Source organism: Rhodobacteraceae bacterium M385, from assembly GCA_025141835.1.
GTDB lineage: Bacteria > Pseudomonadota > Alphaproteobacteria > Rhodobacterales > Rhodobacteraceae > Gymnodinialimonas.
This window is the reverse complement of the sequence record CP081102.1, coordinates 3,124,951-3,236,801: the sequence shown is the minus strand read 5'-3', so window position 1 is coordinate 3,236,801 and position 111,851 is coordinate 3,124,951. Positions and strand designations below refer to the sequence as shown.

At 60.9% G+C, this 111,851-nt stretch carries 117 protein-coding genes (2 of these 117 only partly in view); 66 read left to right on the top strand and 51 right to left on the bottom strand.

All coding sequences use genetic code 11. The annotated features are described in order from the left end of the window. From K3728_15870 to iolB, 5 genes are all read left to right on the top strand, one after another. Positions 1-540 carry the 3' portion of a M20/M25/M40 family metallo-hydrolase gene (locus K3728_15870; protein ID UWQ95148.1) on the top strand. The gene continues 813 nt to the left of window position 1, outside the view, so 540 of the gene's 1,353 nt are visible here — the last part of the coding sequence; its start codon lies beyond the left edge, outside the window; the stop codon is at positions 538-540. 51 nt (positions 541-591) lie between these two features. Then, positions 592-2,265 (top strand): peptidase M14, encoded by a 1,674-nt coding sequence (locus K3728_15865; GenBank protein ID UWQ95147.1) that lies wholly within the window; start codon positions 592-594, stop codon positions 2,263-2,265. Positions 2,266-2,404: 139 nt separating this feature from the next. Next, positions 2,405-3,400 (top strand): LLM class flavin-dependent oxidoreductase, encoded by a 996-nt coding sequence (locus K3728_15860; GenBank protein ID UWQ95146.1) that lies wholly within the window; start codon positions 2,405-2,407, stop codon positions 3,398-3,400. 289 nt (positions 3,401-3,689) lie between these two features. Then, positions 3,690-4,682: an inositol 2-dehydrogenase gene (gene iolG, locus K3728_15855; protein ID UWQ95145.1), complete on the top strand. Its 993-nt coding sequence runs from the start codon at positions 3,690-3,692 to the stop codon at positions 4,680-4,682. Positions 4,683-4,843: 161 nt separating this feature from the next. Continuing rightward, on the top strand, positions 4,844-5,650 hold the full coding sequence (gene iolB / locus K3728_15850; protein ID UWQ95144.1) for a 5-deoxy-glucuronate isomerase: 807 nt from the start codon (positions 4,844-4,846) through the stop codon (positions 5,648-5,650). A gap of 54 nt (positions 5,651-5,704) precedes the next feature. Here iolB and K3728_15845 read toward each other — a convergent pair whose 3' ends face one another. Next, positions 5,705-6,823: a zinc ABC transporter substrate-binding protein gene (locus tag K3728_15845; protein ID UWQ95143.1), complete on the bottom strand. Its 1,119-nt coding sequence runs from the start codon at positions 6,821-6,823 to the stop codon at positions 5,705-5,707. 56 nt (positions 6,824-6,879) lie between these two features. Here K3728_15845 and K3728_15840 point away from each other — a divergent pair, with 56 nt between their 5' ends. From K3728_15840 to K3728_15800, 9 genes are all read left to right on the top strand, one after another. Further along, entirely contained in the window at positions 6,880-7,374 is a 495-nt protein-coding gene (locus K3728_15840) for a transcriptional repressor (GenBank protein UWQ95142.1), read from the top strand. Positions 7,375-7,376: 2 nt separating this feature from the next. After that, a complete protein-coding gene (locus tag K3728_15835) occupies positions 7,377-8,153 on the top strand; it encodes an ATP-binding cassette domain-containing protein (GenBank protein ID UWQ95141.1) in 777 nt (258 codons plus the stop codon). Beyond that, entirely contained in the window at positions 8,153-8,947 is a 795-nt protein-coding gene (locus tag K3728_15830) for a metal ABC transporter permease (protein ID UWQ95140.1), read from the top strand. The genes K3728_15835 and K3728_15830 overlap by 1 nt, the downstream gene beginning before the upstream one ends. Before the next feature lie 221 nt (positions 8,948-9,168). After that, positions 9,169-10,065, top strand: a complete 897-nt coding sequence (locus K3728_15825) for a lipid A deacylase LpxR family protein (protein ID UWQ95139.1) — start codon at positions 9,169-9,171, stop codon at positions 10,063-10,065. 136 nt (positions 10,066-10,201) lie between these two features. Then, positions 10,202-11,308, top strand: coding sequence for a Hint domain-containing protein (locus tag K3728_15820; protein UWQ95138.1), 1,107 nt, complete (start codon positions 10,202-10,204; stop codon positions 11,306-11,308). A 248-nt stretch (positions 11,309-11,556) separates the two neighbouring features. Next, the gene (gene rpsD, locus K3728_15815) at positions 11,557-12,177 is read left to right on the top strand and encodes a 30S ribosomal protein S4 (GenBank protein ID UWQ95137.1); all 621 of its coding nucleotides are present in this window, start codon (positions 11,557-11,559) and stop codon (positions 12,175-12,177) included. Between the two features lie 133 nt (positions 12,178-12,310). Next, complete coding sequence (locus K3728_15810; protein UWQ95136.1) at positions 12,311-12,793, top strand: pyridoxamine 5'-phosphate oxidase family protein; 483 nt, start codon at positions 12,311-12,313, stop codon at positions 12,791-12,793. A 151-nt stretch (positions 12,794-12,944) separates the two neighbouring features. After that, positions 12,945-14,366: a saccharopine dehydrogenase NADP-binding domain-containing protein gene (locus tag K3728_15805; GenBank protein ID UWQ95135.1), complete on the top strand. Its 1,422-nt coding sequence runs from the start codon at positions 12,945-12,947 to the stop codon at positions 14,364-14,366. Between the two features lie 67 nt (positions 14,367-14,433). Continuing rightward, on the top strand, positions 14,434-15,681 hold the full coding sequence (locus K3728_15800) for an MFS transporter (GenBank protein ID UWQ95134.1): 1,248 nt from the start codon (positions 14,434-14,436) through the stop codon (positions 15,679-15,681). A gap of 18 nt (positions 15,682-15,699) precedes the next feature. Here K3728_15800 and K3728_15795 read toward each other — a convergent pair whose 3' ends face one another. Together K3728_15795 and K3728_15790 are read right to left on the bottom strand one after the other, a co-directional pair. After that, the gene (locus tag K3728_15795; protein UWQ95133.1) at positions 15,700-16,161 is read right to left on the bottom strand and encodes a hypothetical protein; all 462 of its coding nucleotides are present in this window, start codon (positions 16,159-16,161) and stop codon (positions 15,700-15,702) included. Further along, positions 16,154-16,573 carry a hypothetical protein gene (locus tag K3728_15790; GenBank protein UWQ95132.1) on the bottom strand — a complete coding sequence of 140 codons (420 nt, stop codon included), beginning with the start codon at positions 16,571-16,573 and terminating at the stop codon, positions 16,154-16,156. Before K3728_15790 ends, K3728_15795 begins: the two co-directional genes overlap by 8 nt. Positions 16,574-16,723: 150 nt before the next feature. Between K3728_15790 and K3728_15785 the strand changes: the two genes are divergently transcribed. Further along, complete coding sequence (locus K3728_15785) at positions 16,724-17,596, top strand: 50S ribosomal protein L11 methyltransferase (GenBank protein ID UWQ95131.1); 873 nt, start codon at positions 16,724-16,726, stop codon at positions 17,594-17,596. A gap of 107 nt (positions 17,597-17,703) precedes the next feature. Then, entirely contained in the window at positions 17,704-18,093 is a 390-nt protein-coding gene (locus tag K3728_15780; protein ID UWQ95130.1) for a hypothetical protein, read from the top strand. A 153-nt stretch (positions 18,094-18,246) separates the two neighbouring features. Here the strand turns inward: K3728_15780 and K3728_15775 are convergent, their stop codons facing one another. After that, entirely contained in the window at positions 18,247-18,450 is a 204-nt protein-coding gene (locus K3728_15775; protein UWQ95129.1) for a DUF1127 domain-containing protein, read from the bottom strand. A 365-nt stretch (positions 18,451-18,815) separates the two neighbouring features. On the opposite strand from K3728_15775, the gene ruvC reads away from it, so the two are divergent. The 16 genes from ruvC (at position 18,816) to ftsH (ending at position 33,751) form a co-directional block, all read left to right on the top strand. After that, complete coding sequence (ruvC, locus tag K3728_15770; GenBank protein UWQ95128.1) at positions 18,816-19,319, top strand: crossover junction endodeoxyribonuclease RuvC; 504 nt, start codon at positions 18,816-18,818, stop codon at positions 19,317-19,319. Further along, positions 19,316-19,990, top strand: a complete 675-nt coding sequence (gene ruvA, locus K3728_15765; GenBank protein ID UWQ95127.1) for a Holliday junction branch migration protein RuvA — start codon at positions 19,316-19,318, stop codon at positions 19,988-19,990. The genes ruvC and ruvA overlap by 4 nt, the downstream gene beginning before the upstream one ends. 113 nt (positions 19,991-20,103) lie before the next feature. Next, positions 20,104-21,114, top strand: coding sequence for a Holliday junction branch migration DNA helicase RuvB (gene ruvB / locus K3728_15760; GenBank protein ID UWQ95126.1), 1,011 nt, complete (start codon positions 20,104-20,106; stop codon positions 21,112-21,114). A 69-nt stretch (positions 21,115-21,183) separates the two neighbouring features. Then, on the top strand, positions 21,184-22,014 hold the full coding sequence (locus tag K3728_15755; protein ID UWQ95125.1) for a hypothetical protein: 831 nt from the start codon (positions 21,184-21,186) through the stop codon (positions 22,012-22,014). After that, entirely contained in the window at positions 22,011-22,643 is a 633-nt protein-coding gene (locus tag K3728_15750) for a hypothetical protein (GenBank protein ID UWQ95124.1), read from the top strand. Before K3728_15755 ends, K3728_15750 begins: the two co-directional genes overlap by 4 nt. After that, the gene (gene ybgC, locus K3728_15745; protein ID UWQ95123.1) at positions 22,640-23,050 is read left to right on the top strand and encodes a tol-pal system-associated acyl-CoA thioesterase; all 411 of its coding nucleotides are present in this window, start codon (positions 22,640-22,642) and stop codon (positions 23,048-23,050) included. Before K3728_15750 ends, ybgC begins: the two co-directional genes overlap by 4 nt. 123 nt (positions 23,051-23,173) lie before the next feature. Then, positions 23,174-23,866 carry a protein TolQ gene (gene tolQ / locus K3728_15740; protein ID UWQ97588.1) on the top strand — a complete coding sequence of 231 codons (693 nt, stop codon included), beginning with the start codon at positions 23,174-23,176 and terminating at the stop codon, positions 23,864-23,866. After that, positions 23,866-24,351 (top strand): protein TolR, encoded by a 486-nt coding sequence (tolR, locus tag K3728_15735; protein UWQ95122.1) that lies wholly within the window; start codon positions 23,866-23,868, stop codon positions 24,349-24,351. The genes tolQ and tolR overlap by 1 nt, the downstream gene beginning before the upstream one ends. Positions 24,352-24,394: 43 nt before the next feature. Then, complete coding sequence (locus K3728_15730) at positions 24,395-25,522, top strand: hypothetical protein (GenBank protein UWQ95121.1); 1,128 nt, start codon at positions 24,395-24,397, stop codon at positions 25,520-25,522. After that, complete coding sequence (locus K3728_15725; GenBank protein UWQ95120.1) at positions 25,519-26,016, top strand: hypothetical protein; 498 nt, start codon at positions 25,519-25,521, stop codon at positions 26,014-26,016. Before K3728_15730 ends, K3728_15725 begins: the two co-directional genes overlap by 4 nt. Continuing rightward, complete coding sequence (locus tag K3728_15720; protein ID UWQ95119.1) at positions 26,013-27,719, top strand: hypothetical protein; 1,707 nt, start codon at positions 26,013-26,015, stop codon at positions 27,717-27,719. The genes K3728_15725 and K3728_15720 overlap by 4 nt, the downstream gene beginning before the upstream one ends. A 37-nt stretch (positions 27,720-27,756) precedes the next feature. Next, complete coding sequence (tolB, locus tag K3728_15715) at positions 27,757-29,094, top strand: Tol-Pal system beta propeller repeat protein TolB (protein UWQ95118.1); 1,338 nt, start codon at positions 27,757-27,759, stop codon at positions 29,092-29,094. A 62-nt stretch (positions 29,095-29,156) separates the two neighbouring features. Continuing rightward, on the top strand, positions 29,157-29,678 hold the full coding sequence (gene pal, locus K3728_15710) for a peptidoglycan-associated lipoprotein Pal (GenBank protein ID UWQ95117.1): 522 nt from the start codon (positions 29,157-29,159) through the stop codon (positions 29,676-29,678). 4 nt (positions 29,679-29,682) lie between these two features. Continuing rightward, a complete protein-coding gene (gene ybgF / locus K3728_15705) occupies positions 29,683-30,519 on the top strand; it encodes a tol-pal system protein YbgF (protein UWQ95116.1) in 837 nt (278 codons plus the stop codon). A gap of 32 nt (positions 30,520-30,551) precedes the next feature. Next, complete coding sequence (gene tilS, locus K3728_15700; protein ID UWQ95115.1) at positions 30,552-31,760, top strand: tRNA lysidine(34) synthetase TilS; 1,209 nt, start codon at positions 30,552-30,554, stop codon at positions 31,758-31,760. A 77-nt stretch (positions 31,761-31,837) separates the two neighbouring features. Then, positions 31,838-33,751 (top strand): ATP-dependent zinc metalloprotease FtsH, encoded by a 1,914-nt coding sequence (gene ftsH, locus K3728_15695; protein ID UWQ95114.1) that lies wholly within the window; start codon positions 31,838-31,840, stop codon positions 33,749-33,751. A gap of 149 nt (positions 33,752-33,900) precedes the next feature. Here the strand turns inward: ftsH and K3728_15690 are convergent, their stop codons facing one another. Further along, positions 33,901-34,191, bottom strand: a complete 291-nt coding sequence (locus tag K3728_15690; protein ID UWQ95113.1) for a hypothetical protein — start codon at positions 34,189-34,191, stop codon at positions 33,901-33,903. Between the two features lie 371 nt (positions 34,192-34,562). Here K3728_15690 and K3728_15685 point away from each other — a divergent pair, with 371 nt between their 5' ends. The 3 genes from K3728_15685 to folD are packed head-to-tail and all read left to right on the top strand — an operon-like array spanning position 34,563 to position 37,592. Beyond that, the gene (locus K3728_15685; GenBank protein ID UWQ95112.1) at positions 34,563-36,239 is read left to right on the top strand and encodes a formate--tetrahydrofolate ligase; all 1,677 of its coding nucleotides are present in this window, start codon (positions 34,563-34,565) and stop codon (positions 36,237-36,239) included. Position 36,240: 1 nt separating this feature from the next. Beyond that, positions 36,241-36,696 carry an OsmC family protein gene (locus K3728_15680; protein UWQ95111.1) on the top strand — a complete coding sequence of 152 codons (456 nt, stop codon included), beginning with the start codon at positions 36,241-36,243 and terminating at the stop codon, positions 36,694-36,696. Then, positions 36,693-37,592, top strand: a complete 900-nt coding sequence (gene folD / locus K3728_15675) for a bifunctional methylenetetrahydrofolate dehydrogenase/methenyltetrahydrofolate cyclohydrolase FolD (GenBank protein ID UWQ95110.1) — start codon at positions 36,693-36,695, stop codon at positions 37,590-37,592. Before K3728_15680 ends, folD begins: the two co-directional genes overlap by 4 nt. A 4-nt stretch (positions 37,593-37,596) precedes the next feature. Here folD and K3728_15670 read toward each other — a convergent pair whose 3' ends face one another. Continuing rightward, on the bottom strand, positions 37,597-38,013 hold the full coding sequence (locus tag K3728_15670) for a PaaI family thioesterase (protein ID UWQ95109.1): 417 nt from the start codon (positions 38,011-38,013) through the stop codon (positions 37,597-37,599). Between K3728_15670 and K3728_15665 the strand changes: the two genes are divergently transcribed. Further along, on the top strand, positions 38,004-38,936 hold the full coding sequence (locus tag K3728_15665) for a LytTR family transcriptional regulator (GenBank protein UWQ95108.1): 933 nt from the start codon (positions 38,004-38,006) through the stop codon (positions 38,934-38,936). The genes K3728_15670 and K3728_15665 overlap by 10 nt on opposite strands. Here the strand turns inward: K3728_15665 and pdeM are convergent. The 17 genes from pdeM to K3728_15580 all read right to left on the bottom strand — a co-directional run bounded on the left by pdeM (position 38,933) and on the right by K3728_15580 (position 55,940). After that, positions 38,933-39,595 carry a ligase-associated DNA damage response endonuclease PdeM gene (gene pdeM / locus K3728_15660; protein ID UWQ95107.1) on the bottom strand — a complete coding sequence of 221 codons (663 nt, stop codon included), beginning with the start codon at positions 39,593-39,595 and terminating at the stop codon, positions 38,933-38,935. The two genes, K3728_15665 and pdeM, sit on opposite strands and share 4 nt — an antisense overlap. A gap of 39 nt (positions 39,596-39,634) precedes the next feature. Then, entirely contained in the window at positions 39,635-42,058 is a 2,424-nt protein-coding gene (locus tag K3728_15655) for a ligase-associated DNA damage response DEXH box helicase (GenBank protein ID UWQ95106.1), read from the bottom strand. 161 nt (positions 42,059-42,219) lie between these two features. Continuing rightward, positions 42,220-43,545, bottom strand: a complete 1,326-nt coding sequence (locus K3728_15650) for an ATPase (GenBank protein UWQ95105.1) — start codon at positions 43,543-43,545, stop codon at positions 42,220-42,222. A 62-nt stretch (positions 43,546-43,607) separates the two neighbouring features. Then, positions 43,608-44,111, bottom strand: a complete 504-nt coding sequence (locus K3728_15645) for a prepilin peptidase (protein UWQ95104.1) — start codon at positions 44,109-44,111, stop codon at positions 43,608-43,610. A 14-nt stretch (positions 44,112-44,125) separates the two neighbouring features. Further along, positions 44,126-44,968, bottom strand: coding sequence for a tetratricopeptide repeat protein (locus K3728_15640; GenBank protein ID UWQ95103.1), 843 nt, complete (start codon positions 44,966-44,968; stop codon positions 44,126-44,128). A 63-nt stretch (positions 44,969-45,031) separates the two neighbouring features. Next, on the bottom strand, positions 45,032-45,610 hold the full coding sequence (locus tag K3728_15635; protein ID UWQ95102.1) for a tetratricopeptide repeat protein: 579 nt from the start codon (positions 45,608-45,610) through the stop codon (positions 45,032-45,034). Between the two features lie 74 nt (positions 45,611-45,684). Next, on the bottom strand, positions 45,685-46,659 hold the full coding sequence (locus K3728_15630) for a type II secretion system F family protein (protein UWQ95101.1): 975 nt from the start codon (positions 46,657-46,659) through the stop codon (positions 45,685-45,687). A gap of 74 nt (positions 46,660-46,733) precedes the next feature. Next, positions 46,734-47,702: a type II secretion system F family protein gene (locus K3728_15625; GenBank protein ID UWQ95100.1), complete on the bottom strand. Its 969-nt coding sequence runs from the start codon at positions 47,700-47,702 to the stop codon at positions 46,734-46,736. A 26-nt stretch (positions 47,703-47,728) separates the two neighbouring features. Further along, entirely contained in the window at positions 47,729-49,216 is a 1,488-nt protein-coding gene (locus tag K3728_15620; protein UWQ95099.1) for a CpaF family protein, read from the bottom strand. Between the two features lie 4 nt (positions 49,217-49,220). Continuing rightward, positions 49,221-50,489: an AAA family ATPase gene (locus K3728_15615; protein ID UWQ95098.1), complete on the bottom strand. Its 1,269-nt coding sequence runs from the start codon at positions 50,487-50,489 to the stop codon at positions 49,221-49,223. 299 nt (positions 50,490-50,788) lie between these two features. Further along, a complete protein-coding gene (locus K3728_15610; protein UWQ95097.1) occupies positions 50,789-51,451 on the bottom strand; it encodes an OmpA family protein in 663 nt (220 codons plus the stop codon). Between the two features lie 13 nt (positions 51,452-51,464). Next, positions 51,465-52,865 (bottom strand): type II and III secretion system protein family protein, encoded by a 1,401-nt coding sequence (locus tag K3728_15605; GenBank protein UWQ95096.1) that lies wholly within the window; start codon positions 52,863-52,865, stop codon positions 51,465-51,467. 215 nt (positions 52,866-53,080) lie between these two features. Beyond that, positions 53,081-53,905 (bottom strand): Flp pilus assembly protein CpaB, encoded by an 825-nt coding sequence (gene cpaB, locus K3728_15600; GenBank protein UWQ95095.1) that lies wholly within the window; start codon positions 53,903-53,905, stop codon positions 53,081-53,083. Between the two features lie 203 nt (positions 53,906-54,108). Continuing rightward, positions 54,109-54,333, bottom strand: coding sequence for a hypothetical protein (locus K3728_15595; GenBank protein ID UWQ95094.1), 225 nt, complete (start codon positions 54,331-54,333; stop codon positions 54,109-54,111). A gap of 277 nt (positions 54,334-54,610) precedes the next feature. Then, the gene (locus K3728_15590; GenBank protein UWQ95093.1) at positions 54,611-54,835 is read right to left on the bottom strand and encodes a hypothetical protein; all 225 of its coding nucleotides are present in this window, start codon (positions 54,833-54,835) and stop codon (positions 54,611-54,613) included. A gap of 328 nt (positions 54,836-55,163) precedes the next feature. Then, on the bottom strand, positions 55,164-55,388 hold the full coding sequence (locus K3728_15585; GenBank protein UWQ95092.1) for a hypothetical protein: 225 nt from the start codon (positions 55,386-55,388) through the stop codon (positions 55,164-55,166). 327 nt (positions 55,389-55,715) lie between these two features. Further along, a complete protein-coding gene (locus K3728_15580) occupies positions 55,716-55,940 on the bottom strand; it encodes a hypothetical protein (protein ID UWQ95091.1) in 225 nt (74 codons plus the stop codon). A gap of 245 nt (positions 55,941-56,185) precedes the next feature. On the opposite strand from K3728_15580, the gene K3728_15575 reads away from it, so the two are divergent. Further along, entirely contained in the window at positions 56,186-56,998 is an 813-nt protein-coding gene (locus tag K3728_15575) for a lytic transglycosylase domain-containing protein (protein ID UWQ95090.1), read from the top strand. Here the strand turns inward: K3728_15575 and K3728_15570 are convergent. The 9 genes from K3728_15570 to K3728_15530 all read right to left on the bottom strand — a co-directional run bounded on the left by K3728_15570 (position 56,995) and on the right by K3728_15530 (position 62,844). Beyond that, the gene (locus K3728_15570) at positions 56,995-57,333 is read right to left on the bottom strand and encodes an acyl-CoA thioesterase (GenBank protein ID UWQ97587.1); all 339 of its coding nucleotides are present in this window, start codon (positions 57,331-57,333) and stop codon (positions 56,995-56,997) included. The two genes, K3728_15575 and K3728_15570, sit on opposite strands and share 4 nt — an antisense overlap. Before the next feature lie 43 nt (positions 57,334-57,376). Continuing rightward, the gene (locus tag K3728_15565; GenBank protein UWQ95089.1) at positions 57,377-58,000 is read right to left on the bottom strand and encodes a 3-oxoacid CoA-transferase subunit B; all 624 of its coding nucleotides are present in this window, start codon (positions 57,998-58,000) and stop codon (positions 57,377-57,379) included. Between the two features lie 32 nt (positions 58,001-58,032). After that, positions 58,033-58,812 (bottom strand): hypothetical protein, encoded by a 780-nt coding sequence (locus K3728_15560; protein UWQ95088.1) that lies wholly within the window; start codon positions 58,810-58,812, stop codon positions 58,033-58,035. Continuing rightward, on the bottom strand, positions 58,809-59,873 hold the full coding sequence (locus K3728_15555; GenBank protein ID UWQ95087.1) for a GSCFA domain-containing protein: 1,065 nt from the start codon (positions 59,871-59,873) through the stop codon (positions 58,809-58,811). The genes K3728_15560 and K3728_15555 overlap by 4 nt, the downstream gene beginning before the upstream one ends. Next, entirely contained in the window at positions 59,870-60,268 is a 399-nt protein-coding gene (locus K3728_15550) for a VOC family protein (GenBank protein ID UWQ95086.1), read from the bottom strand. The genes K3728_15555 and K3728_15550 overlap by 4 nt, the downstream gene beginning before the upstream one ends. Further along, positions 60,269-60,964 (bottom strand): CoA transferase subunit A, encoded by a 696-nt coding sequence (locus K3728_15545; GenBank protein UWQ95085.1) that lies wholly within the window; start codon positions 60,962-60,964, stop codon positions 60,269-60,271. It lies immediately after the preceding gene. 99 nt (positions 60,965-61,063) lie between these two features. Beyond that, positions 61,064-62,164 (bottom strand): class II histone deacetylase, encoded by a 1,101-nt coding sequence (locus tag K3728_15540; GenBank protein UWQ95084.1) that lies wholly within the window; start codon positions 62,162-62,164, stop codon positions 61,064-61,066. Between the two features lie 43 nt (positions 62,165-62,207). Next, complete coding sequence (locus K3728_15535) at positions 62,208-62,447, bottom strand: hypothetical protein (protein ID UWQ95083.1); 240 nt, start codon at positions 62,445-62,447, stop codon at positions 62,208-62,210. A 10-nt stretch (positions 62,448-62,457) separates the two neighbouring features. Further along, a complete protein-coding gene (locus tag K3728_15530; GenBank protein ID UWQ95082.1) occupies positions 62,458-62,844 on the bottom strand; it encodes a DUF393 domain-containing protein in 387 nt (128 codons plus the stop codon). A 98-nt stretch (positions 62,845-62,942) separates the two neighbouring features. Between K3728_15530 and K3728_15525 the strand changes: the two genes are divergently transcribed. Together K3728_15525 and K3728_15520 are read left to right on the top strand one after the other, a co-directional pair. Further along, entirely contained in the window at positions 62,943-63,644 is a 702-nt protein-coding gene (locus tag K3728_15525) for a M48 family metallopeptidase (GenBank protein UWQ95081.1), read from the top strand. Next, positions 63,638-63,982: a YigZ family protein gene (locus K3728_15520; GenBank protein ID UWQ95080.1), complete on the top strand. Its 345-nt coding sequence runs from the start codon at positions 63,638-63,640 to the stop codon at positions 63,980-63,982. The genes K3728_15525 and K3728_15520 overlap by 7 nt, the downstream gene beginning before the upstream one ends. Positions 63,983-64,061: 79 nt before the next feature. Here K3728_15520 and K3728_15515 read toward each other — a convergent pair whose 3' ends face one another. Then, a complete protein-coding gene (locus K3728_15515; GenBank protein ID UWQ95079.1) occupies positions 64,062-65,252 on the bottom strand; it encodes a PD-(D/E)XK nuclease family protein in 1,191 nt (396 codons plus the stop codon). A 35-nt stretch (positions 65,253-65,287) separates the two neighbouring features. After that, positions 65,288-66,652 carry a 30S ribosomal protein S12 methylthiotransferase RimO gene (gene rimO, locus K3728_15510; protein UWQ95078.1) on the bottom strand — a complete coding sequence of 455 codons (1,365 nt, stop codon included), beginning with the start codon at positions 66,650-66,652 and terminating at the stop codon, positions 65,288-65,290. A 140-nt stretch (positions 66,653-66,792) separates the two neighbouring features. Here rimO and K3728_15505 point away from each other — a divergent pair, with 140 nt between their 5' ends. Both K3728_15505 and K3728_15500 read left to right on the top strand, forming a co-directional pair. After that, positions 66,793-68,784: an AsmA family protein gene (locus K3728_15505; protein UWQ95077.1), complete on the top strand. Its 1,992-nt coding sequence runs from the start codon at positions 66,793-66,795 to the stop codon at positions 68,782-68,784. Further along, positions 68,781-69,290, top strand: a complete 510-nt coding sequence (locus K3728_15500) for a transglycosylase SLT domain-containing protein (protein UWQ95076.1) — start codon at positions 68,781-68,783, stop codon at positions 69,288-69,290. Before K3728_15505 ends, K3728_15500 begins: the two co-directional genes overlap by 4 nt. Positions 69,291-69,428: 138 nt before the next feature. On the opposite strand, the gene K3728_15495 is transcribed toward K3728_15500, so the two are convergent. Beyond that, a complete protein-coding gene (locus tag K3728_15495; protein UWQ95075.1) occupies positions 69,429-70,031 on the bottom strand; it encodes a GcrA cell cycle regulator in 603 nt (200 codons plus the stop codon). A gap of 160 nt (positions 70,032-70,191) precedes the next feature. Here K3728_15495 and K3728_15490 point away from each other — a divergent pair, with 160 nt between their 5' ends. Continuing rightward, positions 70,192-71,274: a beta-lactamase family protein gene (locus tag K3728_15490; GenBank protein ID UWQ95074.1), complete on the top strand. Its 1,083-nt coding sequence runs from the start codon at positions 70,192-70,194 to the stop codon at positions 71,272-71,274. Here the strand turns inward: K3728_15490 and K3728_15485 are convergent. After that, entirely contained in the window at positions 71,249-72,139 is an 891-nt protein-coding gene (locus K3728_15485) for a DMT family transporter (protein ID UWQ97586.1), read from the bottom strand. The two genes, K3728_15490 and K3728_15485, sit on opposite strands and share 26 nt — an antisense overlap. 180 nt (positions 72,140-72,319) lie before the next feature. Between K3728_15485 and K3728_15480 the strand changes: the two genes are divergently transcribed. Further along, positions 72,320-73,522, top strand: a complete 1,203-nt coding sequence (locus K3728_15480) for a DUF2235 domain-containing protein (protein ID UWQ95073.1) — start codon at positions 72,320-72,322, stop codon at positions 73,520-73,522. On the opposite strand, the gene argF is transcribed toward K3728_15480, so the two are convergent. The 4 genes from argF to metF all read right to left on the bottom strand — a co-directional run bounded on the left by argF (position 73,523) and on the right by metF (position 77,296). Beyond that, positions 73,523-74,449, bottom strand: coding sequence for an ornithine carbamoyltransferase (argF, locus tag K3728_15475; GenBank protein ID UWQ95072.1), 927 nt, complete (start codon positions 74,447-74,449; stop codon positions 73,523-73,525). 81 nt (positions 74,450-74,530) lie between these two features. Continuing rightward, positions 74,531-75,718 carry an aspartate aminotransferase family protein gene (locus K3728_15470; GenBank protein ID UWQ95071.1) on the bottom strand — a complete coding sequence of 396 codons (1,188 nt, stop codon included), beginning with the start codon at positions 75,716-75,718 and terminating at the stop codon, positions 74,531-74,533. 81 nt (positions 75,719-75,799) lie between these two features. Beyond that, a complete protein-coding gene (locus tag K3728_15465) occupies positions 75,800-76,303 on the bottom strand; it encodes a PaaI family thioesterase (GenBank protein UWQ97585.1) in 504 nt (167 codons plus the stop codon). Positions 76,304-76,429: 126 nt separating this feature from the next. Then, positions 76,430-77,296 (bottom strand): methylenetetrahydrofolate reductase [NAD(P)H], encoded by an 867-nt coding sequence (gene metF, locus K3728_15460; GenBank protein ID UWQ95070.1) that lies wholly within the window; start codon positions 77,294-77,296, stop codon positions 76,430-76,432. 93 nt (positions 77,297-77,389) lie between these two features. On the opposite strand from metF, the gene K3728_15455 reads away from it, so the two are divergent. Next, positions 77,390-78,298, top strand: coding sequence for a LysR family transcriptional regulator (locus K3728_15455; protein ID UWQ95069.1), 909 nt, complete (start codon positions 77,390-77,392; stop codon positions 78,296-78,298). 114 nt (positions 78,299-78,412) lie between these two features. After that, entirely contained in the window at positions 78,413-79,207 is a 795-nt protein-coding gene (locus K3728_15450; protein UWQ95068.1) for an inositol monophosphatase, read from the top strand. Between the two features lie 89 nt (positions 79,208-79,296). On the opposite strand, the gene K3728_15445 is transcribed toward K3728_15450, so the two are convergent. The 6 genes from K3728_15445 to fsa all read right to left on the bottom strand — a co-directional run bounded on the left by K3728_15445 (position 79,297) and on the right by fsa (position 83,791). Next, complete coding sequence (locus K3728_15445; GenBank protein UWQ95067.1) at positions 79,297-79,992, bottom strand: phosphatidylcholine synthase; 696 nt, start codon at positions 79,990-79,992, stop codon at positions 79,297-79,299. 60 nt (positions 79,993-80,052) lie between these two features. Continuing rightward, positions 80,053-80,976 carry a tyrosine recombinase XerC gene (locus K3728_15440; GenBank protein ID UWQ95066.1) on the bottom strand — a complete coding sequence of 308 codons (924 nt, stop codon included), beginning with the start codon at positions 80,974-80,976 and terminating at the stop codon, positions 80,053-80,055. Next, on the bottom strand, positions 80,973-81,677 hold the full coding sequence (locus K3728_15435; protein UWQ97584.1) for a DUF484 family protein: 705 nt from the start codon (positions 81,675-81,677) through the stop codon (positions 80,973-80,975). The genes K3728_15440 and K3728_15435 overlap by 4 nt, the downstream gene beginning before the upstream one ends. A gap of 164 nt (positions 81,678-81,841) precedes the next feature. Further along, entirely contained in the window at positions 81,842-82,327 is a 486-nt protein-coding gene (gene msrB / locus K3728_15430) for a peptide-methionine (R)-S-oxide reductase MsrB (GenBank protein ID UWQ95065.1), read from the bottom strand. A 147-nt stretch (positions 82,328-82,474) separates the two neighbouring features. Beyond that, positions 82,475-83,041, bottom strand: coding sequence for a fasciclin domain-containing protein (locus K3728_15425; GenBank protein UWQ95064.1), 567 nt, complete (start codon positions 83,039-83,041; stop codon positions 82,475-82,477). Between the two features lie 96 nt (positions 83,042-83,137). After that, positions 83,138-83,791 carry a fructose-6-phosphate aldolase gene (fsa, locus tag K3728_15420; protein ID UWQ95063.1) on the bottom strand — a complete coding sequence of 218 codons (654 nt, stop codon included), beginning with the start codon at positions 83,789-83,791 and terminating at the stop codon, positions 83,138-83,140. 75 nt (positions 83,792-83,866) lie between these two features. On the opposite strand from fsa, the gene K3728_15415 reads away from it, so the two are divergent. The 4 genes from K3728_15415 (at position 83,867) to K3728_15400 (ending at position 89,110) form a co-directional block, all read left to right on the top strand. Next, entirely contained in the window at positions 83,867-86,056 is a 2,190-nt protein-coding gene (locus K3728_15415) for a primosomal protein N' (GenBank protein ID UWQ95062.1), read from the top strand. A gap of 65 nt (positions 86,057-86,121) precedes the next feature. Continuing rightward, positions 86,122-87,216, top strand: a complete 1,095-nt coding sequence (hisC, locus tag K3728_15410; GenBank protein UWQ95061.1) for a histidinol-phosphate transaminase — start codon at positions 86,122-86,124, stop codon at positions 87,214-87,216. After that, positions 87,213-88,145: a prephenate/arogenate dehydrogenase family protein gene (locus tag K3728_15405; protein ID UWQ95060.1), complete on the top strand. Its 933-nt coding sequence runs from the start codon at positions 87,213-87,215 to the stop codon at positions 88,143-88,145. The genes hisC and K3728_15405 overlap by 4 nt, the downstream gene beginning before the upstream one ends. Further along, the gene (locus K3728_15400; protein ID UWQ95059.1) at positions 88,142-89,110 is read left to right on the top strand and encodes an extensin family protein; all 969 of its coding nucleotides are present in this window, start codon (positions 88,142-88,144) and stop codon (positions 89,108-89,110) included. The genes K3728_15405 and K3728_15400 overlap by 4 nt, the downstream gene beginning before the upstream one ends. Here the strand turns inward: K3728_15400 and K3728_15395 are convergent. After that, the gene (locus K3728_15395; protein ID UWQ95058.1) at positions 89,107-90,123 is read right to left on the bottom strand and encodes a DUF2125 domain-containing protein; all 1,017 of its coding nucleotides are present in this window, start codon (positions 90,121-90,123) and stop codon (positions 89,107-89,109) included. The two genes, K3728_15400 and K3728_15395, sit on opposite strands and share 4 nt — an antisense overlap. A 59-nt stretch (positions 90,124-90,182) precedes the next feature. Between K3728_15395 and K3728_15390 the strand changes: the two genes are divergently transcribed. The 3 genes from K3728_15390 (at position 90,183) to K3728_15380 (ending at position 94,404) form a co-directional block, all read left to right on the top strand. Beyond that, entirely contained in the window at positions 90,183-90,725 is a 543-nt protein-coding gene (locus K3728_15390; GenBank protein UWQ95057.1) for a gamma-glutamylcyclotransferase, read from the top strand. A gap of 76 nt (positions 90,726-90,801) precedes the next feature. Further along, entirely contained in the window at positions 90,802-92,001 is a 1,200-nt protein-coding gene (locus tag K3728_15385) for a biopolymer transporter ExbB (GenBank protein UWQ95056.1), read from the top strand. A gap of 3 nt (positions 92,002-92,004) precedes the next feature. Beyond that, positions 92,005-94,404 carry a peptidoglycan -binding protein gene (locus K3728_15380; GenBank protein ID UWQ95055.1) on the top strand — a complete coding sequence of 800 codons (2,400 nt, stop codon included), beginning with the start codon at positions 92,005-92,007 and terminating at the stop codon, positions 94,402-94,404. Here the strand turns inward: K3728_15380 and K3728_15375 are convergent. From K3728_15375 to gloB, 3 genes are all read right to left on the bottom strand, one after another. Continuing rightward, complete coding sequence (locus K3728_15375; protein ID UWQ95054.1) at positions 94,401-95,348, bottom strand: M23 family metallopeptidase; 948 nt, start codon at positions 95,346-95,348, stop codon at positions 94,401-94,403. The genes K3728_15380 and K3728_15375 overlap by 4 nt on opposite strands. Positions 95,349-95,488: 140 nt before the next feature. Beyond that, positions 95,489-97,822, bottom strand: a complete 2,334-nt coding sequence (gene clpA, locus K3728_15370; protein UWQ95053.1) for an ATP-dependent Clp protease ATP-binding subunit ClpA — start codon at positions 97,820-97,822, stop codon at positions 95,489-95,491. A gap of 200 nt (positions 97,823-98,022) precedes the next feature. Next, on the bottom strand, positions 98,023-98,793 hold the full coding sequence (gloB, locus tag K3728_15365; GenBank protein UWQ95052.1) for a hydroxyacylglutathione hydrolase: 771 nt from the start codon (positions 98,791-98,793) through the stop codon (positions 98,023-98,025). Positions 98,794-98,885: 92 nt separating this feature from the next. On the opposite strand from gloB, the gene K3728_15360 reads away from it, so the two are divergent. The 10 genes from K3728_15360 to K3728_15315 all read left to right on the top strand — a co-directional run bounded on the left by K3728_15360 (position 98,886) and on the right by K3728_15315 (position 107,639). After that, positions 98,886-99,644, top strand: coding sequence for a methyltransferase domain-containing protein (locus tag K3728_15360; protein ID UWQ95051.1), 759 nt, complete (start codon positions 98,886-98,888; stop codon positions 99,642-99,644). Beyond that, complete coding sequence (locus K3728_15355; protein UWQ95050.1) at positions 99,641-100,192, top strand: flavodoxin family protein; 552 nt, start codon at positions 99,641-99,643, stop codon at positions 100,190-100,192. Before K3728_15360 ends, K3728_15355 begins: the two co-directional genes overlap by 4 nt. Before the next feature lie 329 nt (positions 100,193-100,521). Further along, the gene (locus K3728_15350) at positions 100,522-101,082 is read left to right on the top strand and encodes a F0F1 ATP synthase subunit delta (protein UWQ97583.1); all 561 of its coding nucleotides are present in this window, start codon (positions 100,522-100,524) and stop codon (positions 101,080-101,082) included. Continuing rightward, the gene (atpA, locus tag K3728_15345; GenBank protein UWQ95049.1) at positions 101,082-102,620 is read left to right on the top strand and encodes a F0F1 ATP synthase subunit alpha; all 1,539 of its coding nucleotides are present in this window, start codon (positions 101,082-101,084) and stop codon (positions 102,618-102,620) included. The genes K3728_15350 and atpA overlap by 1 nt, the downstream gene beginning before the upstream one ends. A 12-nt stretch (positions 102,621-102,632) precedes the next feature. Then, the gene (locus tag K3728_15340) at positions 102,633-103,508 is read left to right on the top strand and encodes a F0F1 ATP synthase subunit gamma (protein UWQ95048.1); all 876 of its coding nucleotides are present in this window, start codon (positions 102,633-102,635) and stop codon (positions 103,506-103,508) included. A 15-nt stretch (positions 103,509-103,523) separates the two neighbouring features. After that, a complete protein-coding gene (gene atpD / locus K3728_15335) occupies positions 103,524-104,948 on the top strand; it encodes a F0F1 ATP synthase subunit beta (GenBank protein UWQ95047.1) in 1,425 nt (474 codons plus the stop codon). 95 nt (positions 104,949-105,043) lie between these two features. Continuing rightward, on the top strand, positions 105,044-105,442 hold the full coding sequence (locus K3728_15330; GenBank protein UWQ95046.1) for a F0F1 ATP synthase subunit epsilon: 399 nt from the start codon (positions 105,044-105,046) through the stop codon (positions 105,440-105,442). A gap of 148 nt (positions 105,443-105,590) precedes the next feature. Then, entirely contained in the window at positions 105,591-105,941 is a 351-nt protein-coding gene (locus K3728_15325; GenBank protein ID UWQ95045.1) for an H-type lectin domain-containing protein, read from the top strand. An 84-nt stretch (positions 105,942-106,025) separates the two neighbouring features. Then, positions 106,026-106,784: a capsular polysaccharide synthesis protein gene (locus K3728_15320; GenBank protein ID UWQ95044.1), complete on the top strand. Its 759-nt coding sequence runs from the start codon at positions 106,026-106,028 to the stop codon at positions 106,782-106,784. A gap of 237 nt (positions 106,785-107,021) precedes the next feature. Further along, positions 107,022-107,639 carry a hypothetical protein gene (locus K3728_15315; protein ID UWQ95043.1) on the top strand — a complete coding sequence of 206 codons (618 nt, stop codon included), beginning with the start codon at positions 107,022-107,024 and terminating at the stop codon, positions 107,637-107,639. Here K3728_15315 and K3728_15310 read toward each other — a convergent pair. Next, complete coding sequence (locus tag K3728_15310; protein UWQ95042.1) at positions 107,636-108,664, bottom strand: ribose-phosphate pyrophosphokinase; 1,029 nt, start codon at positions 108,662-108,664, stop codon at positions 107,636-107,638. The genes K3728_15315 and K3728_15310 overlap by 4 nt on opposite strands. A gap of 135 nt (positions 108,665-108,799) precedes the next feature. On the opposite strand from K3728_15310, the gene K3728_15305 reads away from it, so the two are divergent. The 4 genes from K3728_15305 to K3728_15290 form a co-directional block, all read left to right on the top strand. Then, the gene (locus K3728_15305; protein ID UWQ95041.1) at positions 108,800-109,399 is read left to right on the top strand and encodes a 2-hydroxychromene-2-carboxylate isomerase; all 600 of its coding nucleotides are present in this window, start codon (positions 108,800-108,802) and stop codon (positions 109,397-109,399) included. Next, entirely contained in the window at positions 109,396-110,148 is a 753-nt protein-coding gene (locus K3728_15300) for an alpha/beta hydrolase (protein ID UWQ95040.1), read from the top strand. Before K3728_15305 ends, K3728_15300 begins: the two co-directional genes overlap by 4 nt. Positions 110,149-110,369: 221 nt before the next feature. After that, positions 110,370-111,449, top strand: a complete 1,080-nt coding sequence (locus K3728_15295; GenBank protein UWQ95039.1) for an AI-2E family transporter — start codon at positions 110,370-110,372, stop codon at positions 111,447-111,449. Next, a protein-coding gene (locus K3728_15290) for a chromosomal replication initiator DnaA (GenBank protein ID UWQ95038.1) crosses the window boundary here: on the top strand, positions 111,449-111,851 show its 5' portion. It continues 299 nt past the right edge of the window; the window shows 403 of its 702 coding nt (coding positions 1-403); its start codon is at positions 111,449-111,451; its stop codon lies off the right edge, out of view. The genes K3728_15295 and K3728_15290 overlap by 1 nt, the downstream gene beginning before the upstream one ends.

Genomic DNA, 111,851 nt, shown 5'->3' with positions numbered 1-111,851 from the left:
AAGGATGAAATGGGGGTCGATGAATTCGCCCTTGGCCGCGACGGCGTGGACGCGCTGAAGGCCCGCACCTACGAGCCGACCGCAAATATCCAAGGCATCACCGGCGGCTATACCGGCAAGGGCACCAAGACGATTGTGCCGTCCGAGGCGCGGGTGCGGATGGATTTCCGCCTGATCCCCAACATTTCTCCGGCCAAGGCGATTGTGAAGCTTCGCGATCATCTCAAGGCGCAGGGCTTTGACAATATCGAAGTGAAGGGCGAAGCGCGCACCGAGGAGCCTTACAAAATCTCGGCCCGCGAAGACATCTCGGTCTCGATCATCGCCGCCGCTCATGAGGTCTACGGGGAGCCGCCGATTGTAAACGGAGTCTCTGCCGAAGGGGCGATCCTGAAACATGTGTGGATTCCCTGCGTGCTGACCGGCTTCGCCAACCCCGGCTGTAACCTCCATGCGCCGGACGAGAACATTCACGTCGATAAATACATCCAAGGCATCAAATACGCTGCCGCCATTATGGAACACTTTGGCCGCACCTAAGCGCCCAGTTGCGGCCCCGCCGCGATCCGAACTGCTGAAAGGACCACGGTCATGACCGTCAATATCGCCTTCGATACCTACTACAATTACGAACAGATGACCGCGCATCTAAATGCGCTGGCCGATGCCTATCCCAAGTTGTGCACGCTGACCTCCATTGCAAAAAGCTTCCGCGGCCGGGACGTCTGGTTCATGACGATCACCAACCCTGATACCGGCCCCGCGCTGGAAAAGCCCGGTTTCTACATCGACGCGCAAATCCACGCCGAAGAACACGCCACCAGTGCCACAGCGCTTTATGCGTGCTGGTATCTGCTGACCAAATACGGCGAGGATGAAGAGGTGACGCGTTTGGTCGACACCCAAGTGTTCTACATCATCCCGCGCATTAACCCTGATGGCGCAGAAAACGCGATGACCGCGCCCTATCATCCGTGGTGTGGCAACGGGCGCTTCTTGCCCGGCGAAGACCGGATTGAGGGGCTGATCCCGCAAGACATCACCGGCGACGGCTACATCGTGCAGATGCGCGTGCCCGACAGCAAGGGGGAATGGAAATGCGACGAGGTGAACCCCGACATCATGGTTCAGCGCGAACCCGGTGAAGAGGGGGGCGAATACTTCCGTCTCTATCCAGAGGGCATGATCCGCAATTACGACGGCGTCCACGTGCATATCGAGATGCAGGAAGACGGCAACATGAACCGTAACTTCCCGACCAACTGGACACCGCAGGAATACGGCGCGGGGGAGTATCCGTTCTCGGAACCGGAAACGGCGGGCATGCGTCAGGTCATTCTGGACCATCCCAACATCACTGGCATGTGCGCCTATCATACTCACGGCGGTATCATTCTGCGCCCCTCTATGTTGCAGCTTGATAGCGAGATGAGCCCGCCCGACCTGTCGCTCTACAAGGCATTGGGCGAGGTTGGTGAACGGCTAACAGGCTACCCCACGATCTCGGTCTATGAGGAGTTCACGCCCGATAAATCCAAGGCCCGTCACGGCACTTTGACCGACTGGACCTATGAGGAGATGGGCATCATCTCGTTCGGGACGGAATTGTGGGATTTGGAGCGTACGGCGGGCGTGCCGAAAGAGGGGTATTACAACCTCGGCCCACGGGACGCGGCGACACAACGGTTGGTCCATGACTGGGTGGTGGAAAATGTTGGCGACCACGGCTTCCGCCCTTGGACGAAGTTCGATCACCCACAGCTTGGCCCGATCGAGGTTGGCGGCATGGTCTACATCTGGAGCTACCGTAACCCGCCCGGCAAACTGCTGGAGGAAATCTGCCACAACAACGTGTTGTTCAACCTGCGCCACGCTGCCGCCGCGCCGCAAATCGCCATTGATAGCGTAACGGTGGAGCCCTTGGGCGCAGACTTGCACCGCGTCACGGCAGTGGTCTCGAACCACGGGTACCTGCCCACGAACCTTTCTGACGTTGCCGTCAAGAACGGCGTGGCGAAGCCCGTGACGGTTGGGTTGCAGTGCGAGGGTGCCGAGTTGGTGATGAACCCGGCCGACGTGAAGCTCGGCAATCTGGCCGGACGCAACGAGCGTCGCTATGCCTACTCCAACTGGGGTCAGCAGTGGTCGCCCGTCACCAAGAAGACGGAGTGGTTGGTCAAGGCCACAGGGCCGGACGCCCAGATCACGGTTGAGGCGATTTCCGAAAAGGGCGGCGCGTGCCGAACCACGGCAAAACTGGGCTGACACAACGCAGAAACAGCGAACCGGCCCGGGATGATACGGGCCGGTTATGCGTCGAAGGTTCGATCTGGGTGCTACGTGGCGGCAGGTCCCTTGGCGCGGGCGCTCGGGCCACCTAAGTGGGGTGGTAAGGAGCACGCCCATGCAGAAGTTCTCACTACTGGACCTTTCGCCAATCCCGGAAGGTAAAACCGCAGCCGACGCGCTGAACAACACCGTGACACTGGCACAGGCGGCTGAAGCGGCAGGGTATCACCGGTTCTGGCTCGCCGAACATCACAACATGCCCGGTATCGCCAGTGCCGCGACGTCGGTTGTGATCGGCCATGTGGCGGGCGCGACTTCCTCCATGCGGATCGGGGCGGGGGGCATTATGCTGCCCAACCATGCGCCGCTCGTGATCGCGGAACAATTCGGCACGCTGGCCACGCTTTACCCGGACCGAATCGACCTTGGCCTTGGGCGTGCGCCCGGCACGGACATGGCAACGGCGCGTGCGCTGCGGCGACATATGGCGCCGGAGGACAGCTTTCCGCAGGACGTGCAAGAACTGATCCACTACCTTGGCGACACGCCAGCGGATGCGCTCGTGCGCGCCATTCCGGGGGTGGGAACCCACGTGCCAGTTTGGATCTTGGGGTCCAGCCTCTATGGCGCGCAACTGGCCGCGCATCTGGGCCTACCCTACGCCTTCGCCTCTCACTTCGCGCCGGACATGTTGGACGAGGCTTTGGCCATCTATCGTGCTTCTTTCCAACCGTCGGAGCATCTGGAAAAGCCCTATGCCATGATGGCGGCAGGCGTATGTGCTGCGGAAACCGACAATGAGGCCGAGTATCTTCGGTCCTCGCAGTACCTTGCGTTTGCCCGACTTCGCACTGGCAAACCCGGTAGGTTGCCCGCGCCCACCCATGATCTCGCGTCGCAGATACCGGGCGCTGTGATGGCCGGGGTGAAACATGCGTTGTCAGTCTCTGCCACCGGATCGGCGGCGACGGTGAAGCAGCAACTGTCTGGCCTGATCGAGACCTATCAGCCCGATGAGATCATGGTGACGGGCATGATCCACGACAGCGCCGCACGGGTGCGGTCGTTTCAGATCGCGGCAGAAACGCTGACTGAGCTGCGCGATTCATAGCTGTTGTCGCCCTTCGGGTCGCACTGGTGGCGTGAACGCGGGCTCGGGGCGCAAATAGGGCCTTCCGCCCGGTGTTCGCGTCTCGCCTGATAATTCATCAAAAGGGATAGAAAGGTTGTGGTTTTTTTAGCAAGGTCTGCTATCTGACCCGCGCATTGAGTGCGCTTTCAATGCTTACCGGATGGCACAGTTTTGTGCGTCCGGAGCCCCATGGACAGCGTATCAAAAAGCAAAGGCCAAACCTGCGGGCCGCATTAACGAGATAACTTCTAATCAAAGGCTAAGACCTATGTTGACTGTTGGACTACTTGGCGCGGGCCGCATCGCCGGTGTGCATGCAACCGCCATCACCGCTCATCCCGGAAGCAAATTGGTCGCGGTATCGGATTATTTGCCCGAAAACGCGCAAAAACTGGCCGAGCAATTCGGCGCTGAGGCACGCACCACCGAAGAGATCATCGCAGACCCCGCGATTGATGCGGTGCTGATTGCCACCTCCACCAACACACATTCCGACCTGATCGAAGCGGCGACGCAGGCCGGAAAGGCTGTCCTGTGCGAGAAGCCTGTCGATCTGTCTCTAGACCGCGCCCGCGCGTGCCTTGCCAACGCCGGGGCAACGAACCAGCCCGTGATGATCGGCTTTAACCGCCGTTTCGACCCCAACTTCGCCGCCCTCAAAGGCGCATTGGACGCCGGTGAAATTGGCAAATCCGAAATCCTCGCCATCACGTCCTATGACCCTGCACCGCCGCCGATTGAATACATCAAAGTATCGGGCGGCCTGTTTCGCGATATGATGATTCACGACTTCGACATGGCGAACTTCATCATGGGCGAGCCTCCGGTCACCGTCTCTGCCGTGGGCACCTGCCTTGTTGATCCGGCCATCGGAGAGGCGGGCGACGTGGATACCGCCGCCGTCACGCTGACCTATGCAGATGGCCGCATCGCGGTGATCCGCAACACCCGCCGCGCAGGTTATGGGGACCAGCGGGTCGAGGTTCAGGGCTCGGAAGGGATGTTGCAAGTGGGCAACCTGGGCGAGAACCTGATGGTGAAATCCACCGCAGCTGGTGTTGTAAGCGCCAAGCCAGTCCTGTTCTTCCTTGAACGCTACATGCCTGCCTATACCGCCGAATGGGGCGCCTTCGTTGCGGCGGCGACTTCGGGCGAGGCGATGCCGGTGACGCTGGAGGACGGCGTCGCAGCCCTTGCCATGGCCGAGGCCGCTACGAAATCGGCGCAATCCGGGCAGCCTGTGAATCTCGCGGATATCTGATCCGGTTACGTAACTTCTTTGGCAGATCGGTTGGTCTGCCAAAGCGCTCTGGCTTGAGGCGGGCGTTCAGGCCTTTACTGACAATCCAGCAACGATGGATTACTTGGGTGGGCAAGCCCCAGAGGCGGCCCGTCGGTCGATAGCTGAAAGGACAATACCCAATGCCAGAACTTCTTCGCAAACCATTTGGACGCCACGGGAAGGTGCATGACATCACACCGGCGAATGCGGGTTGGCGCTATGTGGGTTTTGCCCTTCACCGCCTCCGCGCTGGCGAAACATTGGCCGAGGTCACGGGCGACCGCGAAGTGATCATTGTGATGGTCGAAGGCAAAGCCCGGATCGAGGGCGCGGGCCAGGATTGGGGGGAACTGGGCGACCGGATGGACGTGTTTGAAAAGACGCCGCCCCATTGCCTATATCTGCCGGACGGCAGCGACTGGACGGCCGAAGCAACGACCGACTGCACCATCGCCGTTTGCTCGGCCCCCGGCATCGGCGGCCACGAGGCACGGCGCATCGGCCCCGATGGCATCACGCTGACCGAACGCGGGAAGGGCAGCAACAGGCGCTATATCAATAACATCGCGATGGAGGCGGAAGACTACGCCGACAGCCTGCTGGTGACCGAAGTGTTCACCCCGAACGGCAACTGGTCATCCTACCCCAGCCACCGCCATGACGAAGATGATTATCCCAACATCACCTACCTCGAAGAAACCTATTACCATCGACTGAACCCCAAGGACGGCTTCGGCATCCAGCGCGTCTACACCGAGGACGGCACCTTGGATGAAACCATGGCCGTTAGTGATGGTGATGTGGTGCTGGTTCCCCGCGGGCATCACCCCTGCGGCGCGCCCTACGGGTTCGAGATGTATTACCTGAACGTCATGGCCGGACCGCTGCGCAAATGGCGCTTCATCGCGGACCCTGCGGTGCAATGGATCATGGACCGCGACGCTTGAGCGGCCCGAAAACGTCGGGCGGCCACCCTTAGGGATAGCCGCCCGCCTTTGCGCTTACAGGCAGTCTGCCAAAGTTCCCGCAAGGTTGCGGATCAACTGAGGGTATAGGCCGGAGCCGAGCTCTAGATCAGAGCCGAGAGGGTCCATAACCCCGGTGTTGGCGGTGGTGCCGTCCAGAGCGGTCTCTACCAGACCCATGTTGAACTGCGGTTCCGCCAAGACACAATCCACACCTTCTGCCGCGATCCGGTCTTGGATTTCAGCGATACGCGCCGGGCTTGGGTCCGAGGCGTCGCTGAGAGAAATCGCCCCCGAAGCCGGGAAGTCAAAGGTCGTCTCAAAGTACTGGTAGGCGTCGTGGAACACGATGAAGTTCCCGCCACGCACCGGATCAAGGATCGCGTTTACCTCTTCTACGAGCGCCACGATCTCAGAGCGGGCGCTGGCGGCGTTGGCAAAGTAAGTGCCCGCGTTGTCAGGGTCCGCCGCCGAAAGTTGCGCGGCGATTACGTTCAGCCAAGTGGCGGCATTGTCAGGCGAGAGCCAAACATGGGGGTCGTGCGCGCCGTGGCCGTGTCCTGCGTGTTCGTCGTGATCGTGCCCCTCGTGGTCGTCATGATCCTCGTCGCCGTGCTCTTCGTGGTCATGTCCCTCGTGGTCGTCGTGATCCTCTTCGCCAGGGTCCTCGTGGTCATGCCCTTCGTGGTCGTCATGATCATCTTCACCGTGCTCGTCGTGATCGTGTTCTTCATGATCGCCATCATCTTCATCACCATGCGCGGCGTGGTCCTCATCCCCGTGGCTGTGGGCCTCGAACAGGGCGCCTTCGCGGAACGGCAGCTCGATTGTGCCGTCGGCTTCCATCAACTCGGTCACAACGGCATCGGTGGCGATGGTTTCGATCGCGCCTTCCAGCCATGGCGTAAGGTCCGGACCAACCCAGAACACAAGGTTCGCGTTCTGAAGGGCAGCGGCCTCGGATGGGCGGAGAGAGTATTCGTGAGGGCTCGCGCCTGACTGGACGATCAAGTCCGGCGTGCCGACGCCTTCCATGACACGGGCTACCAGCGAATGGATCGGGGCGATATCCGCCGCAACATTGGGGACATCGGCAAGGGCCGTGCCGCCCATCAAAGAGGCGGACAGCGAGAGAGTGAGGAGCGTTCTGGACATCGGCATTCCCGTGTGATTGTATAACATTACACACCGCTTAATCAAAATGTGATAACATGACAAGTCAATCCAGCGACCTTCCCTTGGGCTTTGAGCCGCACGACCATACATCTTGCGTGTCAGAAGCCGTTGTTGCTGCCGAGGATCGTTGCGCCCGTGAAGGTCTTCGTTTCACGCCTCAGCGCCGGAAAGTGCTGGAAATCTTGCTGCAAGAACACCGGGCCTTGGGGGCCTACGCCATTTTAGACAAACTGCGCGAAGCGGGTTTCGGCTCGCAACCTCCGGTGGCTTACCGTGCGTTGGAATTCCTTGTCGATAACGGGTTGGCCCATAAGATTGAGCGGCTCAACGCTTTCATCGCCTGCGCTCATCCCGGCGAGAACCATGCGCCTGCGTTCATGATTTGCCGTCTTTGCGAAACTGTTGCAGAAGCCCAATCTGGTCCGGCGAGGGGCGCATTGGGCGACGTGGCCCGCGCCACCGGATTTCAGATAGAGCGGACAGTGGTCGAGGCCGAAGGCATCTGCCCCGCATGCGTGGAAAAGGCGTAACGATGAGCGATAGTCAAAGCCTTGTGGCCGTCAAAGGCCTGAGCATCAACTATGGGGCCAAGAGGGTTCTGTCCGATGTTTCGCTTGAGGTGTCCGCCGGAGAGATCGTGACAATCGTGGGCCCCAACGGGTCCGGCAAGACCAGCCTTTTGCGGGCCATTATCGGCGCGGTGAAACCCGTGTCGGGAAAGGTTGTTCAAGGGCCGGGCCTGCGCATCGGCTATGTCCCGCAGCGTTTGCACATTGATCCGACCTTGCCGATGACCGTGGCGCGGTTCCTGCGCTTGGCAGGTAAGATCGCGACCCCGGCAGTTAATGCGGCCTTGGCCCAGGCCGGTGTCCCCAATCTTGCCGCCGCGCAGATGTCGCAACTTTCGGGCGGCCAGTTTCAACGGGTCATGCTGGCCCGTGCTCTGATCGGTAAGCCGCACCTCTTGTTGCTGGATGAGGCGACGCAGGGGCTCGACCAACCGGGCTCTGCCGCGTTCTACCGCCAGATCGAGGCCGTGCGCACCGAAACCGGCTGTGCCGTCTTGATGATTAGCCATGAATTGCACGTCGTGATGAGCGCCTCGGACCGGGTGGTCTGCCTCAATGGTCACGTCTGTTGTGAAGGCACACCGGATATCGTCGCCTCCGCGCCTGAATACCGGGCCTTGTTTGGCACCGGCACTGGCGGAGCCTTGGCGCTGTACCGCCATGACCATGATCATGGTCACGATAACGGACACGTTCATTCCGATGCCTGCGGGCACTCCCATTCCGAGGCAGCTGAATAATGCTTGATGATTTCATGGTCCGCGCCGCCCTTGCCGGGGTTGGTGTTGCGATTGCGGCCGCACCTTTGGGGTGTTTCGTTGTCTGGCGGCGCATGGCGTATTTCGGCGATGCCACCGCCCATGCCGCGATCCTTGGGGTGGCGTTGTCGCTTGCCTTGTCGATGTCGGTCTTTGCAGGGGCTTTGGTCGTGGCGCTGGTCATGGCACTTGTGGTCAATACACTGACGGGGCGCGGCTACGCGATGGATACGCTTTTGGGTGTTCTGGCCCATTCGGCTTTGGCGTTCGGCCTTGTCGCCGTGTCGTTCCTGTCGGGCATTCGCATCGATCTGATGGCATATCTTTTCGGCGATATCCTTGCGGTGTCGCGGGGCGATTTGGCGGTGATCTGGGGCGGTGCTGCCTTGGTGGTGGCGCTGATTGGCTGGCGTTGGTCGGCGCTATTGACCGCAACCTTGAACGAGGATTTGGCCTACGCCAGCGGCATCAACCCCAAGCGCGAGCAATTGGTCCTGACCCTTGCCCTTGCCATTACGGTTGCTGCGGCAATCAAGGTGGTGGGCGTTTTGCTTATCGCGGCCATGTTGATCATCCCCTCCGCCGCTGCACGTCCCTTGGCGCGGACGCCTGAGGGCATGGCCTTGGTCGCGGCGCTTATCGGCGCGGTTTCTGCGGGGATTGGCCTGCGGGCCGCATTCGTTTTGGACACGCCTGCGGGGCCGTCGATCGTTTGCGTCGCCGCATTGATCTTTGCCGCGACCAGCATGTTGCGGGGCATTCGCTCCTTGGGGTGACTGATCCCGATGGCGGTGGCGCACAGAATAACGGGCCGCTCAAAGGTGTCACCGCTGTGCCGCAGGGGATGGGGATAAATTTCATTCCACCGGATTTCCCGCGCGCCGCCCACAATAAGTGCTAAAAACGACACAAATCATCGGCACTACAGCCGTAAAGATAAGAATGTACGGGCAGAAACATGGCTTTTTCATCACGCGGGGCATTCGCCCTTTCTCTTATGGCGACCCTTATGGGGGGTGCTGCGCAGGCAGAAGATAGCGGCCTGACGCGCCTTGGGGTCGTGCAAATATTTGACAACGATTGGTTCGGTATGCCCTTGGGTGACCGGTACGATCGTTGGCGCACGGGCTCTTACCAAGTCAGCGGCATCTATGGCCGCGACGAATGGGACGGGGCGCTGCCCTATGCGCCCTTCGCGTTGATGGAATTCCGGTTCCGGGGCGAGATCATCGCCCCCGACAACCTTGCAGCCCCCGCCGCAGGTGACCGCCGCTATGCCCCTGTCCTGTCTTTCGGCGCAGTGACGCATTTTGACTATCGCGGGTTGGACGTTTCTGCCGGTCTCGATTTGGCCCTGACAGGGGAGCAGACGGGCCTGATGGACGTCCATGACGGCATCCATCGCACTTTTGGTGGCTCGGACGTCGACCTGTCAAACTTCATGATCGAAGACGGCGTCTATTTGAACGCAACCGTTGAAGGCGCTCGAACCCTGGAATGGGGCAATAGCGAAGTCCGCCCCTTTGTGGAGGCGCAAGCGGGCCTGGAAACGCTGGTGCGCGTCGGTGCGGACCTGCGGTTTGGCAACTACGACCCCGAGGCCTTCTTGGTCCGTGACGCAACTACGGGACAACGCGTCGTTGCCATCCCCGGCGAAAGCGTGGGCGGTTGGAGTTTCACTTTGGGCGCCGACGCGGCCTATGTCAGCGACTCTGTGCTTTTGCCAGCCAATGGCCCCGCCGCAGAAGACATGCGGTATCGGGTGCGGGGTGGCGTGGGGCATGGTTTTGGCCCGGTCGACTTCTTTTATGGGGTGACATACCTCTCGGAAGAGTTCGAGGGCCAAGAAGAAGGTCAACTTGTAGGCACTTTGTCCCTATTGTTGCAGTTCTGAGGCGCAGAAGACTCACCTAAACGCAGTTTCGCGAATCAGACTCTTTCCACAGCGAATCACCTCTGCTAGCGTCAGCGACAAGGCTCGGGGATCAACCACCGGGTTACGTCAAAAATGACGAGGCAAGGGCATACATATGGGTACGGGCTTTCAGGGCGCGTTCGTGATTGCATGGGCGCAGACCTGCATCGAAGGGTTTCCGGCAGAACCAGAAATAGAACTGGTCGAAGGGATGAGTTGGAGCTGGCATGGTCAGCTAATGCCGTTGGATGGCGATCCGGCGGCCCTACTCCTTACGGCCAGCCGGGACCAGGATGAGCTCCGTTCCCGTGCGGCGCGGGTGGTGCGCAAACTCTTGCAGCACCCCGCGCCGGGCGCTGTAGAATTCGCCGCTTCAGAAGCGGATCCGTTGTTTCGCGGGGCGTTCATCGTCAGCGATGGCGCGAAGTTCCACACGATTGTTCCGATCCTTCTGGAAGATGGTGCCGCGCCGCTTTTGCTATTCGCAGGTAATCCGCCGCCTTCGGGGCGCGAATTGACGGTTGTGCATCGCAACGAAGAGACCCTGACGCCAACGCCCTCTGATGCGCCCGCAGTAATCTGTTTCACGCCCGGCACGCGCATTCGCACGGAAAACGGCGATGTCGCGATTGAGGAACTGGGCACCGGTGATCGCGTTTTGACCCGCGATAGCGGCCCGCAAGAAGTTTTGTGGTCCGGTCATCGTCGCATGTCTGGCGCACGTCTGTTCGCGATGCCCGATCAACGGCCCATTCGGATGCGGGCAGGGGCCTTGGGAATAGACCGCCCCGACGCCGATCTGATCGTCTCGCCCGAACATCGTGTATTGGTCACTGGCCGCGCCGCGATGGACCTTTGGGGCGAAGATGAGGTGCTTGTGCGCGCCGCGGATCTGGTGGGCGATAGCCGGATCACCGTCGACCACTCACTGCGCGAGACGTTCTATATCCACCTCATGCTGGATCGCCACGAGGTAGTCTGGGCCAATGGGATGGAAGTCGAGAGTTTCCACCCCGGTTTCATGGGGCTCGATCATCTGACCAATCTGCAACGCAACTCCATGCTGGAAATGCGGCCCGAGCTTGCGGCAAACCCCCATGCCTACGGCGCCCCAGTGCGCCGGATGCTGACACGGGCCGAGGCCGCGATCTTGATCCACGGTGCGCCAACCAAACCACTGGCGGCGCGTTCGATGTACGGCTCCACGTACAGCTCGCATTGACAGGGCTCTGAACCCTCTCTAAAGACCGCTGAGATCCCGGCAGCGATGCCGGGGTTTTTATTGGTGTTGGTGGCCCTCGCAAGGGGATCCCTGTCAGAGCTTCGGCTCAGAGGACAACGCCCTTTTGAACGGCCTGACAGCCTTTCGAAAATGGACCCCACGGGTGACGCGGAGACGCGATTTCAGCCCGAAAAGTGGGAACCGGTTTTCGGAACAAGCTGAAATGCCATTATTAAAGGAGAACAGCCGTGACCAAACGCACGTCTGCCAAGTACAAAATTGACCGCCGCATGGGCGAAAACATCTGGGGCCGTCCTAAATCCCCAGTGAACCGCCGCGAATATGGCCCCGGCCAGCACGGTCAGCGCCGCAAGGGCAAACTGTCCGACTTCGGTCTTCAGTTGCGCGCCAAGCAGAAGCTGAAAGGCTACTACGGCGACCTGACCGAGAAACAATTCCGTCGCATTTATGCCGAAGCCGAGCGTCTGCGCGGAGACACCGGTGAATTCCTGATTGGTCTGCTGGAGCGTCGCCTTGACGCCGTTGTTTACCGTGCCAAGTTCGTTCCGACTGTATTCGCAGCGCGTCAGTTCGTGAACCACGGCCACGTCACTGTAAACGGCCAGAAGGTGAACATCCCTTCCTACCGGGTGAAAGAAGGCGACGTGATTGCTGTGCGCGACAAGTCCAAGCAACTCGCCGTTGTTCTGGAAGCCGTTCAACTGGCCGAGCGTGATGTGCCTGACTACATTGAGGCCGATCACTCCAAAATGACCGCGACCTTCGTTCGCACTCCTGGTCTGGGCGACGTGCCTTACCCAGTGCAGATGGAACCAAACCTCGTCGTGGAATTCTACGCGAAGAACTAATCTTCGCCTCCGACGCAGAATTCAGAAAGGCCGCCCCAACCGGGCGGCCTTTTTCGTTGGCATTGGCCACGGAACGGAACCCAAGCGTTGCACCAACCGTTGCTCCTATGAAGTGACAATAAGGAGAACGACCATGGCCGATTTGAAACACGAATTCTGGGACCGCATCGAAGATGTCCGCTCCGGTATGCTGGGGATCAAGGGAGAAGGCCGCTTGGTGCCGATGTCGCCCAAGGCCGACGATGACATCCCCGGTGCCTTGTGGTTTATCACTGCTAAAGGCACGGAATTGGCGCGGGCGGTGGCCGCCGGTCCAAGGGACGCGCAGTTTGTCGTCGCTGACGATGGAGAGGGGCTCTATGCCGATTTGGACGGCAAGCTAGAGCATTCCACTGACCGTGAGGCCCTTGATGAAGCATGGAGCTTTGTTGCCGACGCATGGTTTGAGGGCGGCAAACACGATGCGGCTGTTTGCTTGCTGAAATTCACCCCTTCCGAGGGAGAGGTATCGGTGACCGAAGGGGGCGGCGCGAAGTTTCTTTATGAAATCGCGAAGGCGCATCTCACCGATGAAACGCCTGATATGGGCGAACAAGGCACCGTAACATTCGCCTGACCCGTTTTACCGCGTCTGAAAGGCCGCCCCAACCCGGGCGGCCTTTTCCGTGGGTACGGTGTCGGCGGAACTGACAGACGCCATGGCATCTTTGGTTTTATTTTTGCCCAAGCCCCCCTATGAAACGACCACTTAATGAAGGGGTACTCTCATGGCCGATACGCATCCGGTTTACGCTAAGATTGACGGTCCGATCGTGATGATCGGCTTTGGGTCGATTGGGAAAGGCACTTGGCCCCTGATCGAGCGGCACTTCGACTATGATCGCAGCCAATTCACCGTGATCGAACCCGACGCGCGCCAACATGATTTCCTGAGCGACCAAGGCTTGTCCTTTGACGCCACCGCGCTGACCCCCGACAATTACCGTGAGGTGTTGGGCCGGCTACTTGCGCCCGGCAAAGGCTTCTGCGTGAACCTTAGCGTGGATACGTCCTCGCTCGATCTAATGCGCTTCTGCCGCGAAATTGACGTGCCCTATATTGATACCGTGGCAGAGCCTTGGGCCGGGTATTACTTCGGCACCACCGACAACGCCGCCCGCACCAATTATGCCCTGCGCCAAGCCGTCCGCGATGAGAAAGCCGCCAACCCCGGCGGCACGACGGCGGTGTCGTGCTGTGGCGCCAACCCCGGCATGGTCAGCTGGTTCGTGAAGGAAGGCTTGCTGACACTGGCCAAAGACACGGGCCACAAGGTGGAAACTCCAACCACCCGCGAGGAATGGGCCAAGCTAATGCAAACCCTCGGCGTCAAAGGGGTCCACATCGCAGAGCGGGACACGCAGGTACGGCTAGAGCCTCGCCCGCGCGGGTCGTTCGTGAATACATGGTCGGTGGAAGGGTTCATCTCGGAAGGGTTCCAACCAGCAGAGCTAGGCTGGGGCACCCATGAGCCTTGGTTCCCGCCAAACGCCCACCGCCAAGAAACCGGCTGCAAGGCCGCGATCTGGATGGAACGCCCGGGCGCGGTGACGCGGGTGCATACGTGGTGCCCCACGCCGGGGCCGCAGTTCGGCTATCTGGTCACCCATAATGAGGCCGTGTCGATCAGTGACTATTACACGGTCGGCGAAGGGCACGAGCCAGAGTACCGCCCTACCTGCCACTACGCCTACCACCCCTGCGATGACGCAGTTCTGTCCCTGCACGAAATGTTCGGCTCTGGTGAAACACAAACCACCCACCATATTCTGGGTGAGGACGAGATCGTTGAAGGCATCGACGAGTTGGGCGTGCTTCTTTACGGCCACGAGAAGAACGCCCTTTGGTTTGGGTCTCGTCTATCGAATGAGGAAACCAAGACCCTTGCGCCGTATCAGAATGCAACGGGCTTGCAAGTCACCAGCGCCGTGCTGGCGGGCATGGTTTGGGCCTTGGAAAACCCCGGCGCAGGCATCGTGGAAAGCGATGAGATGGACCACGCCCGCTGCCTGGAAGTGCAACGCCCCTATCTCGGCCCGGTGGAGGCTCATTACACCGATTGGACGCCTTTGCAGGACCGATGGGACCTGTTTGACGAGGACTTGGATCAGAACGAGCCTTGGGCCTTCCGCAACGTGCTGGCGACCTGATCAGGCGGACTTCGAAAAACGCGCGCCCTCTCTCGCCATTCCCTGCGGATGGGCGTAAGTCGGTGCCATGGCTCTCGGAGACTCCCTTAAAACGATGACCTTGGACGAAGGGCGGACGCTGCCCTTCTGGCGGCGCCCCGTTGCACTGTTGGCGTTGATGGCCTTCGCTATGCCCGTGGCATTTTCGACGTGGTCGGCCTTGCTCAATAACTTTGTGGTTGAGGTCGCCAACTTCGATGGTTCCGATGTCGGCTGGTTGCATACGGTCCGCGAAATTCCGGGCTTTCTGGCGATTGGAGTCATCTTTCTTCTACTGATCGTGCGCGAGCAGGTGTTGGGGCTGATGTCCCTGCTGCTTCTGGGCGCGGCCACGGCGATGACGGCGCAGTTCCCCTCGATGGGCGGCCTTCTGATCGTGACGCTGCTCAGCTCCATCGGGTTCCACTACTACGAGACGGTCAACCAATCGCTTCAGTTGCAATGGATACAAAAGAACCGCGCGCCGCAGGTGTTGGGCATCTTGATGGGCATCGGATCGGGGGCGACGCTGCTGGCCTACCTGCTGATTATGGCCACGTGGGAGACCTTCGATCTGAGCTATGATCTGGTCTACTGGGTGTCGGGCGGGGCCACAGTGCTGATCGCGCTGGCCTGTTTCTTCCTGTTCCCGCAGTTCGAAAGCCCGAACCCTCAGAAGAAAGAGATGGTCCTGCGCCGTCGCTACTGGCTGTATTACGCGCTGCAATTCATGTCTGGGTCGCGCCGCCAAATCTTCATGGTCTTCGTGCCCTTTATGATGGTGGAGCGCTACGGTTTCGGCACCGATGATATGACACGCCTTCTGATGGTGGGCTTTGCCGTCAATATGGTGGTCGCGCCCCTGTTTGGGCGGGTGGTTTCTTGGGTCGGGGAGCGTTTCGCCCTGATAGTGGAATACTCGGGCCTTGCGGCAGTGTTTGTAGGCTATATGGCGCTTTATTTTCTGGAGCTGGGGTGGGTCTTTGCTTCGGTCCTATACGTGCTGAACCAGCTGTTCTTCGGGCTGGCCTTGGCGATCAAAACCTACTTCCAGAAAATCGCCTCGCCCGAAGATATCGCACCCACTGCGGCTGTTGCCTTCACCATTAACCACATCGCGGCCGTGTTCCTTCCTGCGGGCCTTGGCTACCTTTGGTTGGTGTCCCCGACATCGGTGTTCGTGGTGGCTTGTGGCATGGCGGCGGTGTCCTTTGTGCTGTCGCTTCTGGTACCGCGCCATCCAACGACCGGAAATGAAACGATCTTCTGCCGCGTTAACGCGCAGCCCGCAGAGTAACCTCGCCAAGGGCTAGCCTCAGATGTCAGTGCCCGTCCGAGGACAAAGGGGCGTGATGTCAAACGCCTGAATGCGACTGTTTCGCAGGTTAATCTGAAGCTCACTTTCGCAGCCGGAAACGGCCTCTCCCACCCCGTAGAGGTCGGTTGAACGTATGTCGCCAAAGCCGTTGGTACTGCGTGACGAAAAGCCGATGTGATCCCAGGGTTCGATTGGGCCGAATAGCCGCCCTAACCCGCCCGGTCCGACACGCTGGATCAGCGAGGCCGTCATGAGGTCTTCAGCCTCGCCGAATTGCTCTGCCGCAATATGGGTCAGGAACGCGCGGGCGATGGCCACGTCTTCGCGCTGGCCTTCAAACGCCTTCCATCCAAGCGCCCCCAGGGCGGCCACAGCAACCAAGGCCAGTGAAATCGGCACGATGGCGCGCCGAAAGCCGCCGGGGCGACGGGCAGGGGGCTGGTTGTCCGGATCAGGCATCGCTGGCGCCACCCCGGCACAGAGGCGCGATGTCGAAGAAGGTGATGACACCATCCCGAAGATCGAACCGCAGATCGCTTTCGCACCCGCTGTCGGTCGTGCCTGTGCCGGTCAGTTCGGTGGAGCGTGACCCGTTAGAGGAGGAGAAACTGATCGAGGGGAAACTAATATCGGTATAGACCTCCATCCCGGAAAGGATGTTGGCAAGGTCTTCCACGCTGTGTTGTTCCCGGATCGAGGCCGACAACAGCGCGTGCGCCTCGGCGGTTTCGCCGGCGGCGGCGTGGGTCATGAACAGACGAGAGGTCTCGGCATCGTCCTTTTGTCCCTGAAAGCCAAAATAGAACGCGCCCGCGATGATGATGGCCGCACCTAGTAGCGTCACAAGTAGGCCGCGTGGTCCCTTAAGCATCGGTATTTCCTTCCGTTCATATGTTTCCTTCTGCCTATACTATTAGCCTGTGCCGCCACATCTGCGGGAATCCACCAGTTAAGTCGCGCGGGATTTGCCATAGGCCGCCAAAGCGGCTACCGAACGGCGAAACATCGCATTGGAGCCCCCATGCCTACTTGGACCGCCTTGACCACCTTGCCACAAAAGCCCCCCGCGGAAGCCTTGGGGGAAGCCTTGGAGCAGCTAGAGCCCGCGCCAACCGGCGTTGGCGTCTTTGAGATGGAAGACGGCTCGGGCCTGTTCGAGGTGGGCGCCTATTTCATCGAGGCCCCCGATGAGGTCGCCTTGGCGATCCTTGCCGCGGCCTATGGCGCAAGGGACTTCGCCGTGTCCGAAATCCCAGAGACAGATTGGGTCGCCCACGTTCGCCGAGAACTGCACCCGGTCGAGGCGGGACGCTTCTTCGTCTATGGCAGCCACGACGCGGATAAGGTGCCTGAGGGGTCGATTCCCTTGCTGATCGAAGCGGCAATGGCGTTCGGAACGGGTCATCACGGGACCACAAAAGGTTGTCTCGAAGCCGTGGACAAACTGTTTACGGACGGATTTTCGCCACATTCTGTGGCCGATATTGGCTGTGGAACGGCGGTATTGGCGATCGCTGCGGCGAAGGTTTTGGACCTTCCGGTCATGGCCTCTGACATTGACCCCCAAGCGGTCGATGTGGCCCTTGTGAACGCGTCCGCCAATGGCGTCGCTAAACTGGTTTCCTGCGTCGAGGCGGCTGGATTCGATCATCCGGCGATTGCGGAAATTGGCCCCTATGACCTTGTTTTCGCTAATATTCTCAAGGGTCCACTGGTGGAGCTTGCCCCCGATGTGGCAGTGCACACGAAAGACGGTGGGTACGTCATTTTGTCTGGTATTCTGAATGCGCAGGCTGATGATGTGATCGCGGCATACAAGGCGCAGAACCTCGGTTTGCACGCGCGTGACGAGATCGGAGAATGGACGACATTGACGTTGCGGAAGGCGTCCTAAGGGGCGCGCCGCGCGGCGATCCAATTCCGCCTAAAAGTTGTCGTATTTATACCGGATGTTCGCTATATTCATCCGTGGTGGGGGCAGTTAACTAGTAGAGCTGCCCGATGGTAAACGAAACTGAACATTTTAACGATCGTTTGGAACGTATCCAAAACGTCCGACGTCGTAATCGGGGCGGTATGGGGTTTGTCGTCCATCCTGATGGGGTGGTCACCTCCATCGGTAAGCCGTCTTCCAGTTTGCGATTTGGCTTCCCGCTGAAGGGTCTCATCTTAGGGTTCATCGTGGCAGTAGCCGTGAAATCCTATCTGATGTGGGCCGTTGGATCTGAAGTCTACTCTCTCCAAGTTGAATCAATGCTGACGGGCCAAGCCTTTGAGCAATTAGCCGCGTTGATCCTTATGCCCGACGCGCTCTCGCTTTGGATGGTGGAACGCTACGACGAAATTTACGCATTTGTCCAAGCTGGTCTGGCGGTGGGCGAGCCCGCCTGACGGCTAAGTCAAATGCGTCAGGAGCCTAGCGATGAGGCTCTGTTCCGGCCTGCGCAGCGTGAAGTTGTGCAGGCCGATGCTTTTCCAAGACACTAAAAAAGCGGCTTGGGGATGTGCCCCAGCCGCTTCTTGCGTTTCAGCTTTTTCAGCCGCTTAGCGGTAGTAACGACCGTGCGCGATGTCATCGATGTCGCCCCGGCACAGGCCGAGGTCGTCAAGCTCGCGGTTGGACAGCGACGACAGTGCTTTGCGCGTGACGCGCGCGTCGTTCCAAATTGCGATGCGTGCCACCAGATCGGAGAGCACACGTGTTACATTGAAGCCTGCGCCGAGAGGGCGATTGGTGATCGAGGCCATAGGTCTCATCCTTTCCAGTTTGTGTTTCTTGAGGGTGACGGTGGACAATGCCAGTCCGTCGATGAACGGCATCTAGGGGGCAGCCCGCACCCGAACAAGCCACTTTTTGTGCATGGGACCTATGCGGAAACTGCATGACTGGAAAGTTAATTAATGCGCGGAAATTAAACGATAAATCCCGGTTTCAATGTCGCGATTGGATCGCAAGGTGTCGCTATCGGCGCTCAAAAATTAGGCATGTCGAAAACATGCCGGGAAATGTCGAAAACGACCCACGATGGGGATCGGTTCTTGGAGATGTTCGCGTTTCGTGCTAATGGAGCGAAAAGCCGGAAACAGGCGTATTAACGGGCGGAGCGGGCGACATGCGAATAATTGGGATCGACCCGGGGCTCAGAACGCTCGGCTGGGGGGTGATCGAGGCCGAGAATGGCCGCCTAAGCCACGTCGCCAACGGCCAATGCCAGTCGCAGGGAACCGATTTGGCGCTGCGCCTTCTTTCGCTTCACACGCAACTTAGCGCCGTTGTGGCGCAATACCGCCCTGAAGCTGCTGCGGTGGAACAGACCTTCGTGAACCGAGATGGCGCAGGCACCCTGAAGCTGGGGCAGGCGCGGGGCATCGCGATGCTAGTGCCCGCGCAGGCCGGGCTAGTCGTGGGGGAATATGCGCCCAACGCGGTCAAAAAGGCTGTCGTGGGCGTGGGCCATGCCGACAAGAAACAAGTGGAACATATGGTGCGGCTGCAACTTCCGGGCTGCGCGCCCGAGGGGCCAGACGCGGCGGACGCGCTGGCGATTGCGATCTGCCATTCGTTCCATGCCGCCACGGCCGGCCGTTTGGCCGCCGCGATAGGAGCAGGGCGATGATTGGGAAGTTGACGGGACGGTTGGACTACAAGGGTCCGGATCACGTGCTGATTGATGTGGGGGGCGTGGGCTACGTTGTCCATTGCTCGGAGCGAACCCTTGCCTCGCTGCCGGGCAGCGGAGAGGTCGTGGCGCTTTATACCGAGATGCTGGTGCGCGAAGATTTGTTGCAGCTTTTCGGGTTCCTCACGCCATACGAAAAGGAATGGCACCGATTGCTGACCTCGGTGCAAGGGGTGGGTGCGAAGGCCTCCATGGCGATCCTGGGCACCTTGGGGCCGGAAGGCGCCGCGAGAGCGATCACTTTAGGCGATGCCACGGCGATCAAGGCGGCACCGGGGGTAGGGCCGAAACTGGCGCAGCGCGTGGTGATGGAGCTGAAAGACAAAGCCCCCGCCGTCATGGCGATGGGCGGCACGCTGGATGCCGCGATGGACGCAGTCGTGGCCGATGACCTGCCCGCGACCGCAACGGCTGCAAGCACCCCGAAGAAACCGGCCGCCCCCAAACGTCCCGCCTCCAACATGCAGGCCGAGGCGCTTTCGGCGCTGCAAAACCTTGGCTACGGCCCCTCCGACGCGGCGCAGGCCGTGGCGCAAGCCGCCGAAGATGCCTCGGACACGCCGGACCTGATCCGGCAAGCCCTGCGCCTTTTGGCCCCGAAAGACTGACCGCCGATGCCCACGTCTATTCCCCAAAGCCTTGCAAGGCTTTGTGCAAACCCTTGCAAGGGTTTGCGGCACCCCATGGCCAATGTCGCGCTCTGTTGCCATAAGGTGGCTCCATGACTGAGCCCGACCCAACCCTCCGCGCAGAGCGTTTACCAGACGACGACCGCGCCCTGCGTCCGCAATCGCTGGATGACTTCACCGGGCAGGAAGAGGCCCGCGCCAACCTGCGTGTATTCATCGAGAGCGCCCGTAAGCGCGGCGAGGCGATGGACCATGTATTGTTCCACGGTCCTCCCGGCCTCGGGAAAACCACGCTGGCGCAGATCATGGCGAAGGAGTTGGGGGTGGGTTTCCGCATGACCTCGGGTCCGGTGCTTGCCAAGGCCGGTGATTTGGCGGCGATCTTGACCAATCTTGAGGCCCATGACGTCTTGTTCATAGACGAAATCCACCGCCTCAACCCGGTGGTCGAGGAAATCCTCTATCCCGCGCTCGAAGATTTTGAACTGGATCTGGTGATTGGCGAAGGTCCCGCTGCGCGCACTGTGCGGATCGAGTTGCAACCTTTCACCCTTGTCGGCGCCACTACGCGCCTTGGCCTGTTGACGACGCCTTTGCGGGACCGTTTCGGCATTCCGACCCGTCTGAATTTCTACACCATCGATGAACTCGACCAGATCGTGGCCCGCGGCGCGCGACTTGCCGGGATCGAGGCGGACCCCAAAGGCACCGCCGAGATTGCCAAACGCGCCCGTGGAACGCCTCGGATTGCCGGGCGGCTTTTGCGTCGGGTCATCGACTTTGCTGTCGTTGAAGGAAATGGCCGGCTGACCCAAGAGATTGCCGATAGTGCTTTGACGCGCCTCGGGGTCGATGTGTTGGGTCTCGACGGGGCGGATCGGCGCTACCTGTCGCTGATCGCCGAGAATTATAACGGTGGACCTGTGGGGATCGAAACGGTGGCCGCCGCCTTGGCCGAACCACGCGATGCCCTTGAAGAAGTGATCGAGCCGTTCTTGCTACAACAGGGCCTGATCGCGCGGACCCCTCGGGGGCGGATGCTGGCCCATAAGGGGTGGAGCCATCTTGGCTTGCCGCAACCGCGAAACGAAGGTTTTATCTAGCGCGCCGCCGTTCGTAAGGTTCGAAACCAGTCATACGGCACCGAAACGATGCGCCCCGAGGAGATCCCCATGACCCGCTTGTTGATCGCTGCCCTTGCAGCCATGCTCTTGCCCGCGCCCACCTTTGCGCAAGTGGACTTTCGGTATGACGAGGTCCTCAGCACCCGCTTTGGGGACATTCATGCAGTGGGTTCGGACTATCAGTTCACCCTGTGGCACAATCAAACCCAGTTGCCGTTGCCGGAAAACGCCCGCTGGTGGGTGCAATGGGCCAGTGAACCCGCGCAGGGCGACATTGATTGGGTATTGGCGGCGCATCATCATGGCGGCAATTCTTGCGGTGGCGGCTACTTTATCTTGCAAGTAAGTGCGTCCGGCGTTGTGCCGAGCCGCGAGATTTCCGACTGCGATGGACGCCTCATGGATATCCGCTTTGGTGAGGATTGGATCGAGATTGACCGTTTGGACAGGGATATCGAAGTGGCACTTACGACGATCCGTTGGCAGGGCGATGCCTATTCGGAAACCTATCACTACGCGCCCCCCGAGGCACCGGCGGGGCCGGGTGACGACGTCACGCGATGGATTGGCGAACATGCCTATTCCATCTTGCAAGACGCCAGCGAGCGGGCGCGTTTCGGCATGGCGATGCAGATTTGGGACATGCAGGACCTCGCGATCCGCCTGAGTGTTGGCAACTCTGTGGTGCAGGCCGGAGACTGGGTTGTCGGTACCGGCTGTATGCCCCATGCCTGTGGTCTGGAAATAGGGGCGATCGGTATGCGGATCAGTGACGGCGCGGTGGCCGCGATCATCCAATCTCACGGCGAAGTAGAGCGGGCGTTCGGCCTTGCCAGGGACCCGGTCTTTCGCGCCGCCGTGGCGGAGGGGTTACAATGAGCGATCCAGCGCAGGTTGAAGCCCTGTTCACCCGTGCCGACGGGCAGTTTCTTTTCGCCCGTTGGGGGCGTCCGATTGTGCCGATTGTCTTTGGTGTGGAAGACAGCACAATCGCGGTCTTCAAAGGCGCGATAGAGGCGGTCGTTGCATTGGCTGGCCATAAGATGGACGAGCAAGACGCCGAATTGGGCGCGAACCTGATGGTGTTCTTCTTGCGTGATTGGGACGAGTTGACCGCAACGCCCAATCTTGACCGGTTGATCCCTGACGTGACCCCCTTGGTGGCGCGTCTGAAAGAAGCGCAGGCCAACCAATACCGCAGTTTCCGCTTTGACGAAGACGGCGCCATCAAGGCCGCTTTCGTCTTCATCCGCATGGACGCCGCCATGTCGCAAGCCGGGGCCGACACAATCGCCCTGTCGCAAATCGTTCAAACCATTTTGCTCTGGAGCGATACGGCATTCCAGAACGCCTCTCCGCTGGCTGTGCTGAAAGAAGACGGCCCCGCCGTGCTCAAGCCCGAAATCGCCGAAGTGATCCGCGCCGCCTATGATCCCGTCTTGCCGGTCTCAGCCACCGACAAATCCCACGCCCTGCGCCTGTTTGCCCGGATGGGGCAGGCGCAATGATTCATCGCTGGTCGCTTCGCGTGTACTACGAAGACGTCGATCTGGCGGGCATCGTCTATTATGCCAACTACCTCAAATACCTTGAACGTGGCCGGTCCGAGATGGTCCGGGAGGCCGGAATTTCGCAACTCGACATGAAGGCAGCGGGCCTCGTTTTTGCCGTGCGCCGGGTCGAGGCGGACTACCTGAAACCCGCCAATTACGACGACGAACTGGTGGTCGAGACGCAACTCGATACCCTGAAAGGGGCCAGTTTCGACATGCCTCAACGGATTCTACGCGGTGAAGAAGTGTTGCTTCAGGCCCGGATCAAGGTCGTTATCCTCAATGCACAAGGGCGTGCAGCCCGTCTTCCGGCGGATATTCGCGCAAAAGTCACAGCTATCACGGCAAGTGACAGCCCGTGACAGAGAAGTGTTCGCCATAGGGCTTCCCAACTGCTAAACTAAGACACAAATGAGGCGCATCAAAAACAGCGCCCTTACGTGACATACGGTGTTGAGGCCGGGGCAGAGGACAGCAGAAGACTTATGGAAACGGAAACGCTCGCGTTGGCGACTGAGGCGGACTTCACCCTCATCGCTCTATTCTTTCGTGCAAGCCTGATCGTTCAGTTGGTCATGATCGCTTTGATCGTGGCCTCTGTTTGGGTTTGGGCAATTGCCTTCTCGAAATTCGCCATGTTCCGGCGGTCTCGGGCCAATGCGGCGGCGTTCGATGTCGCCTTCTGGTCTGGCGAGCCGCTGGACGAGTTCTACGACAAGGTCGCCGACGCGCCCAGATCGGCCTCGGAACGGGTCTTCGTGGCGGGAATGACGGAATGGCGTCGGTCCCTGCGCGATGACGGCGCGTTGATCCCCGGTGTGCAGCAGCGGGTGGACCGGTCTATGGATGTCGCGATTGCGCGGGAATCCTCACGCATGACAAACGGGCTGACGTTTCTGGCAACCACCGGAGCGACCGCGCCCTTCGTGGGCCTGTTCGGCACCGTCTGGGGTATCATGCGCGCTTTCCAGGAGATCGCGATTTCAGGACAAACATCCCTTGCCGTCGTGGCACCGGGCATTGCCGAGGCGCTTTTGGCCACCGGCCTTGGCCTTCTGGCCGCGATCCCTGCGGTGATCCTTTACAACAAACTGTCCAACGATGCCGATGGGATCATCGGCACCTATGAAAGCTTTGCGGATGAATTCTCGACACTGCTTAGCAGGCAGCTGGACTGATGGGCGCGTCGGTCGCACAGCGCGGCGGCGGGGGCCGTCGGCGGGGCAGGGGACGGCGCAGTGCCGCGCGTCCTATGGCGGAAATCAACGTCACGCCTTTTGTGGACGTAATGCTGTGCCTTCTGATTATTTTCATGGTCGCCGCCCCGTTGATGACTGTGGGCGTGCCGATTGACCTGCCCGATACCTCTGCCGAGGCATTGCCGAGTGAGCAGGAAGAACCGCTGACCGTGACGCTCGCGGCCGATGGCCGGGTGATGCTGCAAACCACTGAAGTCGCTCGGGACGAAATTATTCCTCGCCTTCAAGCGATTGCCGCAGAACGCGACAGCCCGCGCATCTTTGTGCGGGCCGATGGTGGCATCCCGTACGAGCAGGTGATGGAAGTCATGGGCGCGCTAAACGCGGGCGGCTTCCGGGAAATCGGCCTGGTCACGGACGCAGGCGGTCCGCGCCTGAATGGCACCTCGGAAGTAGGGGAGTGACGCGACGATGCGCCGGTCCCTCTATGCCTCTGGATTAGCACACTTGGCACTGCTCGCATGGGTGGTGTTCGGTGGCATGCTGCTTGATCGCAGCCCAGAGGCAGAGTTTCAGGTGACAGGCGTGACGCTGATGTCTGTGGCGGATTTCGACGCGCTGACGAACGCCGCCCCAACGCCGTTGGTTGATGTGCAGCCCGCCGCGCTGGAACAGCCGGCAACGCCGGAAGACACCTCGGCCCCTGCCGCAGAAGCGCCGCCACCCGCGCAGGATACTCCCGCCGAGACCCAAGCCCCGCCGCCCGAGCAAACGCCGGTTCCGATAGAGCCTGTTCCGGATACAGCCGTTATCGACGATGTCGCCCCCTTGGCACCGCCACCCGGCGCGCCGGACGCTCAGGTGTCGCCAACGCCGCGTCCCGACAGCGCGCCGCGCGTTGCCCCCGTGGCCGCCCCCTTGCCGGAACCCGATGTGGAAACCGCGCCCGATGTGTTGGAGCAGACCACAGAGCCGGAAGTGGCCGAAGAAGCGCCGGTAGAAGAAACGCCCGACACAGCGCCCGAGGAAGCCACAACCGAGATCGTGACCGAAGCGGAAGAACCCGCCGCGGCGCCCTTGGGGCCGACATCCTCGCGCCGCCCCACAGCCCGTCCGGCCCGTCCCGCACCGGTAGAAGAGCCCGTGGAAGTCGCGGCAGAAGCCCCGGTTGAAACCCCGGCAGAGACACCAGCGGCAACCGAAACACCGTCCGAGGCGGAAGTGGACCCCTTGGCCGCAGCCATTGCCTCGGCCGTGGCTGATGCCGTGGAAACGCCTGATCCGGCCCCTGCGCCCGCCGCGCCCTCTGGCCCGCCTTTGTCGCAAGGGGTGCGTGACGGATTCCGCGTCGCGGTTCAGGCGTGCTGGAACCTTGGAACTGTGTCGACCGATGCTTTGAATACGACCATCGTCGTTGGTTTCGACATGGCTCGTAGCACCGTACCCGACTTCGGCACTTTGGAATTGCTAGAGTATGATGGGCCGTCCGAGGCTGCCGCCCGTGTCATGTACGAAGCCGCGCGCCGGGCGATTCAGCGGTGCGGTGCCAACGGCTTTGACTTGCCACAGGAAAGCTATGAACGCTGGCGGCGCGTCGAACTGGTCTTCAACCCCGAAGGAATGCGCCTGCGATGACCCGATTTGCCCTGATCCTCAGCCTTCTTGCTTCCCTTGGCGCGGCGCCCGTTGCTGCCGATGTGGTGCCACAGATGCGCCCGGATGACCTGGTGGAGCGGAACCGCGCCGCGGCCACTGCTGCGGAAGCTGTGCAGGAACAAGCCGCGCAAACAGAAGTTGAGGCTGCCACCCCTGATCGTGCCGAGATTGCTGCGCAGATTTCCGGCGCGATCCGCAGCTGTTGGAACGTCTCCAACCTGACCGACGAAGCGTTGGCCGTACGCATCAGCGTCGCATTCGAGGCAACGGCGGACGGCCAATTGATCCGCGAATCCATCGAAATGACCAACTACGAAAACGGCACCCAAGACGCCGCTGAAGAAGCCCTCGGCGTGGCCTTCCGGGCAATTATGCGCTGCGCGGAAGCAGGTCTTGATCTGCCACCCGAAACACATCCGATCTGGCAGCGGGTCGAGATGATCTTCGATGCGGCAAGTTTGGTGACGCGATGATCCGATTTGTATTTGTATTCAGTATTCTAGCCGCACCGTTGGCGGCGCAGACGGCCCTGCAAGACCGGCCGGGGCGGTGGATAAGCAACCCCCGATTGGCGGAGCCGTCGGCCACGCCCGCGCCCGTGCTGGAAGCGCCCTCATCCGGTCCGCTTATTACCGCAGGCCCCGCGTCTGGTCCGCTGTTGGGAGCCAACTCGGACTCTGAGCCGACGGTCGTGCTAACGGCCCCGGAAACCTCTATCCTTTTGACGCCGCCGGTTGAGGTCTCGACAGCGGCGCGCCCCGCCGCACCAGATACCCGGCCCACGCCACGCCCCGACCGTGCGGTGGCTGCTGTGGCTGTGGATGAAGAGGTTGAAGTCGCGGCCTTGCCCGTGGACCCCGAGCTTGATGCGGCGGTTGAGGAGGCGTCCATTTTGCCACCGCCCGAGGCGCCGTCCGTCGCCGGCACCGTTGATCCAGCACCAGCGCCGATTGCCGAGGAGCCCCCCCTGCAAATCGCCGCCTTGCCCGAGCGCCGTCCCGCCCCGCGCCCAGAGGCCGAGGCTACGGCCGCCATGGCTGAGGCGCTGGCCGCAGAACTGCAAGCAAGTGCCCGCGCGATCACGACAGCCGCGCCGCGCTCGGTGCCCCAAACCAATGACATCGCCCCGGAAGAGACCTTGGCGCCGGTCCGGATACCGAACGTGCCCGAAGTGGACGTTCCTCAATCGGTCGTTCCCGTGCGCGTGCCGCCCGAAGCAGCCGTCCCAGTTGTGACCTCTCCGGCCGTGACCGTCCCCGTGGTCGTCGCGCGAAACCTGCCCGCGCCTGCGCCGGTTCCTGCGATGCCCGAGAACAGCGCCCTTGTCGCGCCTGCGGCTGTTCCAGTGCTTTCAGCCGCCTCTTTGGTCGCCGGACCGCCGAACCTCGCAACACCGTCGCCAGCTGTTTACGTATCGACCAGCCCCACCAATGCCCGGCCCGTTGTGCAGCCCGTGGCCTTTGTGATGCCGCCCTTGGAGGAAGCCCCGATCCTACCGCGCCTGCATCCGTCCGGGCCTTGGGCGTTGGAGGCAATCGCCGGGCTGGCCTCTCCGCAGGTGTCCCAGCTTTCTGCGGCGCTGCTGCCCGCGGCAAGCCCGCAGCCAGATGTCGAGGCGCGGCTTGGGCGTTCTCCCATGCCATCCCACGATCCGTTCCCTCTGTCGGCCTTGCCCCCCTCGGCGCTGGCGCAAGGCCCGGACGCGATGGAGCGGGCGATCCAGCCGCCGTTTCCCTTTGCCGAAGGGCACGCCGCCGTTGTGTTCGGGGCGGCACCCGTCGTTCCTGTCCGCTTGCCTGTCATGGCCCCTACGGCCCTGCCCGAAAGGGACGCGCCAGTGACGGACCCGGATGCGCCCGTAGCCTTGCCCGCCCCTGACGCCGGGGCGGTCGCGCGGATGATGGACGATGCGATGATTTGCTGGCGCTTGGCTGATCTGCCAACAGAGGCGCAATGGGCCCAGCTTTCGGTCGATGTGGCCTTGGACGAGACCAACATGCCCTCGGCCGCCTCCATCCGGTTAACAGGGTTTGCCCATGTCGTGTCAGGTGCCGCAGAGCAGGCCTATAGGGCCGCCCATGCGGCGCTGATGGGATGTGCTGAGGCCACCGCGCAAGAGCCGGCAACGGCCCCAACAACGCTTGTTTTTGATCGTAGCGGGGTTCGGATTAGATGATCTGCACCCCATCGGAATTCCTTGAAGGAGGTTACACATGTTGAACCGCCGCACGTTTATTCGCGCCACCTCGGCTTTGACCGCATCAACGGCCCTGCCAAGCTTTGCCTTCGCGCAAGCGGGCCCATTGCGGTTGGAGATCACCGAAGGGGTGATTGAACCACTGCCCTTTGCGCTGCCCACCTTTCTGCCCCAGGGAAATGCTGGCGATGTGGCCGCAGACGTCAGCCGAGTGATTGCCGCTGACCTACGCGGCACCGGCCTGTTCCGACAGATCCCGCAGGATGCCTACATCAGCCAGATCACCAACTTCAGCGCCCCTGTGGCCTATCCCGATTGGCAAGCGATCAATGCGCAGGCGCTCATAACCGGTGAGGTCGAGCTTCGCGATGACGGCCAAATTGTCGTGCGGTTCCGCCTGTTTGATATCTTCAGCCAAGCGCCTCTGGGTGAAGGGTTGCAATTCGTTGGCCCCGCCGACAGCTGGCGGCGCATGGCCCATACGGTCGCCGATCAGGTCTATTCGCGGATCACGGGCGAGGGGGGGTACTTCGATACCCGCGTCGCCTTTATTGCAGAGGAGGGGCCAAAAAATGCCCGCCTCAAGCGGTTGGCGATCATGGATTATGATGGCGCGAATGTGCAGTATCTCACGGATTCTCGGGCGCTTGTTCTGGCGCCACGCTTCTCTCCGCAGGGCGATCGTATCCTCTATACCAGCTATGAAAGCGGCTTCCCACAGGTCTACATCATGGACGTCGCCACGGTGCAACGTCGCCCACTAGAGGCGATCCCGGCGGAAACCATGACCTTCTCGCCCCGCTTCAGCCCCTCGGGGCAATCGGTGGTATTCAGCCTCGTGGATGGGTCTAACACCGATATCTATTCGCTTGATCTGGCAACGGGCACACGCACGCGCCTGACACAGGCACCGTCGATTGAAACGGCACCGTCGTTCTCGCCCGATGGCAGCGAGATCACCTTTGAAAGCGACCGCTCGGGCGGGCAGCAGATCTATGTGATGGCCGCTACGGGCGGTGAGCCGCGCCGGATCTCCGCAGGATCGGGCCGCTATGGCACCCCTGTCTGGTCGCCACGCGGCGACTACATCGCCTTCACCAAACAAGAAAACGGACGCTTCCACATTGGGGTCATGCGCACCGATGGCTCGGAAGAGCGGTTGTTGACCTCATCCTTCCTGGATGAGGGCCCGACCTGGGCCCCGAACGGTCGCGTCATCATGTTCACCCGCGAAACGCCGGGCGATGATGGGGCGCCGGCGGTCTATTCGGTCGATATCTCGGGGCGGAACCTGCAACGGGTCGCAACGCCCGGCATGGCATCTGACCCCGCATGGTCGCCGCTGCAAACGTAATTGGCGCGGGCAAGCCGCCCATGCTATATTGAACAAAACAATAGCTCCGAGGATCAGAGCACATGACTTTTTCTTTTCTCAAACCAACCCTTTTGGTTGCAACCCTTGCCCTTGCGGCCTGTTCCCAAGGCGGCCTGAATGGTGACGTAGATGGCACGGGCGCCGGCGCAGGGGCTGGCGCGAATGGCATCGGCACCGGCGGCGTGAATGACCCGACGAGCCCCGCCTACTTCAACTCGGTCGTCGGCGATCGCGTCTTGTTTGCCGTGGACCAATCCACCCTGTCGTCTGAGGCGCAGGGCGTCTTGGCGGGGCAAGCACAGTGGTTGCTGTCAAACCCTGAATTCACCGCCCTTATCGAAGGTCACGCGGATGAACAGGGCACGCGGGAATACAACCTTGCCTTAGGCGCGCGTCGCGCCGCGTCCGTGCGGGAATACCTTGTGAGCCAAGGGGTGCCAGACTCGCGCCTGCGGACGATTTCCTACGGCAAAGAGCGTCCCCTTCAGATTTGCTCGACCGAGGCATGCTACAGCCAGAACCGTCGCGCTGTGACGGTCATCTCCGCTGGTTTGGGGGCCTGATAGCATGCGGCTTGCATTGGCAGTTTGTTGCGCGTTGATCGCCGGGCCGTCGCTGGCCCAGGACAACACGCAGACATTGGCGGATATCCGGCAGGAACTGTCGGTGCTTTACGTCGAAATCCAGCGCCTACGGGGCGAGTTGAACACGACGGGCGGCGCGACGGGTTCTGGGGCCAGCGGCTCTACCTTGGACCGGGTGAACGCGATTGAGGCCGAGGTGACTCGGCTCACGTCCCTGACGGAACGGTTGCAGCTTACCGTCGATAGCGTGGTGCGCGATGGCACGAACCGGATCGGCGATCTGGAGTTCCGCCTGTGCGAATTGGAACCGGGCTGCGACATTGGCTCGCTTGGGGAAACGCCGTCCTTGGGCGGCGTGACACCCACCTCCGGTGGGGGCGGCGCGGCGGCTGTTCAGGCAACGCCGTTGCCTTCCACGCCGCAGCCCTCGGGCTTGGCGGTGGCGGAACAATCGGATTACGACCGGGCAAATGCCGCGTTCGAGGCGGGCGACTACAGCGACGCCGCGACGCTGTTTTTGTCGTTCACCGAGACCTACCCCGGATCGCCGCTATCGGCCGATGCCCATTACTTGCGCGGAGAGGCAGAGGCCAATCAGGGTCGTTGGAACCCCGCCGCGCGAGCGTTTCTTGCGTCGTTCTCTGCCGGGCCCGAGGGCGCACGGGCGCCCACGGCGCTGACCTCTCTCGGGGTGGCCTTGGCACAGATCGGCCAGCCGGAAGAAGCCTGTTTGACGCTCGCGGAAGTTGCCGTACGCTTCCCCGGCACGGCGTCGGTAGCTGAAGCGCAGGCCGAAATGGGGCGGCTGAACTGTCAGTGACCCAAGACCTGCCCCAACACTTTGCCGACCAAATGGGTCGGCTTTTGGGGCCTGACTTTCCAGAGAAAATTGCCCTCGCCGTCAGCGGTGGGGGCGACAGTATGGCGATGCTGACCCTCGCCCATGGATGGGCGCGGGTGTACGGCGTCGCCCTTCATGTGGTGACCGTCGATCACGGTTTGCGGCCGGAAAGCTGCGAGGAGGCCGCGCAAGTGGCCGAGGAGTGCGCCGCGCTCGGACATCCCCACACGACGCTGAACTGGCACTGGGACGGGCAGGGCAACCTGCAAGACGCCGCCCGTCGTGCGCGCCTGCGTCTGATCGGCGACTGGCGTGGGGATATCGCCCATGTCCTTCTGGCCCACACCCAAGATGACCAGGCCGAAACCCTTTTGATGCGCCTTGCCCGTGGCTCAGGGGTAGAGGGGTTGTCGGCCATGGCGAACACCCGTGCCATGGGCGGTTGGCACATCGTGCGTCCGCTTCTGACAACGACGCGGGCCGCCCTGCGCCACTACATCGACGTGTTGAAAGTGCCTTATGTCGATGATCCCTCGAATGAGGATGACACCTATGAGCGGGTGCGCGTGCGCAAGGCGATTGCCGCGCTTGGGCTTGATGTGGCGGGGCTGAGCGACACCGCGCACCGCATGGACCGGGCGCGTTCGGCGCTGTGGGCGCGGGCCGCAGATGTGGCCGCCTCATACGTCACGCAAAGTCGTTTCGGGGACCTGCGGATCGACCGTGATGCTTTCGTGACGGTGGAGCGTGATACCCAACTGCGGCTTCTGGCAGCCGCCCTTCAGTGGGTGTCCCACGCACCTTACCGCCCCCGTGCCTCTGCCTTGGAAGGGCTTTTGGATCGCGCCCTTAGCGGCGGCGGCGGAACGTTGCAGGGGGCCGAAGTGCGCGTTGGCAAGAGCCACCTTCATATTCTACGCGAATTTGCGGCCCTCAAGAACACGTTGGTGACGCAGCCCCTTTGGGACGGACGGTGGGAGGTTGCGGGCCAAGGGATCGAACGCTACAATCTTCGTGCCCTTGGACCCGATGGATGGGCGCAATTGCCCAAAGATGCGGCCCTTCCTGACGGGCTGTCTTTTCATATCGCCCAAACCCTTCCCGCGCTGTTCGACAACGACCGCCTCGCAGGGTTCGCGCCGCTGAATTTCGGGGCAGAACACGTCTTGCGATTGTGTCCAGATGAAGGATCATTCGTCGCATCCTTGCTTTCACGTTGAACTCAGCCGCTTACCCCTTATCTTAGAGAAAACGCGTGGGTCTTTCCCGCGCCTTCCCCCGTTTGAGGAGACGTGCCTTGGGCAACGCGAGAAACATCGCATTTTGGGTCATTCTGTTCCTGCTGATCCTGGCTCTATTTAACCTGTTCTCAGGTGGTCAAAGCCAAGTGAATAGCCGGACCGTGGCCTATTCTGATTTTGTGCAACAGGTTGAAAACGGTAGTGTAATCTCTGCCACACTGGACGGCGAGAACGTGCAGTTCACCACCGGCGAAGGGGCGTTCTCGACCATTGCGCCATCGGACGCGGAAACCACTGCCACGCTGCTGAGCAATGATGTCCGCATCGAAGCGCGGGCGCAGCAGCAGTCGGGTTTCCTGAGCATTTTGTCCCTGTGGCTTCCGGTGCTGGTCCTGATCGGCATCTGGATTTTCTTCATGAACCGGATGCAGGGTGGCGGCAAAGGCGGGGCGATGGGCTTTGGCAAGTCCAAGGCGAAACTGCTGACGGAAAAGCATGGCCGTGTGACGTTTGATGACGTGGCGGGCATTGATGAGGCCAAGGAAGAGCTGGAAGAGATCGTGGAATTCTTGCGCAACCCGCAGAAATTCAGCCGTTTGGGCGGTAAGATCCCCAAAGGCGCGCTTTTGGTGGGCCCTCCGGGTACCGGTAAAACGCTTCTGGCGCGTGCCATCGCGGGCGAAGCTGGCGTGCCGTTCTTCACCATTTCGGGTTCGGACTTCGTGGAAATGTTCGTGGGTGTCGGTGCGAGCCGTGTGCGCGACATGTTTGAGCAAGCGAAAAAGAACGCGCCTTGCATCGTGTTTATCGACGAAATCGACGCCGTGGGCCGGTCCCGTGGGGCCGGATACGGCGGTGGCAATGATGAGCGTGAACAGACGTTGAACCAGCTTCTGGTGGAGATGGATGGTTTTGAGGCCAACGAAGGCATCATCATCGTCGCCGCCACCAACCGCCCCGACGTGTTGGACCCCGCGCTGTTGCGTCCGGGCCGTTTCGACCGTCAGGTGCAAGTACCTAACCCCGACATCAAGGGCCGCGAGCGGATCTTGGGCGTTCACGCCCGCAAGGTGCCCCTTGGCCCCGATGTAGACCTGCGCATCATCGCGCGCGGCACGCCCGGTTTTTCGGGTGCCGATTTGGCAAACTTGGTCAACGAATCCGCGCTGATGGCGGCACGGATCGGGCGGCGCTTCGTGACGATGGAAGATTTCGAAAGCGCCAAGGATAAGGTCATGATGGGCTCTGAGCGGCGCTCCATGGTGATGACCGAGGACGAGAAAAAGCTGACCGCCTACCATGAGGCGGGCCATGCTGTGGTGGGCCTCAATGTGCCCGATCACGACCCGATCCACAAAGCCACGATCATTCCGCGTGGCCGGGCCTTGGGCTTGGTTCTGTCGCTGCCCGAGCGGGATCAGTTGAGCGTATCCTACCGTAAATATACGTCTAAAATCGCCATGGCGATGGGTGGTCGCGTGGCGGAAGAGCTGATTTTCGGCAAGGAAAACATCACCTCCGGCGCGTCTTCGGACATCCAGCAGGTGACGAAGATCGCCCGCGCGATGGTCACGCAATTCGGCTACGCTGAAGAGCTTGGATACGTTGATTACGCCAACGAACAGCAATCGCACTTGGGTGCATATGGCGGCGGCACCAGCCACTCGGCCGCGACCCAGAAGATCATCGACGACAAGGTGAAGGAACTGGTGGAAGAAGGTTATCAAACCGCCAAACGTATCCTGACCGAGCGTAGTGAAGATCTGGAGCGTCTGGCGCAAGGCTTGCTGGAGTATGAAACGCTAACCGGCAACGAGATCACGAAAGTGATCGCCGGAGAGCCGTTGAACCGGGGCGATGATGACGACGAAGCGCCGACGTCCGGTGGCACCCCGTCGGTGACTGCGATCCCGAAGTTGAAGCCAAAGTCCAAGCCTTCCGGCGATATGGAGCCTGAACCGTCCACTTGAACTGGCTCGGTTGCATATAGAGTTAAGAAAAGCCCCGGCCAAAATGGTCGGGGCTTTTTGGTTGGTGCAATGCGCCGAAATCGGGACAAAGCAGGGACAACCGAGCGTAATCCAACACCGGGAAAGTCGGCGTCCTTGTTACGATCGCTTCACCCCATAAATTTCTTGCGGGCTTCTTCCATCTGGCCTTCCATGTCTTTCCAAGCCTTCTGCATCGTGGCCTGCACGTCCTTGGCCGCGTTCATGTTGGCCTTGCCAAGTTCTTCCATTTGCTTCTCAGCAAGCTTGCGCTGATCGTTCAGCGCTTCCATCTGCTTGACCATCTGCGCTTGTCCGGCTTCGCCAGCTTCCTGCATTTTGGCCTGCATTTTGGTCATCTCTACGTGCCAGGCATCCATCTGCGCTTTGGCTTGGGCCATGAATTCTTTTGGATCGGTCATGAACGTATCTCCTGCTAGTTCAAGGGCAGTGTAGCAGGATTTTGGCCCATGTCGCGGTTTAGACGGTGGCGACGATCGCGATTCCTGCGGACATGCCCAAGGCGAGGCCGGCGTAGATCATGAGGCTGATGGTATGAAGTTGCATGGTATTCCCCAGTTGTGTGACTGACCCCAGTTTGGCGCCGCTCTATTAAGATACGGTTACCAACCCGCTTTTGTTCCATGCGCGTGCACATTTTTCCTTTTGGAAACGTGGCGACACGTTGATGACGGGTTGCCCTACGAAAATGTCGGAATTGGCCCTGTCGCCCGCCGCCTCGCTCGTTATAGCCAATCTAAGCACTGTATTTTCGCGCTTGGGAGAGAGCACCATGGGTTACAAATCAGACATAGAAATCGCCCGTGAGGCGACCAAGCGGCCAATCCAAGAGATCGGCGCAAAGATCGGCATCGAAAGCGCCGACCTGCTGCCCTATGGTCACGATAAGGCCAAGGTTAGCCAATCGTTCATCAATTCTGTTCAGGATCGCGACAACGGCCACCTGATTCTGGTGACCGCGATCAATCCAACGCCCGCGGGCGAAGGGAAAACGACGACGACGGTGGGTCTGGGCGACGGCCTGAACCGCATCGGCAAGAACGCGATGGTTTGTATCCGAGAGGCATCCTTGGGTCCAAACTTCGGCATGAAGGGCGGCGCTGCGGGCGGTGGCTACGCGCAGGTTGTGCCAATGGAGGATATGAACCTCCACTTCACCGGGGATTTCCATGCGATCACCTCGGCCCACTCTTTGCTGTCGGCGATGATCGACAACCATATCTATTGGGGCAATGAACTGGAAATCGACGTGCGCCGCGTTGTCTGGCGCCGTGTCGTGGATATGAACGACCGGGCGCTGCGCCAGATCACAGCGTCCTTGGGCGGCGTGGCGAACGGCTTCCCTCGGGAAGCGGGCTTTGACATCACCGTGGCGTCGGAAGTCATGGCGATCCTCTGCCTCGCTAAGGACCTGCAAGACCTGCAAGAGCGGCTCGGCGCGATGATCGTGGCTTACCGCCGGGACCGTTCCCCCGTGTTCGCCCGTGACATCAAGGCAGACGGTGCGATGACGGTGCTGCTGAAAGACGCGATGCAGCCCAACATCGTGCAGACGTTGGAAAACAACCCGGCATTTGTCCATGGTGGCCCCTTTGCTAACATCGCCCACGGCTGTAACTCGGTCATCGCGACCTCTACGGCCCTGAAGCTGTGCGACTATGTGGTGACAGAGGCGGGCTTCGGTGCTGACCTTGGCGCGGAAAAATTCCTCAACATCAAATGCCGCAAAGCGGGCCTTGCGCCTTCCGTTGTGGTCGTGGTCGCCACCGTGCGCGCCATGAAGATGAACGGCGGGATCGCCAAGGCAGACTTGGGCGCCGAAAACGTCGACGCTGTGAAGAACGGCTGCGCCAACCTTGGTCGCCACATCGAGAACGTCAAATCCTTCGGCGTGCCGGTTGTCGTAGCCATTAACCACTTCGTGACCGACACCGAGGCCGAAGTGCAGGCGGTGAAGGACTACGTCGCCTCCCAAGGCGCGGAAGCGGTCCTGTCGCGGCACTGGGAACTGGGCAGCGAGGGCTCTGCCCCGCTGGCGGAAAAGGTCGTGGAAGTGATCGAGAAGGGCGAAGCCAACTTCAACACGCTCTACCCCGACGACATGCCGTTGGCCGACAAAATCCAAGCGGTGTGCAAGAACATCTACCGCGCGGACGAGGCGGTGATGGACAAGAAGATCCTCGACCAGTTGAAGCTGTGGGAGGATCAGGGTTACGGTAACTTGCCGGTATGTATGGCGAAAACGCAGTACTCGTTCACCACCGACCCGAACGAGCGTGGCGCGCCAACGGGCTTCACCATCCCCGTACGGGAAGTGCGCTTATCCGCCGGTGCGGGCTTTATCGTCGCCGTCTGCGGTGAGATCATGACCATGCCGGGCCTGCCGCGTAAACCCTCCGCCGAGGCGATCCACCTCAACGACGCGGGCGACATCGAAGGATTGTTCTAACATGCATGAAGCCCGCGTAACTTGGCAGTCGGACGGTGATTTCGCCGCCAATCGCTACACGCGCGGGCACATGTGGCGCTTTGACGGCGGGGCCAAGGTTCCGGCATCGGCTTCCCCCTCGGTGGTGCCAGAGCCGTATTCTGACCCTGCCGCCGTGGACCCGGAAGAGGCCTATATCGCCTCTATCTCCTCGTGCCACATGCTGTGGTTTCTGGACTTCGCCCGGCAAGCGGGGCTGGAGCCCACCTATTACGAGGACCGCGCCACGGGCGAGCTAAAGCGCCAGGACGGCAAAACCTGGATACCGCGCGTGGATCTGAACATTCGCGTCACATGGGCCAACGCCCCAGACGTCGCGACCCACAAATCCCTTCACGACAAGGCGCATCACGCCTGCTTCATCGCGAATTCTGTCCGGACAGAGATCGTGGTTAACCTATTAGAGGACGCTCCATGACGGCGAAAATTATCGACGGTAAGGCCTTTGCGGCCGATGTGCGGGGGCAGGTTGCAGACCATGTGGCCCGCTTGAAAGCAGATCACGGCATTACGCCCGGACTGGCTGTGGTACTGGTTGGGGAAGACCCCGCGAGCGAGGTTTACGTCAGCCACAAACACAAAGCGACGGTCGAGGTTGGGATGCAGTCGTTCGAGCACAAACTGCCCGCCGACACGTCCGAAGAAGACCTTTTTGCCTTAATCGACAAGCTCAACGCTGACCCGAGCGTCCACGGCATCCTGTGTCAGTTCCCCGTCCCCGATCATCTGGACGAACGCCGCACCGTGGCGCGCATTGATCCGGCAAAGGATGTCGATGGCCTAAGCGTGACCAACGCGGGCCTTTTGTCGAGCGGGGGCGAAGCGCTTGTCAGCTGCACGCCCTTGGGTTGCCTGATGCTATTGCGCGCCGAATTTGACAGCCTGTCGGGCAAAGACGCGGTGGTTATCGGCCGCTCCAACCTGTTTGGCAAACCGATGGCGCAACTGCTGCTTGGCGACAATTGCACCGTCACGATCGCCCATTCGCGCACCAAGGATCTGGCCGAGGTTTGTCGCCGTGCCGATATCCTCGTGGCCGCCGTGGGGAGGGCCGAGATGGTCCGCGGCGATTGGGTCAAACCCGGGGCGACAGTGATCGACGTGGGCATCAGCCGTGTGCCGCATCCTGAAAAGCCCGGCAAAACCAAGCTGATCGGGGACGTGAACTTTGCCGAAGCAGCCGAGGTTGCGGGTGCCATCACCCCGGTTCCGGGCGGCGTCGGCCCGATGACCATCGCGTGCCTGTTGGCGAACACCGTTACCGCCTGCTGCCGTGCCCATGGGCTGGATGAGCCCAAAGGCCTGACGGCATAGCCCGCTACACGGAGATCATTGTCCCCTGTAGCAACGCCACATCGCGGAGGCTGCCATCGTCGGCCTCCGCCTGCACCGTGCAGCGGGTAATCACCAACCTGCGGCCGGCCTTTACAACCTCTCCTATGGCGATCAGGCGACGCCCCGCTGCGGGCGCGATCAGGTTGATTTTCATCTCGACCGTCATCACCTCTGCCCCCTCATCCATGACGCTCAACGCCGCATAGCCCGACGCGCTGTCACCGATGGCAAAGGTTGCCCCCGCGTGGGCGACACCATGCTGTTGCGAGACCCCTTCCGTTATCGGCAATTTCAGAATTGCCCGACCTTTTTCCAAATGGTCAAATTTACAGCCCAGAGTTGTCATTAACCCTTGGCGCGCAAAGCTATCTTCTATTTCACGAATTTTATTTGGGTTCATTTTCTGGAAACACGCTGTCTATTTTAGAAGGGTTGATCGGCATCGACTTGCACGAGTATGTTCATTGGAATTTTAACTGCCAAGAGCCAATAATTAAGATGAATTCAATTGGATCGGGCGCCCCGAAACACACTCAGCGGGACTGGATCATCCGCGTTGGTGTGGCTTCTCTGGCAAGCGTATTATGTGCACTTATCGGACCATTCGGGACTTACGCGGATTTTTCATTTTCCGAACGTTTGGTCTATTGGGGCGGGTTGATTATGGGGCTTTTGATACCCGTTTTCTTTATCCGCATCCTCGTTTATCGCCATATTTCCGGGCCGCCGTGGCGCGCTGATATATCGGCGGTAGCCTGCATGTCGGTTACCTTGGGGCCAATAGTGTGGCTCTTTAATATCTATGTGATGGGCTTTCGAATTGCCGAGCCAATTATGCTTTTCCAACACATCGCCATGATGGCGATGATTTGTTCCGTGCCGGTCTGCATCCGCGCCTACCTACGGTGGAGCGTGCGCCGCATTCAGTCCGAACAAGTGGCAGAAGTCGTTTCCGTGCCAAAGCTTACTGTCGTCCAAGCAGCGTTTTTGCGCCGGATTGATCCGAACATGCGCGGAGAAGTGTGGCGTGTATCGGCTGATGACCATCAGGTGCGGGTCTGGACTGAACTTGGCGAAACAAAGGTTCGCATACGGTTCAGTGATGCTCTGAAAGAACTGACAGAATTTGAAGGTGCGCGCATTCACCGGTCTCATTGGGTCGCGTTCAATCGCATCGAGAGTGTGGAGCAAGATGGGCGGCGCTACGTGGCGCGGCTTGTTGGCGGATCGCAGTTGCCCGTGAGCCAGAAGGGCCTAGAAACATTGCAAAAAGTGGGTGTGGCCAACCTCTCAGACCCAGATCGGGCACAGCATACTGCCTAGCGTAGCAAGGGCAGTGCCCTTGGGGTTGGGCCGGTCAGGATGGTTTGCGCCTCTGGGCCGACCAACGACATTAGCGGCGCTTCATGGCAGAACAGCCCGCCGGTGTAGGTGCCGTAAGCAGGCAGAATTATACGTGTGTCATCCACCAGAAAACACCGTCGCGTAATCGTGCGCCCTTTCAACCGAAGCCGGGTCTTTGGGTGGTAATGGCCCGAAACTTCGCCGGATTTCGTGGGTTGTGCAATATGCCGGAAGGTCAGCGGGCCAAGGCTAAGCTCGGCCAGATGTTCCCCCGTCAATTCAACCGGTCCGGGGTCGTGATTTCCCTCGATCCACACCCATCGCCGCCCCGCCAAAACAGGGGCAAGCCGTTCTGCCACAACGCTTTTCGCGGCCTTCGCGGCGGTCAGGTCATCAAAGCTGTCGCCGAGGCAGATTACGATCTTGGCGGAGGTGAAGGCGATGTCTTCCAGCAATCGGTCAAGCGTCTCGATCACCTCATAGGGGGGTAAGATGGGCCCGCCGCGCCGCGCAGTCCGCTCCGCCTTACCCAGATGCAGATCGCTCACGATCAGCGTGCTCTCAGAAGGCCAATACAGCGCGCCAGAGGGCAATGCGCAAAGCTCGGTGCCGCGAAAAGTGAAGGGGAGCGTGTTCATGCTTCGTTCATATCTTTGTGGCGTGTGACAACGCAAGCGTCAACGGTTTGATCCAAACTCCAAGCCTGCCGTTTGCATTAACCTTTCGGTTTCCTCTTCCAGTAGCCGCTCGTTCGCGGCGCCACTCACGGACACGCGCCCCATTTCCAGCATCATCGGCGCGGCAAGTGGGCTGACACGGTCCAACCGACAATGATCGACCCGGCCCGCAACCCGCTCCAACATCTCTTCAATCCGCGAGAAGTCCACAAGGCCGCGCATGGCCTCGGTCCGGGTGATGTGCAGCATAATATGATCGGGGTCATACTTGCGCAGCGTGTCGTACAGAATGTCGGTGGAAAACGCCGCCTGCCGCCCGGTTTTCCGCTTCCCGCCCGGGGCCATGCGATCCACAAGGCCTGCAATCACGGCGCTCCCCTTAAACGTTTTCTTCATGACAGAGGTATCCGCCAGCCAGTTCTCCATCGACGAAATCAGGGTGTCCCGGCTAAAAAGAGGTTTAGGATCAACCACTTCATCAAGTCCCCAAATCATCGTCGCGTAGTCGGTGGAGACGAAGCCCAAGGGATGCAGCCCAAGGGTTTCCATCCGGTGCGTCAGCAAAAGCCCCAACGTCTGTTGCGCGTTCTTGCCGGCAAATCCGTACGCCACAAGATAGGCGCGGTCTTCATGAGCGAAGGTTTCAACAAGCAATCGGTCCTTCTCAGGTAGCTGAGAGGCTTGGCGCTGCAAATGCAGCCAGTCGCGGGTATGGCCGGGAAGCTCGGGCCAATCGTCTTGCCGAAACATGGTTAAGATGCGGTCGCTCAGCTGAGTAGAGGTCGCGAACTTAGTGCCTGAGAAGGTCGCAATCCGGGGCTTTGTCTGGCCGCTTCGCGACACTTCGACCGTCATCTCCCGCAGGCCCTCAAACCGAACGATTTTACCGCCGATCAAGAAGGTGTCCCCCTGTCGCAGGGTCGAGGCAAAGTACTCCTCCACTTCCCCTAAGGGCTTGCCACCCCTCGCCTTTTTCATCCTCACTGGCATCTTCTCGGAATCAATGATCGTCCCGATATTCATCCTGATCCGCGTGGTCGCCCTTGGGTCGCGCAGCCGATATTCGCCGTGCTTTTGCACCAGACGTTGCCACTGATCGTAAGCCCGCAAAGCGTAGCCGCCCGTCGCCGCAAAATCGAGACAGCGGTCAAACGTGGCACGTGGAAGGTCACTGTAGGCACCGGCGGTGGTGACCTCCGCATACAGTGCATCGGCGGTGAAAGGTCCGGCACAGGCGCGGATCAGGATATGCTGGCACAACACATCGAGGGGGCCAGTATGGTCCGTATCGCCGTCCAGCGTGCGCTCCCGGACCGCCTGCAACGCGGCGACACATTCGATGACCTCGAACCGATTTGCTGGCACAATCAACGCCTTAGACGGCGCATTATAGCGATGATTGGCGCGCCCAATGCGTTGCACAAGCCGTTTGACGTTCTTCGGCGCCCCCACTTGGATAACCAAATCCACATCGCCCCAATCAATCCCCAGATCGAGGCTCCCGGTGCAAACAATCGCCCGCAACTGCCCCGCAACCATCGCGGCCTCCACCCTCTCTCTCTGTTCTCGCGACAACGCCCCGTGGTGGATGCCGATGGGAATCTGCTCGTCATTGGCCAGCCAGAGATTGTGGAAAAATATCTCAGCCTGTGCGCGTGTATTGTGGAAAATGAGCGTGGTTTTATGGGCCTTTACCTGCTCCAGAACGGCTTCCATCGCGTATTTCCCCCCACCTCCGGACCACGGTGGTGGCACATCGGTGGACAGCATGGCGATGTCAGGATCGGGGCCCGGATCAGCCTGCAAGATTGCGCAGGGGTCCGGGTGCTTGGCCAAAATCCGCGCCACCGCTTGCGGGTCTTCTACCGTCGCCGACAGACCAACACGCCGCAAGCCAGGCGCAAGAACGCTTAACCTCGACAGCGCCAGCATCAGCTGATCGCCGCGCTTGCTCTCGCTAAGGGCGTGAATTTCATCAATAATTACGCGCTTCAGCCCCCTAAACGTGCGCCCCGCATCTTCGTAAGAGGTCAACAACGCAAGGGATTCTGGCGTGGTCAAAAGGATATGCGGTGGATCGGCCCTCTGCCTCCGCTTGCGGCTGGCAGGCGTATCGCCGGTGCGATCTTCGATCCTAATCGGAAGATCCATTTCCGCCACCGGACCCGACAGGTTTCGCTTGATATCGGCGGCTAACGCCTTGAGAGGACTGACATAAAGCGTGTGCAACCCTTCATGTGTGCCCTCCGCCAACTCTGCCAACGTCGGCAAAAATCCCGCCATTGTCTTGCCCCCGCCCGTGGGGGCAATCAGCAATTGGCAGGGCTCTCCCGCCAACTCCAGCATGTCGCGCTGATGGGGGTGGATCGTCCACCCACGGGCGCTGAACCAATCTTCAATCTGGGGGGGCAGGGGCGCTGTCATTCACCATAGATAGGGCGCGAGGCACGCCGCGTCATCTGCCAATGGGGTATATCAATAGTATATCAATCGGCGCCCACACGCACACCGCTCCTGCTTCATCTTGGCAAATACAACTCATCCCGCACTCAGCCAAGCCGAGCCGCCGGGTGCTGCTTCGCGCCCTAATGAACGATCTTCTCTTCGCGCACGTATAGGTTCTCCCACGCGCGGTCGATGTATTCGGGGGTCATGTGATACGGCTCCCCCTCAAAATCGCAAATCGCCCGGATCTGGTCGCACAAAAACACCGGATGGTAGTTCGCGTAGACGTTGTCGATCGTGGGGTAACGTACCTTCAGCATGTGGATCAGCGATTTCTCATCCAGCGGGATGCCCTTCTTCTTCGCAACCATGGCGAAAATTTTCAGGAATTGCTCTTGGTTCGGCCCGTCAATTTTCACCTTGAAGAAGATCCGACGCAGGGCGGCCTGGTCGAAAATCTCATTGGGATGGAAGTTGGTTGAGAACACCACCAGCGTATCGAAGGGCACTTCGAACTTCTCGCCCGATTGAAGCGCAAGGATGTCGTAGTTGACCTCCATCGGAACAATCCAGCGGTTGATCAGGGTCTGCGGCGGTTCTGCCTGTCGGCCAAGGTCGTCCACGATAAAAACGCCACCGGTTGATTTCAGCTGCAAGCTGGCCTGATAGGTCCGCGATACGGCGTTGTAGTTCAGGTCGAGCATCGAAAGGCTCAATTCGCCCCCGGTCATCACCGTGGGGCGCGTACACAGAATGTAGCGCGTATCGAAGCGGGACGCGTTCTTGCGAAGGGGGCTTTGTCCCTCGGCGTCGGCTGTCTCTACTACGGGGGTGTGCACAATCGGGTCAAACAGGGTAATCACCTGTCCCGCATAGCTTAGCGCGTGGGGGACATAGATGTTGTCGCCCATCGCCGCGCGAATACCTTCCGCGATGGAGGATTTACCGTTACCGGGCGGGCCATACATCAGCACCGAGCGGCCCGAGCCCACGGCGGGCCCAAGCTGGTCAATCAGCCCGTCGGGCAAGATCAAATGCCCCATCGAAGCCTCTAGCATCGGGCGGGTCAGCTTCACGTCGCGGATCGACTGGCGCTTCACCTGAATCTTGTAGTCTTCTAAGGGCACCGGCATCGCGCCGTAGTATTCAGACTGCGAAAGCGCATCCAATGCGCGGGCCTTGCCGCCGTCGGTTAGCTGAAACCCCATTTCGTTGGACGAGGTCGCGTGCAACGTCCCGGTCGCCTGCAAGAAGCCCATGTCACGCAGCATATCAATGAGTTGCGTGGTCAGCGGGATCGGCAAGCACACCGCCTTCGCGATCTCGGACGTCTGTTCCACGTTCTTGCGGAAAATCGTCTTCAACAAGATATCGCGCATCATCACGATGGTCAGCCCGGTGTCCTCCAACTTGCGGAGGGCAGGGGGGGCGAAGCCGGGATCGGCGGCGTTCGTTTGCATATTCATCGGCGTCGGCCTTCGTGCAAAACAGGGATAGGTCCGCGCCCCGTGTCAGGGCGCGGCAATTGTCAGATGCCAGAGGCAAAGCCCATGGCGAGGTAAACGATCAGCGCCCCTGCAAGGGCGACGCCCATGGGGAACAATTTGCCCTGTTCCCAGCTGGACCAATGGGACGTGGCGCGGCGCACTGCGGGAACACGACCGGCCGAGCGGTGCGTGATCCACGACCCGACCAGCACAAGGCTAAACAGAGCCAGGAAAAACAGATAGTCCCCCGGCGCGATAAACGGCGCCATGGCGGCGGCAAATTTACTGTCGCCCGCGCCCACCAGCCCGAGGGAGGTGATGACAAAGCCCGCCACCAAGACGATCCCAAGGGCGGCCAAACGCCAAAGGTATGCATCCATCGGCAAGATGATCAGGCCGACCACAAGGAACACAGCGGTCAGGGCCAGCACGGCCACATTAGGGATGCGCATTTGGCGCAGGTCCGACAGGGCCACCCAGATGCAGATCGGGAAGGCGAGGGGAAGGAACCACATCGCCTCTTGGCTGGTAAGCATGAGCGTCATAGCGACCTCCGAATTCAAGCGTTAAGCGCGCGGAGCGCTTCAACGGCAGCTTCAAAATGCTGCGGGTGGGTATCAATAGCCTCGTTCAGCAGGCCCCGGCCTTCGTCCACATCACCGCGGCGAATGGCGGACAAGGCGGCGGTGTGCAGCAATTGCGCCCGTTCAATCTGGGTCATGTTGATCAGCGGAAGGGCGTAGTTGCCCTGCGCCGCGCGGGCGAGCACGAGGTTGTTTTTGGCGGTAAAGAGCTCGGGATCATAAGAGATGGCGCGTACGAAAAGTTCTTCAGCGCCCGCGTAATCGCCCCGTGTCAGGTGCGAGTAGCCCCAGTTGTTATAGACATTCGCAGGCCGCGTCGTCAGGCCAGCCGCCGTTTCATAGAAGCTGTCGGCACGGTCCCAATCTTCTTCGCTGTCCGCGATCATCGCTTCGAGACGGTAGCGTTCGTAGGTTTCAAACGTGGGCGGCGTCGCATCAAGTTGCGCCTGCGCCCCGTCCCAATCGCCGGTGCGGATCAAAGCATCGGCATAATCCACGCGGTCCTGGTCCATGGCGCCATCATGGCTGATGACCGTTTGCCAAACCGTTAACGCCTCGGCCGCTCGTCCGGCGCGCACAAGGCTGGTGGCCAGACCACGCTGCAAATCAATGCGGTCGGGGTCTTCATTCACGGCCCGACGGAAATAATCGACTGCCTCATTGGGCGATGCCGCGCTGAGCATAATGTCAGCGAGGTTGGTTTCATCAATGACGTTAAGAGGGTCGAGCGCGCGCTCAACATCGGCATCGGTGGTGTTACACGCAGCGACGGCCGCGACGGCGATAGCCGCCGGAATTAACCGGAGGGTTCGGATCATGCTCTGCCTCATTCAATGGACGCAGGTCTAGTGCCGCGCCTTCATTTTATTTAACCGATGCCCTTACAGCGAAGATTGCAGGGTATACCGCCCGCCGCCCCGCCGGATCAGACCCGGTCGATTATGCTCGTTCTCTTCAATGTATACCTGATTTTCCATTCGCGCGATAGCGAGGCGTAAGTTGTCGCGGATCGTTTCCGAACTGCCACTATCGAGCGCGAAGGCTTGCTCTAAAATGCGCCGCGCCTCCCCATATTCGCCCTGTTCGATAAGGACTGCCCCCAAGTTGTTGAGTGCAGGCACAAAATCTTGTTGTCGCTGAAGCGCGGCGCGGAACTGTTCTTCAGCCTGCCCAAAACGACCCAAAGCAAGGTTCGCGGCGCCAATAGCGGTGATGATATCGACGCTTAATCCATCCTCAACGCCGGCCCGGTAATAAGACCGCAAGGCCAGCTCGTATTCGCCCGCTTCCATCAAGCGGTCCCCCGCGATCAGGCTATCAAGGCTGTCATCAATCCGTCCAACACTGGGGGGCGCATAGATTTCATCATCCCCCGCATCCAGCCGAGGGGTGAAATTGCACGCGGCAAGCGTGATCGTCAGAAAGAATAGGGGCACGTGCTTAAGCACATTCTGCCTCATCTGTAAAAACTGCTCAGGCGCCACCATAGGGATGGTGACGCCTGTTGGCTAAAGGTTTTTACGCGGGCCTGCCCTTAGCGGCTAAGGTCCGTGGCAATGCCGTAGATCGACGGGCCGATCAGGATCACCAGTAGCGGCGGCACACAGAACATCATGGTGAACAGCGTCAGCTTGGTGGGCAGTTTGTTGGCCTTTTCCTCGGCCCGCATCACGCGCTTGTCGCGCATCTCGTCGGCGTAGACTTTCAGCGCCTCGGCCACGGATGTACCGAAGGTGGCGGATTGGATCAGCGTGGTGATGAAGGAGTTCACGTCCTGAATGCCCACCCGTTCACCCATATCGCGGAGCACCTTGGTTTTGTCCTTACCGGCTTTCATCTCGTAGGAAACGATCTCATATTCCTCGGCCAGGGCGGGGTAGGAGGGTTTGATTTCACGGGCCACTTTGATGATCGCCTGATCGAGCGATTGTCCGGCCTCCACGCAGACCAGCATCAGGTCAAGCGCGTCGGGAAAGCCCGCGTTAATCTGTTCCTCGCGGGTCTGCATCCGCTTGGTGATCCAATACTTCGGGGCGTAGTAGCCCACGAGACCGGGGATCAACACGATCAGAACCGAGTTCTGGGCCGAGCCGCCGCCACCGGACACCATCACGTAAAGCGTGCCCAGAAGCAGGCCGCCGATGCCAAGGGCTAGCTTGGCGAAGTTGAACATCTGGATCGACGATTTGGACCGATAGCCCGCCCGGATCATCATCAGCTGCGTTGCAGAAAGTTCTTCTTCGTCCGTGGGTTCCAGATATTGGGCGAAGCGGTCCAGCTTCTCGTTCTTACCGCCAATCCGCAGGCCGTTCTTCTTGTCGGTCGTCACATCACCGCGCGATTCACGCAGCTTTTTGTAGGGATCCTTTTGCTTCTTCATCAGCGTCGGCAATGCGACGAGGCACAGAAGAAGACCCAGGCCACCGACGGCGATCAGGGGACCCAGTTCACCAAATTGTTCAACCAAGAGGCCATTGGCTTTGTCGAAAAGGCTACGGAGGAATTCCATCGGACTGCTCTTTCAGGTTGGGGCGGCTGCCTTGTGAAGGCGTGACGTGCGTCGCTTCGCCCGCTGCGGGAATTTCAGACTTTGATGTTCACCAGCATGCGCATGATGGCCATGTTCAGGCCAAGGGCCACGGCCACGCCTGCACAGGCGGGAATGAAGATGGGGGTGCCGATCACCTCGGCGTAGTAATCGGGTTGCATCACGTTGATGCCGATCAGCGCCAAAATCGGGAAAACCGACAGGAAGTTGCCGGACCATTTGGCCTCGGCCGTGATGGCTTTCACCTTGCGGAACAGCTTGAACCGGGCCCGGATCACGTTGGCGAGGCCCTGAAGGATCTCGGCCAGGTTACCACCAGAGGTTTGCTGGATACCCACAGCCACGGCGAGGAAGCGCAAATCCTGGATGCCAAGGCGGTCGGCCATGGCGCGGATGCTTTCGGCGACATCGCGGCCATAGGCGGCTTCATCGGCGATAATGCCCAACTCGGACGCGATGGGGTCAGACATTTCACGCGCCACGGTGTTGATCGAGGATACGAAAGGGTGACCCACACGCAGGGAGCGGACCATCAGTTCCACCGCGTCGGGAAGCTGTTCCTCCAGCAAGGCGATGCGTTTCTTCGCGGTCGAGTTGACCCAGAAGAACACGCCGCCCACGCCCATACCCACAGAGCACAGGGCGCTGATTGGCAGGGAAGCGGTGGTGAGGATTTGCAGCAAAAGAAACGCGGCAACGGTGGCGCCCAACATCACCAGCATCAACTGGTTTGGGGTAAAGGCGATGTTCCCCTTCTGCGCCTTATCGGCGATCAGCGTGTAGAACGGCAGAGAAATGCCGCCCTTGTGCTGGTTCATCTCCTTGCGAAGCTTTTCAAGCACATCTTCGCGGGAATCGCCCTTCTCGAGCATGGTCAAGCGGCGGTTCACACGGGCATTCAAGCTGATCGCCTTGCCGAAGATGGCAAGATAGACGCCGTTCACCAGCATGATCACACCGACGAAAATGCCGATATAGATGAGAGGTTCGATAGACAGTTCCATCGTGGATCGTCCTTGTTGCTTAGGCCTTACTGGGCCGCGATGGGTTCATAGATCGACGCGGGCAGATCGTAGCCCCACTGCCGGAACCGCTCGGAATAATGGGACCGCACACCGCAGGCGGTGAAATGGCCAAGAATTTTGCCGTCAGGCTGAAGCCCCGTGCGCTGGAAACGGAACACCTCCTGCATGGAGATCACTTCGCCCTCCATCCCCGTCACCTCGGTGATGGAGACCATCCGACGAGAGCCGTCTTGCAAACGAGAGGCCTGCACAATCAGGTGCACAGCCGCCGAAATCTGGGCGCGAACCGCCTTTAGCGGCATCTCGATCCCGGCCATGGCGACCATATTTTCCAGACGCGAACAGGCGTCACGCGCGTTGTTGGCGTGGATCGTCGTCATGGAGCCATCGTGGCCCGTGTTCATGGCCTGCAACATGTCGATCACTTCTTCGCCGCGGGTTTCCCCCACGATGATCCGGTCAGGACGCATACGCAGGGCGTTGCGCAGACAGTCGCGTTGGGTCACAGCGCCTTTGCCTTCCACGTTCGGCGGGCGGCTTTCCATCCGGCCCACGTGAACCTGTTGCAGCTGAAGTTCTGCCGTATCCTCGATCGTCAGGATGCGTTCGCTGTTGTCGATGAAGGAAGACAGTGCGTTGAGCGTGGTGGTTTTACCCGAGCCTGTACCGCCCGACACAATCACGTTCAAACGGCACGCCACGGCGGCCTGAATATAGGCGGCCATTTCTTCGGAGAACGCGCCGAACTTGACCAGGTCGTCGATCCCAAGCTTTTCTTTCTTGAACTTACGAATGGAAACCAACGATCCGTCCACGGCCACCGGCGGCACCATCGCGTTGAAACGAGAGCCGTCTTTTAGCCGCGCATCGACGTAGGGGTTACTTTCGTCCACCCGGCGACCCACGGCGGACACGATCTTGTCGATGATCCGCAGCAGGTGACGTTCGTCCTTGAAACGCACGTCAGACAGTTCCAGCTTGCCCGCGCGTTCAACGAACACACGGTTGGGGCCATTCACCAGAATATCGTTAACGGTGTCGTCTTTTAGAAGCGGTTCCAGCGGGCCGAGGCCGGTGACCTCGTCGAACAATTCTATGTTCAGGGTCTGGCGATCTTCACGGTTGAGCACGACACCCATTTCACCAAGCTGCTCGCTGGTGATGGAGGTGATTTCGGCGCGAAGCTCTGCCTCTTTGGCGCTTTCCAGCGCAGATAGGTTAAGGTTGTCGAGAAGCCGGTGGTGCATCTCGGTTTTGACTTCATCCAGACGCAGGCGGCGCTTGCGGTCCTTGTCCTCGCCGCTGGCAGCGGCAGGCGTCGGAACCGCGGCCACCGGGCCGGGCTTGCGCGCGACTTTGGGCGCAGGCGCTGCGGCTTTGGGGGCGTCGGCTTTGGCGGGGGCCGGTGCCGGAGCGGCTTTCGCGGCCTTGGTCACTTCGCTGATGGGCGCAACGCCATCGCTATTGCCAGATTTTTTATACTTGGAGAACATCGCCTTACCCCTTCGCTTTCGCGCCGGTCGCCATGGCTTTGTAAAGCCCGTCGGTTAGCTTCATGATTTCCTTGCGCAGGGGGTTTTTCTTCGCGGCTTCGGCCAATGTTTCGCCGTTGTCGCCCGCCTGCATGACGGCCTTGCCCCCTTCGGGGAGCAGGGTGGAGAACTTCACACCAAGACTATCGGCCATCTTCTTCATGCGGTTTTTGCCATTCAAATCGGTCATGCCCGGCGCGCGGTTCAAGACGTAGTGCATCTTGTCCAGCGGCAGCCCTTCGGATTTGCACGCCTCGATGAAACGCATGGCGTTTTGGGCTGAACGCAGGTCCAGCTCCATCGTGGTGAAATATACGTCCGCCCGGTCCAGCACGGTTTCCGTCCACATCACCATCGTCTGAGGCATATCAACGACAACGATGTCAAAGGACTGCGCGGCAAGATCGATCACCGCGTTCACCTCGTCAGGGCCGATCAGGTCCAGGGGAACAATCTCGGCCGGGGTGGTGAAAACAGCCAGCTTTTCTTGATACGTCACAAGCGCCTGCTTGAAGCCGTCGTTGTCCATCGACGCTGCATCCTGCAACAGTTCCAGCACGATTTGACGGCGCGGCAGATCCAGATAGGTCGCGACAGAGCCGTGTTGCAGATCAAAGTCCAACACACAGACAGACGGCGGGTTTTTCTTGTCGGCATGGGCCAATTCCCACGCCATGTTCACCGCAAGCGTTGTCGCGCCGGTGCCGCCTGCAAGATTTTGCACGGCGAAAATGGCGGATTGCCCATCCATGCGCTGACCAGTGGCCGCCGTTGGGGCGGCGGGGGCGGGAACCTCGGCAATGGGGGCGGGTTCGGGCGGACGTTTTGCGTTGGCGATCTTTTCGATCGCGTCATGCAAAGCGCCTTCGGCCAGAGGGTAGGGGACGAAATCATCCGCGCCAAGGCGCAGCAATTCGCGCAGGCCAGCGGTTGAAAGGTTTTCGGGGATCAAGATCACGGCGACATCTTTGGCGCGGGCGGCGTGAATAACCTCTCCCACGCGGCCAAGGTCCGCTTCATCTTCCTCGCGCACAGCAAGAGCGATGAACTCCAGCGTGCCTTTGTCCAACGCATTAAGAAAATCGCGGGCCTCGTCAAAGCCCAGGTCACCCCATGCTTCGCCAAGCTCTTTTTCCATGTCTTCGATCAGAAGACCGAAGTGATGAACCTTGCTCGAAACCGTGCACGCCACAATAGGCGCTGGTTCAGAGTGTAATGCCAATCCGCTACTCATTCCTCAAATCCCACATCTGCCCGGGCTTCCCGGGTCGTTGCTATTCACGGGGCGTTTTTATCTGCTCGTACACGCCGTCCGTGATTCCATCGGGTCCGCTGCACATTCGGCACATGGGACCTTCTCGAGGATGAACTTGACCGCAGAAAGCGGCAGGAATGGGACACAAATGAGGGAATACGTTTACAATTCGCGGGCTTTCACTGGTTTGTCTCCAAACGAAAAACCGCGCCGAGCGGGGGCTCGACGCGGTTTTTGTTCTTAAATTCAGCAAGTTGCCCGGCGTAGACTGGCCTTAGCTATTCAGCCGCCGCACCGCCGCCACCTGCATCTCCCGCGCTTACGCTGCCAGAACGATAGGTGCGGTAGATGATTTCAGCGTAGCGACCATCCAGGACGAGGGGGTCGTTTTCCAGGAAGCCAGTCACCTCTGTCACCGTGCGACGGTTGCGGCGTTCTTCACCGTCCGTCGCCACGATTGGCTGGCTTTCACCCAAGGAAACAAGGGCTTGCAAGCGGCTGCGGCTGATGCCCTGGCTGACCAGATAGTTCACGGCAGCCCGCGCCCGGCGACGTCCAAGGCGCTGGTTGTACCCGTTGGAACCGACCGCATCGGTGTGCCCATAGACCGAGAATCGTACTTCAGGGAAGTTGCGGATGAACGCAGCCTGTTGGTTCAGAATATTGCGTGCTTCCGCGTCCAATTCAGCCGAATTAAAGGCAAAGTTGATCGTTGTGGGCACGGTATTGGCGAAGCGTTCGCCCAGGATCTCGGCCCACTGGATATCGCCGTTGTGCACGCCGATATTGTTGCGGGTGGGTTGGCCGAACGTGCCGTTTTCATCCAGATGCGCCCCAAGGGGCCGCCCGGTTTCAACGGTAAGTGATCCGCAAGCCGTCAGGGCCAAAGTGGACCCCAGCGTCGCAAGAACAGCACGGCGGGAGTGGCGTTGATGTGTCATGGTCAAGTCCCTCTCAATCCAACACGTAGCCGTAAGAGCCGGAGAAGTCTTGTTGAGCGACCTCTCCTGCCGCGGTGCCGGGGGCGGGGCCTCGGCCTTCGACGTGACCGCCAAAGAACAACTCGCTTTCGGTCGGGATACGAACACGGTCGGTGGGCAAGGCCAGAGCCTCACCGTTGACCGGGCTAACCAGATGCGCGGTGACGATAATCACCAGCTCCGATTGCTCTCGCTGATAGGACGAGGACCGGAACAGCGGCCCAAGAACCGGAAGATCGCTGAGCCACGGCACTGCACCAACCGAGCTGCGGAAGTCATCTTGCAACAGGCCCGCAATGGCAAAGCTGTCACCGTCACGCATTTCCACCGTGGTCGTGGCCGAGCGGGTGTTGACCGCAGGGGCGCCGGTGGCGGCGATGATCTCACCGATCGAAGAGATCTCGGCGTTCAGCGCAAGGTTGATGATCCCGTCAGTGACAACGGTGGGGGTGAAGGCCAGCTGGACGCCGAAAGGTTTGAATTCAATCGTCGTGCCGCCCGATTCCGATTCCGTGGGCACCGGATATTCACCGCCCGCAAGGAACGAGGCCGTCGCACCGGAAAGCGCCGTCAGGTTCGGTTCGGCCAACGTGCGCACGAGACCATTCGATTCAAGGGCTTCCAGAAGAACCGACAGTTGCAAACCGCCCGCCGAGAAACTGACGCCAAGCCCGCCGGTACGGCCACTTAAGCCCGAGCCGATATCGGACGCGCCGAAGCTTGTGGGACCACTGGCGCTGCCAGTGCCGAGGGTCATGCCAGCATCAGAAGTGGAGCCGCCGATCCCGAGGGAGGCTGACAATTCTTGCCGCACGGTGCGCTGCATTTCGGCAAAGCGTACCTGCAACATCACCTGTTGCTGTCCGCCCACCATCATCAGGTTGGACACTCGGCCCGGCGCATAACGCTCGGCCAATTCCATGGCGCGATCGACGGCAAAAGAAGATCCGACAGTGCCCGACAGGACGATGCCGTCGTTGGCGGTGCGTACCTCGACGGCGTCGCCGGGAAGGATTTCACGCAGACGCTCGCGCAGTTCGGCCACATCGGGGACGACCTGAATTTCGACGTTGGCGATGAGGGAACCGTCGGCCCCCAGCAGCGTCATCGTCGTCCGCCCGGGCGCACGGCCCAGAACGTAGATGGAGCGTTCAGAAAGTGTTGCGATATCCGCAATTGCCGGGTTGGCGACGGAAAGCTCTGCAAAGAGCATCTCTGCCTCAACAACGACCGCGCGGTTCATCGGCACCCGTAGGGTACCGGTGCTTTCGCCCTCTACAACACGCAGGCCTTGGGCCTGAGCTGAGGGAATTGGTTGAATAAGAAGTGTTGCCGCACCCAGAAGGCACGCGCGCAAAATACCAGTCATACTCATTGTGACCTGCCTCTATGCCACGGTGTAAGGCGTTGTCCAAATGGCCGCCCTTTAGAGCAACATGCCTCATTTACTCTTTTCACGCAAGAATCATGGCGTTGTGGCGTGAAGTTCATGTGCCATATCCACAACGGTTGCGATTTATCCACATGAAAGAAGGCGCCCGCGGCGGGAAGCCGGGGCGCCTTGGTGGGCTGTGGATAAAGTGTGTAGCCTCAGTTCACGCAGGGAACCTGAGTGATGACAACTTCAGCGCCGCGACGGTTGCGAACGGTGCAAACACGAGGTCCGTCAGAGGCCACGACCTCGACCTCACCCAGAAGCGCAGAGGTCGAAACTTCGACTTCGCCTTGCTCGGTGTCATCGTTCACGCCAACCAGCGCCAGCGTCAAAGAGCCGGAGCCTTGGGCTTGCGTCAAAGCGGCCACATCTTCAGGACGCGCCGTGACGGTAATGGTCCGCGCAATGGTCGGGCTGTTGCGCTGTTCATCGGCAATCTGGTCGATTGCGATCAACTGCACGTTGGCCCGGATCAGACGCGTTACCGTATCGCCGTTGCGGCCAGGGCCCGTCCAGTAGACGTCGACGCGGTCACCGGGACGCAGGAAGCCGGACACGCCGGAGTTCACATCGACACGCAACGCAATGGCGCGCATTCCCTCTTCCAAACGCGAGGCAACGCCCGCGTCTTCACCGGGGGCGGTGACTTTGGCCAGAAGGATCGGCTCGTGCTGTTCCATCATCCGAATGACGGTGCGCGGCTCGTCCCCGTCTGCGGGAAACAGGTCTTCCATGGACGTGAACGCGCCGAAGGGGACGTGCTCGGCCGGCCAACGGATAAGTTGAACATCCTCAGGGGTCAGACGCTCTCCGTAGCGGAGCTGCCTGTTGACCACGACCACCTCGACGGTGGGAAGGATTGCATCGCGCTGTTCGGCCAGCGCGGTCTGATATTGGTCAAAACGATCTTTGGCGATTGAAACGGCAAAGCCGGCCAAGCCGACGCCAACGGCAAGGACTAGTATGAAAACGATACGCATGTTGCCCACCTCGTAATTTAACTGCCCGTGCCGGGACAATCCCGGCAACAAAGCTGGCTACACCCTGCGTTTGTTGCGCAGGAATCGGGCGAAAACATGGTGGCGTTACGGAATGACCGTGGCGCGGCCACTTTGGCCCTTGGCGCTGACCTGGCCGACCTCGGGATTGCCCCGAAGGGCACCCGAGGCGGGCGAGGCGCGCATTATTCAGTTTCAGTGAACGTCGTGTTGTTGGCGAATGGATCGGTCAGCGGATCTGTGTCCGTCAGGCCTTGGCCAATATCGGTGGAGAGGTTTTCAACACCGCCCGAGACGACAGACATGACAGCCAAACCAAGGCCCACGAGGGCGGCGGTCAGGACAACCCAGTCAACCGTGACGGCGCCAGATTCATTGAGGGCGAAATTCGTGATGTGCGACAGAGCCATAATAGGAACTCCCATTTTGTCAGTGAGAAAGTTGCCGATCCCTTCAGAAGGAAGGACCGAGGCGCGTTCTGCACCGGCGCTTTTCGATGAGCGCAGGGAATGTTTGGCGGGAAACTGGGGGCAAGAATGTGGCAGGGGTTCGTTCGCGAACGCCCGTTTCCCTAAGGCTTTAGTCGATGTTTCGGATGTTTCGAGCGGGGGTAGGCGCCGCCCAAACGAAAACCGCCGCGCTCTGGGGGAGCGCGACGGTTACGTAGATCAGCAGTAGATGCTGAAATTAGTCGTTGCCAGCAATCGCGGCAGCGTTGGTCGCGAAGATGTTGGCGGATGGGTCGGTTGCAGTCAGGTCGGCGGAGATGTCGTTGGACAGATCTTCAACACCGTTGGACACAACGGCCATGACGGCCAGGCCGAGGCCAACGAGAGCAGCGGTCAGAACGACCCAGTCAACGGTCACGGCGCCGGATTCGTCTGCTGCGAAGTTTTTGATGAAGTTAGTCATGGTAGGCTCCAATTTGATAAAAGTTGTTCAGTTCCAGGTTGCGGTTCCCGTTGTGGGCCGCTGCCCTTGGGATGAATACTGTTTGATGGTTAATCGGGGCGGGAATGGGGCGTGTGTGCGCAATTTATGAGAAATCTGCCGGGTTGTTTTAAGGCACCTGTTTGGGGCCAACCTCGCGCCGCTCGTCGCCAACGAATCCTACGCGGGCTTCTGAACGTGGCAGCTCAACAAACGAAAGCGGTCCTTGAACAAAGACCGCCCTTCAAACGAAAACCGCCGCGCTCTGGGGGAGCGCGACGGTTACGTAGATCAGCAGTAGATGCTGAAATTAGTCGTTGCCAGCAATCGCGGCAGCGTTGGTCGCGAAGATGTTGGCGGATGGGTCGGTGGCTGTCAGGTCGGCGGAGATGTTGTCGGACAGATCCTCAACACCGTTGGACACAACGGCCATGACGGCCAGGCCGAGGCCAACGAGAGCAGCGGTCAGAACGACCCAGTCAACGGTCACGGCGCCGGATTCGTCTGCTGCGAAGTTTTTGATGAAGTTAGTCATGGTAGGCTCCAATTTGATAAAAGTTGTTCAGTTCCAGGTTGCGGTTCCCGTGTGGGCCGCTGCCCTTGGGATGAATACTGTTTGATGGTTAATCGGGGCGGGAATGGGGCGTGTGTGCGCAATTTATGAGAAATCTGCCGGGTTGTTTTAAGGCACCTGTTTGGGGCCAACCTCGCGCCGCTCGTCGCCAACGAATCCTACGCGGGCTTCTGAACGTGGCAGCTCAACAAACGAAAGCGGTCCTTGAACAAAGACCGCCCTTCAAACGAAAACCGCCGCGCTCTGGGGGAGCGCGACGGTTACGTAGATCAGCAGTAGATGCTGAAATTAGTCGTTGCCAGCAATCGCGGCAGCGTTGGTCGCGAAGATGTTGGCGGATGGGTCGGTGGCTGTCAGGTCGGCGGAGATGTTGTCGGACAGATCCTCAACACCGTTGGACACAACGGCCATGACGGCCAGGCCGAGGCCAACGAGAGCAGCGGTCAGAACGACCCAGTCAACGGTCACGGCGCCGGATTCGTCTGCTGCGAAGTTTTTGATGAAGTTAGTCATGGTAGGCTCCAATTTGATAAAAGTTGTTCAGTTCCAGGTTGCGGTTCCCGTGTGGGCCGCTGCCCTTGGGATGAATACTGTTTGATGGTTAATCGGGGCGGGAATGGGGCGTGTGTGCGCAATTTATGAGAAATCTGCCGGGTTGTTTTAAGGCACCTGTTTGGGGCATGATTCAGGAATTGGCGCTCTGACAACTGGCGAAGACCAGTAAAACAAGGCGTTTTGAGCAGTTTTACAGGTGATCCATGATCAATCGGATAGTGTGGACGACCGCTTTTGCGGTCCTTTTGGGCAATTCTGCCATCGCGCAAGAAAGCGGAATTCGCTTTGTCCGCGCCCCGGAAGCCGGGCAAACGGGCCCGCGCATTAATATTCAGATCACCGAAGAAGATATGGTGCGGCAGGGCGCTCCGGTGGCGGTAGTGCCCGCTTTGGACGAGGTGGCCGCTGTGGTCGCGCCCGCATCTGATGGGGCATCGGCGTGGTTCTGGGCCGCGGTGCCAAGCCAGATGCCTGCCGATCCCGCGCGTTTCTGGGCCGCGCAGGAGCATTTGGCCCAAGCCCCCGAGGCCAGCGGTCTTGGCGCGCCGCGTCTTGATACGGTCAGCCGGATTGCCGCCAGCCACGGACGAGAGATTTTGGCCGCCACCATTGGCACGCAGGTCTCTCCTGCTTTTGCGCTGGCGGTCATCGCCGCAGAAAGCGCCGGGCGCGTGGATGCGGAAAGCAGCGCGGGTGCGCAGGGGTTAATGCAGTTAATCCCCGCCACGGCTGAACGCTTTGGCGTCACTGACGCCATGGACCCGGCGCAGAACATTGCAGGGGGTGTGGCCTACTTGGATTGGCTCATGGAAACCTTCGACCGAGACCCGATTCTGGTGCTGGCCGCCTATAACGCGGGTGAAGGCGCGGTCACACGCGCGGGCGGCGTGCCCGAGTATGATGAGACCCGCACCTACGTGCCCCGTGTCCTGTCCGCTTGGGCGATGGCAAGGGGCCTGTGCAATACGCCGCCCGATCTGGTGTCGGACGGCTGCGTTTTCCAGATGATGAACTAGGCTTCGGGCGGCAGAGGCCGGGTCACGCCGGATTCAGCGATCGCCACAAAGGTAAAGTCGCCCTCGGTCACGAGGATTTTCTCACTCGTGCGCTGACGGCGAACCCAAGCCTCAATATGCATGGTCACCGAGGTGCGGCCCGTCGCGGTGATCTGCGTGTAGACCGAGAAGAGATCCCCCACCAAAACCGGTGCGTGGAAGCGCAGCGCCTCAATCGCGACGGTGGCGCAACGGCCTTGGGCGCGGTCAATGGCGGTGGTGCCGGCGGCGATGTCCATCTGGCTCACGACCCAGCCGCCAAATACGTCCCCGCCCGCGTTGGTATCGCCGGGCATGGGGACGGTTTGCAGGGTCAGTGTGCCTTGGGGGCTGCGAGGTTCAGACAATGGTGGCCTGCGTCGCGGCACGCAGCTCGTCTTCAGTGACGCCTTCGGCGGTTTCAACGATCTTTAACCCGCCCTCGACCACATCCAGCACGCCGAGATTGGTGATGATCCGGTCCACAACGCTTTTGCCGGTCAGCGGAAGGGTGCACTCGCGCAGTACCTTGCTGTCGCCGTGTTTGTTGGTGTGGTCCATCACCACAACGACCCGGCCCACGCCTGCAACAAGGTCCATTGCACCGCCCATGCCTTTGACCAGCTTGCCGGGGATCATCCAGTTTGCAAGGTCGCCATTCTCGGCCACTTCCATCGCGCCGAGGATCGCCATGGCGATCTTACCACCCCGGATCATGCCGAAGGACTGAGAGCTATCGAAGTAAGAGGTGTGAGGCAGCTCCGTAATCGTCTGCTTGCCTGCGTTGATCAGGTCTGCGTCTTCTTCGCCCTCAATCGGGAAGGGGCCCATGCCAAGCATCCCGTTCTCAGACTGTAGTGTCACCTCGATCCCATCGGGGATGTAGTTGGACACCAGCGTCGGGATGCCGATGCCAAGGTTCACATACCAGCCGTCCTGAAGTTCTTGCGCGGCGCGTGCGGCCATCTGGTTGCGGTCCCACATAGGGTATCTCCTTCGGGCTAAGGGAAAGCGTGTTAGCGTGTTGTGCCGATTGCTATCGCAAAGGCGTTGAAAAGCGAAGCGCCGAAATCGGCGTTCATGTGACGGTGATCGTTGAGCAAGCGGCCCTCGGCCCGGAAATCCATCGAGCCAAGCCCATAGGGTTCCTTTGTCAGGAAAGGGGCGGCGATAGTTTCTTCAGGTTGCGGCACGTAGGTCATGTCCCGGGCGGCCAAGGCGCGAGTAAGGGCCGCGCGGTAGAGAGCGTGCAATGCGTCGGCATGGGGGTAGCTGGCCATGGACGCATAGGGTTGCTGGTGATGGTCGCCTTTGGGCACGACCGCTGTTGTGGGGTAGGGCGCGAGGGCGACATGCAGGGGGCGGGTGCCGAACTGCGCCCGCAAGTGATCGGCGCGGGTGGCAATCGCCTCGTCCATGGTGGCCTGCAAGGCGGGCAGCGATAGCAAATCGCGGCCCGTCCGGGTGGGCCAGTCGGCAATGTCATAGGACAGGGCCGTCCAGAGGGTGGAGGGCATGCCAAGGGTATCGCCAATCACAAGGATGTCGGAGAATGGTGCAAGATCAAGGGTCGGCGCGCCGTTTACCCGCCGGGCCAGTTTCATGGCGGCGTGGTCGGCTCGGTCCGGGCCGAAGGCGCCATCAATTGTGCAAGCGCCATCAAACTTGCCGCCGGGCAGGCCGTAACAGGTCAGCGAGAGGGTGGGGTGGGCAGATGCAATCCGGTCTTGGGCGTATTTCACCGCGCCAATGTTCGAGGTGCCGATCACGGCAACTTTGCGGACGGGCGGTGTCATTTCGCCTCCGACGGGGCAAAAGCGTCCAGAAGGATATCTTCGCAGATGGCGTCATCCTCAGGCGTAGCGGTCGCAGCAGACGGCTCCTCAGCCGCTGCCGCGCCTTCCTCGCCGCACAAGCTGTGGGCGGATAGGAAACATTGCATGATCTGGGCGACGATCTCGGGCCGGACAGAGCGTAGATCGTCGGCGAAGACGCTTTGCGGATGAGCGGGCGAGGTCACCAATTCGTAGCTCGGGAAGTAATCTATCCGCTCGCTGCTGTCGGCCAGCATATCGCATACCACGCGCAACACGGACTTGGAGCGTACGGTGGCGGGCAACACGTGGTCGCCCGAGGCCGTGGCCGCGAGCGGCACCGGCGACACGGTCAGCAGCCACTTCAGGTCTGGGTTGATCGAGGACAAAGCCTCTTCCAGCGCGGTGAAGTCTTCGATGATGTCGGCCACGCCGTAGTTGGCAAAGCGGAAGACGTCGGGGTCGTACTGGCCGGCAATGGTGCCCGGCGCGGTGGGGTAGACGGTGCCGGATTCGCGATGTTCCCACGCCTCTGTCAGGCCCAGGGTGAAGACAATCACATCTGCCTCTTGCAGAGCGCGGGCCAGCGCGGCCAGATGTTGCGCCCGCATCTCTTGCACCAATGCCGCGGACGCGAGCCCCTCCGGCTCCACCCCGGGGCGTTGCGCATCCCAAAAGCGTCCGTCCTTTTCCCACACCGGCAGGGCGGGGGGCGCCCCGCCCAGTTCCTCAACCAACTGGCGGAACTGTTTCACTGTGTAGATATTGCCGAACCGCGCGGAATAGACGCCGTAGCCAAAGCGTTTCGCGGTCTCCGGCGGCAGGCCGCGCCGGGCGGGCTCTGCATCTATCACGTTGATGCCCGCGCCTTTCATTGCCGCGCCCACATGCTGCGCGAAGCAAGAGCCTGCGGTGAAAACCTTGGTGTCTTTGGTGACGGCAAACTTGGGGCGATAGATACCTGCCGGAAAGGGCGAGGCCCCCGCCACACCGCCCCGCCAAAATGCGCGGGCCGCAAGGCCGCTGTAGGGCGAACGGGTCATGATGCGTCCCCCTGCAACTGGGTGAACAGCATCAGGAAACCGTCAGGATCTTTGATGTGAAATTCGCGGGTGCCGTAGCTTTGATCGAACGGCGCACGCACGCGCCCTTCGGGGAGATCCGCCAGACGCGGGGCAATCTCGGTCCAATAGCCGTCCAGATCATCCACCCACATCTGGGCCGAGATATTGTTGGCTGTCGCAGCAAGCGCCGCTTCATCTGCGGCGTTTACAAAGGCCACCATCAGCGCCCCACGCCGGACCAAGCCATAGCCGTAGTCCGCATTCCCGACCTCATGGGTGAAGCCGAGCCGTTGCGTGTAGAACGCAAGGCTCGTTGCCAGATCAGACACCGGCACGATCGGCGATGTGCCAGAGACGCCCGGTGTGGCGCGCATTTACGCCGCCCGTACCGTCCGTTGCTCGATCCGCTTTTCGTGCTCGCCTTGGATCATCCGGTGCACGTAAATACCCGGCAGGTGGATGGCGTCGCCGTCCAGCGTGCCGGTTTCCACGATCTCTTCCACCTCAAGGATGCAGACCTTGCCGCACATTGCCGCTGGAGGGTTGAAGTTACGCGCGGTCTTGCGGAACACGGCGTTGCCGGTGGCGTCCGCTTTCCATGCCTTCACGATAGAGAGATCGGCGAAGATGCCTTCTTCAAGGATGTAATCTTGGTCGCCCCAGGTCTTCACCTCTTTGCCTTCGGCAATCACAGTGCCGACGCCAGTCTTGGTGTAGAAACCGGGGATGCCGGCGCCGCCGGCGCGCATCCGCTCGGCCAAGGTGCCTTGGGGGTTGAACTCCAGCTCCAGCTCGCCGGAAAGGTACTGACGCATGAATTCCGCGTTTTCGCCCACGTAGGACGACATCATTTTTTTGATCTGGCGTGTCTCCAGCAATTTGCCGAGGCCAAAGCCGTCCACACCTGCGTTATTGGAGGCGACCGTGATATCCTTGGTGCCCGCCGCAACGATGCCGTCGATCAGCAGTTCGGGAATGCCACACAGGCCAAAACCGCCCGCTGCGATCAACATGCCGTCGAAAAGGACGCCATCCAGCGCCTCTGCTGCCGAGCCATAGACCTTTTTCATGCGTATATCCCCTGAAGTGCTGCGTTGCGGCGCAAATTGGCTGAGGGGGCGGGCTAAGTCAACGACGCTCACGCTGGAAGGTGCCCACCCCCGCGCTCGTTATAGATCGAGGGTTTCGGCCATCTCGGCAATCAAGGTCGAGATGTAGCGATTAAACCGCGCGTTCGGTTGCTGGCCTTCAAACTTCGCTTGAAACGGATCGGCGGCGTAGATGTCACTACCCGACATGGTTTCCAGAACGCCGTGACCAAGGAAAGGCACGTGGACTTCGGAATAACCGCCTTCATGGGCCATCATCAGGCGGCCATCGCAAAGATCGGCAGCGGCTTCCATGGTCATTTCGGTCATCGCGCGGAAGGTGTCGCCGCCGGTAATCATTCGGCTCAACGGATCCACGAGCGAGGCGTCATAGCCGCAAGCCACGACAATCGCGTCGGGCTGGAAAGCGTGAAGCGACGGGATCACAAGGCGCTCAAACGCCTCAATATAGCCAGCGTGCCCGGTGCCGGGCGGCAGAGGAATGTTGAGGTTATACCCCACACCCCCGTCCGACCCGCGATCCGCGAAGTCGCCGCTATCGAGCGGGTAGTTGCGTTCTTGGTGCAGTGAAATCGTCAGCACGTCATCCCGGTCGTAGAAGATCGCCTCGGTCCCATTGCCGTGGTGCACGTCCCAGTCGATGACGGCGACACGGTCCGTCAGCCTATGGGTCTGCGCCGCCTCTATCGCGATGGCGAGGTTGGCGAGAAGGCAGAACCCGTTGGGAAAATCTGGCAGGCAATGATGACCGGGCGGGCGCGACAGGGCGTAGGCGTTATCCACCTCGCCCTTCAGGGTGGCGAATAGGGCGGCCTTGGCCAAGCCTGCTGACAGGCTGGCGATCTCGAACCCATCGGGGCCAAAGGGAGTGCGCAGGCCAAGCTCTCCGCCGCCTTCAGCCGATTTGGCTTTGAAGCTTTCGATATAGTGACGCGGGTGAACGCGCAGCAGGTCTTCTTCTGTCGCGGCGGGGGCGTGGCGTGTGGCCAGTTCGTCCCAAAGGCCCGTGACATGGAGAAGGTTCACAAGGCGGCGCTTTGTTTCGGGGTTTTCGGGTAGGCCGCCCCCCGGCTGCACCAAACCGCCCACCGGCAAGAGCCCTGCGTAATTGCCGCCGGAATGCCAGAAGCAGCGTTCATCCCAGAAAAATCCTGTAGTCATGGCAGTTCCTTGGGTCTGAGGGGGGGGGCACAATGCCAAGAGGTTACGTCTGGTCCCGCGCCAGTTGGTAAGCCCCTTCGGGCAAGTCGAGGGCGGCGGCAAGGTCACGGACTTGGTCCAATGACAACGTAATCGTACGCACCTGATCGGTGCGCGGATCAACCTGTTGCAGGGTTACGCATTCATCAAAGGCCGAGACAATCACGTCTTCCTGCAAGGGCAATTCGCCCTCATCCACCAAGGTGACAACGGTGGCGTCGAATTCGTGCTCAATGGTAAACATGCAGGGAAGGTTAGGGGCGTGCGGTGGGGTTGCCAAGCCTCTCTCTGCGTAGATGCATCCGGTAAAGGAGCGGGGCCGCAACCCGGTCATAGAGCAGCGCAAAGATTGCCCCCACCACGGGAAGTCGCACGGTGCGTGCCATCCAGCGCAGGCCAGGCAGGTGATCCCAGATCGCGGCGAAGGCGTCGATCCCCGAGATCACTTGGCCATCCGGCAGTTTTGCGTGCAGGCGGCGGGAGGCTTGCGTTTCGGTCAGCGCCCATTGGGCCGTGTCGATGCTGTTCACATCCACAAACACCAAGGACGCATTGGCCGCTTCGGCGCGGCGGGTGTAGTGACGCATTTCGGCCCGACAGATGGGGCACCGGTCATTATAGAGAATTCGCGTGCTTTCCATGGCCTGAATATAGCCATTCTTACGGCTCTGTGAACGGGAATGCTCTGGACGCGGGGGCGGGTGCAGCTAGTGTTAAGGCTACCCTGCCGGAGACTTCGATGCGCGCCCTTATCCCCCTTCTGTCCGCCCTCGCGCTGAGCGCCTGTGTAACGACCACGCCAACCGTGAACGGCGGCGGTGGTAGCGCTGCGGTGCCAGAGAGTGTCCCCGTTTCCGTCGCCCGCGCGGTAGAGGTCACGCGGCGGATGGAGCCGGTGGCCGAACAGATGTGCCGGACCCAAGCGCCCCTGCTCAATTGCGACTTCGAGTTTCTGGTGAACCGTGATCCCCGCGCCGGGGTGAATGCGTTCCAGACGATCAACCGCGACGACGGTCGCCCGATCATCATCCTGACCGTCGGCATGATTAGAACGGTGCGAAACGACGACGAACTCGCCTTTGTAATCGGCCATGAGACCGCCCACCACATCGCCGAACACATTGGCCAGCAACAGGCGGCAGCCCGTGCCGGGGCAGAGGTGTTTGGCACAACGGCACAGCGGCGCGGCGCAAGCAGGCCGGAGATCATCGCAGCAGCGCAGCGGGGGGCTATGCTGAGCACCTCGGAATTCAGCCAAAGGGCCGAGTTAGAGGCCGATAGCCTAGGCACGATCCTGACCTGCCGTGCAGGCTTTGACCCCGTCATCGGCGCGCGGTTCTTTAGCCAACTGCCGGACCCCGGCGCGCGGGTCTTTGCCACCCATCCGCCCAATGCGGCGCGGATCAGAACGGTGAATGAAACGGCTGCACGTTCGTGTTGATTGAAGGGGTCGTAAGTGACCGCGGCTCCAAATACGCGGTTTCGGGCGGGGCCGTGGCGGACCGCGCGGGCGTGGATGCTTTCCTGAAAGAGCTCAAACGCAAGAAGAAATACGCCAAGGCGACCCATAACACATGGGCGGTTCTGCTGTCTGGCGGCCCGCTCAAGAACGACGACGGAGAGGGCGGCGCAGGCCAAGTGATCTTGCAAATGCTGGAGCGTGAAGACCTGCGCAACCACGTGGTTGTGGTCACGCGCTGGTATGGGGGCAAACACCTTGGCGGCGACCGCTTCCGCCACGTCGCCACCTGCGTGCGCACCTATCTGGAGGCGCTTTAGGCGGTTACCGAACCATATCGCCGTTATAGGCACGGGAGGTTGGTGCACACGAATCGGCCCAAGACGATCAGCGCTGCTCTCAGTCCCCTTTGGTGACTTCTTGACGGCTCAGGGCGTCCGTGTATGGGGGGATATGTTCCACCAAAAAGTCCACAAGCCGAGATTGGACTTTTGGCGCGACCTTCTCCAGCTCAAGATTCATTTGATGGTCGTCCTGCGCGCGGGACAAGTGGATGGTTTCTGCGGCTAGCCTCGTCCACTTGCCGGTTAAGCTCTTGCTGCTGCCCGTTTGGGCAGTGGGATGTTGGCTGATCCGAGTGTATATACTTTCGCGGGCAGCAGCATCGCCGGGGTTAATCTGAAACCGCACATGAACGCGTTTTCCGTAGCATTCGAGTTCGCACAAGAGCAGACGCTTTCCAGCCTCTGCATCATCCGGGTCGATATTTCCATGGGGGTCCCAAGCAGGCACGGAAATCCGTGTGTAGGTGTTGGAACTAGATTCCAATTTAATTCGGTGGCCCGTCTGTTCTTTGACGGCGCTCGCGACCCGCCCAAAGACCTCGGGCGACTGCATCAGCCCCGAAAGATCACGCATGGGATTGGGGCGCTGCTCCATCAAGTAGTTCAGGGCCATACCATGGCGCGCCCAGATGCGGGTGGCCAATTCTTCCAAATCAGGGTTGTCCAAGTGGCGTCTCCTCATCATAGCAACATAAGCTCTGAGCATGTCTGCCCCAGCCTCAGCAGTACCGCGCGTCTTCATCATGCGTTCGAAGTTTTCCACGACGCTCAGGAAAGACACGGGCTCCCATCTGTCGTCAGAGGGCTCATCCGCTTTCACCGTCAAGAAAAAATAGCGTTTGATCGCATTGGGCCATTCAGCTTCAACAATACCGGCGTATTTGGGGAGTTGGTCTTTTGTTTCAGCCGCGCCGATCTTGATTTCAATGGCGAAGACATGGGCGCTGCCTTCGCTGCCTTCAAAAATCAACAAAAGGTCGATGTTTCGCCACTCACGGCGAACCTCGACGTTCATATCAGTTGCATATCGCAACAGCAGTCGAGTCTGCGAAGATGCAGAATTCGCCAAAAGGGCGTCGGTGAAGGCGACGAGGCCAGCGGTACCAAGCCCATGGGGGCGGGACGGGTCAATTATGTAGGAAAGAAAATTGGAATGCCGGATTTCTTGGTGGGAGATCCCGGTGGCGTCGAATGGGCAAAACACATCCATGCGCTCCGATAGTGCGCGAAAATCGTTATCATCCAAGATGAGGGCAGAAAGTTCGTTGCCGGCGTCCGCACTCAAGAAAGCGTACCCCAAAGGTCGTAATCGCTGGCCTCGTCCACCTCGACCGTGACCATGTCGCCGGGGTTAAGGTTCTCAAACCCTTCGTCGATGAACAGGTTGCCGTCGATTTCGGGCGCGTCTGCCATGGTGCGGCAGGTAGCGCCTTCTTCGTCTACGGCGTCCACTAGCACTTGCATCGTGCGGCCCACTTTGGCTTGCAGCTTCGCTTCGGAAATCGCTTGCGCCTTCTCCATGAAACGGTCCCAACGGTCTTGTTTGACCTCGGCAGGCACGTGATCTGGCAGCGCGTTGGAGCGGGCGCCATCGACGTTTTCGTACTGGAAGCAGCCGATGCGGTCCAATTGCGCTTCATCGAGCCAATCCAGAAGGGTCTGGAACTCTTCCTCGGTCTCGCCGGGGTAGCCGACGATGAAGGTGGAGCGCAGGGTGATATCGGGGCAATCGGCCCGCCACGCCCGAATTTCATCGAGCGTACGGGACGCCGCCGCAGGCCGCGCCATGCGTTTGAGCACATCGGGGTGGGCGTGTTGGAACGGAATATCCAGATAGGGCAGCAACCCGTTGGCGGGATCGGCCATCAGGGGGATCAGCTCGCGCACATGGGGGTAAGGGTAGACATAGTGCAGGCGCACCCAAGCGCCCAAGGTGGCCAGATCACGGGACAGGCCAAGGATCGGAAACTTCTCGTCCCGGCCCTTCCAGTCAACGCCATAGGCGGAGGTGTCCTGAGAAATAATCAGCAGCTCTTTCACGCCACTTTCCACCAGTTTCTCGGCCTCGCGCATCACGGCTTTCTGAGGGCGAGAGGCGAGTTTGCCCCGCATGTCGGGGATGATGCAGAACTTGCACTTGTGGTCGCAGCCCTCGGAAATCTTCAGATAGGCATAATGGCGCGGCGTCAGCTTCACGCCAGCCGCGGGCAGCAGATCAACAAAGGGATCGGGCGACGGCGGCACGGCCCCGTGGACGGCATCCAGAACCTGTTCGTATTGTTGCGGTCCGGTGACGGCCAGAACCTTGGGATGAGCGCCGGTGATATATTCCGGTTCCGCCCCCAGACAGCCCGTCACGATAACCTTGCCGTTGGCCTCCAACGCCTCACCAATAGCGTCGAGGCTTTCAAGCTTGGCGCTATCAAGGAAGCCGCAGGTGTTCACGATCACCGCTTCGGCCCCGGTGTAATCGGGGCTGATCGCATAGCCTTCGGCGCGCAGCCGGGTCAGGATGCGTTCGCTATCCACCAAGGCCTTGGGACAGCCAAGCGACACCATGCCGATACGCGGCTGACCGGGGCGGGCATCATCGGGCACGCGGGCGCGGGCCAAGTCGGGGCGGAGAAGGGGTGGGTTCTGGCTCATGCCCTGCCAGATAGCCGCTGCGCGATGCCAAGGAAAGGCCCGCGTGGATCGGCAAAGCCTTGCCGTTTGTGCAGGTTTTGGATGTGCGAAGCGCCTGAACCGCGATAGGCTGGGGATATTGAGCAAATAAGGCGCAGAAAATGCGGTGGATATTCAGAATTTTGGGCGCGGTTGTCGTCCTGTTGTTTTTGGCTTCGGGCACGATTTTGCTGATCCCCGCAGAGCGGATCGCAGAGATTGCCAGTGACCGCATCACCCAAGCCACGGGGCGGTCGGTAACGATCAGCGGAGAGGCGCGGCCGACGCTGTGGCCTGATTTGGGCATCGTGATCGAGGGCCTGCGCGTTGGAAACCCCACATGGGCCGGCGCCGCCCCGATGATCGAGGCCGAAAGGGTCAACGTGGGCGTGGCGTGGAGCGGCTTGTTCTCGGGCGATATCCAAGTGCAGCGGGCCGTGTTTGAGGGGGCGCAGATCCTGTTGGTGCGCGCCGAGGACGGGCGTATGTCTTGGGATATGAGCAACGCCAGGGGCGGAGCCGAGGCCAGCGGTGGCGATGTCGGGTCAATGCAGATCGGTTTTGACGAGGCGATCATCCGCGACGCCCGCGTGCGCTATCTGGACCGCGAAGGCGGGGCCGATTGGGATGTCTCGCAATTGGATGCGACGTTGCGCCTGCCTGACGCGGGTGGCCCGGTCGCGTTTGAAGGGGACGCACAAGTCAACGGCGTGCCGCTGATGCTGGAGGCCACGATCGACGGCGCGTCGGGTTTGCTCGCCGGAGAGGCTCGCCCGGTGGTGGCCACGCTGCGGTGGCAGGGCGGGTCCCTCGGATACGAGGGCGCGTTTGCGCTGGATGCCACAGCGGAAGGGTCGATGAACCTCAGCGCTGAGGATTTGGCCCCGCTGGTCGCACTGGCGGGCGGGTCGATGCCGGAGATGCCCGCAGGTTTGGGCCGCAACCAGATCGCCGTGTCGGGCGATGTGCGGCTGGCGCAAGAAGGCTCGGTTCATCTGCGCGAAGGTTTGGTGAGGTTGGATGACACCCTGCTAAGCGTCGCCGCCGATCTGGTGCCCGGAGAGGACCGACCGATGTTACGCGGCACGATAACCGGCGGTGAGATCGCCTTGCCGGGCCTGCTGGAGGCCCGCGATGACACGCCCGAAACGGGGGGAGGCTGGCCGAGGGATGTCATTGACGTCTCGGGGTTGTTCGCAACCGACGCGGATTTGACGGTGCGGGCCGATAACCTTGATCTGGGCGCTGTCGCCCTGAGCGATATCGACCTGAGGGCTAGGATCAACCGCGGGCGGTTGGTCTTCGATATCGCCTCGATCCGCACCTACGAGGGGCAGTTGGCGGGGCAATTCGTGATAAACGGACGCGGCGGCCTGTCGGTGGGGGGCGATCTGATCCTATCCGATGTGGCGTTGCGCCCTCTGCTGACCGCCATGGCGGAATATGAGCGGTTGGAGGGGACGGGATCGGCCTCCCTCGAATTTCTGGGGGTGGGCAATGATCTGCACACCATCATGGATGGGCTAGAGGCCGAGGGCGATGTGGCCCTGGGACAGGGCGCGATATTGGGGCTCGATCTGGGGGGGATGCTGCGCAATTTCGATCCTTCGTTTCAGGGAGAAGGCCAGCGTACGGTCTATGATCGGGTCACCGCTGATTTCATCGTTCGCGATGGCGTATTGCAGAACGAAGACCTGCTGCTGGACGCCCCATGGGGCGAGATGCGCGGCGCGGGAGAGGCTGATTTGGCGGCCATGACGGTCGATTACACGCTGATCCCCGGCGTGCTGCGCGACGCCGATGGGGTGGCGACGGTCCGCGTGCCGATTGCCGTGACCGGGCCGTGGTCTGCGCCCGCGATCGGGCCCGACTTGGCGCTTTTGGCCGAGATCGAGCTGGCCGAGGAAACGGCCCGCCTAGAGGCTGAGGCCCGCGCGGCGCTGGAGGCGGAAGAAGACCGCTTGGAAGAACTGGCGCGCGACGGCGCGAATGAGCTACTGGGCACCGATATCCAGGCGGGCGATAGCCCCGAAGACATCGAACAACAGCTGACCGATGAGTTTATTCTCGGCGTGGAGCGGTTGATTTTCGGCAATGGAGAAGAGAGCGAATGAAGGCGATTTGCGTGATGGCCCTATGTGTGGCCTTGGCGGGCTGCGGCGGCGGTATCCTAGGCTTTGGCGGGGGGCGAGACGACGCCCCCACGGTGACGCGGGGCCAGCCGGATCTTTACCCCGGTGAGACCGCTGAAATGCGGGCGTTGGTTATCGAATACGCTGCCCGGCACGACATCCCCACGGCGCTGCTGCACCGGGTGATCCAGCGCGAAAGCGACTACCGCGCCAATGCCCGTAACGGGCCCTATTATGGCTTGATGCAAATTCTACCGGAAACGGCGGCACAGATGGGCCATCAGGGTAGCGCCAATGACCTGTTGGATGCCCGCACCAACCTTGAATACGCTGGCCGCTACCTGCGCGGGGCGTGGTTGTTGAGCGATGGGGACATCGACACCGCCATCGGTTGGTACGCGCGTGGCTACTACTACGAGGCCCGCGACCGCTGCATGTTGGTGGAAACCGGTCTGCGGGACCGCGAGGTCAACCGCGCCTGCCGTTAAGGGACGTTAAGGTATATGACGGGCCGGGAGCGACGCTGTTTGGCTAAAGCCAAAGGCGCCCCGCCCGCCGTCCCATAGCGGCGCAATGGCCAGCCTAAAAGCAAAGGGGCCCGCGATTTTCGCGGGCCCCTGATATGTTTAGCGGCGACGGTCCCGGCGGGAGGACATGGGCTGGAACGCCACGCCCACATGGGCCTCGCAGTAAGGTTTGCCTTGTTGCACCGGCAAGCCGCAGAAGTAGAAATCATCTGTCGCCGGATCGCCGATGGGCCATTTGCACACACGCTCGGTCAGGTCCATGAGGCTGATCTTCTTGGCGTGTTTCTCAACCTCGGAAACTTTGGCAAGCGCCTCTGGGCTGATCTCGTTGGCCGAGGGTTGCGGCGGCAGGGGTTGGCCTGCGGGCGCGATAGGCTTGCGCAGGGGCATGATGTTGGTTCGCGGCGCGGGCGCTGCGGCAGGAGCCTCGGCCGCTTTGGGCGCGGGTGCAGGTTCTGCGGCGGGCGCAGGTTTCGGCGCGGGGGCTGCCTTGGCAGCGGGCGCTTCCTTGGCGGCGGGCGCGGGCTTGGATGGCGCAGACGTGCCGCCGCCGCCCGAGCGGTTGGACAGGCCCAAGCGGTGCACTTTGCCGATCACGGCATTGCGCGTCACCCCGCCCAATTCTTTGGCGATCTGGCTGGCCGACTGGCCTTCGCCCCACATTTTCTTTAGCGTCTCAACCCGTTCATCGGTCCAGGACATAGCTGTGCCTTCCGGTCTATCGTTCCGCCACACGCGGCATTGGTTTATGAGCGTGGGCTTATGGCGCGGGTGCTCCGCGATTTGAAGACCTATTGTGGGGGTCCGCGAGGCCGAGGGCAAGGTGGTGCGGGTGGTTTTGAGGACAACAGAGGGTGTGAGCATGCGAAATTTTGTTCGGTCACTGGGAATCGCGTTCGGTCTGGCGGGATCTGCGGCGGCGCAAGACGTGCCGCAAGCGTCGCCGCAGGATATCGCGACGCAGTTGGCGGCGCTTCAAAGCGTGCCGGGGGCGGCGGCGGGCTGGGTGACGGCGGAGGCGATGGAGGTGGCTGTCGCCGGTAACCGCGTGGTGGACGGGGAAGACGCCGTTCAGGCAGGCGACGCCTGGCACGTGGGGTCAATCACCAAGGGCATGACCGCTACACTTGCCGCGAGGATGGTAGAGGCAGCCGCGATCACATGGGATACGCGCATCGGCGCGGTTCTGGGCGATGCCTTCCCCGAGATGCACGCGGATTGGCACGATACGCCATTGCGCGCGCTACTGTCCCACCAGTCGGGCATGGCAGCGAACTTGCCTAGCGCCTCTGCGGTGGATCTGGGCGAGGGGCCGCGCCACGACTACGTGGCCGAAATGTTGTACAGCCAGCCGGAAACGGCGGTTGGCGAATTCGTCTATTCAAACGCAGGCTACGTGGTGGCGGGCGCGATGCTGGAGGCTGTGGGCGGCGCCCCTTGGGAAGAGCTGATGCAGGAGCATGTTTTTGGGCCGCTCGGCATGGAAAGCGCCGGGTTCGGCCCGCCCCAAGGCGCGGCGATCGAGGGCCACGCAACGCGCCTGCTGCGCGGTGTGCGGTCTGCGGGGCAGGGGCCCGAGGCCGATAACATCCCCGCCATGGGCCCTGCGGGGAGGGTACACCTGAGCGCAGGCGATATGCTGCGCTATCTGCGGGCGCATTTGGTGCGGGATGAAAGCTTTCTGAGCCCGGCTACATGGGAGGTGCTGCACACGGCGGCGGGCGACCGCGGCTACTCAGACAGCATCGAGGGCTACGCGATGGGATGGGGGGTAGACGAGAACGGCAATCTTGTTCACGCGGGCTCTAACACGTTTTGGTATGCGGTGGCCTACATTGACCCCAGCGCCGGTGTCGCGGTTTTCGCGGCGACGAACTCGGGTGATCTACGGGCCGTGGCGGAACCTGTGGACGGGGCGCTTAGGGCTTTGCTTGTGGGGCGCTGATCGGGGCTTGCGGGGCCTTTCCGGCCCGCGCCTCTCTCCAAGCCAGAAGGGCGGCGCCGGCGACAATGATCGCGGCCCCCAGATAGGTGAGCCCGGTGGGCGAAACGCCGAAAATGGCAAAGTCATAGGCCGCCGCAAAGATCAGCGTGAGGTAGGAGAACGGCGTCACAAAGCTGGCGTCGGCGCGGGCCAGGGCGTTCACAAAGCAGGCCTGCGCGGTGGCCATCACGATCCCCAATCCCGCCAGTCCCGCCCATTGCGCCATGGTTGGCGGCTGCCAGAACGCGGCCACGGCCAGCGTGGCGATGACCACGCCGAGCCCGTTGTTGATGAAAAGAATCTGCAACGGGGCCTCACGCCCTGAAAGGCGTTTGATAAACGTCAGCTCCAACCCCAACGCCATGGCCGCGCCCAAGGCCAACAAGGCGCCCGGGGCAATGGCTCCCGCGCCGGGGCGGATCAGGATCAACGCGCCGGTGAAGGCAATCGCGGCAGCCAGCCAACGCCATTTGCCGACTTTCTCTCCGAGGATGGGAATCGCAAGAATCATCCCGAACACCGGGTTCAGAAACGAGATCGCCGTTGCATCCGCCAAAGGGATCATCGCCGCAGCGGCAAACATGCACGTCACGCCGGTAAACCCCGTTACCGTGCGCCCGATGTGCAACCCCCAAGAGGGCTGCACGAAGGTGGGCCGCATCACGGCCACCACACAGGCAATGGTGATCCAGGCAAACAGAAACCGCCCGTGGCTGACTTGCAGCGGATGCAGCGCCGGGCCAAGGGCATCGGTGCCAAGGGCCTTGGCGATCAGCGTCGTGGCCGCGATGAACGCCGTCGCGCTGAGAATGAAGACAACCGCCAGACGCGGCGCGGGCGCGGCAAGGCCAGAGGGCGTCTTTTGCGGGGCAGAAGGGGGAGCTGACACGGCGATCTCCGACGAGGTGCCTTGCTGCGATGGCCCATTTTGGGGGGCGGTGCAAGGTGCTCTTGCAGTCGGAACGGGGCGGACACATCTTTGGTGTGACGCTAGGGAAGGTTCGCCGTGAAACGGATTGTGATTTTATGCGATGGGACTTGGAACCATTCCGATGCCAAGGACCCTACAAACGTAGTCCGTTTGGCACGCGCCATGGCCGCAACCGGGGTCGACGGGGTGCCACAGATCCCGATCTATGTGGAAGGCGTGGGCAGCGGGCGCGGCGTGACAGCAATGGCGCGTTTCACCGATAGAATATTGGGTGGCGCTTTCGGTTGGGGTCTGATGGACAACGTCATAGAGGCCTATCGCCATTTGGTGTTCATGCACGAACCGGGCGATGAGATTTACATATTCGGCTTTTCTCGTGGGGCATTCACGGCACGATCTTTGGCGGGGTTCGTGCGATCAACCGGGATCGTGGATCGTGACCGATTACATCTGCTGCCCGAGGCCATTGAACGTTACCGCCGGCGCGACGACGACACGACTCACCCCAGCTCGGACGAAAGCCACGCCTTCCGCGCAAAGCTATCGTTGCGGGTGGTTACCAGTGCCGCAGAAGCAGCCTACCGCGCCGCCCAAGGGATGCCCGAGGCGCCGCTTATCAACATCGCCTATCTTGGGGTATGGGACACGGTGGGTGCGTTGGGTGTACCGAACCATTTGAAGCTGGCCTCGCTGCTCAATGGGGGGAGTTACAGCTTTCACGATGCCGACCTGTCGAGCCTTGTGCGCGCCGCCCGTCACGCCATTGCATTAGATGAATTGCGCCCAAGCTTTGCGCCCACAAGGTGGGACAATCTGGACCGTCTGAACGCCGGTCGCACCAAAGATGTCGCCCCCTACCAAGAGAAGTTCTTCGCCGGGGATCATGGCTCTGTGGGCGGCGGTGGCGATATCTTGGACCTGTCCAACATCACGTTGGAATGGATCGCAGCGGGCGCGCATGCGGCGGGGCTTGCGTTGGACCCGACCCGGATGGACGCCATCCGCGCCGCGCAAGACCCCACCGGGCCGTTGCATAATTTCAGCAACCCCCGGCCATCGATCATCCAGCGTCTGATGCGGTGGCGAAAGGTGGATCGCGCAGGGCCCATGAGGCTGGATGAAGTCCACCCGGCGGTGCACCAACGTTGGACGATGGAGGCCAAGAGCGCAGGCTTCAAACCCTATCGCCCCGGCAGCCTCAAGCGGCTGGAGCCTGAATTGACGGCCTACCACGCCCCCACAATGGAAGGTGAAAACCCGCCCCGCGCTATAGTCTGATCAAGCGCCCAGGCACCAACGCATGATCGCCTTTTGGGCGTGCAGGCGGTTCTCGGCCTCGTCAAAGACAACAGAGCGGGGGCCGTCGAGAATGGCGTCGGTGACTTCCTCGCCCCGGTGCGCGGGCAGGCAGTGCATGACCATCGCATGGTCAGGGGCGGCTTCCATCAAACGCTCGTTCACCTGATAGGGGCGCAGAAGGTTGTGGCGGCGCTGACGAGAGCTTTCGGCATCGCCCATGGAGACCCAGGTATCGGTCACCACAAGGTCGGCATCGGCGACGGCTTTGGCGGGGTCACGCTCAATCCGAACGTCTTGGCCCGCTTTGCGCACCGTACCGATCAGCGCGTCCTGCGGGTCAAGTTGGGCGGGGCCAGAGAAGGTGAAATCGAACCCAAAGGAGGCAGCCGCATGGAGGAAGCTTTGCGCGACGTTGTTGCCGTCGCCCATCCACGCCACGCGCTTGCCCTTGATCGGGCCGCGATGTTCTTCAAACGTCATCACATCGGCCATGATCTGGCAGGGGTGTGAATTATCGGTCAGGCCGTTGATGACCGGCACTGTGGCGTGTTCGGCCATCTCATGAAGGATATCCTCGCCGAAGGTACGGATCATGATGAGATCCACATAGCGAGACAGGACACGGGCGGTGTCGGCGATGGTTTCGCCGTGCCCGAGCTGCATTTCCGCGCCTGATAGCACGAGGGACGTGCCGCCCATCTGTCGTACGCCCACGTCAAAGGACACTCGTGTCCGGGTCGAGGGCTTCTCGAAGATCAGCGCAACGACATGGCCCTCAAGGGGGAGGTCATCGTCGGGCGTGCCCTTGGGACGGGTGCCCCGGGCCGTTTTCATCTGGGTGGCGCTGGAAAGGATATCGCGCAGGGCGGCAGGGTCTGTGGTGTGGATGTCGAGAAAATTTGGCATGATATGTCGCTTGTGGCTGGCGGACGCACCGGGGGGCCAGCCCCCCGGACCCCCCGGGAATATTTGAAGAACGAGGAAGGGTTAGGCGGCGCGCGCCTCAAGCGCCGTGGCGGTGGCGTCGAGGCGGTCAATGCCTTGGGAGATTTCCGCTTCCGTGATGGTGAGGGCAGGAAGAATGCGCAGGGCGTTGTCGGCGGCAGGCACGGTGAGAACGTCGTGCTTGTAACCCTCGGCCACCACATCGGTGGGGGGGATCTTGCAGGTGAGGCCGAGGATCAGGCCTTGGCCGCGGACGCTCTCGAAGATGGTGGGGTGCGCGGCCACGAGACCTTCGAGTTTCTGGCGTAGGAAGCCCGCCTTGGCGTTAACGGCATCCAAGAAGCCGTCCTCGGTTATCACATCCATCACGGCGCCGCCCACAGCGCAGCCCAAGGGGTTGCCGCCATAGGTGGACCCATGGGTGCCTGCGGTCATGCCCTGGGCAGCCTTTTCCGTGGCGAGAAGTGCCCCGAGGGGGAAACCGCTACCGATGCCTTTGGCGACCAGCATGATGTCAGGGCTGATCCCCGCCCATTCGTGCGCGAAAAGTTTGCCGGTCCGGCCCACGCCGCATTGGATTTCATCAAGGATCAGCAGGAGCCCGAGTTCATCGCACAGGGCGCGAATATCCTTAAGCCGTTGGTCGGAGAACGGCCGGATGCCGCCTTCGCCCTGGATCGGCTCCAGCATGATGGCGCCGATGTTCGGCTGGGAAGCTGCATCGCGCAGGGCCTCGTCGTCGATATCGAAGGGCAGCGTTTGGAAACCATCGAGAAGGGGGCCGAACCCCTTGGTCAGCTTCTCAGACCCCGCCGCAGATATCGCCCCGAGAGAGCGTCCGTGGAACGCCCCTTCAAAAGTCAGGATACCCATCCGTTCGGGGGCGCCGGTTTCAGTCCGGTATTTCCGGGCCATCTTGATGGACAGTTCTGCCGCCTCAGTGCCCGAGTTGCAGAAGAAGACGGTGTCGGCGAAGGTATGCTCCACCAACCTCTCGGCCAGCGCTTTTTGTTGCGGTACCTCGTAAAGGTTCGACGTGTGCCATAGCGCATTAGCTTGGTCGGTCAACGCACCAACGACCTTGGGGTGACCATGGCCCAAAGACATCACGGCAATCCCACTGGCAAAATCCAGAAAACGTCGCCCGTCTGCTTCCACCAGCCAAGAGCCTTCGCCTTTGACGAATGACAGGTTTGCGCGGGAATAGCTTGGTAGGACTGGCGAAATCATCGACCGGACTCCATGGGGGTTAGACAAGCGCCTGTGTTGCACTGACGTGGCGTTGTAGTCAATTCAACGATGCTTATAGGGTCAAGTGCCGGGCTTGATGGGGGCGGGCATAATCAGACAGGTGGTGGAGCCTGTGGCATACAGCTTACCCGTCTCAGCATCTCGGATAGTGCCTTCCGCCACCCCGGTGCTGCGTCCGCTATGGGAGACCACGCCCTCCGCCGCGATCTCTCGTCCTATGGGGATCGAACGGGTGATGTTCACCTTATACTCAAGGGTCGTATAAATGCTTCCCCTAGGCACTTTGGTCATCACCGCGCAGGCCATGGCACTATCTAGTAGCGTCCCGTACCAACCGCCATGCACCGTGCCCAACGGGTTGAGTGTCTCGAATGTCGGGGTGCCCCGGAACACGACGCGCCCCTCCTCGACCTCGTGCAACATGTAGCCAAGGGCGCGCCCAATTGGTGGGTTCGAAATCTCGCCCCGCAAAATCGCTTGCATGAACTCCAACCCTGAACGCGTAAGAGTCTCCTCCATCGTCGGCAAATCCGCCGGCTCTCGGGCAAAAAAGGGCTCTCCCATGGGCGTCTCCAATATGGCTCTCGCCATAGCGCCACGCTCCTTGTCAAAGCGCAACCCATGCCTTCACCTTGGCCATACACCTCTGGGGGTGGGTGGCCTTCAGGCCGCCAAGGGGGCTAGCCCCCACTACGCCACCTCAGCCAACGCTACCTTCGGAGCGATGCCCAAGGCCGCGCAAACATCCCTTGTCAGCTCGGGCCGGTTCAGCGTGTAGAAATGCAAGTGCTCCGCCCCGCCCTCGATCAGGTCGGTGCATAATTCGGTGCAGATCGCCGTGGATAACAAGTCCGCCCGATCATCTCGGATCGCGCTGGCATAGGTGTCATCCAACCACTGCGGAATAACCGTGCCGCAGGCGCTGGCGAAGCGGCGTGCGCGGGGCCAATTCTCAATCGGCAGGACGCCCGGCAGGATCGGCGCGCCTATTCCGGCCGCGGCGCAGGCATCGCGGAAGCGGAAGAACGTGTCCGCCTCGAAGAAGAACTGCGTGATCGCCGACGTCGCCCCCGCATCAATCTTTCGCTTCAAATAATCGACGCACTCCTGCATCGACCCAGCCTCTGGATGGGGATCGGGGTAGGCGCCTACGCGAATCTCGAACTTGCCCGTTTTGGCCAGTGCCTCGATCAATTCGACCGACGACCCGAACCCCTCGGGATGCGCCGTAAAACCATCCGCCCCTTTGGGTGGGTCGCCCCGCAATGCGACGATCTGCGAAATGCCGGCCTCGGCATATTGCTCTGCGATATCCAACGTCTCCGCGCGTGTTGCATCCACGCAGGTCAAATGCGCGGCCACAGGTACGCCAAAATTGGAGTCGATGGCGGTGACGGCCTCGTGGGTCAACTTCCGAGTCGTGCCGCCCGCCCCGTAGGTGACGGACACGAAATCCGGCTTCAGCGGAGCCAGGACGCCAAGCGTCTCCCAAAGCTTGAACGACCCCTCCAGCGACTTGGGCGGAAAAAACTCGAATGAGACGGCAGGTTGGGTCATGACGGAAAGGATCCTTGATATGTCGCAACTGGATGTCGCATAGATGGCGCCAATCAGCAAATTCATAACTCTCATCATCAACATGAGTTTCATATGCATATCGAGTTTCGCCACCTGCGCACCATCAAGGCCATCCATGAAGAGGGCGGCCTGGCGAAGGCCGCTGACAGCCTGCACATTACCCAAAGTGCGCTGAGCCATCAGATCAAAGGGCTGGAAGATCAGGCAGGGCTAGAGCTTTTCATTCGCCGCTCTAAACCCATGCGTTTGTCACCTGCGGGGATGAAGATGCTGCGCCTCGCCGAAGAGGTCCTGCCCCGTGTCGCGGCCCTGGAGGAAGACTTCACTGGATTGCGTGCCGGTAAATCCGGGCGACTCCATATCGCGATCGAATGCCACGCCTGCTTCGATTGGCTGCTTCCGGTGCTGGAGGCCTTCCGCCAGACGTGGCCCGACGTGGACGTCGATATCCGCCCCGGCCTGCAATTTGAGGCGCTTCCCGCCCTCAACCGCCAAGATGTGGATATGGTCGTCTCCAGCGATCCTGAAGACATCCCGGGCACCGATTTTACCCCTTTGTTCGACTATGAACCCGTCTTCGTTTGCGCCGCCGACCATCCGCTGGCCGCCAAACCCTTCATCGAGGCCGAAGACTTCGCCGATCAGACGCTGATCACCTACCCCGTGGATCGACCGCGCCTTGATGTGTTCAGCCAACTGCTTTTCCCTGCGGGGATCGAGCCCAAGGCCGTGCGGCAAGTGGAACTCTCTGCCGTGATTTTGCTGCTTGTGGCCTCGGGGCGCGGCGTGTCGGTTCTGCCTGATTGGGTCGTTCGCGACGCCGCGGGCAGCCAATCCCTCGTCACAAAATCCCTGACTGAAACCGGCCTGACCCGCCGCCTCTACGGCGCGACACGGTCTGAGGACACCGCGAAACCCTTTATGTCCCACGTCCTGAAACTCTGCCGAACCGAGCCGCCAAAACTGCAACGGCGCGCCTAGACCACCCCAGACCTTTGCAAAGGTCTGGACAAACTCTTGCAAGAGTTTGGTGCGCCCCTTGGCACGGGCAGGTACGAGGTCTATAGGATCGCGCCTGACTTAGAAGGAAATCCGATGCAAGGCTCCGCCAATCTCAACGTGATGATCAAAGCCGCCCGTATGGCGGCGCGGTCTCTGCAAAAAGACTTCCGTGAAGTCGAGCAGTTGCAGGTCTCGTCCAAGGGCCCGGGCGACTTCGTGAGCCGCGCGGACCGGGCGGCGCAGCAGGTCATCAAGGAAGAACTGATGGCCGCGCGCCCCAACTACGGGTTCTTGGGTGAGGAAGAGGCCGAAATCATCGGCAAAGACCCCACCCGGCGCTGGATCGTTGATCCCCTCGATGGCACCACCAATTTCCTCCACGCGATGCCCCATTGGGCGATTTCCATCGCTTTGGAGCATAAGGGCGAGATTGTCGCCGGCGTGGTATATGACCCGGCCAAGGATGAGATGTTCTTTGCCGAAAAGGGTGCGGGTGCTTGGTTGAACGACACGCAACGCCTGCGAGTCTCGGCGCGCAAACGGATGTCTGAGTCGGTTTTCTCGGCGGGCTTTCCCCCCGATGGCGGTCGCTACCTGCCCGGCGTCCTCCGGGATTTGGCGCGTTTGATGCCTTTGTGTTCCGGCATGCGTCGCAACGGCGCTGCCTCTTTGGACCTGTGTTGGGTCGCTGCGGGGCGTTTTGAGGGTTACTGGGAATACAATCTGAAGCCTTGGGACATCGCGGCAGGTATCCTGATCGCCCGTGAGGCCGGTGCCTTCGTGGAGCCGATCCGTGAGGATCAATCTCTTCTGGAAGATGGCCATCTGATCTGCGGCACTGAAGCGATCTTTGATCAATTCGCCAAAGTCATCCGTACGCGGGACTAAAGCGCGGGCCTTTGGCCCCGCCTCTTGGCGTCCATCGCCTCAAGACCCACAAAACACACAGGACAACGCGGGCCCTTTGGGGCCGTGCGTTACCTCGCGTAGCCGCGATCGTAGATGATCTGTTGCGCGATGCCTGCGGCCAGCAGGTACACAGATGTGACCGTGACCACTGCCGTCAAAACCGGGTTAGATGCGAAATCGGTCCATGCGGCGTAGGCGATCGACGATACCCAAACCAGCGCGACGGGCAGCGACACGTAGCGCCAGCGTGCGGTGCGCACGGGATGGACAAACTTCAGGTTCAGGAATTGCGCCGCCGACAGCACCAGAACGATGCCAAGGATCACCGGCGGGGGCGGCACGATCACCAGCGTGGCCAAGGCCACCATGTTCCAGCATCCCGGAAACCCTCGGAACGATTTGTCCGCCGTTTTCATCCGCGTATCGGCAAAATAAAGCGATGAGGCGAAGGGGATCAGCAGCACCACAAGCCAGCCCGGCCAGCCCGGCAACAGGCCCGAGCCATAAATCGCGTAGGCGGGGATCATCACATAGGTAAGGAAGTCGATGATCAGATCCAGAAGCACGCCGTCAATTACGGGCGCGTTGGTCGTCACGTCGTAGCGCCGTGCCAGGGGGCCGTCGATGCCATCGACGATGAAGGCCACAGTCAGCCAGATCGTCATCATCGCCCAATCTTGTTGGGCGGCTTCCAAAAGCGCCAGCATCGCAAGGGATGCCCCGGCGGCGGTAAACAAATGTACGGAGTAAGCTCTAAATCGCATAGCAGCTTCGATGCCCTTTTGTGGCCGGGTTTGCAAGCTTCTGTGATCTTACAGAGAACATCACGCCTTGGGATGCGCGGCGTTGTAGACCTCCATCAGGCGTGCTGTATCCACGGCCGTGTAGGCTTGCGTCGTGGAAAGGGAGGCATGGCCCAGAAGTTCCTGAATGGCCCGCAGGTCGCCGCCCGCATCCAGCAGATGGGTGGCAAAGGAATGGCGCATCGCATGGGGCGTGGCGGTGGCGGGCAGGCCAAGCTGCATCCGTGTCTTCTCCATCACCAAAGCAACGGCGCGGGGGCCAAGGGCCCCTCCTCGGATTGCGCGAAACAAGGGTGTTCCGGGGGCAAGATCATGGGGGCAAAGGCGGGCATATTTCGCCGTGGCCTCTTGGGCGGCAGGCAACACTGGCACCTCCCGCTCTTTTCCGCCCTTGCCGGTGATGCGCAACACGCCGGGCAATTGTGCGTGGGCGGCGTCAAGGCCAAGCGCCTCGGAAATCCGCAAGCCGCAGCCGTATAGCAGCGTTACCACAGCCATATCTCGGGCCTGCACCCAATCACGGTCGTCCTGATCCGCAACGCCGGAGATCATGTCCTTCGCGCCGCCTTCCGTCAGGGGGCGGGGCAGGCGGCGGATGTGTTTGGGTGCGCGCATGGATAAAACGGCAGTGGCATCAAAGCCGTCACGATCTGCCCACCATTTGTAGAACGCCTTCACGGCCGACAAACGCCGCGCCAGAGACCTCGCGCCCACATCTCGGGCCCGCTGTGCCGCCATCCAAGCCCGCAAATCGCGCGTCTGTAGTCCACGCAGCCCCGCGGGGCCGGGGGCACCGCCCAGATGGTCGGCCTGAAAGGCCAGGAATTCCCCAACATCGGCTGCATAGGCCGTCAACGTGGCCTCAGCCCGCCCGCGCACGCCGCGCAGGTGGGTTAGCCATGCGTCCAGCAAGTCCCGGACCGCTGGGGTCAGGGACAGGCTCAATCGAGCCAGCCGCGCATGAGGCGCTCAAAGGCACCTGCAAAGAAGGTCAGCAAATCAGTCCCTTGGGAGGGGCGGAACTGATGCGGGTCTTCGGCGCCCATGACCAAAAGGCCGGGCAGGCGACCTTCGCCCAGATCAAGTGTCAGGCACGCTTCGGAGTGAATCCACCGCGAGGCTTCTCCGAAAATACGCTCCGCATCGCCGCCCACTTGCCGCAGGCTGACCTGGCGGTGGGGCACGTCGCGCCCTCCGGTGACGTAATCTTTGACGAAGCCGGGGGCCACGACCGTCAACACGTCTTCCAACTTCTGCACCTTGGGGGCTTCAGTCTCGGTTGCCTCGGCGCTTTCCAACACCAAACGCACCCGGTCCACGCGCAGAATGCTGGCGATATCGGTGCCCAGAAGCGTCAGAAATTCGGTGAACTCCTTGGCGTCCAACATGCGGATAATGGAGCGGTGGATTTGGTTGGTGCCCGCAAGGTTTTCGTAAGCCGCCGCAATGACAGAGCGGTGCGTGTCTTCCAGCCGATCCAAGCGATTTTGCAAGCGTTCCATCGCAATACCGCGCATATCGACGATATTTCCGCCCATCTGGCGGTCATTGGCGGCGATCAACGCGCGCATCAAATCGCGATCTTCGAGGATCAGTTCAGGGTCCGCCAGCGCCCGGTCGCGCCAGTCAGAATCAGGTCCACTCACAAGGGAATCGAGCGGGGCTTCCGCCTCGGTGCTGCTCATTAATACTGCCTCAACTTTTTTATCGTTAGGGTCAGCTTATACCGGAGCCCGCGCATATTGCGCGAAAAATTTGCCGAAGCCCGCCAAACTGTGTCCGCCGGGCCTCAGATCGCGGTGCCGCGCCTTCAGGCGGGTCTGAAGTTTAGGGCAAGTCCGTTGATGCAATGGCGCATGCCCGTGGGGGCGGGGCCATCGTCAAAAACATGACCAAGGTGGCTGCCGCAGCGGCGGCAGTGGCACTCGGTCCGAACCTGGAAGATCGAGCTGCGGTCTTCCATCGTGCCAATGGCATTGGGCAAGGCTTGGGTAAAACTGGGCCAACCGGTGCCGCTGTCGAACTTATGTTCGGCGGCATAGACTGGCAGATTACAGCCGCCACACAGGAAGTTGCCCGCGCGGTTTTCGTCGTTCAGGGGGCTGGTATAGGCGCGTTCCGTTTCCGCCTCGCGCAGGATGGCATATTCCGCATCGCTCAGTAGACTGCGCCATTCTGCCTCGGTTCGGGTGATTTCAAACGGGCCTTCGGCAAGGGACGTGGCAGCGCCGGGGCGCACCATTGCGCCCAATGTGGCGGCGGCGGTGGTAGCGATTAGAAAAGCGCGACGGTGCATGGGAATGTCTCCGAATATAGGGAATAAGAAACCGGCAACGGGGCACCTGAATGCGGGCAGTCAGGGGTAGCCCGTCACCGAAAACACTGCGCCCCAGCCGCTGCCCATCAAGTATGCAGGGCCGAGGCGCAGATCGTTCGGTTGCGTCTAGCCAGAGGGCAACAGCACGGTGTCGATGACGTGGATTACGCCATTGGACTGGTCGACATCGGCGATCGTCACCGTAGCCGTGCGACCCTGCTCGTCTTCGATCATGATCCGACCGTTGGACATACGGGCCGTGAAGACACAGCCGCCGACAGTTTCGATCGGATGCGCGCCGCCGCTATCGCCAATCATGCCACCGATGGCAGATGAGAACGCCTCGGCCGCCACAACATGACAGGTCAGGATCTGGGCCAGGCGACCGCTGTTACGAGGCTCGAGCAGAGCTTCGACGGAACCCGCGGGCAGCGCTGCAAAGGCGTCATCGGTTGGAGCGAAGACCGTGAAAGGGCCGGGGCCTGCAAGTGTCTCGACGAGGCCCGCCTCGGTCACGGCAGCTACAAGCGTGGTATGGATCGGAGAGTTTACTGCGTTCTCTACGATGTTGCGCTCGGCCAGCATCGGCGCGCCGCCGACGGTGGGATTGGATTGCGCGGAGGCTGCCACGGCGCCAGCCAGAGTGAGGGCGGCGGCGCCGAGGACCGTTGTTGCTTTGGTCGTGATGGACATGAAGTTCTCCCTTTTTAGCAGTCGGCCTGAGTGCCGATGATGCTAAGAACCACGATGGGTTCGGGAGAAAGTTTCAGGTCCGTGGTAACGACTTCGTTACACGATGCTTTGCCCGGTCTTGGCCCAGTCGGCCATGAAGGCATCAAGGCCCTTGTCAGTCAGCACGTGGTTGGCCATTGCCTTGATGACACCGGGAGGGGCCGTTGCCACATCCGCACCGATCAGGGCGGCGTCTTTCATGTGATTGGCCGTACGGATGGACGCCACAAGGATTTCGGTATCGAAATCGTAGTTGTCGTAGATCTGGCGAATTTCGGCGATCAGATCCATGCCGTCGATGTTGATATCATCGAGCCGCCCCACGAACGGCGAAATGAACGTCGCGCCAGCTTTGGCCGCCAAAAGCGCCTGATTAGCCGAGAAACAAAGCGTCACGTTAACCATGCGGCCTTCGCCGGACAGCACTTTGCAGGCCTGAAGCCCGGCCCATGTGAGCGGCACTTTGATGGTGATGTTGTCGGCAATCTTAGCCAACTCGCGGCCCTCGGCGATCATGCCATCAGCGTCCAGCGCAACGGTTTCAGCCGAAACGGGGCCATCGACGAGAGCACAAATCTCGGCGGTGACTTCCTTGATGTCACGGCCGGATTTCATGATCAGCGAGGGGTTGGTTGTAACGCCATCCACCATGCCAAGGCCGTGCAGTTCACGGATTGCATCAATATCGGCGGTATCCACAAAGAATTTCATAAGGCTGGTTCCTTTCAGGAGGATTACGTGATGATTTAGCGGCCTTCTACAACAACCAGGTGTGGCCCGAAAGCCGTGGACGAGCATTTTGACGAAGGTGATCTGGTGGGGGTTCTGACGGCAGAGCCCTTGGATCGCGTGCTTGATTACAAAGCGCCTGCGGGTGGCTGCTGGCTTGGGGCCTATGTCGAGGTGCCACTGGGGCCGCGCAAGGTGTTGGGTGTGGTCTGGGGGAAAGGGCGTGGCGATTGGGACATCGCCAAGGTGCGCAAGGTAAACCGTGTGCTGGACGTGGCTCCTATGCGTATGGAAATGCGAGAGTTTCTGGAGAAATCCGGCGCTTATACGCTGACGCCGATGTCGCAGATGTTGCGGCTGGCAACGCGCGCGCCGGGCCTGTCGGACCCGCCGTCGATGCGCAAGGTCTACCGTTTGGGCCAAGGCGCGCCGGACCGCGTTACGCCCGCGCGGACCCGCGTGATCGAGACCTTGGTGGAATACGGCGGCCTAGGGTTCACCTTGAAAGAACTCAGCGATCTGGCGGGCGTCACGTCCACGGTCGTGAAGGGGTTGGCGAAACAGGGCGTGGTGGAAGAGGTCGATACCCCCCGCGATGCCCCCTATCTGACGCTGGACCCAAGCCTGCCAAGCAAGGAATTGACCGACGATCAGGCCGCCGCCGCCGGTCAGTTGCAAGAGGGGCTGGCAGCACGGCGCTACGGGACCGTTTTGCTGAAGGGCGTGACCGGATCGGGCAAAACAGAAGTGTATCTGGAAGCCGTCGCGGAATGTCTGCGCCAAGGGCGGCAAGCGCTTGTCTTGTTGCCGGAAATCGCGCTCACGTCCGAGTTCCTGACCCGTGTGAAAGCGCGTTTTGGCGCGGAGCCCGCCGAATGGCACTCTGGCGTGACCATGACCGAGCGCCGCCGCTGTTGGCGCATGGTTGGCCAAGGGGACGCGCAGCTGGTCGTTGGCGCAAGGTCTGCGTTGTTCTTGCCCTACCGCGACCTTGGCTTGATCGTCGTGGATGAGGAACACGACACCTCCTACAAGCAAGATGAAGGGGCCAGCTACAACGCCCGTGATATGGCGGTCTTACGCGCGTCGCTGAACGACGCTCAGGTGGTTCTGGCCTCGGCCACGCCCTCGCTCGAATCATGGGCAAACGCGGAGGCGGGCAAATATACGCGGTTGAACCTCGTGTCCCGCTTTGGGCCGCAGGATTTGCCGGAAATGGCCGCGATCGACATGCGAGCCGAGGATTTGCCGGGCTCATCATGGCTGTCGCCCAGTTTGCAAAGCGCCGTGGGGGCAAGGTTGCAGGCAGGTGAGCAAGCGTTGTTGTTCCTGAATCGTCGCGGCTATGCGCCGGTGACGCTCTGCCGGGCCTGCGGGGAAATGGTCGGCTGCGATCATTGCGACGCGCGGATGGTGGAACACCGCTTTCAGAAGCGCCTAATCTGCCACCAATGCGGTGAGACGAAACCAATGCCCGATGCCTGCCCTTCGTGTGAGGTGGAAGGCAAAATGGCCGCCGTAGGTCCCGGCGTGGAGCGCATCGCAGAGGAAGCCGCCGCCGCGTTCCCCGACGCGAAAGCCGCGATTTTGTCGTCGGACCTGTTTGGCTCTGCCCGTGCGTTAAAGCAGCAGATTGAGGAACTGGCCCACGGGGACACCGATCTGATTATCGGCACGCAATTGGTGGCCAAGGGGCACAACTTTCCCCGGCTGACCTTGGTAGGCGTGGTGGATGCGGATTTGGGCCTGCAAGGCAGCGACTTGCGCGCCGCCGAGCGAACGTTTCAACTGATGCGACAGGTGGCGGGCCGGGCGGGCCGCGCGGACAAGCCGGGGCAGGCATTGTTGCAGACATTTCAACCCGAGCACCCGGTGATCCGAGCGATCCTTTCGGGCGATGAGGAAGGCTTCTGGCGCACCGAAGCCGCCGAGCGGGAAGCGGCGGGAATGCCCCCTTTCGGGCGGCTTGCCGGGATCGTCATCAGCAGCACCGAAGCCGCCGCCGCCTTTGATCTGGGCACTCATTTGGCCCGCAACGACACTCCGATCCGCGATGTGGGCGGCATCGTTTACGGGCCTGCGCCCGCACCCATCGCGCGGGTACGCGGGCGACATCGGGTGCGGCTTCTGGTCAAGGCCCCCAAGGGCGTGGCCCTGCAACCGGCGCTAAGTCGTTGGACGCATGGACTAAAACTTCCCGGACACCTGCGTCTATCCATCGACATCGACCCGCAGAACTTCTTTTGAAAACGGTTCCCCCGCGCGGGCGCGCGCGCTAGAACCTTTCGAAACCGTAAACGGATACCAACATTATGACCGCGCCCAAGATCGCCCCCATTCGCCCGCAACCCGGCATCCTCGACATCGCGCTCTATCAGGGCGGAGCTTCGAAGATCGCGGGCCATGCGGCGCCGTTGAAACTCTCCTCGAACGAGAACCCTTTTGGGCCGTCGCCCGCCTCGGTGAAGGCGATGGCAGAGGCGGCGGCAATGGCGCATCGCTACCCCTCCATCGACCACGCGGACTTGCGCGGCGCAATTGCGGAAATCCACGGACTGCAAGCGGACAACATCATCTGCGGCGTCGGCTCCGACGAAGTGATCCACTTCCTGTGCCAAGCCTACGCCGGGCCGGGGGACGAGGTGCTTTATACCGAGCACGGCTTTGGCATGTACCCGATTGCCGCCAAGGCCGCAGGGGCCGCGCCCGTTGTGGTGGCCGAAGACACGCGCTGCGTGGATGTGGACGCGTTGATCGCCGGGATCACGCCCGCCACGCGGTTGATCTTCATCGCCAACCCCTCCAACCCCTGCGCCACGTTGATCGACAGCGGCGAGATTGCGCGCCTTGCTGATGCCTTGCCGGACCAATGCCTATTGATCCTGGATGGGGCCTATGTGGAGTTTGCCGAGGGCTACGACGGCGGAAAATCTCTGGTAGAGGCCCGCGACAACGTCGTGATGACACGTACCTTTTCAAAGGTTTACGGGCTTGGCGGCCTGCGCGTTGGTTATGGCTATGGGCCGCGTCATGTTATTGATACGCTCAACCGTATTCGCGGGCCATTCAACCTAAGCGCCATGGCGCTTGCCGGGGCCGAGGCCGCCGTGCGCGATGTGGATTGGGTCGCGGAATGCCTACGCATCAACGCCGAAGAACGCGTCCGTTTGGTGGGCGGCTTGCGGCAATTGGGCATCGCTTGCGACGATAGCCACGCCAATTTCGTGCTGGCCCGATTCAAGGATGAGGCCGCCGCCGACGCCGCCGACGCGCATCTGAAAGCCGATGGAATCATCGTGCGCGCGCCCAAGTCCTACGGTCTACCCGATTGTTTAAGGATCACCGTGGGACGGCCCGAGGATAACAGCCGCGTGCTGGCGTCCCTCACGGCGATGGTGACGGCATGAGCGTGCTCTACAACCGCGTCGCATTGATCGGGCTTGGCCTGATCGCAGGCTCCATGGCGCACGCCATGCGCCGCGCGGGTCTGGCGGGCGAAATCGTCGGCACCGCGCGGTCTGCTGAAACCCGCGCCATCGCGGCAGAAATCAACCTATGCGACCGGATCACCGACACAATGGCTGAGGCCGTGGCGGGCGCAGACCTTGTGGTGCTGGCCGTGCCTGTGGGGGCCATGTCGGCTGTGGCCGCAGAAATCGCGCCGCATTTGGCCGAGGGCGCGACGGTCACAGATGTCGGATCCGTCAAGCAAGAGGTGATCGTCGCGGTCGGCCCGCATCTGCCGGACAACGTGCATTTCGTGCCCGGCCACCCCCTTGCCGGAACCGAGCATTCCGGCCCCCGTTCGGGCTTTGCCGAGTTGTTCGACAACCGCTACACGCTGCTCACGCCGGTGGAAGGCACTGACTCTGCCGCGACCGCCAAGCTACGCGCCCTATGGGAGGGCTGCGGTGCCTTGGTGGAGGAAATGGAGGCCGACCACCATGATCTGGTGCTGGCCGTCACCTCCCACACACCGCATTTGATCGCTTACACGATGGTCGGTGTGGCGGACGACTTGCGCCGGGTGACGGACCGAGAGGTCATCAAGTATTCCGCCGCAGGCTTCCGGGACTTCACCCGGATTGCCGCTTCAGACCCGACGATGTGGCGAGATGTGTTTTTGTCCAACAAAGAGGCTACACTGGAAATTCTTGGTCGCTTCACCGAGGAATTGTTCGCCCTGCAACGGGCGATCCGCAAAGGGGACGGCGATCATCTGCACGCCTATTTCACGCGCACCCGCGCGATCCGGCGCAGCATTATTGAGGCCGGGCAAGATACCGATGCCCCTAACTTCGGTCGTAAGGTGGCGAAGAAGGAAGACAAGTCATGAACCTCGGTCGCGTTCTATCTGTCTTGGCTATTATGGCAGTCGCGCCCGGTTCGACCTGGGCGCAAACGGCGGAAGTGCGTGTAATTACCGCCACCGACCTTGCGCCTGGCGTATCGAGCAGGCCCGCGGCGCGTCCGGGTAGCGGCATCCCGGTGCCGTCGAGCGTGGGGCCGGGCGCGATTGAAACCGCAACGGTTGGCTCAACCGTCGGCACAGTGCCCGCCGCAGAGGCCCCCGCGCCAGAGCGCCCGCGCGGCATTGCGGGCCTGTTTCGTCCGCGCGGGGAAACCACCACCGTTGCGGGGGTAGGTGGGGCCAGTGGCGGCTCGACCTTGGCGATCACCCAATCACTGCGCCCGCTTTTCCGCCCCGAAGGGCTGGAAGAAGCCGGCCGTGCCGCTGCGACCCGCAACACGCCCGGCCGCGTGGCACAGCCGGGGCGCAACACCGGCACTTTGTGCGGTGTCGTCGGGTTGCAGGGTGAAGAGATCGAATCTGTGACCGGCCGGATCAACGGCTGCGGCATTCCCAATGCGGTGCGTCTGCGTGTCGTCCACGGGGTTGAGCTGACGACGCCCGCCACCATCAACTGCACCGCCGCCCAATCCCTGAGCGAATGGGTGCTGGACGCCGATGAGATCATCGGCGGCACCGGCGGTGGCATGGCGAACATGCGGGTAATGGCGTCTTACGCGTGCCGTACGCGGAACTCTCGACCCGGTGCGCGGCTGTCGGAACATGCCACAGGCAATGCGATTGATATCGGCGGAATTGGCCTGCAAAACGGCAGTGAACTCAGCGTGTTGGGGGATTGGCGCGGCGGCAATGCCACAGTCATGCGCAACCTGCACGAGGCCGCCTGCGGCACTTTCGGCACGGTACTGGGCCCCGAATCAGACCGCTTCCACCAAGACCATTTCCACTTCGACGTGGCCTCTTACAGGTCCGGCGCTTACTGCCGCTAACGCAGGCGCAGGCTTGGGGCAGGTCCAATGGGCAATGGGCCGACAAACATGCGCCCGTTTGAAAAGGTCAGTGTCGCGTCGATGTTCTCGGGGCGGCCTGTCATCCCGGCCAAGACCCGCAACATTGCCTCGGCAGTGGCGCGAATGCGGTCGGGTACGATGCCCGCGTTGCTTGCCAGATCGACCATCGCGGCCCAATTTTCGGCCCTTACCGAAAGCTCCCCCTCGGGGATGCCGCCGGGGGTAACCTCTAGCGTCCCTGTGGCGCGAAACAGCATATCGCCCCAAGCCATGCTGACATCGTCAATGTCCAGCTCGGTCACTTGTGGACGGGCGCGTTCAACCGCGTCCATGTCCCAAGGCGCATCGAAAGTAGCCGTTCCACGGACCTCGGCAAATTGGATCGTTTCGGGCAGTAGCCCCGCCGGGTCCAAGCGTGCGCGCCATGCCTGCGGCGGCACCATCGCGGTGGCCAACGCGGCAACATCATAGGTCGCGTCTGTTCCCTCAACCCGCGCCACGTTCAGCGTGCCTTCCTGCCAACGGGTTTCCCACCCCTCGCTAGAGGTGACGTGCAACGCCCCGGTTTCGGCAGCCATTGCGTCCAATGCGAAGCGGTTGGTGGGTTGCACATCCAACATGGCAGTCAGGTGCAGGTCCTCTGTGTCAGGCGAAGCGACCGTTAACCTTTCGAACGGAGAGGCAATGGTCTGCGCCGCCGGCCAACGCGCCGCGATTCGGTCTAGACGGAAAACATCTTGCTGAAACTCCAAAGAAGCGACCGACCAAGCAAGGCCGGTGCCGGGGTCTGCCAGCTCTACATCTTCGAACAACGTTGTGAACCGAAGCGGGAAGCCGCCGACCGAGATGTCCGAGGCGTTTGCCACCCACCCATCGGCACGGCGATCGTCCATCCAACGGGTCGCCGCCGTTTCGGTCAGCATCGCGCCGCCGCCCCAAGCGACAATCGCCAAACCCGCCAAAACCACAATCCCGATTAAAAGCCGCTTCATCGCTCTCCCCTTCTGGAACTCTATCGCCTATAGCGGCGGGGCACGACAAGGACCATCGCATGACCTCTGCTCTCTGGGTATTCGGATACGGATCACTTTTGTGGAATCCGGGCTTTCCCGTCGCCGAAACGCGCATCGCACGGCTGGAGGGGTGGCATCGGTCCTTCTGCATGACCTCCATCCACCACCGCGGAACCGAGGATGATCCCGGTCTGGTCTTGGCCTTGGATGCGGCGAAAGACGCCTGTTGCGACGGTCTGGCCCTGCGCGCCGAGCCCGGAACCGAAGAAGCGACGCTGGCTTATTTGCGCGAGCGAGAGTTGATCTCTTCTGCCTATATCGAAACTCGGTTGCCGCTTCGGTTCCGCGACGGGACGGTGCAGGAAGATGTGCTGACCTACGTGATTAACCGCGACCACATCCAATACTGCCAACACCCGCTAGAGCGTCAAGCGCAGATCATTGCGGGCGCGGTCGGCGGGCGCGGGCCGAATGACGAATACCTCTACAATACTGCCGCGCAGCTTACCGAACTGGGTATCGGTGACGCGGACCTAGAGGCGCTGGTGGACATGGTTCGCAGATTGAACGCCCCGGCCTAAGGCTTTTGTTGGCGTGATCGCCCGCAACTGTGTATAGTTGCCAAGACAAGTCAAAAGAGCGGTTGAGACAAACCCCATGGCGAGCAGCAGAGAGGGCGCAGAAGCCGCCCGATTCACACGACCCACGCAGCAGATTGTTCTGATGCTTATCATCCTCGTCCTTGTGGTGGCGGGGGGTATATTGGTGTGGCCACGGGTTCAGGATGTGTTCCTGACCTCGCCCTACTTGAACGGTACGATTGGTGTCGTTTTCGTGGTCGGCGTCTGTGCCACGTTCTTCCAAGTCATCCAATTGTTCTCCTCGGTCGCGTGGATCGAGCAGTTGGCGGGCGGCTCGCAAGCCAACAGTGACGACACGCCACCGCGCCTTTTGGCTGCGATATCCGGCGTCGCGCGGTTGCGCGGATCGCGGACGCAGGTGACGCCCGCCTCGGCCAAGTCGATCCTTGATAGCGTCGGCGCGCGGATGGAAGAAAGCGGCGACATCACGCGGTACATCGCCAACCTACTGATCTTCTTGGGCCTTTTGGGCACATTCTTCGGCCTCGCCACGACGGTACCTGCGGTGGTGGAAACCATCCGGTCCCTGCAACCCACCGACGGGGAAGAGGGGCTTGCCGTCTTTGGCCGCCTCATGGACGGGTTGGACGACCAATTGGGCGGCATGGGTACGGCCTTTGCCTCGTCGCTTCTGGGCCTTGCGGGATCGCTGGTTGTGGGCCTGCTAGAGCTTTACGCGGGCCACGGCCAAAACCGTTTCTACCGCGAGTTGGAAGAATGGCTGGCCTCGATCACCCGTGTCTCGTTTTCGGGCGACGGGGACGGGGCGATTGATAAAGCGGCCATTGCGACGGTGCTGGATCATATGGTGGACCAGATGGACACGCTGCAATCGCTGTTCGCGCAATCTGAAACCCGCCGTGCCGCGACCGAGCAACGGGTGCTGACCCTTGCCCAAAGCATTGACGGGCTGACCGAACGCTTGGGGCCGGGCCAGGTGTCGGCGACCGAACGGCTCGCCACGGCGCAAGATCGCCTGGCCGCCGCATTGGATGGGATCGCAGCAGAGCAGGGGCTTGATGACGAATCCCGCAACAGGTTGCGGTCCATCGACGTGCAGTTGTTCAAAATGGCAGAGGAAATCGGGGCCAGCCGGGATGCGGAAGTCATGGGCCTTCGCGGGGACATGGCGCAGCTGACCGAGGCATTGCAGGCCCTGACCCAAGCCGCCCGTGCGCCCGCTGCAGCCCGAGCGCGGCAGCGCGGGGACGGCTAGGCCATGGCCTTTCATCGCGGCAGCAAACAAGGCGTGTCCGGGGCGATTTGGCCCGGCTTTGTGGATGCCATCACGGCGCTGTTGATGGTGATGATCTTCGTGCTGACGATCTTCATGGTCATGCAATACGTGCTGTCAGAAGAGATCAGCACTCAAGACGATGAACTCAATTCGTTAACCGCACAGGTGAACCAACTGGCCCAAGCCTTGGGGCTGGAAGAGGCCCGCGCCGGGCAATTGGAATCGCGGGTCGCGACTCTTTCCGGCTCTCTTTCCGATGCAGAGGCAGAAGCCGCCGCACAAGAGGCGCTGATTGCGTCGCTGACCGCGCAGAGTGCCGCGCAATCGGCGCAGATCGTGGCGTTCGAAGAACAGGTTGCGGGGCTGTTGGCGCGGAACTCGGACTTGGTTGCAGGCCAAGCCGCGACCGAGGCGGAATTGGCCGAGGCGATGAGTCAGGCCGAAGCCCTGAACCTCGCGCTGGCAACGGCCCGATCCGAGATTGACGAAGCCTCCGAGGCCGCAAGGCTGGCGGCGGCCCGCCGCGAAGCGCTCGAGGCGTTGATCGCGGATCTGGAGGCCGAAGGGGCCGCCCGTGAAACCTCGCTGGCCGAGGCTTTGGCCGCATTGTCGTCCACCTCGTCCGAATTGGAGGCGCGGCAAACGGCCCTGACCCAAGCCCTGACCGCACTGGCGGGCGCCGAAACCCGCAACGCGCAACTGGCGGGATCGCTGGTGGATAGCGACCGGTCCCTGACAGCGGCCTTGGCCGCACTGGCCAGTGGTGATGAGCAAACCGAAGAACTTCTCTCTCGCCTGCAAGGGGTTGAGGGGGAACTGACCGAGGCAGAGACGGCGCGATTGGCGGAAGCCGCCGCCGCCGAGGCCCTGCGCCTGCGTCTGGCAGAAGCGGAAACGGAACTCTCCGAAGAAGAGGCCGCGCGCCTTGCTGATCTTGCCGCTGCCGAGGCGCTTCGGGCCCGCTTGGGGGATCTGCAAACAGCCCTGTCCGAAGAAGAAGCCGCGCGCCTGGCCGAAGCTGCTGCCGCTGCTGCCCTGCGCACGCAGCTGGATGCCGCTACCGCCGCCTTGTCCGAGGAAGAGGCGGGTCGTTTGGCCGAAGCCGCCGCCGCCGAAGCGCTGCGCCGACGTCTGGAAGATGCCGACGCCGAGTTGACCGCCATGTCTCTGGCTTTGGAGGAACAGCGCCAGCGGGCCGAGGATACGTTGACGTTGTTGGCCGCCGCCGATGCCGCCCGCGACGATCTGGCGACGCGCCTGGCCGGCGCTTTGGCGCGTGCGGAAGACGGGCAGGGAGAGGCCGCTTCCCTTGCCGATGCCCTTGCCGCCGCCCGGTTGGAACTGGACCGGGCCGAGGCCGCGCTTTCGACCCAAAGCGGTGAAATGACGGAGTTGGAACGGCAATTGGCCCTGACGCTGTCGCGCCTTGAAAGCGCAGAGGCCAGCGCCGCCGCCCGTGTTGCGGAACTGGAAGCCACCATCGCCGCGTCCGAGGCCCAAGTTGCAGAAGCCGCCAATACCGCCGGAGATTTGAGCGCCCTGGAAGCGCAATTGGCCGCCGCCCTCGCGGCGCGTCAGTCGACGGAAGCGGCCTTGGCAGAAGCTTTGTCCGATGCTGAACGCCGCGATGCCCTTCTGGCGCAGGCCAACCGAGAGCTCGAGGCAACCCAAGCCCAATCCACGCAAAGCGCGCAGCAGGTGGCCCTGTTGAACGAGCAGGTCGCGGCGTTGCGGGCACAATTGGGATCGCTCCAGTCGTTGCTCTCCCTGTCAGAGGACCGCGATGAAGAGGCGCAGGTGCAAATCCAAGCCTTGGGTTCCAGGCTGAATACAGCGCTGGCGCAATTGGCCGCCGAAGAACGCGCCCGCGCCGAACTCGAGGCCGCCGAGGTGGAACGTCTGGCCGCAGAAGCGCAGGAACTGGAGCGCTACCGCTCGGAGTTTTTCGGACGCCTGCGCGAGTTGCTGGAGGGCCGCGAAGGCGTGCGGATCGAGGGGGATCGCTTTGTTTTCTCGTCCGAAGTGCTGTTCGAAGTGGGCTCTGCCGACCTGGCCGAAGAAGGCTTGGCGCAAATCGAAAACGTGGCTGAATTGCTGTTGGAGATCGCCGAAGACATCCCCGAAGCAATTGACTGGATCATCCGCGTGGACGGCCACACCGATGACCAGCAGCTTCGCGAAGGCGCGACATACGCCAACAACTGGGAACTCAGCCAAGCCCGCGCCTTGGCCGTGGTGCTTTACATGAGCGAACAACTGGGCATCCCGCCGCGCCGTTTGGCCGCCACCGGATTCGGGGAACATCGCCCAATTGCTTCGAACGCGACGGCACTTGGGCAGGCGGCAAACCGGCGGATCGAGCTGAAGCTGACGGAGCGTTAATTCACTGTAACCGAGGTTGTTGCCTGGTCGAGCGGCACGCCGTCACGGCTAATCGTGATGGTGCCTATATATTGGCCCGGTGCGATTGGTTCCCGTATCCGGCGCCCCGTTGCGCGGAAAAGCTGCGCTTGGGTAGCTTCCAGAGCGATCTCTTGGGTGTGAAACACCGCGCCGTTGGGGGCGGTGATGGTGGCGGTCACGATATCGCCCGTGCGTCCGCCGTGGAAGAAACCCCAGATAACAATGGCATCGGCATCGGCTCTTAGCGTGGCGGCATCCGCCGTGCCCGCCCGGATTGCATCAAATTCAGGCACGGCTTGGGCGAATCCAACGCTCAGGATGCCGCCTTGGGCCAATGGCACCGGCTCGCCCCAAAGAGGCGAGGCACCCTCGCCGCAGGTGGCGGAGTCGGTCGGGTCGAAGGGGTCAACCACCTCCCCCTCATGGCGTAGGGTCAGGTGGAGGTGGGGAAACTCGGTGCTTCCTGAAAAACCCATTTCTCCCAAGGCGTCACCTGCTGCGACCACGTCCCCGGTGCGGACCAGAACGGAGCCTTGGGCCATGTGGCAATACTGGGTTTGCCAGCCGTCTTCATGCTCGATCACCACCCCGTTGCCGCAGTCCTGACCCTCAGGAAAGCCGCCAATGCCTGTGTCTGGTACGTTGTTGCGAGTGCCAAGGATGGTTCCGGGGGCGGCGGCGACAATCGGGATGCCAGCCGCCAAAGCCTCCATATCCGGGACGCGGATGTCCGTGCCGCGATGGCCGTCGTAGGTCATGGGACCGCAGGTGAAATCCAGCGCATCGGGGCCGGCGTCGCGGTCCACCAATTGTTGGATCATGCAAGTTTCGCCCAATTCGCAAACGACCGGAAAGGTCAGCACCGGGGCATCCTGCGCGGCGGCGGGAAGGGCGGAAAGGATAAGGACGGACAACGCGCGCATGGGGACGCCTTTGGATGAGATTGTGGCAGAACACTCAGGAAGGAAGGCTAAGGGCAACAGACGCCGGAGGGCAATCTAACAAAGAAAAAGGGCCGGGGAATGATCCACGGCCCTTGGGGATTTTCACCGATGCGCTGACATTAATCAGCGGTCAGAAGCGGCGGTTTCTTCTTGGGCGATAGGCGGGGGCTGCCCGCTTCATCCACCCGCAGGTCGATGGCACCATCTTTGACGCCGACCTTCACGTTGCCGCCTTTGGCGAGTTTGCCAAACAACAGCTCCTCCGCCAGGGGCTTCTTGATGTGCTCCTGGATTACGCGGCCAAGGGGGCGCGCGCCCATGCGATCATCGTAGCCTTTTTCTGCCAGCCATTCGGCCGCCGGTTTCGTCAGCTCGATCGTGACGTTGCGGTCCATCAGCTGCGCTTCCAGTTGCAGCACGAACTTTTCAACCACTTGCAAGATCACGCTCTTCGGCAAGGCGCCGAAGGAGATGACCGCATCCAACCGGTTGCGGAATTCCGGTGTGAACGTACGTTCAATCGCGGCGGTGTCTTCGCCTTCACGACGATCACGGTTGAAGCCGATAGCAGCTTTCGCCTGTTCCGCCGCACCTGCGTTGGAGGTCATGATCAGCACCACATTGCGGAAATCGACCGAGCGTCCGTTGTGATCGGTCAACGTCCCGTGATCCATGATCTGAAGCAGGATGTTGAACACATCGGGGTGCGCTTTTTCGATCTCATCCAACAGCAGCACACAATGGGGATGCTGGTCGATGCCGTCGGTCAGAAGGCCACCTTGATCAAAGCCCACATAGCCCGGAGGGGCACCGATAAGGCGGGAAACCGCGTGTTTCTCCATGTACTCGGACATGTCGAAACGGATCAGTTCAACGCCCAAGGTATCGGCCAACTGCTTGGCTACCTCGGTTTTACCCACACCTGTCGGGCCTGCGAACAGGTAGTTGCCGATGGGCTTTTCAGGCTCCCGCAGGCCAGCGCGTGCCAGCTTGATGGAGGAAGACAGCGCCTCAATCGCCTTGTCCTGCCCGAAGACGACCCGTTTCAGGGACACCTCAAGGTCTTTCAGCACAACGGCATCGTCCTTTGAGACGTTCTTGGGCGGAATGCGGGCGATCTTGGCGACCACATCTTCCACTTCCTTCGTACCAATCGTCTTGCGACGTTTGCTTTCCACCACCAGATGCTGCGCCGCGCCCGCTTCATCGATCACGTCAATCGCGCTGTCGGGCAGCTTGCGGTCGTTGATGTAGCGAGAGGCCAATTCCACCGATGTCTTGATCGCATCGGCGGTGTATTTCACCCCGTGATGCTCCTCAAAATACGGCTTGAGACCTTTGAGGATCTTCACCGCGTCATCCACCGAAGGCTCGGCCACGTCGATCTTCTGGAAACGCCGCGACAGGGCGCGGTCCTTCTCAAAGTGTTGGCGGAACTCTTTATAAGTCGTGGAACCCATGCACCGCAGACCGCCGCCTTGCAGCGCGGGCTTCAGCAGGTTGGAGGCATCCATTGCCCCACCAGAGGTCGCACCCGCACCGATAACGGTGTGGATTTCGTCGATAAACAAAACCGCATCGGGATGATCTTCAAGCTCTTTCACCACGGCTTTCAGACGCTCTTCAAAGTCGCCACGGTAGCGGGTGCCAGCAAGCAGCGCCCCCATATCGAGCGAATAGATCGTGGCGCCTTCCAGCACTTCGGGGGTCTCCCCCTCCACGATCTTCTTGGCCAAGCCTTCTGCAATCGCTGTTTTACCAACGCCGGGATCGCCCACCAGAAGCGGGTTATTCTTGCGGCGGCGGCACAGCACTTGAATGCAACGCTCCACCTCGGACGAGCGGCCAATCAGCGGGTCCACATCGCCCTTGATCGCCTTGGCGTTCAGATCGACGCAGTATTTCGCGAGGGCGGATTCCTTTTCCTCCTGCACGGCTTCTTCTTGCAGATTGGGGGAATCGGCGCCTTCATCTTCGGCCCCGGTCACGGGACGCGCTTCGCCATAGCTGGGGTCTTTGGCGACCCCGTGGGCGATGAAGTTGACGGCGTCATACCGGGTCATGTCCTGCTCTTGCAGGAAGTAGGCGGCATTCGACTCGCGCTCGGCGAAGATGGCGACCAGCACATTGGCCCCGGTCACTTCGGTCCGGCCCGAGGATTGGACATGGATCGCGGCGCGTTGGATCACCCGTTGGAAAGCGGCCGTGGGCACAGCCTCGGACCCTTCAACATCGGTTTCCAGCGTCGACAGATCATCGTCGATGAATTTGGACAGCGTGTCGCGCAGCACTTCGATGTCGACGGAGCAGGCCTTCATGACCTTTTGCGCGTCGGGTTCATCAATAAGCGCGAGAAGCAGGTGCTCCAACGTGGCCAATTCGTGGCGACGTGCGTTGGCGTTGGCCAAAGCGGCATGGATGGCCTGTTCCAGTGTGTTCGAAAAAGACGGCACTATCTGTGCTCCTTTCGTCTGCATCGAGGCAGGCCGCAGCCCATCGCTCGATCGTGGCCTCATATTGTTAAATTTTGCTTTCCACGGGCAGGTTTCAAGCAAATTCGCATCAACACAGTGTGTTTCGGGCAGGATCGAGGGGGGAAACTGCCTCGAAATTGATCTAAAGCACTGGTGCTGCTGGTTTTTTGGTCGGTTGCCTAGAACGCATCTTTTTGAGCGCGTATCTGGGTAAAGACACGGACAGGGTCCGCGTCGGTCAGGTTGAGGGTGGCAGCTATGGCGGGTTGGTCTGCCCGCAGGAAGGGGTTCGTGGCCAATTCTTCGGCCAGTGTCGAAGGGACAGTCGCCTCACCGGCCGCGCGGGCGGCGGTGATGCGCGCTACCCGAGAGATAAGGTCTGGATTGTCCGGTTCAATAGTTAACGCAAATCGTGCGTTCGCGGCGGTGTATTCATGGCCGGAATATACAATTGTGTCAGCGGGCAGGGCGGCCAGCTTTTGAAGGCTGTCATGCATCTGCGCCGGAGTGCCTTCAAACAAGCGCCCGCAACCCAGGGCCATCAAGCTATCGGCGGTGAAAGCGGCTTTGACGGTGGGAAAGTGGAACGCAATGTGGCCGAGCGAATGGCCGGATACATCCAGCACAGTGCCCGACAGGTTGCCGATGGTGACCGTATCCCCTTCAGACAACGCATGATCCAGCGGGGGCAGGCGGTGGGCATCGGCAGCACCGCCCCAAACCTTCGCACCGGTGGCGGACACAAGTGCCTCGACCCCATCTATATGGTCCCAATGATGATGAGTGATGAGAATGTCGGACAGGGTCCAGCCCCGGGTCTGAAGCTCGGCAAGGATAGGCGCAGGCTCGGGGGCGTCGATACAGGCCGTAGCCCCCGTGGCCGGATCATGCAGAAGGAAGGCGTAGTTGTCTTCAAGGCAGGGGATGGTGATGATCTGCGGATCGGCCATGGTCTTTACGCTCGCTTCGGTTAAAGATTTGCCCAGTAGCCTGCGATGTGGGCGATAAGTATGCAATCGGCTTTTAAGGGGAGCACGTCGCCGTGCATCTGGATGTCATTGACCTGCGGCAGTTCTACTACCGCACGCGGCTGGGGCGGATTGCCCAGAAAGCGGTGCGTGAACGCATGTTGGGGATGTGGCCCTCGGCCAAGGGGGAAACCGTTGTAGGCTTTGGCTTTGCGGTGCCCTTGATGCGCCCCTATCTGGCCGAAGCGCAACGGGTGATCGGCGTGATGCCCGCAGAGCAGGGCGTGATGCCTTGGCCTGCAGGGATGGATAATGTCTCGCTTTTGTGTCGCGAAGGGCTATGGCCCGTGCAGACAGGGCAGGCCGATAAGTTGATTTGTTTGCATGGGTTAGAGACATCCGAGCATCCGGCATCGGTCCTGGACGAATGCCAGCGGGTCTTGGCACCGGGCGGGCGGGCGATGTTTGTGGTGCCGAACCGGATGGGGCTATGGGCCCGGCGCGATGGGACGCCATTTGGGTTCGGGCGGCCCTATTCCTTGGGCCAGCTAGAGGCGCAGTTAGAAGCGTTTGATTTCATCCCCCAACGCCACGCCGCGGCTTTGTTCGCACTGCCTTCGCCGAAACGGTTCTGGTTGAAATCCGCTGATATGTTGGAGAGCCTCGGCACCACGCTCAGCCGCAACCGCGCAGGCGGGGTCATCTTGATCGAGGCCTCCAAACGCATACCCGCCCGTCGCAAGCCGGGCCTCGCCGAACGGGTGCGTCGCCCCTTGCGCGTGCTGGAAGGCAGCCCGCAGCCCGTGGGCGTTTCGGGGAGACATCTTGGATGATCTGCATTCCTTACTATAGCGGCGCCGGTCGCACGGCGCTTTTGGCACGGGCTGTTGCCGAAGGCGCGGGGGATGCGCGGGTGATAGATGTGACCGCGATCCGGCCCGACGATTGGGCCGCGCTGGACGCGGCCACGGCCATCGCCTTTGGGGCGCCGACCTATATGGGGTCCACGGCGGCGCGGTTTGACCAATTCCTTGAAGACGCCTCTGGCCCGCGTTGGCACACGAGCCAATGGCGCGACAAGCTGGCGGGCGGCTTTACGGTGGCGTGTCACCCCTCGGGGGACAAAGGGTTTGCCTTGCAGCGGCTGACGACTTTTGCGGTGCAGATGGGCATGATCTGGGTCGGGCAGGCCGAGATCGGCACCCCGGTGATCGAGAATCGCCCCGGCATCAACCGGGACGGATCGTGGTTAGGACTGACGGCGACCGATGCACAGTCACCTGACACGCTGCTGGACGCCGTGGATCTGGAAACCGCCCGACTCTATGGCGCGCGTCTGGCCAGTGCCGCGCGACGTTGGCAGGCCGGGGCAGTGACATAGGGCCATGGCGCGCGCGGAACTAACGGATACCCCCACCTTCTGTGCGAATTTGAGCGGGCACCTTCATCAAATCGTTAAGAATCGCCGAATTGCGCCGTGCATTTTTCGCGGGCAAACCGCCGCACCGCAGAAAATTCCGTGCACAACCTTGTTTTTATTGAGTTTGCTGCCAAATCAGGCGGTTTTCAGGACGGTTGCAGCAATTCAAACCCTCTGCTACATCACGCTCGATTTACCGGGGAACGGGCGGATTGGGCCGCCCTGACACGTCATATCGAGAGGCATCACCACGCTTCCCGACCACTGGACGTGCATATGAAAGGGTTGATGTGAGCGAACCTGCTTCGATCTCGACCGGCATTGCCGCGCGCTACGCGACCGCGATGTTTGAGTTGGCCTCTGAGGCCAAAGCGCTTCCAGCGCTGGAAGGGGACGTCGATGCACTCGACGCGGCCCTTTCCGAAAGTGCTGATCTGCGTGATCTAATCCACTCACCGATCTACAGCCGCGAGCAAACCGCAGCGGCGATTGGTGGCGTGGCGGATGCAATGAATTTGCAGGCGATGACCGGCAACACATTGCGCCTGATGGCCGAAAAGCGCCGCCTGTTCGTTTTGCCTGCGCTGCTGGCGGAACTGCGGGCGCGCATTGCTGATCACAAGGGCGAAGTGACCGCCGAAGTGACCTCGGCCAAGGCCCTGACGAAAACACAACTGGACAAGCTCACCAAGTCGCTCAAGGCGCAGGTAGGCAAGACCGTGACTGTTAAAGCGACCGTTGATGAGAAAATCATTGGCGGTCTTGTTGTAAAAATTGGCTCGAAGATGATCGACACGTCGGTCCGCTCCAAGCTGAACGCACTCCAGAATACGATGAAAGAGGTCGGATAATGGCTATCCAAGCAGCTGAGATTTCTCAGATCCTCAAAGACCAGATCAAGACGTTTGGGCAAGACGCCCAAGTGGCCGAGGTTGGTCGGGTTCTGTCTGTGGGCGACGGTATTGCCCGTGTCTATGGCCTCGACAATTGCCAAGCCGGTGAGATGGTCGAATTCCCCGGCGGCATTCAGGGCATGGCCCTGAACCTTGAATCCGACAACGTGGGTGTTGTTATCTTTGGTTCCGACCGGGACATTAAAGAAGGCGACACGGTCAAGCGCACGAACTCCATCGTGGACGTTCCTGCCGGTGACGAGCTTCTGGGTCGTGTTGTTGACGGTCTGGGTAACCCGCTGGACGGCAAAGGTCCGATCAACGCTTCTGGCCGTCGCATCGCCGACAGCAAAGCGCCCGGCATTATCCCTCGTAAATCGGTGCATGAGCCGATGGCGACAGGCATTAAGGCGATCGACGCGATGATCCCCGTTGGCCGTGGCCAGCGCGAATTGATCATTGGCGACCGTCAGACCGGTAAAACCGCTGTGGCGCTCGACGCGATCCTCAACCAGAAGTCCTACAACGACGCCGCTGGTGACGACGAAAACAAGAAACTTTACTGTATCTACGTTGCTGTGGGCCAAAAGCGTTCCACCGTGGCGCAGCTGGTGAAGAAGTTGGAAGAAACCGGCGCGATCGAATACACGATCGTTGTGGCCGCGACCGCTTCCGACCCTGCGCCCATGCAGTTCCTCGCGCCTTATGCGGCTACCGCCATGGCCGAGCACTTCCGCGACAACGGCCGTCACGCGCTGATCGTTTATGATGATCTGTCCAAGCAGGCCGTGTCTTACCGTCAGATGTCCCTGCTTCTGCGTCGCCCACCAGGCCGTGAAGCCTATCCTGGCGACGTTTTCTACCTGCACTCTCGTCTGCTGGAGCGTTCCTCGAAACTGAACGAGGACAACGGTTCCGGTTCCTTGACAGCGCTGCCTGTCATCGAAACCCAAGGTGGCGATGTTTCGGCGTTTATTCCAACCAACGTGATTTCGATCACCGACGGTCAGATCTTCCTTGAGACAGAATTGTTCTTCCAGGGTATCCGCCCTGCTGTGAACACCGGTCTGTCGGTTTCGCGTGTTGGTTCCTCGGCTCAGACGAAGGCGATGTCCTCCGTTGCGGGTCCGGTGAAGCTGTCGCTCGCTCAGTACCGCGAGATGGCCGCGTTTGCTCAGTTCGGTTCCGATCTTGATGCTTCCACCCAAGCCCTTCTGGCCCGTGGTGCGCGTCTGACCGAGATGATGAAGCAGCCTCAGTACTCGCCGCTGACCAACGCCGAGATCGTTACCATGATCTTCGCGGGCACCAACGGTTTCCTCGACAAGCTGCCCGTCGGTGACGTGGGTCGCTTTGAGGAAGGTCTTCTGAACCACATGCGCTCCAACAAGAAGGACGTGCTGGATTGGATCACGAACGAAGATCCGAAGATCAAGGGTGATGCAGCCGACAAACTGAAGGCAGCTATCGAAGAATTCGCCGCCGATTTCGCGTAAGGGAGATTTGGCATGCCCAATCTCAAGGACCTAAAAAACCGGATCGCGTCGGTCAAATCGACCCGCAAGATCACCAAGGCGATGCAAATGGTCGCCGCTGCAAAACTGCGCCGTGCGCAGGAATCGGCGGAGATGGCGCGTCCCTATGCGGATAAGATGGAGGCCGTGATGAGCGGCCTGGCATCTGCCGTTGGCAATTCGGAAGGCGCGCCGCGTCTTCTGGCTGGCAATGGCCGGGATCAAGTTCACCTGCTGATCGTCATGACGGCAGAGCGGGGCCTCTGCGGGGGCTTCAACTCTACCATCGTGCGTAAAGCCCGTGCCCACGCGGCCGAGCTTTTGGCAGCAGGTAAAACGATCAAGATCCTGACCGTAGGCAAAAAAGGCCGCGAACAGATCAAGCGCGACTATGCCGATCACCTGATCGGTCATGTAGATCTGTCCGAAGTCAAACGCATTGGCTATTCCAATGCCGCTGAGATCGCCTCGGATGTTCTGGCCCGTTTCGACGCCGATGAATTCGACGTTGCAACGATCTTCTTCAACCGCTTTCAGTCGGTGATCTCTCAGGTGCCAACGGCAACTCAGATCATCCCCGCTGTCTTTGAAGCAAGCGAAGATGCAGAGCCTGCAACGCTGTATGAATACGAGCCCTCGGAAGAGGCCGTGTTGGAAGACCTTCTTCCCCGCGGGATCGCCACACAGATCTTCACCGCACTGCTCGAAAATGGTGCGTCTGAACAAGGGGCGCGGATGTCCGCAATGGACAACGCAACCCGGAACGCAGGCGACATGATTGACCGGCTGACCATCGAGTATAACCGCTCGCGTCAGGCCGTCATCACCAGCGAGCTGATCGAAATTATCTCGGGCGCTGAAGCGCTTTAACGACGGAGACACCACATGGCTAATGCAGTCGGTAAAATTACGCAGGTCATCGGCGCTGTCGTTGACGTGCAGTTCAACGATAACCTGCCAGAGATCCTGAACGCCCTGGAAACCACAAACGACGGTAAGCGTCTGGTTCTAGAGGTTGCTCAGCACCTTGGCGAAGGTACGGTTCGTACCATCGCGATGGACTCTTCCGAAGGTCTTGTCCGTGGTCAGGAAGTGACCGACACGGGCGGCCCGATCACGGTTCCAGTTGGCCCTGCCACTCTGGGTCGTATTCTGAACGTTGTGGGCGAGCCCGTTGACGAAGGCGGCCCTGTCGCCACTGAAGAACGTCGCGGCATCCACCAGGACGCACCAGACTTCGCAGACCAGTCCACCGAGGCCGAAATCCTTGTGACCGGCATTAAGGTTGTGGACCTTCTCGCGCCTTATTCTAAAGGTGGTAAGATTGGCCTGTTCGGCGGTGCCGGCGTGGGCAAAACGGTTCTTATCATGGAACTGATCAACAACATCGCGAAGGTGCACTCTGGTGTGTCCGTGTTCGCGGGCGTTGGTGAACGGACCCGTGAAGGCAACGACCTTTACCACGAGATGATCGAATCCGGCGTTATCGTTCCCGATAACCTCGAAGAGTCGAAAATTGCGCTGGTTTACGGCCAGATGAACGAGCCTCCAGGTGCGCGTATGCGGATTGCTCTGTCCGGTCTGACGATCGCGGAACAGTTCCGCGACGCGACTGGCGCAGACGTGTTGTTCTTCATCGACAACATCTTCCGCTTCACCCAAGCCGGTTCCGAGGTTTCGGCCCTTCTGGGTCGTATTCCTTCCGCTGTGGGCTACCAGCCAACACTGGCCACCGACATGGGCACCATGCAGGAGCGTATTACATCGACCACACGCGGTTCGATTACCTCCATTCAGGCCGTTTACGTGCCTGCGGATGACCTTACCGACCCTGCGCCAGCAACCACCTTTGCTCACTTGGACGCGACAACCGTTCTGTCGCGTGCCATCTCCGAGCTTGGCATCTACCCGGCGGTTGACCCGCTCGATAGCTCCTCGCGTCTGATGGACCCAACGATTGTTGGCGAAGAGCACTATCAGGTTGCCCGTGACGTCCAAGGTATCCTTCAGCGCTACAAGTCGTTGCAGGACATCATCGCCATTCTCGGCATGGACGAACTGTCTGAAGAAGATAAGCTGACCGTGGCCCGTGCCCGTAAGATCCAGCGCTTCCTCTCGCAGCCGTTCGACGTGGCGAAAGTCTTCACCGGTTCCGACGGCATTCAGGTGCAGCTGGAAGACACGATTGCCTCGTTCAAGGCGGTTGTTGCGGGTGAATACGATCACCTGCCCGAAGGCGCATTCTACATGGTTGGTGGCATCGACGAAGTGATCGCCAAAGCCGAGAAAATGGCAGCGGACGCCGCCTAATCCAACGGCGGGAAACATCCCGCCCTACGGACCGCCTGCAAGGGCACCGTGGGGCGGGGTTCAGCCCGCCATTCGCTCTATGACTGGAGGCCGACATGGCAACCATGCAATTCGATCTTGTTTCGCCCGAGCGGCGTTTGGCCTCTTTCGAGGTCAGCGAAGTGCAGATCCCCGGCGCAGATGGGGACCTGACAGCGATGCCGGATCATTCGCCCATGATCACCACATTGCGCCCCGGCGTTTTGAAGGTTGCGGGCACGGACGGCGAAAAGTCCTACTTCGTCACCGGTGGCTTCGCGGATATCGCGGGCCCTTCGGCGACGATCTTGGCTGAAATGGCATTGCCGATCGAGGAAGTTGAAGCATCCTTGGTAGAAGAACTGATCTCCGCGTCCGAGGCCCGTGTTTCTGCGGCAACGGGTGGCGCTGCGGATGTCGCTGCGAAGTATCACGCAGATCTGACATCCACGCTGGACGCAATCATCGGCCGGTAATCTCGGTTGATTTGACTTTAGCGCCCTCGGCTTCATCGCCGGGGGCGTTTTTGTATCAACTTCCAAAAATCATGTAATCGTTTCGATTTTTCTACGGCATCCCCATCGAAATCCGCGTATCAACAAGGCGTAACGCCACGATGTTGATATGAAACGCTTTAAAAACAACCTCATCGCTGTCGACCAAGGGTCCAGCGTCATGTTTTCGGATTTCGCTAACAACGGCCCCATGTGGACCGGTGATGGACCCCGTGAGGCTGTGACAGAGGTAGAGTTCGCGGAAGCGTATCTGGAACCGCCTATGGTTCATGTCTCAATCTCCATGTGGGACACTGGCGGCGATACAAACCAACGTGCGGATCTCCGGGTCGAGAAGATCACCCAAACTGGCTGCTCTTTGGTGTTCCGCACTTGGGGCGATAGCCGCGTCGCCCGTATCCGGGCCGACTGGATGGCGATCGGCGAGGTCCCGGACGAGGATGCTTGGGACGTTGGGTAGCACCACGGAAAAGGTGCGAAAGTTGACGGGCCATCCATGAAATTTTTCAGTCTTTGAGAGGCAGGCCGCGACCACGCGCCTGCGATGGTCCAAGCCAATTTTGACCGTTGGGAAAGCCTTGTAGGCCGCACCAACGTCCATATCGTCGAAGGGGATGAATTGGCCTCTCACATCGACGAACTTGGCCTTTCTGACCGCGGCCTGACGATACAGGCAAAAAGCAACCTCCTGCGTGTGCAGCTCCTGCAAGAGAGGGGCGGCGCATGGTTTGATGCGACGGTTCTACCGATGCCCGGTGTCGCAGCTTGGACACGTCAAAGGGTGGAGAACGCCCCATTCTTCGCGTTCCGGCGAGGGCGGGCAGGCACAGTGTTGGGAAGTTGGTTCCTTGTGGCGACGCCGGGCCTCGAATTGACGGAAGCATGGCTGCAAAACATGTGTGCCTATTGGGATCGGGACCGCGTCCCTGCCGGCAAGTCGCTGCTCCGGCCCTTGCAACGGCGATGGCGTCATCGGGTCCGAGCCAATCCGGTTTGGGCCGTGACGCCCGGCGCAGGGGCGGCTTCCAGGTTTCGGCCTTACCACTGGATGCATTATGCGTTCGAATACACCGTCGCGACCAATCCCACCGCCGCCCACCAGTGGGAGGCCGGGGATCGCCTATCCACCCTCCCGCCCCATCTGATCAAACGCTTGCGCGAGAGCACCGACGATTCCGAGTTCTTGGAACTTTACCCCAGCCTGTTTACGCATTCACCGGTTCACAAGCTCTGTTGGCGCCTTCACTGGCCAGAAGCCTTTATCGAAGACATCCGTTCCCAGACCTTCGAGGAATGTGCCTAGACGGCGCCCACCAACGTTTGGTGTCGCCCAAGGTTCAAGTCTTCCCGCCGTTTGAGGTCAATTTTCACCACTCTAGGTCGGTTGGAGCAGACGCCCATCCAAGAATGAGCTCTGGGGGGCGACCGGAGTCAAACCGAACGGCTGGCGGTCGGCAGTGATACGAAAGATACGGCTCAAGAGTTGAACGTCGTTCATTTTCTTGCGAAGGTGCGGTGCACACCGTGAAAGGCGACACCTATGACCCCAGTCATCGACACCTTGAAGCAAGGACGTATCCTTTGGACGATTGCCGCCGCAACGCTGTCCGGTTGGATATCCGCCGCCGCGCTTACCCCGGTAATGGACCAGCTAGAGCGGCTTGGCTTGGGCGACTTATCAGGGTTGCTTGTTAGCTTCTCATCCACCGCAGGGATCGCGTTTGGCCTTTTCGGCGGAGCATTGCTGCACATATTCGCCAAGCAACGCCCCCATGTCAGCGTGGCGTTCTTGGTCACGTCAATGGCGGGCATCGCAGCGGCGGTCTATGTGGCGATGGTTTCTTTCAGTAATGCCGACCCGAGCTTCATTCTGCCTTACGGTCTCGGGAGCCCCGTGGGCGCGCTGTCAGTGGCGGTCCCTTTGGCCTTCATTGGCCGATACAGAACCCCGTGGACCTGTATCGGCTTGGCAACGCTTTTGCCGACGATGTGGGCCATTGGCGTGGCCGCCTTTTTTGACCACGACGCAGCGCTAGAACTCGCGGGCCTTTCCGCACTGTATATAGGTTGGCAGGGTCTGTTTCTTGCGGTCTTCGTGCTGTCGCCAAAGGCCGCAAAGGCGGAACCCACGTCCGGGGGCTCCGCCGAGCTGCCTTAGCGGCCCCACATGCCGTTGGGGTAAAGGCTCTCGTAAATCGGCACCAAGGACGCCGTGTCGAACAGCGACGAAACCGACGTGCCGTGCCAGACATTCAGGATCGACTGCGCGAACATCGGCGCGGTCGGGACAACGCGAATGTTGGGGCAGTTGGCGACGGCTTCGGTCGCCTCAATCGTGTCGGTGATGACCAGCGATTTCATGACCGAGTTCGTGACCCGCTCCACCGCAGGGCCGGACATGACACCGTGGGTGATGTAGGAATGCACTTCCAGCGCTCCGGCCTCCATCAGCACTTCGGCAGCTTTGCACAGGGTGCCCGCCGTGTCGCAAATGTCGTCAACGATGATACATTTCTTACCGGTCACATCGCCGATCACAGTCATGCCGGCCACTTCGCCCGCCTTTTCGCGGCGCTTGTCTACGATGGACAGGGGCACGCCGATCCGGCTTGCCAGTTCCCGCGCCCGCGCCACGCCCCCCACATCGGGAGAGACGATCATCACATCGCTCATATCGCCGCCAAATTGGTGCAGGATATCCAGCGCGAAGATTGGCGAGGCATAAAGGTTGTCTACCGGCACATCGAAGAAGCCCTGGATCTGCGCCGCATGCAGGTCCATGGTCAGAACCCTTTCAATCCCGCCAGAAGCGATCATGTTGGCGACGAGCTTAGCGGTGATTGGCGTACGTGCCTTGGTGCGGCGATCTTGGCGGGCGTAACCGAAATAGGGGATCACTGCCGTGATGCGCGCGGCCGAGGACCGGCGCAGCGCGTCGGCCATAACCAACAGCTCCATCAGGTTGTCATTGGCAGGGCGCGAGGTGGGCTGGATGATGAACATGTCTTCGCCGCGGACGTTTTCATAGACCTCCACAAAGATCTCACCGTCGTTGAACCGTTCGACTCGGGCATCCACAAGGCCCACTTGCAGCCCCCGGTGCATCGACATGCGTCGCGCGATGGATTCCGCCAAAGTCTTGTTCGCATTGCCAGAAATGAGTTTTGGATCTTGTGCAGCCATAGTCATTAGTCCCCGAGATGCGGGGTGTCGCCCCGTCCCCACGTGGCCACCCCCTGAGCTGTTGACACCCCCTAGCACTCAGCCCACGGTTCGCGAAAGCCTAAATGGGCGCACAACCACCGGAAGGGGGCCAAGATGGCACATATCGACTACTACTTTGCCACGTTCTCACCCAACGTCTATCTCGCCGGCACGCGGATGGAGGCGGTCGCCGCCAAACACGGGGCCAGCGTCACCTACAAACCGCTCGATCTGATGGGGCTCTTTGCGGCCACGGGCGGTGTGCCACCCGGTAAACGCCACCAAAGCCGGCAAGAATATCGCCTGCAAGAGATGCGCCGCCAAGCGGCGAAGGCAGGCCTACCGATAAACCTCCAGCCGATGTTCTTTCCCACAAATCCCGCGCCCTCTTCCTATGCCTTGATTGCCGCGCAAAAGGCGGGCGGCGGCGATCTGGGCGCGCTGACTTTCGCTTTGGCCCGGGCTTGTTGGGCGGAAGAACGCAACATCGCCGAAGATGACGTGATCCGCGCCGCCTTGGAAAGCGCAGGGTTTGACGGCAATTTGGTCAACAGCGGTATGCTGTCCGGGGCCGAGGTCTACGCCCGCAACCTTGAAGAGGCGATCACAGCAGGGGCCTTCGGCGCCCCCTTCTACATTGTTGACGGGTCCGAGCGTTTCTGGGGCCAGGACCGCATCGACGATCTTGATACCTATTTCGCCTCTCTGGCATGAGCGTCAAACACTGGGGCAGCGGGCCGGAAACGGCCCTGCTGCTCCATTGCACCTTGGCCCAAGGGGGCGCTTGGGGGCCCATGGCCCGCCACCTGCGGGACCGCTTTACCATGATCGCGCCGGATTTGCTGTCCCACGGGAACGGCCCCACCCATGACGCGTCGCGTGACTTCCATGAGCAAGCCACAGCCGAGGCCGCCACCCATCTGCCCCAAACACCAACACATCTGATCGGCCATTCCTTCGGCGCCACCATCGCCCTGCGCCTCGCGCTCGATCACCCGGCGCGCGTTAAATCCCTCACCCTGATCGAACCGGTCCTGTTCTGCGCCGCCACAGGTCCCGGCCGCGCCGCCCATGATGCTCTCACCGCCGATATCCCCTCCCACTTGGCCTATGGTGACAAATCCGCTGCTGCCCGCATCTTCCTGTCCCTGTGGGGGGCAGAGCCCTTTGACGCCATGGCGCCCGCCTTGCAATCCTACGTTACGGACCGCATCTGGATCCCCGCCGCCTGCGAGCCTGCCCTTACCTCGGACACCGCCAACCTGCTTCCCCGCTTGTCGCGCCTTCAAACCCCAACCCTTCTGCTACAGGGCGATCGCTCTCCCCCCGTCATTGCTGAAATACTGACCCGCCTCGCCAAGGATATCCCCCACGCCCGCCGCCAGATCATCCCCAACGCGGCTCACATGGCCCCACTTACCCATCCCCAAGCCACGGCCGCTGCAATCTCGCGCGCGCTCTAGGTGCTCCTTCATCTTGGCCCATACACCTCCGGGGGTTTGGGGGCTGGCCCCCAATGAAGGGTGCGTTTGGGGCCAGCCCCCAGTGATGATGCCTTCCAAGCGCCCCTCCAATTCCCTGCGTTTCCGCGCAAACCGCCCATTCTCCCTCGCCATAAATCACCCGCCCCTTGCACTGCACCGTCGCCTGACGCATCTAAGACAAGGTAACGAAAGGCATCTGCATGGCTCTGCCCGTCCGGCAACAAGCTCTTTATTGGTCCGTCTCGGCAGCGGTCTTCCTTCTGCTCCTTTGGGTGTTGGGGAACGTCATCATGCCGTTCCTTGTAGGCGGTGCCATTGCCTATTTCCTTGATCCCGTGGCCGACCGGCTGGAGCGGATGGGCTGCTCTCGCGCCATCGCCACGACCATCATTTTCGTCTTCCTGATCCTCAGCGTTGTCACGATTACTCTGGCGATTGTGCCGCTTTTGGTGCAGCAATCCTCCGGCTTGATCGAGGCCGCTCCCGGCCTGTTTGAAAACCTTCGCAGCTTCCTGACCGAACGCTTCCCCAACGCCTTCGATGAGGGCTCCCCGATCCAGACCTCTCTCGCCAATCTGGGGGAGACGATCCAATCGCGCGGGGCCGAGCTGCTTCAGACCGTCCTATCTTCGGCCGCCAGCGTCGTGAACGTCATCGTCTTTATCGTCGTTGTGCCCGTTGTGGCCTTCTACATGCTGTTGGATTGGGACCGGATGGTGGCCCGGATCGACCAGCTTTTGCCCCGTGACCACGCCCCCACAATCCGCCTTCTGGCGGCCCGTATTGACCGCACGTTGGCCAGCTTTGTGCGCGGTCAGGGGACCGTTTGCTTGGTGCTGGGGACGTTCTACGCCGTGGCCCTGATGATCGTCGGTCTGCAATTCGGCCTCGTGGTCGGGCTTATCGCGGGCCTTCTGACCTTCATCCCCTATGTGGGCGCGCTGGTGGGCGGGGCCTTGGCCATAGGCTTGGCGCTGTTCCAGTTCTGGGGCGAATGGACGTGGATCTTCAGCGTCATCGCCATCTTCATGATCGGGCAGGTGCTGGAAGGCAACGTGCTGACCCCAAAACTCGTCGGCTCCTCGGTCGGGCTGCATCCGGTCTGGCTGATCTTTGCCCTGTCGGCTTTCGGCACGGTCTTTGGCTTTGTCGGGATGCTCGTCGGTGTTCCCGTGGCGGCTGTAATTGGCGTGCTCGTGCGCTACTTCGTGGAGCGGTACCAAGAGGGGATGCTCTACCAAGGGATCGCCGCCCGAGATACGACCGAAGAAGACGCCTGATGCCCCAGCAACTTACCTTTGATCTTCCCCTTCGCCCGGCGATGGGGCGGGATGATTTCTTTGTCTCATCGGCCAACGCCGGGGCGGTGTCGCAGATTGACGGGTGGCAAGACTGGCCCCTGTCGAAACTGGTGCTTTGCGGCCCCGCGGCGTCGGGCAAAACCCACTTGGCCCATGTATTCGCCCAGGCAGCCGGCGCGCAGATCATTGCCGCGCGTGACGTCGCCGCCAATATCGAGAGCTTAACCGAGGCCCCCGCCCTTGTGGTCGAGGAGGCAGATACCATCTGCGACGACGCTTCAGCGGAGGAGGGGGTGTTTCACCTTCACAACGCCATGTTCCACCGCAATGCGCCGCTTCTGTTCACCGCCCGCAAACCTCCGTCGCGGTGGGGGACAAAGT

Excerpts from the sequence above, each read along its gene's own strand:
- K3728_15450 (UWQ95068.1), top strand. The coding sequence starts at position 78,413 with ATGCAAGGCTCCGCCAATCTCAACGTGATGATCAAAGCCGCCCGTATG.
- K3728_15725 (UWQ95120.1), top strand. The coding sequence starts at position 25,519 with ATGACCCGATTTGCCCTGATCCTCAGCCTTCTTGCTTCCCTTGGCGCG.
- K3728_15390 (UWQ95057.1), top strand. The coding sequence starts at position 90,183 with ATGACCTCTGCTCTCTGGGTATTCGGATACGGATCACTTTTGTGGAAT.
- K3728_15590 (UWQ95093.1), bottom strand. The coding sequence starts at position 54,835 with ATGACTAACTTCATCAAAAACTTCGCAGCAGACGAATCCGGCGCCGTG.
- K3728_15750 (UWQ95124.1), top strand. The coding sequence starts at position 22,011 with ATGAGCGATCCAGCGCAGGTTGAAGCCCTGTTCACCCGTGCCGACGGG.
- rimO (UWQ95078.1), bottom strand. The coding sequence starts at position 66,652 with ATGAGCCAGAACCCACCCCTTCTCCGCCCCGACTTGGCCCGCGCCCGC.
- K3728_15325 (UWQ95045.1), top strand. The coding sequence starts at position 105,591 with ATGAAACGCTTTAAAAACAACCTCATCGCTGTCGACCAAGGGTCCAGC.
- argF (UWQ95072.1), bottom strand. The coding sequence starts at position 74,449 with ATGCCAAATTTTCTCGACATCCACACCACAGACCCTGCCGCCCTGCGC.
- K3728_15405 (UWQ95060.1), top strand. The coding sequence starts at position 87,213 with ATGAGCGTGCTCTACAACCGCGTCGCATTGATCGGGCTTGGCCTGATC.
- atpA (UWQ95049.1), top strand. The coding sequence starts at position 101,082 with ATGGCTATCCAAGCAGCTGAGATTTCTCAGATCCTCAAAGACCAGATC.
- hisC (UWQ95061.1), top strand. The coding sequence starts at position 86,122 with ATGACCGCGCCCAAGATCGCCCCCATTCGCCCGCAACCCGGCATCCTC.
- K3728_15330 (UWQ95046.1), top strand. The coding sequence starts at position 105,044 with ATGGCAACCATGCAATTCGATCTTGTTTCGCCCGAGCGGCGTTTGGCC.
- K3728_15495 (UWQ95075.1), bottom strand. The coding sequence starts at position 70,031 with ATGTCCTGGACCGATGAACGGGTTGAGACGCTAAAGAAAATGTGGGGC.
- cpaB (UWQ95095.1), bottom strand. The coding sequence starts at position 53,905 with ATGCGTATCGTTTTCATACTAGTCCTTGCCGTTGGCGTCGGCTTGGCC.
- K3728_15525 (UWQ95081.1), top strand. The coding sequence starts at position 62,943 with ATGCGCGCCCTTATCCCCCTTCTGTCCGCCCTCGCGCTGAGCGCCTGT.
- K3728_15670 (UWQ95109.1), bottom strand. The coding sequence starts at position 38,013 with ATGAACCCAAATAAAATTCGTGAAATAGAAGATAGCTTTGCGCGCCAA.
- K3728_15465 (UWQ97585.1), bottom strand. The coding sequence starts at position 76,303 with ATGGGAGAGCCCTTTTTTGCCCGAGAGCCGGCGGATTTGCCGACGATG.
- K3728_15425 (UWQ95064.1), bottom strand. The coding sequence starts at position 83,041 with ATGTCCATCACGACCAAAGCAACAACGGTCCTCGGCGCCGCCGCCCTC.
- K3728_15780 (UWQ95130.1), top strand. The coding sequence starts at position 17,704 with ATGGTAAACGAAACTGAACATTTTAACGATCGTTTGGAACGTATCCAA.
- K3728_15315 (UWQ95043.1), top strand. The coding sequence starts at position 107,022 with ATGACCCCAGTCATCGACACCTTGAAGCAAGGACGTATCCTTTGGACG.
- K3728_15555 (UWQ95087.1), bottom strand. The coding sequence starts at position 59,873 with ATGACCCGTTCGCCCTACAGCGGCCTTGCGGCCCGCGCATTTTGGCGG.
- K3728_15385 (UWQ95056.1), top strand. The coding sequence starts at position 90,802 with ATGGCGAGCAGCAGAGAGGGCGCAGAAGCCGCCCGATTCACACGACCC.
- K3728_15545 (UWQ95085.1), bottom strand. The coding sequence starts at position 60,964 with ATGAAAAAGGTCTATGGCTCGGCAGCAGAGGCGCTGGATGGCGTCCTT.
- K3728_15810 (UWQ95136.1), top strand. The coding sequence starts at position 12,311 with ATGGCCGATTTGAAACACGAATTCTGGGACCGCATCGAAGATGTCCGC.
- atpD (UWQ95047.1), top strand. The coding sequence starts at position 103,524 with ATGGCTAATGCAGTCGGTAAAATTACGCAGGTCATCGGCGCTGTCGTT.
- K3728_15295 (UWQ95039.1), top strand. The coding sequence starts at position 110,370 with ATGGCTCTGCCCGTCCGGCAACAAGCTCTTTATTGGTCCGTCTCGGCA.
- K3728_15620 (UWQ95099.1), bottom strand. The coding sequence starts at position 49,216 with ATGTTCTCCAAGTATAAAAAATCTGGCAATAGCGATGGCGTTGCGCCC.
- K3728_15655 (UWQ95106.1), bottom strand. The coding sequence starts at position 42,058 with ATGACAGCGCCCCTGCCCCCCCAGATTGAAGATTGGTTCAGCGCCCGT.
- K3728_15445 (UWQ95067.1), bottom strand. The coding sequence starts at position 79,992 with ATGCGATTTAGAGCTTACTCCGTACATTTGTTTACCGCCGCCGGGGCA.
- K3728_15690 (UWQ95113.1), bottom strand. The coding sequence starts at position 34,191 with ATGACCGATCCAAAAGAATTCATGGCCCAAGCCAAAGCGCAGATGGAT.
- K3728_15535 (UWQ95083.1), bottom strand. The coding sequence starts at position 62,447 with ATGTTTACCATTGAGCACGAATTCGACGCCACCGTTGTCACCTTGGTG.
- K3728_15640 (UWQ95103.1), bottom strand. The coding sequence starts at position 44,968 with ATGATCCGAACCCTCCGGTTAATTCCGGCGGCTATCGCCGTCGCGGCC.
- K3728_15840 (UWQ95142.1), top strand. The coding sequence starts at position 6,880 with ATGACAAGTCAATCCAGCGACCTTCCCTTGGGCTTTGAGCCGCACGAC.
- msrB (UWQ95065.1), bottom strand. The coding sequence starts at position 82,327 with ATGCACCGTCGCGCTTTTCTAATCGCTACCACCGCCGCCGCCACATTG.
- fsa (UWQ95063.1), bottom strand. The coding sequence starts at position 83,791 with ATGAAATTCTTTGTGGATACCGCCGATATTGATGCAATCCGTGAACTG.
- metF (UWQ95070.1), bottom strand. The coding sequence starts at position 77,296 with ATGACCCAACCTGCCGTCTCATTCGAGTTTTTTCCGCCCAAGTCGCTG.
- ruvB (UWQ95126.1), top strand. The coding sequence starts at position 20,104 with ATGACTGAGCCCGACCCAACCCTCCGCGCAGAGCGTTTACCAGACGAC.
- K3728_15845 (UWQ95143.1), bottom strand. The coding sequence starts at position 6,823 with ATGTCCAGAACGCTCCTCACTCTCTCGCTGTCCGCCTCTTTGATGGGC.
- K3728_15300 (UWQ95040.1), top strand. The coding sequence starts at position 109,396 with ATGAGCGTCAAACACTGGGGCAGCGGGCCGGAAACGGCCCTGCTGCTC.
- K3728_15540 (UWQ95084.1), bottom strand. The coding sequence starts at position 62,164 with ATGACTACAGGATTTTTCTGGGATGAACGCTGCTTCTGGCATTCCGGC.
- K3728_15565 (UWQ95089.1), bottom strand. The coding sequence starts at position 58,000 with ATGTGGGACCGCAACCAGATGGCCGCACGCGCCGCGCAAGAACTTCAG.
- K3728_15775 (UWQ95129.1), bottom strand. The coding sequence starts at position 18,450 with ATGGCCTCGATCACCAATCGCCCTCTCGGCGCAGGCTTCAATGTAACA.
- K3728_15825 (UWQ95139.1), top strand. The coding sequence starts at position 9,169 with ATGGCGACCCTTATGGGGGGTGCTGCGCAGGCAGAAGATAGCGGCCTG.
- K3728_15835 (UWQ95141.1), top strand. The coding sequence starts at position 7,377 with ATGAGCGATAGTCAAAGCCTTGTGGCCGTCAAAGGCCTGAGCATCAAC.
- K3728_15355 (UWQ95050.1), top strand. The coding sequence starts at position 99,641 with ATGATCTGCATTCCTTACTATAGCGGCGCCGGTCGCACGGCGCTTTTG.
- pdeM (UWQ95107.1), bottom strand. The coding sequence starts at position 39,595 with ATGAACACGCTCCCCTTCACTTTTCGCGGCACCGAGCTTTGCGCATTG.
- tilS (UWQ95115.1), top strand. The coding sequence starts at position 30,552 with ATGGGTCGGCTTTTGGGGCCTGACTTTCCAGAGAAAATTGCCCTCGCC.
- K3728_15615 (UWQ95098.1), bottom strand. The coding sequence starts at position 50,489 with ATGAGTAGCGGATTGGCATTACACTCTGAACCAGCGCCTATTGTGGCG.
- tolQ (UWQ97588.1), top strand. The coding sequence starts at position 23,174 with ATGGAAACGGAAACGCTCGCGTTGGCGACTGAGGCGGACTTCACCCTC.
- K3728_15560 (UWQ95088.1), bottom strand. The coding sequence starts at position 58,812 with ATGACACCGCCCGTCCGCAAAGTTGCCGTGATCGGCACCTCGAACATT.
- K3728_15505 (UWQ95077.1), top strand. The coding sequence starts at position 66,793 with ATGCGGTGGATATTCAGAATTTTGGGCGCGGTTGTCGTCCTGTTGTTT.
- folD (UWQ95110.1), top strand. The coding sequence starts at position 36,693 with ATGACGGCGAAAATTATCGACGGTAAGGCCTTTGCGGCCGATGTGCGG.
- K3728_15380 (UWQ95055.1), top strand. The coding sequence starts at position 92,005 with ATGGCCTTTCATCGCGGCAGCAAACAAGGCGTGTCCGGGGCGATTTGG.
- K3728_15320 (UWQ95044.1), top strand. The coding sequence starts at position 106,026 with ATGGTCCAAGCCAATTTTGACCGTTGGGAAAGCCTTGTAGGCCGCACC.
- K3728_15830 (UWQ95140.1), top strand. The coding sequence starts at position 8,153 with ATGCTTGATGATTTCATGGTCCGCGCCGCCCTTGCCGGGGTTGGTGTT.
- K3728_15585 (UWQ95092.1), bottom strand. The coding sequence starts at position 55,388 with ATGACTAACTTCATCAAAAACTTCGCAGCAGACGAATCCGGCGCCGTG.
- K3728_15375 (UWQ95054.1), bottom strand. The coding sequence starts at position 95,348 with ATGCGCGCGTTGTCCGTCCTTATCCTTTCCGCCCTTCCCGCCGCCGCG.
- K3728_15470 (UWQ95071.1), bottom strand. The coding sequence starts at position 75,718 with ATGATTTCGCCAGTCCTACCAAGCTATTCCCGCGCAAACCTGTCATTC.
- K3728_15310 (UWQ95042.1), bottom strand. The coding sequence starts at position 108,664 with ATGGCTGCACAAGATCCAAAACTCATTTCTGGCAATGCGAACAAGACT.
- pal (UWQ95117.1), top strand. The coding sequence starts at position 29,157 with ATGACTTTTTCTTTTCTCAAACCAACCCTTTTGGTTGCAACCCTTGCC.
- iolG (UWQ95145.1), top strand. The coding sequence starts at position 3,690 with ATGTTGACTGTTGGACTACTTGGCGCGGGCCGCATCGCCGGTGTGCAT.
- ybgC (UWQ95123.1), top strand. The coding sequence starts at position 22,640 with ATGATTCATCGCTGGTCGCTTCGCGTGTACTACGAAGACGTCGATCTG.
- K3728_15755 (UWQ95125.1), top strand. The coding sequence starts at position 21,184 with ATGACCCGCTTGTTGATCGCTGCCCTTGCAGCCATGCTCTTGCCCGCG.
- K3728_15680 (UWQ95111.1), top strand. The coding sequence starts at position 36,241 with ATGCATGAAGCCCGCGTAACTTGGCAGTCGGACGGTGATTTCGCCGCC.
- K3728_15805 (UWQ95135.1), top strand. The coding sequence starts at position 12,945 with ATGGCCGATACGCATCCGGTTTACGCTAAGATTGACGGTCCGATCGTG.
- K3728_15790 (UWQ95132.1), bottom strand. The coding sequence starts at position 16,573 with ATGCTTAAGGGACCACGCGGCCTACTTGTGACGCTACTAGGTGCGGCC.
- K3728_15575 (UWQ95090.1), top strand. The coding sequence starts at position 56,186 with ATGATCAATCGGATAGTGTGGACGACCGCTTTTGCGGTCCTTTTGGGC.
- ruvA (UWQ95127.1), top strand. The coding sequence starts at position 19,316 with ATGATTGGGAAGTTGACGGGACGGTTGGACTACAAGGGTCCGGATCAC.
- K3728_15500 (UWQ95076.1), top strand. The coding sequence starts at position 68,781 with ATGAAGGCGATTTGCGTGATGGCCCTATGTGTGGCCTTGGCGGGCTGC.
- K3728_15580 (UWQ95091.1), bottom strand. The coding sequence starts at position 55,940 with ATGACTAACTTCATCAAAAACTTCGCAGCAGACGAATCCGGCGCCGTG.
- K3728_15530 (UWQ95082.1), bottom strand. The coding sequence starts at position 62,844 with ATGGAAAGCACGCGAATTCTCTATAATGACCGGTGCCCCATCTGTCGG.
- K3728_15645 (UWQ95104.1), bottom strand. The coding sequence starts at position 44,111 with ATGACGCTCATGCTTACCAGCCAAGAGGCGATGTGGTTCCTTCCCCTC.
- K3728_15340 (UWQ95048.1), top strand. The coding sequence starts at position 102,633 with ATGCCCAATCTCAAGGACCTAAAAAACCGGATCGCGTCGGTCAAATCG.
- ybgF (UWQ95116.1), top strand. The coding sequence starts at position 29,683 with ATGCGGCTTGCATTGGCAGTTTGTTGCGCGTTGATCGCCGGGCCGTCG.
- K3728_15800 (UWQ95134.1), top strand. The coding sequence starts at position 14,434 with ATGGCTCTCGGAGACTCCCTTAAAACGATGACCTTGGACGAAGGGCGG.
- K3728_15785 (UWQ95131.1), top strand. The coding sequence starts at position 16,724 with ATGCCTACTTGGACCGCCTTGACCACCTTGCCACAAAAGCCCCCCGCG.
- tolR (UWQ95122.1), top strand. The coding sequence starts at position 23,866 with ATGGGCGCGTCGGTCGCACAGCGCGGCGGCGGGGGCCGTCGGCGGGGC.
- K3728_15685 (UWQ95112.1), top strand. The coding sequence starts at position 34,563 with ATGGGTTACAAATCAGACATAGAAATCGCCCGTGAGGCGACCAAGCGG.
- K3728_15860 (UWQ95146.1), top strand. The coding sequence starts at position 2,405 with ATGCAGAAGTTCTCACTACTGGACCTTTCGCCAATCCCGGAAGGTAAA.
- K3728_15305 (UWQ95041.1), top strand. The coding sequence starts at position 108,800 with ATGGCACATATCGACTACTACTTTGCCACGTTCTCACCCAACGTCTAT.
- K3728_15630 (UWQ95101.1), bottom strand. The coding sequence starts at position 46,659 with ATGGAATTCCTCCGTAGCCTTTTCGACAAAGCCAATGGCCTCTTGGTT.
- K3728_15865 (UWQ95147.1), top strand. The coding sequence starts at position 592 with ATGACCGTCAATATCGCCTTCGATACCTACTACAATTACGAACAGATG.
- iolB (UWQ95144.1), top strand. The coding sequence starts at position 4,844 with ATGCCAGAACTTCTTCGCAAACCATTTGGACGCCACGGGAAGGTGCAT.
- K3728_15635 (UWQ95102.1), bottom strand. The coding sequence starts at position 45,610 with ATGAGGCAGAATGTGCTTAAGCACGTGCCCCTATTCTTTCTGACGATC.
- K3728_15625 (UWQ95100.1), bottom strand. The coding sequence starts at position 47,702 with ATGGAACTGTCTATCGAACCTCTCATCTATATCGGCATTTTCGTCGGT.
- K3728_15395 (UWQ95058.1), bottom strand. The coding sequence starts at position 90,123 with ATGAAGCGGCTTTTAATCGGGATTGTGGTTTTGGCGGGTTTGGCGATT.
- K3728_15650 (UWQ95105.1), bottom strand. The coding sequence starts at position 43,545 with ATGAATATGCAAACGAACGCCGCCGATCCCGGCTTCGCCCCCCCTGCC.
- K3728_15595 (UWQ95094.1), bottom strand. The coding sequence starts at position 54,333 with ATGGCTCTGTCGCACATCACGAATTTCGCCCTCAATGAATCTGGCGCC.
- K3728_15610 (UWQ95097.1), bottom strand. The coding sequence starts at position 51,451 with ATGACACATCAACGCCACTCCCGCCGTGCTGTTCTTGCGACGCTGGGG.
- K3728_15455 (UWQ95069.1), top strand. The coding sequence starts at position 77,390 with ATGCATATCGAGTTTCGCCACCTGCGCACCATCAAGGCCATCCATGAA.
- tolB (UWQ95118.1), top strand. The coding sequence starts at position 27,757 with ATGTTGAACCGCCGCACGTTTATTCGCGCCACCTCGGCTTTGACCGCA.
- K3728_15490 (UWQ95074.1), top strand. The coding sequence starts at position 70,192 with ATGCGAAATTTTGTTCGGTCACTGGGAATCGCGTTCGGTCTGGCGGGA.
- K3728_15570 (UWQ97587.1), bottom strand. The coding sequence starts at position 57,333 with ATGCCCGGCGATACCAACGCGGGCGGGGACGTATTTGGCGGCTGGGTC.
- K3728_15795 (UWQ95133.1), bottom strand. The coding sequence starts at position 16,161 with ATGCCTGATCCGGACAACCAGCCCCCTGCCCGTCGCCCCGGCGGCTTT.
- K3728_15720 (UWQ95119.1), top strand. The coding sequence starts at position 26,013 with ATGATCCGATTTGTATTTGTATTCAGTATTCTAGCCGCACCGTTGGCG.
- K3728_15400 (UWQ95059.1), top strand. The coding sequence starts at position 88,142 with ATGAACCTCGGTCGCGTTCTATCTGTCTTGGCTATTATGGCAGTCGCG.
- gloB (UWQ95052.1), bottom strand. The coding sequence starts at position 98,793 with ATGGCCGATCCGCAGATCATCACCATCCCCTGCCTTGAAGACAACTAC.
- K3728_15820 (UWQ95138.1), top strand. The coding sequence starts at position 10,202 with ATGGGTACGGGCTTTCAGGGCGCGTTCGTGATTGCATGGGCGCAGACC.
- ruvC (UWQ95128.1), top strand. The coding sequence starts at position 18,816 with ATGCGAATAATTGGGATCGACCCGGGGCTCAGAACGCTCGGCTGGGGG.
- K3728_15605 (UWQ95096.1), bottom strand. The coding sequence starts at position 52,865 with ATGAGTATGACTGGTATTTTGCGCGCGTGCCTTCTGGGTGCGGCAACA.
- K3728_15550 (UWQ95086.1), bottom strand. The coding sequence starts at position 60,268 with ATGCGCGCCACACCGGGCGTCTCTGGCACATCGCCGATCGTGCCGGTG.